The sequence below is a fragment of the Sorangium sp. So ce145 genome, assembly GCF_051525985.1.
Classification (GTDB): domain Bacteria; phylum Myxococcota_A; class Polyangia; order Polyangiales; family Polyangiaceae; genus Sorangium; species Sorangium cellulosum_B.
Window position 1 is genome coordinate 5395986 of record NZ_CP150315.1, and the last position, 115343, is coordinate 5511328.

General features: G+C 72.5%; 88 protein-coding genes, 1 tRNA gene and 2 riboswitches (2 of these 91 cut by a window edge). Of the genes, 37 read left to right on the top strand and 52 right to left on the bottom strand.

Going from position 1 to position 115343, the window contains the following annotated elements; translation table 11 throughout:
- Positions 1 to 99, top strand: the end of a protein-coding gene (locus WMF34_RS20040) for a type II toxin-antitoxin system RatA family toxin (protein ID WP_437994218.1). Its footprint begins 393 nt before the window's first position; the window shows 99 of its 492 coding nt (coding positions 394-492); its start codon lies off the left edge, out of view; its stop codon occupies positions 97 to 99.
- Here the strand turns inward: WMF34_RS20040 and WMF34_RS20045 are convergent.
- A complete protein-coding gene (locus WMF34_RS20045; protein WP_437994219.1) occupies positions 88 to 2883 on the bottom strand; it encodes a helix-turn-helix domain-containing protein in 2796 nt (931 codons plus the stop codon). The two genes, WMF34_RS20040 and WMF34_RS20045, sit on opposite strands and share 12 nt — an antisense overlap.
- Positions 2884 to 3006: 123 nt before the next feature.
- On the opposite strand from WMF34_RS20045, the gene WMF34_RS20050 reads away from it, so the two are divergent.
- Entirely contained in the window at positions 3007 to 3582 is a 576-nt protein-coding gene (locus WMF34_RS20050; RefSeq protein ID WP_044965302.1) for a prolyl hydroxylase family protein, read from the top strand.
- A gap of 42 nt (positions 3583 to 3624) precedes the next feature.
- On the opposite strand, the gene WMF34_RS20055 is transcribed toward WMF34_RS20050, so the two are convergent.
- Positions 3625 to 4491, bottom strand: coding sequence for an NAD-dependent protein deacetylase (locus WMF34_RS20055; protein WP_437994220.1), 867 nt, complete (start codon positions 4489 to 4491; stop codon positions 3625 to 3627).
- Between the two features lie 170 nt (positions 4492 to 4661).
- Positions 4662 to 4869: riboswitch (cobalamin riboswitch) on the top strand.
- A 254-nt stretch (positions 4870 to 5123) separates the two neighbouring features.
- Here WMF34_RS20055 and WMF34_RS20060 point away from each other — a divergent pair.
- Both WMF34_RS20060 and WMF34_RS20065 read left to right on the top strand, forming a co-directional pair.
- Positions 5124 to 7649 (top strand): ribonucleoside-diphosphate reductase subunit alpha, encoded by a 2526-nt coding sequence (locus WMF34_RS20060; RefSeq protein ID WP_437994221.1) that lies wholly within the window; start codon positions 5124 to 5126, stop codon positions 7647 to 7649.
- 59 nt (positions 7650 to 7708) lie between these two features.
- Positions 7709 to 8665: a ribonucleotide-diphosphate reductase subunit beta gene (locus WMF34_RS20065; protein ID WP_197539413.1), complete on the top strand. Its 957-nt coding sequence runs from the start codon at positions 7709 to 7711 to the stop codon at positions 8663 to 8665.
- Between the two features lie 34 nt (positions 8666 to 8699).
- Here WMF34_RS20065 and WMF34_RS20070 read toward each other — a convergent pair whose 3' ends face one another.
- A complete protein-coding gene (locus tag WMF34_RS20070; protein ID WP_012236507.1) occupies positions 8700 to 9932 on the bottom strand; it encodes a hypothetical protein in 1233 nt (410 codons plus the stop codon).
- Positions 9926 to 11956, bottom strand: a complete 2031-nt coding sequence (locus WMF34_RS20075) for a TonB-dependent receptor domain-containing protein (protein ID WP_437994222.1) — start codon at positions 11954 to 11956, stop codon at positions 9926 to 9928. Before WMF34_RS20075 ends, WMF34_RS20070 begins: the two co-directional genes overlap by 7 nt.
- A 207-nt stretch (positions 11957 to 12163) precedes the next feature.
- Positions 12164 to 12390, bottom strand: a riboswitch (cobalamin riboswitch).
- 242 nt (positions 12391 to 12632) lie between these two features.
- Between WMF34_RS20075 and dhbC the strand changes: the two genes are divergently transcribed.
- The 5 genes from dhbC (at position 12633) to WMF34_RS20100 (ending at position 18325) form a co-directional block, all read left to right on the top strand.
- Positions 12633 to 13895 carry an isochorismate synthase DhbC gene (gene dhbC / locus WMF34_RS20080; protein ID WP_437994223.1) on the top strand — a complete coding sequence of 421 codons (1263 nt, stop codon included), beginning with the start codon at positions 12633 to 12635 and terminating at the stop codon, positions 13893 to 13895.
- The gene (locus WMF34_RS20085) at positions 13892 to 15550 is read left to right on the top strand and encodes a (2,3-dihydroxybenzoyl)adenylate synthase (RefSeq protein WP_437994224.1); all 1659 of its coding nucleotides are present in this window, start codon (positions 13892 to 13894) and stop codon (positions 15548 to 15550) included. Before dhbC ends, WMF34_RS20085 begins: the two co-directional genes overlap by 4 nt.
- 95 nt (positions 15551 to 15645) lie before the next feature.
- Positions 15646 to 16644, top strand: a complete 999-nt coding sequence (locus WMF34_RS20090) for an isochorismatase family protein (RefSeq protein ID WP_437994225.1) — start codon at positions 15646 to 15648, stop codon at positions 16642 to 16644.
- 31 nt (positions 16645 to 16675) lie between these two features.
- Positions 16676 to 17536, top strand: a complete 861-nt coding sequence (locus WMF34_RS20095; RefSeq protein ID WP_437994226.1) for a siderophore-interacting protein — start codon at positions 16676 to 16678, stop codon at positions 17534 to 17536.
- Between the two features lie 12 nt (positions 17537 to 17548).
- Positions 17549 to 18325 carry a 2,3-dihydro-2,3-dihydroxybenzoate dehydrogenase gene (locus WMF34_RS20100; protein WP_437994227.1) on the top strand — a complete coding sequence of 259 codons (777 nt, stop codon included), beginning with the start codon at positions 17549 to 17551 and terminating at the stop codon, positions 18323 to 18325.
- 144 nt (positions 18326 to 18469) lie between these two features.
- Here WMF34_RS20100 and WMF34_RS20105 read toward each other — a convergent pair whose 3' ends face one another.
- The 4 genes from WMF34_RS20105 to WMF34_RS20120 form a co-directional block, all read right to left on the bottom strand.
- Positions 18470 to 19366 (bottom strand): PepSY domain-containing protein, encoded by an 897-nt coding sequence (locus WMF34_RS20105; RefSeq protein ID WP_437994228.1) that lies wholly within the window; start codon positions 19364 to 19366, stop codon positions 18470 to 18472.
- Positions 19367 to 19464: 98 nt separating this feature from the next.
- Positions 19465 to 20757 (bottom strand): hypothetical protein, encoded by a 1293-nt coding sequence (locus WMF34_RS20110; protein WP_437994229.1) that lies wholly within the window; start codon positions 20755 to 20757, stop codon positions 19465 to 19467.
- A gap of 49 nt (positions 20758 to 20806) precedes the next feature.
- Positions 20807 to 23353, bottom strand: a complete 2547-nt coding sequence (gene mxcH, locus WMF34_RS20115) for a TonB-dependent siderophore myxochelin receptor MxcH (RefSeq protein ID WP_437994230.1) — start codon at positions 23351 to 23353, stop codon at positions 20807 to 20809.
- Between the two features lie 244 nt (positions 23354 to 23597).
- Positions 23598 to 23810 carry a hypothetical protein gene (locus WMF34_RS20120; RefSeq protein WP_012236517.1) on the bottom strand — a complete coding sequence of 71 codons (213 nt, stop codon included), beginning with the start codon at positions 23808 to 23810 and terminating at the stop codon, positions 23598 to 23600.
- A 589-nt stretch (positions 23811 to 24399) separates the two neighbouring features.
- Here WMF34_RS20120 and mxcG point away from each other — a divergent pair.
- The 5 genes from mxcG (at position 24400) to WMF34_RS20145 (ending at position 34216) form a co-directional block, all read left to right on the top strand.
- Positions 24400 to 28845 (top strand): myxochelin non-ribosomal peptide synthetase MxcG, encoded by a 4446-nt coding sequence (gene mxcG / locus WMF34_RS20125; protein ID WP_437994231.1) that lies wholly within the window; start codon positions 24400 to 24402, stop codon positions 28843 to 28845.
- Between the two features lie 45 nt (positions 28846 to 28890).
- A complete protein-coding gene (locus WMF34_RS20130; RefSeq protein WP_437994232.1) occupies positions 28891 to 30213 on the top strand; it encodes an aminotransferase class III-fold pyridoxal phosphate-dependent enzyme in 1323 nt (440 codons plus the stop codon).
- A gap of 10 nt (positions 30214 to 30223) precedes the next feature.
- Entirely contained in the window at positions 30224 to 31477 is a 1254-nt protein-coding gene (locus WMF34_RS20135; protein ID WP_437994233.1) for an MFS transporter, read from the top strand.
- Positions 31478 to 31672: 195 nt separating this feature from the next.
- Positions 31673 to 32590, top strand: coding sequence for a trypsin-like serine protease (locus WMF34_RS20140; protein ID WP_437994234.1), 918 nt, complete (start codon positions 31673 to 31675; stop codon positions 32588 to 32590).
- A gap of 243 nt (positions 32591 to 32833) precedes the next feature.
- Positions 32834 to 34216, top strand: coding sequence for an OmpA family protein (locus WMF34_RS20145; RefSeq protein ID WP_437994235.1), 1383 nt, complete (start codon positions 32834 to 32836; stop codon positions 34214 to 34216).
- A gap of 121 nt (positions 34217 to 34337) precedes the next feature.
- Here WMF34_RS20145 and WMF34_RS20150 read toward each other — a convergent pair whose 3' ends face one another.
- The 4 genes from WMF34_RS20150 to WMF34_RS20165 form a co-directional block, all read right to left on the bottom strand.
- Complete coding sequence (locus tag WMF34_RS20150) at positions 34338 to 35228, bottom strand: hypothetical protein (protein ID WP_437994236.1); 891 nt, start codon at positions 35226 to 35228, stop codon at positions 34338 to 34340.
- A 7-nt stretch (positions 35229 to 35235) separates the two neighbouring features.
- On the bottom strand, positions 35236 to 35715 hold the full coding sequence (locus WMF34_RS20155; protein ID WP_157906784.1) for a hypothetical protein: 480 nt from the start codon (positions 35713 to 35715) through the stop codon (positions 35236 to 35238).
- A 288-nt stretch (positions 35716 to 36003) separates the two neighbouring features.
- Positions 36004 to 37467, bottom strand: coding sequence for an alkaline phosphatase D family protein (locus tag WMF34_RS20160; RefSeq protein ID WP_437994237.1), 1464 nt, complete (start codon positions 37465 to 37467; stop codon positions 36004 to 36006).
- Positions 37468 to 38061: 594 nt separating this feature from the next.
- Positions 38062 to 38364 carry a hypothetical protein gene (locus WMF34_RS20165; RefSeq protein ID WP_437994238.1) on the bottom strand — a complete coding sequence of 101 codons (303 nt, stop codon included), beginning with the start codon at positions 38362 to 38364 and terminating at the stop codon, positions 38062 to 38064.
- Positions 38365 to 38549: 185 nt separating this feature from the next.
- Between WMF34_RS20165 and rlmN the strand changes: the two genes are divergently transcribed.
- Genes rlmN through tatC form a run of 3 tightly spaced genes read left to right on the top strand, consistent with a single transcriptional unit; the run spans position 38550 to position 41463 of the window.
- Positions 38550 to 39791, top strand: a complete 1242-nt coding sequence (gene rlmN, locus WMF34_RS20170) for a 23S rRNA (adenine(2503)-C(2))-methyltransferase RlmN (protein ID WP_437994239.1) — start codon at positions 38550 to 38552, stop codon at positions 39789 to 39791.
- Positions 39792 to 39835: 44 nt separating this feature from the next.
- Positions 39836 to 40579, top strand: coding sequence for a Sec-independent protein translocase subunit TatA/TatB (locus tag WMF34_RS20175; protein WP_437994240.1), 744 nt, complete (start codon positions 39836 to 39838; stop codon positions 40577 to 40579).
- A complete protein-coding gene (tatC, locus tag WMF34_RS20180; RefSeq protein WP_012236530.1) occupies positions 40576 to 41463 on the top strand; it encodes a twin-arginine translocase subunit TatC in 888 nt (295 codons plus the stop codon). Before WMF34_RS20175 ends, tatC begins: the two co-directional genes overlap by 4 nt.
- Positions 41464 to 41532: 69 nt before the next feature.
- On the opposite strand, the gene WMF34_RS20185 is transcribed toward tatC, so the two are convergent.
- The 5 genes from WMF34_RS20185 to WMF34_RS20205 all read right to left on the bottom strand — a co-directional run bounded on the left by WMF34_RS20185 (position 41533) and on the right by WMF34_RS20205 (position 45152).
- Positions 41533 to 42471: a prolipoprotein diacylglyceryl transferase gene (locus WMF34_RS20185; RefSeq protein ID WP_437994241.1), complete on the bottom strand. Its 939-nt coding sequence runs from the start codon at positions 42469 to 42471 to the stop codon at positions 41533 to 41535.
- 2 nt (positions 42472 to 42473) lie between these two features.
- The gene (lspA, locus tag WMF34_RS20190; protein WP_437994242.1) at positions 42474 to 43154 is read right to left on the bottom strand and encodes a signal peptidase II; all 681 of its coding nucleotides are present in this window, start codon (positions 43152 to 43154) and stop codon (positions 42474 to 42476) included.
- 275 nt (positions 43155 to 43429) lie between these two features.
- Positions 43430 to 44116, bottom strand: coding sequence for a signal peptidase II (gene lspA, locus WMF34_RS20195; protein ID WP_437994243.1), 687 nt, complete (start codon positions 44114 to 44116; stop codon positions 43430 to 43432).
- A gap of 188 nt (positions 44117 to 44304) precedes the next feature.
- Positions 44305 to 44772, bottom strand: coding sequence for a DUF4398 domain-containing protein (locus tag WMF34_RS20200; protein WP_437994244.1), 468 nt, complete (start codon positions 44770 to 44772; stop codon positions 44305 to 44307).
- A gap of 26 nt (positions 44773 to 44798) precedes the next feature.
- Positions 44799 to 45152, bottom strand: coding sequence for a DUF4398 domain-containing protein (locus tag WMF34_RS20205; protein ID WP_437994245.1), 354 nt, complete (start codon positions 45150 to 45152; stop codon positions 44799 to 44801).
- A 591-nt stretch (positions 45153 to 45743) separates the two neighbouring features.
- On the opposite strand from WMF34_RS20205, the gene WMF34_RS20210 reads away from it, so the two are divergent.
- From WMF34_RS20210 to WMF34_RS20220, 3 genes are all read left to right on the top strand, one after another.
- A complete protein-coding gene (locus WMF34_RS20210) occupies positions 45744 to 48146 on the top strand; it encodes a DEAD/DEAH box helicase (protein WP_012236536.1) in 2403 nt (800 codons plus the stop codon).
- Positions 48147 to 48514: 368 nt separating this feature from the next.
- Positions 48515 to 50140 (top strand): serine/threonine-protein kinase, encoded by a 1626-nt coding sequence (locus WMF34_RS20215; protein ID WP_437994246.1) that lies wholly within the window; start codon positions 48515 to 48517, stop codon positions 50138 to 50140.
- A gap of 45 nt (positions 50141 to 50185) precedes the next feature.
- Positions 50186 to 51067 (top strand): class I SAM-dependent methyltransferase, encoded by an 882-nt coding sequence (locus WMF34_RS20220; protein WP_012236538.1) that lies wholly within the window; start codon positions 50186 to 50188, stop codon positions 51065 to 51067.
- 93 nt (positions 51068 to 51160) lie between these two features.
- On the opposite strand, the gene WMF34_RS20225 is transcribed toward WMF34_RS20220, so the two are convergent.
- The 4 genes from WMF34_RS20225 to WMF34_RS20240 form a co-directional block, all read right to left on the bottom strand.
- Positions 51161 to 52489 carry a DUF1566 domain-containing protein gene (locus tag WMF34_RS20225; protein ID WP_437994247.1) on the bottom strand — a complete coding sequence of 443 codons (1329 nt, stop codon included), beginning with the start codon at positions 52487 to 52489 and terminating at the stop codon, positions 51161 to 51163.
- A gap of 147 nt (positions 52490 to 52636) precedes the next feature.
- Positions 52637 to 54193 carry a pre-peptidase C-terminal domain-containing protein gene (locus tag WMF34_RS20230; RefSeq protein WP_012236540.1) on the bottom strand — a complete coding sequence of 519 codons (1557 nt, stop codon included), beginning with the start codon at positions 54191 to 54193 and terminating at the stop codon, positions 52637 to 52639.
- A gap of 490 nt (positions 54194 to 54683) precedes the next feature.
- The gene (locus WMF34_RS20235) at positions 54684 to 56321 is read right to left on the bottom strand and encodes a hypothetical protein (protein ID WP_437994248.1); all 1638 of its coding nucleotides are present in this window, start codon (positions 56319 to 56321) and stop codon (positions 54684 to 54686) included.
- 324 nt (positions 56322 to 56645) lie between these two features.
- Complete coding sequence (locus tag WMF34_RS20240; protein WP_437300928.1) at positions 56646 to 56945, bottom strand: FtsB family cell division protein; 300 nt, start codon at positions 56943 to 56945, stop codon at positions 56646 to 56648.
- Between the two features lie 343 nt (positions 56946 to 57288).
- Here WMF34_RS20240 and WMF34_RS20245 point away from each other — a divergent pair, with 343 nt between their 5' ends.
- Entirely contained in the window at positions 57289 to 62586 is a 5298-nt protein-coding gene (locus tag WMF34_RS20245) for a protein kinase domain-containing protein (protein WP_437994249.1), read from the top strand.
- Positions 62587 to 62813: 227 nt separating this feature from the next.
- Here the strand turns inward: WMF34_RS20245 and WMF34_RS20250 are convergent, their stop codons facing one another.
- Positions 62814 to 63575: a hypothetical protein gene (locus WMF34_RS20250; RefSeq protein ID WP_231864954.1), complete on the bottom strand. Its 762-nt coding sequence runs from the start codon at positions 63573 to 63575 to the stop codon at positions 62814 to 62816.
- Here WMF34_RS20250 and WMF34_RS20255 point away from each other — a divergent pair.
- The 3 genes from WMF34_RS20255 to WMF34_RS20265 all read left to right on the top strand — a co-directional run bounded on the left by WMF34_RS20255 (position 63556) and on the right by WMF34_RS20265 (position 66130).
- Positions 63556 to 64770 (top strand): Fic family protein, encoded by a 1215-nt coding sequence (locus WMF34_RS20255; protein WP_231864955.1) that lies wholly within the window; start codon positions 63556 to 63558, stop codon positions 64768 to 64770. The genes WMF34_RS20250 and WMF34_RS20255 overlap by 20 nt on opposite strands.
- A gap of 160 nt (positions 64771 to 64930) precedes the next feature.
- Complete coding sequence (nth, locus tag WMF34_RS20260; RefSeq protein WP_437994250.1) at positions 64931 to 65692, top strand: endonuclease III; 762 nt, start codon at positions 64931 to 64933, stop codon at positions 65690 to 65692.
- 156 nt (positions 65693 to 65848) lie between these two features.
- Positions 65849 to 66130 (top strand): hypothetical protein, encoded by a 282-nt coding sequence (locus WMF34_RS20265; protein ID WP_157906786.1) that lies wholly within the window; start codon positions 65849 to 65851, stop codon positions 66128 to 66130.
- Positions 66131 to 66180: 50 nt separating this feature from the next.
- On the opposite strand, the gene meaB is transcribed toward WMF34_RS20265, so the two are convergent.
- From meaB to WMF34_RS20280, 3 genes are all read right to left on the bottom strand, one after another.
- On the bottom strand, positions 66181 to 67257 hold the full coding sequence (gene meaB, locus WMF34_RS20270) for a methylmalonyl Co-A mutase-associated GTPase MeaB (protein ID WP_012236547.1): 1077 nt from the start codon (positions 67255 to 67257) through the stop codon (positions 66181 to 66183).
- 66 nt (positions 67258 to 67323) lie between these two features.
- Positions 67324 to 67635, bottom strand: a complete 312-nt coding sequence (locus WMF34_RS20275; RefSeq protein ID WP_437994251.1) for a hypothetical protein — start codon at positions 67633 to 67635, stop codon at positions 67324 to 67326.
- A gap of 62 nt (positions 67636 to 67697) precedes the next feature.
- Complete coding sequence (locus WMF34_RS20280) at positions 67698 to 68492, bottom strand: arginyltransferase (protein WP_049876301.1); 795 nt, start codon at positions 68490 to 68492, stop codon at positions 67698 to 67700.
- Between the two features lie 372 nt (positions 68493 to 68864).
- On the opposite strand from WMF34_RS20280, the gene yhbY reads away from it, so the two are divergent.
- On the top strand, positions 68865 to 69167 hold the full coding sequence (gene yhbY / locus WMF34_RS20285; protein ID WP_012236550.1) for a ribosome assembly RNA-binding protein YhbY: 303 nt from the start codon (positions 68865 to 68867) through the stop codon (positions 69165 to 69167).
- A 136-nt stretch (positions 69168 to 69303) separates the two neighbouring features.
- Here the strand turns inward: yhbY and WMF34_RS20290 are convergent, their stop codons facing one another.
- The 5 genes from WMF34_RS20290 to WMF34_RS20310 all read right to left on the bottom strand — a co-directional run bounded on the left by WMF34_RS20290 (position 69304) and on the right by WMF34_RS20310 (position 76103).
- Positions 69304 to 73134, bottom strand: a complete 3831-nt coding sequence (locus WMF34_RS20290; protein WP_173427420.1) for an FAD-dependent oxidoreductase — start codon at positions 73132 to 73134, stop codon at positions 69304 to 69306.
- 219 nt (positions 73135 to 73353) lie between these two features.
- Positions 73354 to 74700, bottom strand: a complete 1347-nt coding sequence (gene accC, locus WMF34_RS20295) for an acetyl-CoA carboxylase biotin carboxylase subunit (RefSeq protein ID WP_012236552.1) — start codon at positions 74698 to 74700, stop codon at positions 73354 to 73356.
- A 21-nt stretch (positions 74701 to 74721) separates the two neighbouring features.
- Complete coding sequence (gene accB / locus WMF34_RS20300) at positions 74722 to 75234, bottom strand: acetyl-CoA carboxylase biotin carboxyl carrier protein (RefSeq protein WP_157906787.1); 513 nt, start codon at positions 75232 to 75234, stop codon at positions 74722 to 74724.
- Positions 75235 to 75291: 57 nt separating this feature from the next.
- On the bottom strand, positions 75292 to 75759 hold the full coding sequence (locus WMF34_RS20305; RefSeq protein WP_012236554.1) for a type II 3-dehydroquinate dehydratase: 468 nt from the start codon (positions 75757 to 75759) through the stop codon (positions 75292 to 75294).
- On the bottom strand, positions 75756 to 76103 hold the full coding sequence (locus WMF34_RS20310) for a roadblock/LC7 domain-containing protein (protein WP_272099801.1): 348 nt from the start codon (positions 76101 to 76103) through the stop codon (positions 75756 to 75758). The genes WMF34_RS20305 and WMF34_RS20310 overlap by 4 nt, the downstream gene beginning before the upstream one ends.
- Positions 76104 to 76738: 635 nt before the next feature.
- On the opposite strand from WMF34_RS20310, the gene WMF34_RS20315 reads away from it, so the two are divergent.
- Positions 76739 to 78622, top strand: coding sequence for an aconitase family protein (locus tag WMF34_RS20315; protein WP_157906788.1), 1884 nt, complete (start codon positions 76739 to 76741; stop codon positions 78620 to 78622).
- Between the two features lie 85 nt (positions 78623 to 78707).
- Here WMF34_RS20315 and WMF34_RS20320 read toward each other — a convergent pair whose 3' ends face one another.
- Both WMF34_RS20320 and WMF34_RS20325 read right to left on the bottom strand, forming a co-directional pair.
- Positions 78708 to 80783, bottom strand: a complete 2076-nt coding sequence (locus WMF34_RS20320; protein WP_437994252.1) for a hypothetical protein — start codon at positions 80781 to 80783, stop codon at positions 78708 to 78710.
- Between the two features lie 24 nt (positions 80784 to 80807).
- Positions 80808 to 81905 carry a hypothetical protein gene (locus tag WMF34_RS20325; protein WP_437994253.1) on the bottom strand — a complete coding sequence of 366 codons (1098 nt, stop codon included), beginning with the start codon at positions 81903 to 81905 and terminating at the stop codon, positions 80808 to 80810.
- Positions 81906 to 81982: 77 nt separating this feature from the next.
- Here WMF34_RS20325 and WMF34_RS20330 point away from each other — a divergent pair, with 77 nt between their 5' ends.
- Entirely contained in the window at positions 81983 to 83488 is a 1506-nt protein-coding gene (locus tag WMF34_RS20330; RefSeq protein WP_437994254.1) for a sulfatase, read from the top strand.
- Between the two features lie 40 nt (positions 83489 to 83528).
- Here WMF34_RS20330 and WMF34_RS20335 read toward each other — a convergent pair whose 3' ends face one another.
- From WMF34_RS20335 to WMF34_RS20345, 3 genes are read right to left on the bottom strand one after another with little or no spacing between them, the layout of a single operon-like run.
- Positions 83529 to 84563, bottom strand: a complete 1035-nt coding sequence (locus tag WMF34_RS20335; RefSeq protein ID WP_012236560.1) for a hypothetical protein — start codon at positions 84561 to 84563, stop codon at positions 83529 to 83531.
- Complete coding sequence (locus WMF34_RS20340; RefSeq protein WP_012236561.1) at positions 84560 to 84970, bottom strand: hypothetical protein; 411 nt, start codon at positions 84968 to 84970, stop codon at positions 84560 to 84562. Before WMF34_RS20340 ends, WMF34_RS20335 begins: the two co-directional genes overlap by 4 nt.
- Positions 84967 to 85644 carry a hypothetical protein gene (locus WMF34_RS20345; protein WP_231864957.1) on the bottom strand — a complete coding sequence of 226 codons (678 nt, stop codon included), beginning with the start codon at positions 85642 to 85644 and terminating at the stop codon, positions 84967 to 84969. The genes WMF34_RS20340 and WMF34_RS20345 overlap by 4 nt, the downstream gene beginning before the upstream one ends.
- A 189-nt stretch (positions 85645 to 85833) precedes the next feature.
- On the opposite strand from WMF34_RS20345, the gene WMF34_RS20350 reads away from it, so the two are divergent.
- On the top strand, positions 85834 to 86397 hold the full coding sequence (locus WMF34_RS20350) for a hypothetical protein (RefSeq protein WP_012236563.1): 564 nt from the start codon (positions 85834 to 85836) through the stop codon (positions 86395 to 86397).
- Between the two features lie 78 nt (positions 86398 to 86475).
- Here WMF34_RS20350 and WMF34_RS20355 read toward each other — a convergent pair whose 3' ends face one another.
- Together WMF34_RS20355 and mutY are read right to left on the bottom strand one after the other, a co-directional pair.
- On the bottom strand, positions 86476 to 86631 hold the full coding sequence (locus WMF34_RS20355; protein ID WP_020736650.1) for a hypothetical protein: 156 nt from the start codon (positions 86629 to 86631) through the stop codon (positions 86476 to 86478).
- 381 nt (positions 86632 to 87012) lie between these two features.
- Positions 87013 to 88203, bottom strand: coding sequence for an A/G-specific adenine glycosylase (gene mutY / locus WMF34_RS20360; RefSeq protein ID WP_437994255.1), 1191 nt, complete (start codon positions 88201 to 88203; stop codon positions 87013 to 87015).
- A gap of 136 nt (positions 88204 to 88339) precedes the next feature.
- On the opposite strand from mutY, the gene WMF34_RS20365 reads away from it, so the two are divergent.
- From WMF34_RS20365 to WMF34_RS20380, 4 genes are all read left to right on the top strand, one after another.
- Positions 88340 to 89128 carry a hypothetical protein gene (locus WMF34_RS20365; protein ID WP_437994256.1) on the top strand — a complete coding sequence of 263 codons (789 nt, stop codon included), beginning with the start codon at positions 88340 to 88342 and terminating at the stop codon, positions 89126 to 89128.
- A gap of 244 nt (positions 89129 to 89372) precedes the next feature.
- Positions 89373 to 89879 (top strand): hypothetical protein, encoded by a 507-nt coding sequence (locus tag WMF34_RS20370; protein ID WP_012236567.1) that lies wholly within the window; start codon positions 89373 to 89375, stop codon positions 89877 to 89879.
- A gap of 83 nt (positions 89880 to 89962) precedes the next feature.
- Positions 89963 to 90367: a hypothetical protein gene (locus tag WMF34_RS20375; protein WP_437994257.1), complete on the top strand. Its 405-nt coding sequence runs from the start codon at positions 89963 to 89965 to the stop codon at positions 90365 to 90367.
- A gap of 159 nt (positions 90368 to 90526) precedes the next feature.
- Positions 90527 to 91717, top strand: coding sequence for a phosphodiester glycosidase family protein (locus WMF34_RS20380; protein WP_437994258.1), 1191 nt, complete (start codon positions 90527 to 90529; stop codon positions 91715 to 91717).
- A gap of 37 nt (positions 91718 to 91754) precedes the next feature.
- Here WMF34_RS20380 and WMF34_RS20385 read toward each other — a convergent pair whose 3' ends face one another.
- Positions 91755 to 93953, bottom strand: coding sequence for an ATP-binding protein (locus WMF34_RS20385; RefSeq protein WP_437994259.1), 2199 nt, complete (start codon positions 93951 to 93953; stop codon positions 91755 to 91757).
- A gap of 4 nt (positions 93954 to 93957) precedes the next feature.
- Entirely contained in the window at positions 93958 to 96489 is a 2532-nt protein-coding gene (locus WMF34_RS20390; RefSeq protein ID WP_437994260.1) for a hypothetical protein, read from the bottom strand.
- Positions 96490 to 96759: 270 nt separating this feature from the next.
- Between WMF34_RS20390 and WMF34_RS20395 the strand changes: the two genes are divergently transcribed.
- Positions 96760 to 98262 carry a serine/threonine-protein kinase gene (locus tag WMF34_RS20395; RefSeq protein WP_437994261.1) on the top strand — a complete coding sequence of 501 codons (1503 nt, stop codon included), beginning with the start codon at positions 96760 to 96762 and terminating at the stop codon, positions 98260 to 98262.
- A gap of 26 nt (positions 98263 to 98288) precedes the next feature.
- Here WMF34_RS20395 and WMF34_RS20400 read toward each other — a convergent pair whose 3' ends face one another.
- The gene (locus tag WMF34_RS20400; protein ID WP_012236573.1) at positions 98289 to 99368 is read right to left on the bottom strand and encodes a hypothetical protein; all 1080 of its coding nucleotides are present in this window, start codon (positions 99366 to 99368) and stop codon (positions 98289 to 98291) included.
- A 252-nt stretch (positions 99369 to 99620) separates the two neighbouring features.
- Between WMF34_RS20400 and WMF34_RS20405 the strand changes: the two genes are divergently transcribed.
- Together WMF34_RS20405 and WMF34_RS20410 are read left to right on the top strand one after the other, a co-directional pair.
- Positions 99621 to 101477: a serine/threonine-protein kinase gene (locus WMF34_RS20405; RefSeq protein ID WP_437994262.1), complete on the top strand. Its 1857-nt coding sequence runs from the start codon at positions 99621 to 99623 to the stop codon at positions 101475 to 101477.
- Between the two features lie 500 nt (positions 101478 to 101977).
- The gene (locus WMF34_RS20410; RefSeq protein WP_012236575.1) at positions 101978 to 102241 is read left to right on the top strand and encodes a GlsB/YeaQ/YmgE family stress response membrane protein; all 264 of its coding nucleotides are present in this window, start codon (positions 101978 to 101980) and stop codon (positions 102239 to 102241) included.
- On the opposite strand, the gene WMF34_RS20415 is transcribed toward WMF34_RS20410, so the two are convergent.
- The 5 genes from WMF34_RS20415 to WMF34_RS20435 form a co-directional block, all read right to left on the bottom strand.
- On the bottom strand, positions 102202 to 103026 hold the full coding sequence (locus tag WMF34_RS20415; RefSeq protein ID WP_437994263.1) for a hypothetical protein: 825 nt from the start codon (positions 103024 to 103026) through the stop codon (positions 102202 to 102204). The two genes, WMF34_RS20410 and WMF34_RS20415, sit on opposite strands and share 40 nt — an antisense overlap.
- Before the next feature lie 152 nt (positions 103027 to 103178).
- A complete protein-coding gene (locus WMF34_RS20420) occupies positions 103179 to 104555 on the bottom strand; it encodes a serine/threonine protein kinase (RefSeq protein ID WP_437994264.1) in 1377 nt (458 codons plus the stop codon).
- 388 nt (positions 104556 to 104943) lie between these two features.
- Complete coding sequence (locus WMF34_RS20425) at positions 104944 to 106392, bottom strand: flippase (protein WP_044965320.1); 1449 nt, start codon at positions 106390 to 106392, stop codon at positions 104944 to 104946.
- A 305-nt stretch (positions 106393 to 106697) separates the two neighbouring features.
- Positions 106698 to 106770: transfer RNA gene (locus WMF34_RS20430), tRNA-Gly, on the bottom strand.
- Positions 106771 to 106863: 93 nt separating this feature from the next.
- The gene (locus tag WMF34_RS20435; RefSeq protein WP_437994265.1) at positions 106864 to 107406 is read right to left on the bottom strand and encodes a hypothetical protein; all 543 of its coding nucleotides are present in this window, start codon (positions 107404 to 107406) and stop codon (positions 106864 to 106866) included.
- A 279-nt stretch (positions 107407 to 107685) separates the two neighbouring features.
- On the opposite strand from WMF34_RS20435, the gene WMF34_RS20440 reads away from it, so the two are divergent.
- The gene (locus WMF34_RS20440; RefSeq protein ID WP_012236580.1) at positions 107686 to 108006 is read left to right on the top strand and encodes a hypothetical protein; all 321 of its coding nucleotides are present in this window, start codon (positions 107686 to 107688) and stop codon (positions 108004 to 108006) included.
- A 255-nt stretch (positions 108007 to 108261) separates the two neighbouring features.
- Here WMF34_RS20440 and WMF34_RS20445 read toward each other — a convergent pair whose 3' ends face one another.
- The 7 genes from WMF34_RS20445 to WMF34_RS20475 form a co-directional block, all read right to left on the bottom strand.
- Positions 108262 to 108900, bottom strand: coding sequence for a sterol desaturase family protein (locus WMF34_RS20445; RefSeq protein WP_012236581.1), 639 nt, complete (start codon positions 108898 to 108900; stop codon positions 108262 to 108264).
- A 198-nt stretch (positions 108901 to 109098) separates the two neighbouring features.
- On the bottom strand, positions 109099 to 110253 hold the full coding sequence (locus tag WMF34_RS20450) for an iron-containing alcohol dehydrogenase (RefSeq protein WP_012236582.1): 1155 nt from the start codon (positions 110251 to 110253) through the stop codon (positions 109099 to 109101).
- Complete coding sequence (locus tag WMF34_RS20455; protein WP_012236583.1) at positions 110250 to 111611, bottom strand: glutamine synthetase family protein; 1362 nt, start codon at positions 111609 to 111611, stop codon at positions 110250 to 110252. Before WMF34_RS20455 ends, WMF34_RS20450 begins: the two co-directional genes overlap by 4 nt.
- Positions 111612 to 111718: 107 nt before the next feature.
- A complete protein-coding gene (locus tag WMF34_RS20460; RefSeq protein WP_012236584.1) occupies positions 111719 to 112333 on the bottom strand; it encodes a hypothetical protein in 615 nt (204 codons plus the stop codon).
- Positions 112326 to 114086 carry a serine/threonine protein kinase gene (locus WMF34_RS20465; protein ID WP_437994266.1) on the bottom strand — a complete coding sequence of 587 codons (1761 nt, stop codon included), beginning with the start codon at positions 114084 to 114086 and terminating at the stop codon, positions 112326 to 112328. The genes WMF34_RS20460 and WMF34_RS20465 overlap by 8 nt, the downstream gene beginning before the upstream one ends.
- A gap of 209 nt (positions 114087 to 114295) precedes the next feature.
- Positions 114296 to 114523, bottom strand: coding sequence for a hypothetical protein (locus tag WMF34_RS20470; protein ID WP_044965324.1), 228 nt, complete (start codon positions 114521 to 114523; stop codon positions 114296 to 114298).
- 19 nt (positions 114524 to 114542) lie between these two features.
- The gene (locus WMF34_RS20475; protein WP_437994267.1) at positions 114543 to 114737 is read right to left on the bottom strand and encodes a hypothetical protein; all 195 of its coding nucleotides are present in this window, start codon (positions 114735 to 114737) and stop codon (positions 114543 to 114545) included.
- A 497-nt stretch (positions 114738 to 115234) separates the two neighbouring features.
- Here WMF34_RS20475 and WMF34_RS20480 point away from each other — a divergent pair, with 497 nt between their 5' ends.
- Positions 115235 to 115343, top strand: the 5' portion of a protein-coding gene (locus WMF34_RS20480; protein WP_437994268.1) for a hypothetical protein. Its footprint extends 104 nt past the window's final position; only the first 109 of its 213 coding nucleotides appear in the window; the start codon lies at positions 115235 to 115237; its stop codon lies off the right edge, out of view.

Here is a 115343-nt window from a genome sequence, read left to right on the forward strand (position 1 = left end):
CGCGACATCGAGCAGCGCCTCGCCGGGCTCAAGCGGAGCGCCGAGACGACGGACATCCTGCAGCGGCTGCCGCCGCGCGCCCGGCCCTCATCCGCCTAGCCGCGCGAGCGCCTCCCGCGACGCTCCGGCCCCGGGGTGGCGCAGGCGCGCCCGCAGCGCCGCCGCCTCGGCGAGCAGTTCCCGCCCTCGCGCGCGCTCCCCGCCGCGCGCCGCCGCCGCGCGCGCCACGCCCGCCCAGTGCAGCGCGTCCGCCCTCGCCCACGCGTCCTCGCCCGCCCACGCCACCGACGAGTCGGCGAGCGCCGTCGCGGACGCCGCCGCCCCCGCGCCGCGCGCGAGCGCGCACCGCGCGGCCACGACCGCGAGCCGGGCGCGGAACGGGCCGAACCCGCACGCTTCGGCGACATGCAGCCCCTCCAGCGCCTGCCGCGCGCCGTCGTCGAGCCGGCCAGCGGCGAGCGCGATCCGCGCCGCGAGCTCGTGGCACCGCAGCGCGACCTCCACCTCGCCCGTCGCGGCAGCCCAGCGGCGCGCCTCGTCGAGGTGCGCCCCGGCCGACGCGACGTCGCCGCCGCCGCCCTCGCCTCCGTCCAGCAGCGCGAGGCCGAGCAGCGTGTGGCCGTGCGCGACGTGCCCCTCCCAGCCCCTCCGCCTGCACTCGGCGATGTTCCGCTCCGTGGCCTCGCGCGCCTCGTCGCGGCGCCCGAGCGCGAGCGCGTGCTCCGCCTCCCAGAGCGCGCGGCGCGCCACCGGCGCGTCGCCCAGCGCCCGCAGGCGCGCGAAGCGCTCGCCCGCCGCGTCGACCTCCCCGAGGTCGTGCAGCACCGCGGCCAGCAGCGCCAGCGCGCGCACGGCGTGGACTTGGTCCACGTGGGCCGCGGCGCGACGGGCGCTCCCCGCGGCGCCGCCGGCGATCTCCGCCGACCGCTCGAGCAGGCGGCGCGCGCCGGTCAGGTCGCCCCGCAGCCGCTCCGTGTACGCCAGCGTGCGCAGGCCGGTCGCGATCGGGGCCGGGTCGGCGAGCGCCCCGGCGATCTCGTTGTGCGCCTCGTAGCAGGCACAGGCGAACGCGAGATCCCCGAGCGCGCCCGCGTAGAGCCCCGCGTCGTACGCGAGCGACGCGCGCACCCGCGCGGGCAGCGAGGCCGGCATGCCGCGGGGGTCGTCGCCGCCGGCGAACGCGCGCAGGATGCGGGCGCCGCGCGCCATGTCGCCGAGCTTCAGCCCGAGGTGCGCGAAGCCGCCGAGGGCGAGCGCGTAGATGTCGTACGCCTCGCCCGCGCGCCCGGCGCCGAGCAGCTCGGTGAGGATGGCCTCGAACGCGTCGACCGCCTCGCGCTCCCGCGGCGCCCGGCGCGGCGCCTCGTCGAGGCGCGGCGGCGGCGCGGCGCTCCCCGCGGCGTGGACGCGCTCCGGCGGCACGCCGAGCAGCGACTTGAAGTGCTGCCGCACGAAGGGGTGCGTCGAGTAGCAACGCTCGCCCGGGCGCGCCGCGAACACGAGCCCCAGCCGCTCGAGCCGGGCGAGCCCGCGCGCGAGCTCCGCGGCGCCCCACCCCGCCATGGCGCCCGCGATCTCCCCGCCGGCCCGGACCAGCTGGAGCAGCGCCTCCTCGCCCGCGCCGCCGGGGAACACCGAGAGGCGCGCGAGCAGGTCCCGCTCGCCGGGCGGCAGCGCGCGCGCGTAGGCCGACAGCACCGAGCTCAGGCGGCGGGCGAGGACGTCGTCCTGCTCGGCCTCGGCGAGGTGCGCCGCCTGCGCCGCGGAGAGCCGCCCCGCGTCGCCGCCGAGGAACGCGCCCACGTAGGAGCCGACGACGGCGACCGAGAGCGCGTGCCCGCCCGTCGTCTCGAACAGCGCGCCGAGGGCGCCGTCGTCGCCGCGGATGCCCCAGCGGCGCAGGAGCGACGCGGCGTCGCCCTCGCAGAGCGGCTCGGGCCGGATCGTCGCGAGCCCGCCCTCGGCCCAGGCGGACAGATCCGCGAGCTCGAAGCGCGACGTGACGAGCGCCCGCGCGCCGCCGAGCCCGGACGCGATCGCGCAGAGCAGCCGCCGGAGGAGCGCGTCGTGGAGCTCGCCGTGCGCGCGCCCGGCGCCCCCCTCGGCCTGCACGGTCTCGAGCCCGTCGAGCACGAGCAGGTGCGGCGGCCCCTGCCCCAGCGCCTCCTTCAGCCGCGCGAGCTGCTCTCCGGGCGCCGCCTGAGGCCCCGGCGCCGCCGGGCCCGAGGCGCCCGCGCCCGGCGCGAAGTAGGCCGCCGCCTGGTCGAGGAACGCCTCGGTCCTGGGGTCGTCGTAGAAGCTCCAGACGAGCACCCCGCCGGGCCGCGGGGCGTCGCCGAGCCCCTGGAGGAAGCGCTCGGCGATCGCGGTCTTGCCCGCCCCGCCGACGCCGAGGAGCGCGATCACCCGGGGGCGCGGCGGCGAACCGCCGGCCCACGCGGCGAGCCGATCGAGGATCTCCGCGCGCCCGACGAAGTGCCGCGCTCGCTGGAGCGTGTGCGCGTGCAGCGGGCGCCACGCCGGGGCGGGCGCCTCCGCGGCCTGGCTCGCCGCACCCGCTCCCTCTGCGGCGGGATCCGCCGCCGGCGCGGCTTCGGCTTCGGCCTCGGCCCCGGCGACGAGCAGCTCCGCCTCGGCGAGGCCGAGCTCGGCGCCGAGCCGCTCGATGATGCGCCGCCGGGACGGGCTCCGGACCGAGAAGCCGAGCCGCGGATCGTTGACGGCGCCCGACTCGTAGCGGCGGTAGGTCCGCACGTCGACGCCGATCGACGCGGCGACCTGCTCCTGCGTCAGGTCGAGATCGAGCCGCGCCCGCTGGAGGAGCGTGTGGTTGAAGCGGACCGCGGGCTCCTCGCCGCGGCCCGCCCTGGAGACCCGTGCCATCGGTGCGAGCGCTCGATCATCGGCGATGCGGCGCTCTCCTGTCCACCGCGCTGCCCGGTCCTGCCCGGTCCTGCCCGGGTCCCGCCCTTCCGGATCCGGTCCGCCCGGACCCACGCTCCACGCATGAGCACCCTGCACGCCGAACGGACCGCCCAGTGCACCGACCACACCGACGATCTCCGCATCTTCACGGTGACGAACGTCCTGTCGCCCGAGGAGTGCGAGGGCTTCATCGCGCTCGCCGAGGCGCGAGGCTTCGAGCAGGCGCCGATCGGAGGCACCGAGGTGATCAACCTCGAGGTGCGCAAGAACGGCCGCGTCATGATCGACGATCCGGACCTCGCCGCGAGCCTCTGGGAGCGGCTCGCGCCCTGGATGCCGCCGCGCTTCGGCCTCCACCGCGCCGTCGGGCTGAACGAGCGCTTCCGCTACTATCGCTACACCGAGGGCGAATATTTCAACTGGCACGGCGACGGCTCGTTCGTGCGATCCGACGGCGAGCGGAGCCTTTACACCGCGATGGTCTACCTGAATGACGACTTCGAGGGCGGCACGACCGATTTCTGGGGCGGCCGGAGCATCGCCCCGCGGCGCGGGATGGCGCTGCTGTTCGAGCACCGCCGGCTCCACCGCGGCGCCGCCGTGACACGGGGGAGCAAGTACGTCCTCCGCAGCGACGTGATGTACCGGCGCGGGTGATCCCAGCGCCGCGCGTGCGCCGGCGCTCGGCGCCTCGACGCCTCAGCGCGGCGCCGCGGTCGCGCCGGCGCCGAGCGCCTCGGCGAGGCGCGGCAGCACCTCGCCGGCGCGGGCCTCGATCTTCAGCGCGCCGAGCTCCTCGCCGCGCGCGGAGCCGAGGTTGATCATGGCGATCGGGGTGCCTCGCTGCGCGGCGCGCAGCACGAAGCGGTAGCCCGAGAAGACCGCCAGCGACGAGCCGACGACGAGGAGCGCGTCCGCGGCGTCCACGAGCGCGAACGCCGCGTCGACGATCGGCCGGGCCACGTTCTCGCCGAAGAAGACGACGCGCGGCTTGAGCGGCCCCTCGCAGCGGAGGCACGGCGGCGCACGGAAGCCCGCCACGCGCTCGGCGGGCAGGTCGGCGTCGCCGTCGGGGGCGAGGTCGGCCGCGACGCGCAGCCAGCCGGGGTTCTGGGCGAGGAGCCGCTCCTGGAGGGCGGCGCGCCGCTCCATCGCGCCGCACGCGAGGCAGGCGACCTCGGAGAGCGTCCCGTGCAGCTCGATGACGCGACGGCTGCCCGCGGCCTGGTGGAGGCCGTCGACGTTCTGCGTGATGAGGCCCTCGAGCTGCCCCGCGTGCTCGAGCCGCGCGAGGGCGCGGTGGGCGGGGTTCGGCTCGGCCCTGGAGAACCGCTCCCAGCCGATCACGGCGCGCGCCCAGTAGCGCTGCCGGATCTCGGCCGAGCGGGAGAACTCCCGCCCCTGGATCGGGTTCCGCGCGCGGCGCCGCGTCTCGGGCCCTCGATAATCGGGGATGCCGGACTCGGTGCTGCACCCCGCGCCCGTCAGCGCCACGATCCGCTTGCCGCGCAGGAGCGCGACGAGGTCGTCGAGCGGATCGGCCGGACGCGCTTCGCTGAGCGGCATACGCCCGGGTTGTGGCCCGCCACGGCGCGCACCGCCAGGCCAGCGTGTGTCGACCGCGCAACCATGCAACCGAGCATGCAATGAACAGGCAACCGCGCATGCAACCGAGCATGGAACCGAGCAACGGAGCTCCCCCACAACATCTCGCTTGACCGGCTCACTGCACCACCATATGTAGTGCCCATGTTGGTGCCTCGGGCTTCGGCCCGGGGCTCAAAAGGGAACCCGGTGTGAATCCGGGGCTGCCCCGCAGCGGTAAGCGAGAACGATCTCCACGACGCGCACTGGCCCTCGGGCTGGGAAGCGGTGGACCGTAGGAACCCGGCGAGAGCCGGAGCGCTCGTGAGCCCGAAGACCTGCCAACATCCTGCGCAGGGGAGACATCCGCGCCGGTTTGACCTGGAAGCCTCGAGGGAGGCGGGTAGGTCCGAGCTGGCGCAGACTCTCGCGCTTGTCCCGGTTCCGACCCCCTCCCGCGCTGTCTTCCTTTCGCCCGCGGGGGCGAGCGGTCGGTCCGAGGGCTCCTCCAAAGAGCCTGGCGCACCCGTGCGCATCGGCTGGCCTCTTCGCTCTCGCGGCATCGACGCGAGCGGTCCGGGACCGCTCGGAACGAGCACGACGAGGAGGATGCCATGCTGAACGAACCGTTGGTGAAGAGCAACGGCGCGGCGCCGTTGCGCGCGCTCCACGCACCCCACGCACCCCACGCACCCCAGGCGCCCGCCATGACGAGCGCCGGCGCGGAGGAGACGCCCCCGCACACGACGATGCGGGTGAAGAAGAGGAACGGGTCGAGCGAGCCCGTGGACGTCAACAAGATCGTCCGGGCGGTGAGCCGCTCGTGCGCGGCCCTGTCCGACGTGGACGCGCTCCGCGTCGCGACAAAGACCATCAGCGGCCTCTACGACGGCGCGACGACGCGCGAGCTCGATCAGCTCTCCATCCAGACGGCGGCGTCGCTCATCGCCGATGAGCCCCAGTACGCGAAGCTCGCGGCGCGCCTGCTCGCCACGTACATCGACAAGGAAGTCCGCAATCAGGAGATCCACGCCTTCTCGCAGTCCGTCGCCGTGGGGCGGCGGCTGGGCCTCATCAACGATCGGCTCCACGGCTTCGTGGCGCAGAACGCCCGCAAGCTGAACGACGCCATCGAGCCGGCGCGGGACCACGAGCTCGAGTACTTCGGCCTGCGGACCCTCTACGACCGCTACCTGCTGAAGCACCCCGAGACGCGCCTCGTCATCGAGACGCCGCAGCAGTTCTTCCTGCGCATCGCGTGCGCGCTGTCCGAGACGGCGGCGCAGGCCGTCGAGCTCTACCGGCTCTTCTCGTCGCTCGATTACCTGCCGAGCTCACCGACGATGTTCAACTCCGGGACGAGCCACGAGCAGCTCTCGAGCTGCTTTCTGCTCGACTCGCCGGACGATCACCTCGAGACCATCTACCAGCGCTACACCGACGTCGCGATGCTCTCGAAGTTCTCGGGCGGCATCGGGCTCGCCTACCACCGCGTGCGCTCGCGCGGCTCGCTCATCAGGGCCACCAACGGGCACTCCAGCGGGATCGTGCCGTGGCTCAAGACGCTCGACGCGTCCGTCGCGGCCGTGAACCAGGGCGGCAAGCGCAAGGGCGCGTGCTGCGTCTACCTCGAGCCGTGGCACGCCGACGTCGAGGAGTTCCTCTCGCTGCGCGACAACACGGGCGACGAGGCCGCGCGCACGCACAACCTGAACCTCGCGAGCTGGGTCCCGGATCTCTTCATGAAGCGGGTCGAGGCCGACGGCGATTGGAGCCTGTTCGACCCGAAGGACGCGCGCGATCTCCCCGATCTCTACGGTGAGGAGTTCGAGCGTCGCTACGTCGAGGCCGAGCGGGCGGGCCTCGCCAAGAAGACGATGAAGGCCCGCGAGCTCTACGCGCGGATGATGCGCACGCTCGCGCAGACGGGCAACGGCTGGATGACGTTCAAGGACAAGTCGAACCGCGCCTGCAACCAGACGGCGCTGCCGGGCAGGATCGTCCACCTCTCGAACCTCTGCACCGAGATCCTGGAGGTGACCTCGAACGAGGAGTCGGCCGTCTGCAACCTGGGCTCGATCAACCTCGCTCGCCACACGGCCACGCTGGCGGACGGCGCGGTCGCGTTCGACTTCGAGAAGCTCGCGCGCACGGTGCGGACCGCGGTCCGCCAGCTCGACCGCGTCATCGACCTCAACTACTACCCCATCCCCTCGACGAGGCGATCGAACCTCCGCTGGCGGCCCGTCGGGCTCGGGCTCATGGGCCTGCAGGACGTGTTCTTCCAGATGCGCCTGCCGTTCGACGCCCCGGCGGCGCGGGAGCTCTCCAGGCGGATCTCGGAGGAGGTGTATTACCACGCGCTCTCGACGTCCGCGGACCTCGCGGCGGAGAAGGGGCGGCACCCGGCGTTCGACGAGACGCGCGCGGCGCGCGGAGAGCTCCAGTTCGACGCGTGGGACGCCGTCCCGGAGGACGCGGCGCGCTGGGAGGCGCTCCGCGCGCGCGTCCAGGCCGAGGGGCTCAGGAACTCGCTGCTCGTCGCCATCGCGCCGACGGCCACCATCGCGTCGATCGCGGGCTGCTACGAGTGCATCGAGCCGCAGGTGTCCAACCTCTTCAAGCGCGAGACGCTCTCCGGGGACTTCCTGCAGATGAACCGCTACCTGGTCGCGGAGCTCAAGCGGCTCGGCGCCTGGAACGACGCGGTGCGCGCCCGGCTCAAGCTCGCGGAGGGCTCGGTCCAGGGCATGGACGAGCTGCCCGAGCAGATCCGCGCCGTGTTCCGGACGGCGTGGGAGATCCCGATGCGCTCGCTCATCGACATGGCCGCGGATCGCGGGGCCTTCATCGATCAGAGCCAGTCGCTGAACCTCTTCATCGAGAACCCCACCATCGGCCAGCTCTCGAGCATGTACTTCCACGCATGGAAGAAGGGGCTCAAGACGACGTACTACCTGCGATCGCGCCCCGCGACGCGCATCGCCAAGGCCACCGTGGAGGCGCCGCCGGACCGGACGCCCGGGGATGACGCCGCGCCGCGCCGCGAGGGCGGCTGGGTGCCCGCGCCGCCGGCGAAGGCGGCCGCGGACGTGGCGTGCGCGCTCGAGAACCCCGAGGCCTGCGAGGCCTGCCAGTGAGCCGCGTCAGCCGCCCCGCGCGCCTCCTGGATCCGGGCCAGTGCCTCACCCTGCGCCCGATGGCCTATCCGGCCTTCTTCGAGATGTACCGCTCCGCCATCAAGAACACGTGGACCGTGGAGGAGGTCGACTTCTCCACGGACGTGGGCGACCTGCGGAAGATGACCGACGCGGAGCGGCACCTCGTGCAGCGGCTCGTCGCGTTCTTCGCCACGGGAGACTCCATCGTGGCGAACAACCTCGTCCTCAACCTGTACAGGCACATCAACGCTCCGGAGGCGCGGATGTACCTGTCGCGGCAGCTCTACGAGGAGGCGCTCCACGTCCAGTTCTATCTGACGCTCCTCGACACGTACATCCCCGATCCCGAGGACCGCCACCGCGCCTTCGCGGCCGTCGAGAACATCCCCTCGATCCGCCAGAAGGCCGATTTCTGCATGCGATGGCTCGATTCCGTCGAGTCGCTCGGGCGGCTGGACACGCGCGCCGAGCGGCGGCGGTTCCTCCTGAACCTCATCTGCTTCGCCGCGTGCGTCGAGGGGCTCTTCTTCTTCGGCGCGTTCGCGTACGTGTACTTCCTGCGCTCGCGCGGCCTGCTCCACGGGCTGGCCGCGGGGACGAGCTGGGTCTTCCGCGACGAGAGCGCGCACATGCGCTTCGCCTTCGAGGTCGTGAGCACGGCGCGGCGCGAGGAGCCCGAGCTCTTCGACGCCGGGCTCGCGCGGTCGATCCTCGACATGATGGATGAGGCGATCGCCTGCGAGGCCCGGTTCGCCGAGGATCTCCTCGGCGCCGGCGTGGCGGGCATGTCGGCGCGCGACGTGCGCCGCTACCTGGAGTTCTGCGCCGACCAGCGGCTCGCCACGCTCGGCATGCCGAAGCGCTACGGGGCGAAGAACCCGTTCTCGTTCATGGATCTGCAAGACGTCCAGGAGGTCACGAACTTCTTCGAGCGCCGCGTCTCCGCGTACCAGGTCGGCGTCTCCGGGGAGGTCGTCCTGGACGCCTCGTTCTGACGTCGATCAACCGACGCACCGCCCGCGGGGCCGATCAGAGCCCGCCGATCCCTCGCGGCGGGAGCCCGATCTCGGTGTCGACGGTCGCGTCCTCCAGCGGCTCGAGCGCGCCGTTCGCCGCCACCTTCCAGCGGCGGAGCTTGCTCCTCTCCGCGTCGCTCAGCAGGCAGACATCGCCGCAGCCGGGCGAGCAGTGGACGCCGCCGAAGGCGTAGGACTGGGTCGCCTCGGCGAGCGTCGTGACCTCGCCCGTGGTGATGCTCACGGAGAAGGCGCGATCCCCGGCGGACGCGCTGCCCGCGTAGGCCGTCCCGAGGAGCACGTCCTCGGAGGCGAAGGCGAGCGTGGGCTGGACCGCGGCGCCGAGCGCCCTGGCCACGCCGAGCCGCTCGATCTCCTCCGGGGGCGAGGTGCGAGCGTCGTAGATCACGACGTCGCTCGTCGCCGGATCGTACTCCATCGCCTCGGCGTCGAAGCGGCTCGAGCAGGCGACCGCCAGCCGCTCTCCCGAGGGCGACACGGCGAGGCGCCCGCAGCCGTAGAGCCCCTGCACGTCGACCGTCCATGCGACGGCGCCCTGCTCCGGCGAGACGCCCACGAAGCGCCCTTCACCCACGGTCGAGAGGTCCGCGGCGAGCCGTCCGAGAGCCACGACCACCTCGTCGCCGACGCGCGCCATCCCCGACGGGCGCGGCAGGAGCCCCTCTTCCTCCTCCGGCAGGGCGATGCGCCCCGCGATGGAGTACTTCTTCGTGTCGACGATCAGGAGATCGCCGCCCTCGTCCAACGGCTCCACGCCCGGGCTCGGGTTGCTCCCGTAGCGCGACACGAGCGCGCGGTCCGCGCCCACCTCGATGTAGTCCTGAGGGTTCGCCTCGAACCCCTGCCCGACCGGGAGCTGCGCGAGGACCTCGGCGGTCTCGAGATCCATCCAGGTGATCACGTTCGTGCCGAACCGATCGAGCAGGACCACACGGCCGGACGGCGGCGCCGCCGTCGGGACGTCGACGTCGCCGGACAGCGCGAGGCTGAGCCCCGGCTTCGCCGCGCCGCTCGACACGAAGGAGGGCGACAGGGTGGTCCCGTCGAGCGCCGACACAGCGATGTTCGTCGACTGGTAGTCGCTCGTCACGATGACGACGCCGCGCTCGCACGCGTCGCCGTCGCCGCCGCCGTGGACGCCGCCCGTCGACGGCGGCGGCGAATCCACGTTGCACCCGAGCATCGGGATCGAGATCGCGAACGCAAACAGACTGATCTTCACCATGTTGACTCCAGTGTGAAAAACACGCTCCGCCCCGGGAGCGGAAACCCGACGACATCCGTACGCCGCGCGTCCAGGAGGTCCGCGACGCGACCCCTCACCGCGAGGTGCCCGTCGAGCCACCTCGCCTCCGCGTCGAGGTCGAGGGTCGCTTGCTCCGCGATCACGCCGAGCCCGGCGGGATCGGCGTACCGGCTCGACTGGTACACGGCCCGGATCTCGCCCGACGCGCCCGAGAACACGGCGCCGCTCGGGCGCTTCCACGCGGCGTGCAGGCGCGGCGCGACGACGAGGCGCGAGCGGAACGGGAGGAGGTCGTTCCTCGTCGTCCGCCCCGGCGTCGTGTCCCGCGGATCGAGCAGCGTCGCCGCGATCTCGGCGCGGAGGAACCGGGTCACCTCGACCCCGGCCAGGAGCTCCGCGCCCACGACGCGGGCGCGGCCGACGTTGTACGGGCTCACGTAGCCCTGACCGGACTTCTCGTACGCGACGAGCCCGGAGACCGCGCTCCCGAACGCGAACACGTCGATGAAGGCGCCGCGCAGCACGGCGCCGCGCCCCGTCTGCGCCCGGATCCCGGCCTCGATCGTGGCGCCCGACTCCGGCTCGAGCTCCGCGTTGCCGTGGACGACGCCGGAGACGCCGTACACCTCGCCGAGCGTCGGGACGCGGACGTAGCGGCCCACGGTCGCGAGGAACCGGAGCCGGTCGCTCCCCGCCTCCACGCCGACCCGACCGGTCGGGACGAGCACGTCGCAAGGGCGCTCCCGGTCCGCGCCGGTGGCGTGGCACTCCCCGCTCGCGAGGGCGTGCAGCGCGAGCCCCTCGCCGAGGCGCGCCTCCGCGCTGACGGCGCCGCGCGCGAACGAGCGCCGCGCCCGCGCGAGCGGGACGTCGTCCGGCGCGCGTGAGATGTCCTCGCGCGCGACCGAGAGCACGGGCCGCACCCGGAGCCGCTCGGCGAAGGAGAGCGTCGCCCCGAGCGTCTGCTCCAGGCGGCGGCCGGCGAGGCGGAGCTCCGGCGTGAGCAGCGCGAGCTCGAAGAGGGGGTCGTGGACCTCCGACCGCGCCTCGATGAACGAGGTGCGCGCCTCGAGCGTGTGCTGCGCCTCTCCGCCGAAAGGCACCCGCGCCGCGACCGACGTCAGCGCGCGCCGCGACTCCCCCCGCGCCTCGCGGGACGGCAGGAGCGCGAGCCTCGGCACGCCCTGCTCGCGGCCTGTGCCGTTCGCGATCACGTCGACGATCGCGCCGCCCCCGAGCTCGACGCGCGCGAGCGCCCAGGCGTCGATCGTGCGCACGTCGGCGTTCTGCCGGCGCTCCAGCTTGTCGTCGCTCTCGTCGAAGAGCGTCCCGCCATCGTTGACGAACGCGTAGCGGTTCTCCGCGGCCTCGGCGCTCACCCCGACGATCGCGCTCACCGGGCCCGCGCTGGCGCCGGCGAACGCCCACCCGCGCCGCGCGCCGAGCGAGCCCGCCATGGCGCCCACGCCGGCCGTCGTCCGGGAAGGCCGCCGCGGCTCGAAGAAGATCGCGCCGCCGGGGCCGAGGCGGTCGGCCTCGATGGGCGCGTGGCCGCGGTAGATCTCGATGCGCTCGATGAGCCAGAGGGGCACGAGGGAGAGATCCGCCGTCCCCACGACGTCGTCGTTCAGGCGGACGCCGGCGAGGTACACCGGCGTCTGCGTGGCCGTCGCTCCCCGGAGGGCCGCGGTCGCCGGCCCGCCGAAGCCGCCCGACTCGATGACGAGGACGCCCGGCTGCGTGCGGAGCACGTCCCCCGCCCCGAGCCCCGCGCCCGTGAGGCGCTCGCGGCCCAGCACCGACCCCGCGACGGACCTGTCCTTGGGCGGCGCGGGCGCGCGCATGGGATCCCCCTCGACGCGCACCTCCAGCGGGTCGGTCCCCGGCCGAGCGGCAGCGCGACCGCCGTCCTGCTCGACCTCCGGCCTGCGCGGATCGTCGGCGCGGGCGGCCGGCAGCGCCGCCACGGCGCTGCAGGCGGCGAGCGAGAGCCAGCACGCCACGCCGGCGCTCCGGCGCCGACGCGACCGACGATCCGAGGAATCAACCATTCACGCGCCGCCTGCCCGCGTCGACCCCGCGCTGCTCAGGGTGAGCTGAGAGCCGAAGCGAGGGGGCTGCGTGACGGGCCACGGCACCGCGCGCGAGCGAGGTGGTCGAGAGCCTGGGCGCCTTCCCCTCGAAGGCTCAGGTCAGCGCGCGCCAGAGCACCGGCGCGCGCACCTTCGGCAGGTCTTCGGACTCACGGGCGCCGCGGCCGTCGCCGGTCGCTCTCCTACACATCACCGCTTCCCAGGCTGCTCTGGTGCGTGCCCAGTGCTTCTTGGTGATGGTCGTTCCCGTTCACCGCTGCGGGGGCAGTCCCGGATTCTCACCGGGTTCCCTTTTCAGCTCGCCAGGCGATGGCCGGACGAGCACCGATGGCGGGGCGACTCGTCGCACCCGTCACGCAGGATGTCAACGCAGAAGCGAAGGCCCGGAGCGCCCCGTCCACGGGCCCACCGGCGACGCACACCCGAGACAGAACCGGGACTCCCTTGACAGTCCTGCTCGCGCGTGCCATGAGTTACTTGAAACTGATTTTCCTTATCAGTTATCGGAAACGAGCGGCCCGAGACCCGACGTCCAGCGCCCGATGACCTGAGCCCACGTGGCTCTCGACGCCCATCGGAGCTGAATGTGACGAGTTCCATCTCGATACCGGCCGCTGTCGCGCTGCCCGCGGCGAACGCAGGGCAGCTGTTGAAGCAATACACCCCTGAGTCGGCGTTCTTCTTCGCGTCGCCGACGCGCACCCTCCTCGCGCAGGGCGTGCACGACATGATCCTCGAGCCGAACGGCGCGGATCGGGGCGACCGCCTCGCGGACCGCGTCACGAGGGTGCTCGCGTCGGCGTCGAGGGCCGGCCAGGGCCTCCCCATGGTGGTCGGCGCGGTGCCGTTCAACAGCACGTCGCCGGCGCACCTCATCGTGCCGAGGGCGATCCAGAGCGCGGGCCCGCTCCACCGCACGTCGGAATCGCCGAGGTCGCACCTGCCGATCACCATCCAGGAGCTGCGCCAGGTCCCCGAGCCCCGCGACTACGTGCGCGGCGTCGAGACGGCGGTGGGCCTGATGCGGTCCGAGGCGCTGAGCAAGGTCGTCCTCTCCAGGATGCTGGAGATGGTCCTGCGAGAGCCGGTCGATCTCCGCCTCGTCCTCCAGCGCCTCTCGCAGCAGAACCGGAACGGCTACACCTTCGCGGCCAACCTGTCGGATCCCACGGCCGGGCTCTCCAGCGCGGAGCGCGGCGTCCCGACCTCGCGCGCGCGGACGCTCCTCGGCGCGAGCCCGGAGCTGCTCCTGTCCCGCTCCGGGCTCCGGGTGATCGCCAATCCGCTCGCCGGCTCCGCGGTCCGCAGCCCGGACCCCGACGAGGACCGCCGGCGGGCGATCGCCCTGCTCGCGTCCGAGAAAGACCGGCACGAGCACGCGATCGTCGTCCACGCCGTCGCCGCCGCGCTCCGGCCGTTCTGCCGGCGCCTGAGCGTCCCCGACGAGCCCTCGCTCACGCAGACCCCGACGCTGTGGCACCTGTCGAGCCGGCTCACGGGGGAGCTGCGCGATCTCTCGATCTCCTCGATGAAGCTGGCCACCGCGCTGCACCCGACCCCCGCGGTGTGCGGATACCCCACGGACCGCGCCCGGGACGCCATCGAGGCGATCGAGCGGTTCGATCGCGGGTTCTTCACCGGGCTCGTGGGCTGGTCCGACGCCAGCGGCGACGGCGAGTGGGCGGTCGTCATCCGCTGCGCCGACGTCGCCGGCCGGGCGCTCCGCCTCTATGCCGGGGCCGGGATCGTCATCGGTTCGAACGGCGAGCACGAGCTCGCCGAGACCACCGCCAAGCTCGGGACCATGCTGAACGCGCTCGGCCTCGACGAGGCGCCGGAGCGGGCATGAGCGCTCCGGAGGAGAGCCGGCAGGCGCGACCGCAGGCGCTCGACGGCTGGACTCCGTGGCCGGCCGAGATGGCCGAGCTCTACCGGCGCGCCGGCTACTGGCGCGGCGAGACCTTCGGGCGCCTGCTCCGCGAGCGGGCCGCGCGTCACCCGGATCGGATCGCGCTCGTCAGCGGCGATCGCCGGCTGAGCTACGGGGAGCTCGATCGGCGCGCCGATCGCCTCGCCGCGGGCCTGCTGCACCTCGGGCTCCGGCCGGGGGATCGCGTCGTCGTCCAGCTCCCGAACATCACGGAGTTCTTCGAGGTGTGCTTCGCGCTGTTCCGGCTCGGGGCGCTCCCCGTGCTGGCCCTGCCCGCGCACCGGCGCGCCGAGATCGCGTACTTCTGCGAGCACACCGAGGCGGTCGCGTACGTCATCGCCGACCGGGACGGCGGGTTCGATTACCGCGCGCTGGCGAGCCAGATCCGGCGCGACGTCGGGACCTTGCGGCACGTGCTCGTGGCCGGCGAGCCGGGCGAGCACACGGCGCTCTCCAGCCTGGACCGGGAGCCCGTCGAGCTCCCGGAGCCCGCCGCGGGGGACGTCGCGTTCTTCCAGCTGTCCGGCGGGAGCACCGGCGTACCGAAGCTCATCCCGCGGACGCACGACGACTACCTCTACAGCGCGCGGGCCAGCGCGGAGATCTGCGGGCTCGACGAGGGCAGCGTTTACCTCGCCGTCCTCCCCGTCGCGCACAACTTCACGCTCAGCTCACCCGGGAGCCTGGGCGTGCTCCACGCCGGCGGCCGCGTGGTGCTCTGCCGCCGCCCCAGCCCGGACGAGGCGTTCCCGTGGATCGAGCGGGAGCGGGTCACGATGACCGCGCTCGTGCCGCCGCTGGCCTCGGTCTGGCTGGAAGCGGCCCGGGCGGCGCGGCACGACCTGTCGAGCTTGAAGGTGCTCCAGGTGGGCGGCGCCAGGCTCCCCGCGGAGGTCGCGCGCCGCGTGGGGCCGGCCCTGGGCTGCAAGGTGCAGCAGGTGTTCGGGATGGCGGAGGGGCTCGTGAACTACACCCGCCTCGACGACCCCGACGCCACCGCGCTCGAGACGCAGGGCCGGCCCATCTCGCCCCACGACGAGGTCCGCGTCGTGGACGACGACGACCGCGACGTCGAGCCCGGGCAGATCGGTCACCTGCTCACGCGAGGGCCCTACACGATCCGCGGCTATTACAGGGCCGACGCGCACAACGAGAAGGCCTTCACGCGCGACGGCTTCTACCGCACGGGCGATCTCGTGCGGCGGACCCGAGAGGGCTACCTCGTCGTGGAGGGCCGCGCCAAGGATCAGATCAACCGCGGCGGCGAGAAGATCGCGGCCGAGGAGGTCGAGAACCACGTCCTCGCCCACCCGGCGGTGCGCGACGCGGCGCTCGTCGCCATGCCGGACGCCCACCTCGGCGAGCGCTCGTGCGCGTTCCTCGTGGCCCGCGGGCAGCCGCCGCCGGCGAGGGAGATCAACGCGTTCCTGCGCGAGCGTGGCGTCGCCCAGTTCAAGGTGCCCGATCGCATCGAGTGGCTCGACGTCCTCCCTACGACGAGCGTCGGCAAGGTGGACAAGAAGGCGCTCCGCCGGTGGATCGCCGACAGGCTCGCGCAGGGCGCGCGCGCCTGAGAGGACAGCGCGGGCCCAGGCGGCGCAGCGGCGCCCGCGGCCCGTTCCATCGACAGGAGCGCTGCGATCACGAGAGAGAGAAGAGAGGAACGACCATGGCCATCCCCCGCATCCAGACCTACCGCATGCCACGAGCCGAGGAGCTCCCGGAGAGCCGGGCGTCATGGCGGCCAGACCCAGGGCGCTCCGTCCTCTTGATCCACGATATGCAGGAGTATTTCCTCGGCTTCTACGACGCGAGCGCGTCCCCGATGGTCGAGCTGATCGCCCATGCCCGCCTGCTCCGCGAGCGGTGCGCGGCGAGCGGGATCCCGGTCGTCTACACGAAGCAGCCCGCCGAGCAGACGAGGGCCCAGCGCGGTCTGCTGACGGATCTCTGGGGGCCCGGGCTGACGCAGCAGCCCGACAAACACGAGATCGTGCGCGAGCTCGCGCCGGGAAGCGCCGACACCGTGCTCACCAAGTGGCGTTACAGCGCCTTCCAGCGAACGGAGCTCCTGGATCTCATGCGCCGGTGGGGCCGCGATCAGCTGATCGTGTGCGGCGTGTACGCGCACATCGGGTGCCTGCTGACCGCGTGCGAGGCGTTCATGAACGACGTCCAGCCGTTCCTCGTGACCGACGGGACCGCCGATTTTTCCCGGCAGCAGCACGACATGGCCATCGCCTACGTGGCGCAGCGGTGCGGCGTCGCGCTGCCGACGAGCGACGTCCTGGCCGCGCTCGCGCCCCGCGAGCGGACGAGCGCCCCGCAGCGCGACGCGGCGGCGCCGGCGCCGGCGCCGCTCAGCGCGACGCAGGACCGGGCGCCGTGGGTCGAGCGCCTGCGCGGCGACGTGGCCGAGGTCCTCGACCAGCTCCCCTCGGCGATCTCCGATCGCGACGGCATCCTCGATCTGGGGCTCGACTCGATACGGCTCATGACGCTCGTCGAGCAGTGGCGCGCCGCGGGGATCGACGTCGCGTTCGTGGACCTCGCCGAGCTGCCGACGCTCGGGCACTGGTGGGAGCTCCTGTCGACCCGGCTGCCGCGCGAGGCGAGGCCGGCGCCCCGGCACCGCGCGGAGGCACCGCTCCAGGAAGCCGCCCGCTGACCGGCCGAGCTTGCCCCACGACGGCTTCCCCATGGCACAGGTCACCATGAATCAGGTCGCGACATCCGCACCCAGGACGGTGGCGCGCACCCCGCCGCGCCTCCTCGAGGTGCTGCGCACGACCGCGATCTCCCCCCGCATGCGGCGGATCACGCTGGGCGGCGCGGCGATCGCGGGGTTCCCCGCGCGCTCGGGCGGCGCGCACATCAAGGTCTTCTTCCCGCGCGGCGACCAGGCGGCGCCGGAGCTGCCCACGCTGGGCCCGGACGGCCCCGTCTGGCCTCCGATGCCGCGGCGGCCGATCACGCGCACGTACTCGGTGCGCAGGTACGACGCGCAGGCCGGCGAGCTGGACGTGGACTTCGTCCTGCACGGGGACGACGGCCCCGCGTCGCGGTGGGCCCACCACGCGAGGCCGGGCGATCGCATCGGCATCGCCGGGCCGGGCGGCCCCGATCCGATGCTCGGTCCCGCGGACTGGTACCTCCTGGCCGGCGACCTCTCCGCGCTGCCGGCGATCGGCGCGCTGCTCGAGGCCCTGCCGAAGACGGCGCGCGGCCACGCCATCGTCGCGATCCCCGACGCGGCGGACGTGCAGGAGATCGAGCGCCCGCCGCACGTGGCGCTGACCTGGATCACCCTGCAGGGCGAGCACGCCCCGGGCCCCCGGCTCGAGGCGGCCGTCCGCGCCCTGGGATGGCCAGCGGGCCGCGTCTTCGCCTGGGTCGCGGGCGAGTCGTCGTCCGTCGTCGCGATCCGCGATCACCTGCTCGACGAGCGCGGGCTCGGTCGCGAGGCGCTGTACGCGATCCCCTACTGGAAGGCGAGCCAGTCCGAGGAGGCGTACCACGCGGAGCGGCACCGGATCATGGATGGGCTCGACAGGGCCTGACGGGAGCGATCGATGGAGTTCGAGCACAAGGCGGCGCTCGTCACGGGCGCGGCCCAGGGGATCGGCGAGGCCGTCGCCCGGAGGCTCGCCGCGCGCGGCGCCGCCGTGGCGGCGGTGGACGCGAACCGGGAGCGCCTGGCCGCCGTGGTCGCCGATCTCCAGGCGAGCGGCCATCGCGCCGCGGCGTTCGTGGTGGACGTGGCCGACGGCGAGGCGGTCGACGGCGCGGTGGAGCGGATCGAGCGCGAGCTCGGCCCCCTCGAGATGCTTGTCAACGTGGCCGGCGTGCTGCGCGTGGGCGGCGCCCTCTCGCTGACGAGCGACGACTGGGAGCGCACCTTCGCGGTCAACACGAGGGGGGTGTTCAACGTGAGCCGGGCCGTGGCGCGCCGCATGGTGCCGCGCCGATCGGGGTCGATCGTGACGGTCGGGTCCAACGCCGCGCGCACGCCGCGGATGAACATGGGCGCTTACGCGGCCTCGAAGGCCGCCGCGGCCCAGTGGACGAAGTGCCTCGGCCTGGAGCTCGCGCAGCACGACATCCGGTGCAACGTGGTGTCCCCTGGCTCGACGGACACGCCGATGCAGCGCGCGCTCTGGGCGGACGATCGCGGCGCTCAGGCGGTCATCGCCGGCGCCCCCGAGGCGTTCCGGCTGGGCATCCCGCTGCGCCGGATCGCCACGACGGACGACGTCGCCAGCGCGGTGCTGTTCCTGCTCTCGGACGAGGCGCGGCATATCACGATGCACGACCTCTGCGTCGACGGCGGCGCCACGCTGGGCGCCTGATCCTGGTCTGGCTTCGTTCGAGCGAGAAATGAGCCGCCAAGACGCCAAGGACGCCAAGGACGCCAAGATTTTAAATTCATTGTCTTCTTGGCGTCCTTGGTGTCTTGGCGGTTCATTTCTCTGGTTTCCGAGCTGTTCGGTATTCTAGGGACCTTCCTTCGCGACGTTTCCGAACAGCGCGTCGGACGCCGTGCCGACCATCACCACCGCGGCGAGCGCCACGGCGGCGGCGATCGCGAGGGCACCGAGGACGCGCGAGGGCTTCATCTGCCACCACATGGCGAGTCCGCTGAGCGCCCACACGACCAGCGTGATCCCGGTGATGTCCGCGAAGAGCGCCCAGAGCCACGCCACGCCGCCGTGCACGGGGAAGTGATGCGTCTTGTGGAGCGTCTCGAGCACCTCGACGAAGCGGGGCCACCCCCGCGCGCCGGCTGGCCGCCCGTCGAGCCGCCCCGTGCCCAGGTTGTACGTGACGTTCCAGGCGCGGCCGTCCGCGTCCCGCATGCCGAAGCGCAGCTCGGGGCTGATCTTCGGGTGGGCGCGCAGCGGCCCCGCGGCGTCGACACCCATCTTGGGCAGGAGATCCTTCATCTGCTCCTGCACCGCCACCATCCTGTGCCCAGGCAGGTCGATCGCGACGCCGGCGAACGGGGGCGCGGGGGCCTCGGGCTCGGGAGGGTGGCTGGAGACCGTCGCGCTGCCGTCGTCGAGGCGCAGGATCACCACCTCGCGCCCCCCATCGGCGCGCGGCGCCGCGAGCAGGGGCCACCCGGAGAAGGCGCCCGGGGTCCCCGGATCGAGCGTGTAGCGCGAGGGCGAGCCGGCGTTGAGCTGCTCGACGACCTGGCGCGCGAGCTCGCCGGGATCCCAGGGCTGGAACCCGGTGAGCGCCGACAGCCGCTCTCCCGAGAGCGACCGGCTGTCGATGTCTCGCCCGATCTGCGGGTGATTGAACAGCGTGCCGCTGATCCCGAACAGCAGTATCCAGGGGAACAGCAGCAGGCCCAGGTACATGTGCACGCGCCGCACGACCTTCATGATCGCGCCGTAACGCGGCCGCGCGCGGGGGCCCCGCGGCGAACGGGGCCCTCGCGCGGCGTCGTCCCTCATCGCTCCTTCGTGATCGGGCGCGAGCGTCATCGGATCTTCGCGACGGAGAAGGTGAGCCCAGGCGCGCTCACGCCCGCCTCGCCGGGCCCGTCCTCGCCGATCTCGCGGAGCGTCGTCGACTCCTGGCCCTCGAACTCCAGCAGGAAGGTGCGGTCGCCGAGCGCGACGCTCAGGACGCTGCCGCCGCCGGGCGCCGCGTCGAGCACGGTGGCGGTCGGCGTGTCGCCGAGCGTCACGCTGGCCCACCGCCACGCCGCGGCGCTCGCCAGCACGCGCGGGTGGGTGTCGTCCGCGATCGCGAAGAGGCTCTCGTCGAGCACCCGCAGGAACGCCCTGCCGTCCGGGCCGCCGAAGAGCGAGCCGGCGGTGTCGCCCTCGAACAGCGCGCTCAGCTCCACGTGGAACTCGGGGTCGAACTGCCTCGTCTCCGGATCGAAGCGCAGCATGCACGGGGCGGCCGCGTTGTCGGGGTTGAGCCGGTGCACCGCCGCGCCGTACGCCTCGGTGGCCACGTAGATCATGCCGTCGGGCCCCTCGACCCCATCGCGCACGTAACCGCAGCGTTCGTCGGTGACGACGGTCGCCTCGTCCGTCGCGCTGTCCACGACGACGACCGCGGCCACGCTCGGGACCTCCGGGCCGATCCGCCAGCCGCCGAAGGTGATCACGTCGCCGCCCTGGACCAGCGGCGACGAGGAGGAGTACGTGAGGGTGGCGTCCTGGATGACGAGATCCTCGAGCGGGATGTCGCCGGTGACCGTCATTTCCTGAGGGTTCCAGACGACCACCTGGGCGGTGGGACCATCGAAGAAGTACGCCTTGGTCGCCGAGACGAAGTGGAACTGGGTGCCGTACTCGCCGAGCTTCGCGAGGCCCTTGCCCTGGAAGCTCACGGTGTCGCCTTCCTCGAGGCTGCCGTCCTCCTGCAGGTCGTAGCGGGTCACGGTCGCCGCGGCGTCGCTCGCCACGAACACCGCGCCTCCGCCGTCCAGCCCGACACCGAGGGCGCGCCCCTGCACCTCGATGGCGTCGTCCAGCGACAGCGCCTCATCCGAGTCGATGTCGTCCGTCACGATGACGTAGCTCTGGGTGTCGCCGCCGTCCGGCCCGAAAACCTGGACCGTGAGGGCGTACGCCGGCCCCGCGTCGGGCGTCCCCCCCGCGCCGCTTGTGGCTCCGCCGGCGCCCCCCGCGCCGCCGGTGCCGCCGCTCGTCGCGCCGCTGCTCGTGCCATCGCTCGTGTCGTCGCCGCACGCGGCGAAGCACGGGAGGAGCAGGGTCAAGAGGAGGGCACTCGCGTAGCGCGCACGAAATAACATGAAGGATCTCCTTGTGTCGGGTTTCAACCGCTGTCGCACGAACATCGGCTCACAGGCTCAAGGCGAGCTTGGCGTACGCCGCTCGCCCCGGGCGCTGGACGCCGTAGAAGCTGAAGGCCTTCTCGTCGGTGAGGTTCTGGACCTCGACGGTCGAGCTCACCGTCCATCCGCCGCGCTCGACCAGGTACGTGAGCGCGAGCGTGTGCACGAGCTGCGACGGGATCTCCGCCTTGGAGTCGGCTGCACCGCGGCCTTCCGGGCCGACGAAGAAGGCGTGTACGTAATCGGCGTGCCAGGTCAGGGACAGGACATCACGCCGCGCCGAGATCTCGGGCCACTGCGCGCGCGCTGCGACCCCGCCGAAGAGGTACGGCTGGTTCTGGATGCGAACGCCGGTCGAGCCGTCCCGGAAGTCCTGCCATGTGACGTGACCGTCGACCGACAGCCAGTTGCCCGGAGAGGTCCACCCCGCTGTCGACTCGATACCGACGGATCGCGCCGACAGCGTGTTTCCGTACTCCGAGTAGCCCAGGTGCCTTCGCAGCGTGATCAGATCCTCGGTGAAGCGACCGAAGCCGTTGGCGCTGAACCGGAGCTGTCCCGCGCCGGTCTCCGCGCGCTCCAGAGTCACGCCGAGGTTGACGTTGTGGCTCGCCTCCGGCTGCAGGTGGACGTTCCTGACGATGAGCCCTCCGTCGCCGAACAGCTCCTCCGGTGTCGGCAGGCGGGTGGCGAACTCGTACGAGGCCTTGGCGTAGAGGGCGTCGGTGAAGCGGAAGCGCAGGCTGTCCCCTGCCCCCACCCGGTGGGTCGCTCGATCGACGTCGCCGATCCGGCCGCTCGGCAGGTGCTCCCGGGTGAGGACCGACTGCAGGTAGAGCTTGGCGAAGGTGATGTTCGCGAGCCGGCCCTCGAGCGGCCTCGCCTCGTACTCGACGCCTGCCACGCCGCTCCACAGCTCCCGCTCCGCGGTCAGCGGGTCCTTCTCGGGCTCGGCCACGACAAGGTTCCTCCCGGTGCGCGTCACGTGGCTCGGCGAGAGCCCGAAGCGCAGGACGTGCTCGGTCGCCGGGTGCCAGGCCAGGTTGACGCGAGCGAAGGCGGTGTGCTGGCGGACTTGCTGGTCGTTCGCGTCGTCCCCGACCTCCCCCCGATACGGGCGCTCCACGCAGCCGCCCGACCAGTCGTAGGTGCACGTGGCCACGTCGAGGAAGGTCGTGCGCGCGTACGAGTAGCCCGCGAGGGCGTCCAGCCGCGCCCTCCCGGAGAACGGCTGCGCATACCGCAGCAGCGCGCCGCCGGTCTGCCTGCCGAAGGTGACCTCTCCGAAGGGCGGCGACTTGACCCTGCCGTCGAGCATGTCGACGAGCAGACCGTGCTGCACCTCCTTGTCGTGCGAGGTGAAGAAGGCGCGAAGGAGCAGGCGGTCGGCCCACGGCCGCCGCGCGACCCCCACCTCGGCCGCGCCGCCGGCCGCGACATAGCCATCGTGGAACCGCCGGGCGCGCGCGGGCGACAGGCGCCCGCTCTCGTCGTACGCCATGACGTCGATCGGGGTGTCGTTCCGCGCGCGATCGACGAACCCGCTCGCGCGAGCGAAGAGGCCGCTCGGCGCGTGCGCGTGGCGCGCGCCGAGGGTCATCCGGTACGTGCCGAAGGAGCCGGCCTGGTAGGACGCCGACGCGCCCGTGCCGCGCGTGTCTTGATCGGTCACAAGGTTCACCGCGCCGCCGAGCGCGTCCGTGCCGAAGCGAAGCGGCACGACGCCGCGGTAGATCTCGGCGCGCTCGACGAGGTTGACCGGCACGTTGGCGACCCCGAAGGAGTGCCCGGCGAGGTCGAGCGGCACGCCGTCGAGGAAGAAGCGGATCCGGTCGTCGGTGAGGCCGTTCAGCGAGAAGCGCGCGCCGGAGCCGAGCCCGCCGAGGCGGCGCACGCTCACGCCCTCGGCGCGCGCCAGCACCTGGCCGAGATCCGCGGCCTGCCGCCTGGCCTCGACGGTCTCGATGACCTGGACCGCCTGCGCGGAGGTCCGGAGCCGCTCGGCCTCGGAGGCCCCCCGCACGCTCACCTCGATCGCGGGCAGCGCTGGCCCTGCGGCGCCAGCGACCGGCGCGGCGCCGGCGGCGCCTGTGATGGGCGCGGCCGAGGGGACAACCTGCCCGGCCGGGATCCCTGTTCCGGGGCCCGCCGCGGGGGGCGGCGCAGGCAGCCGGAAGTCGTGGCGGTAGAGGATGCGCGACGCGACGCTCCGGTCGCCCCGCCGCGCCGGCCTGAAGCGGAAGCGCAGCGCCGCTTGCTGCGCGGCCTCGTCGAACCCGTGGCCCGCGGGCTCGGCGACCTCTGCGCTGGTGACGCGCCCTTCCGCGTCGATCGTCAGCCGCAGCACGACGCTCCCCTCCACCCCCGCCTCGCGCGCCGCCTGGGGATACGCCGCCTCGACCGCGCCCGTGAGCTCGGGCGGGCGCACCGCGAGCGCGGCGCCATCGCCCGGGGCGCGCGCCGCCGGCGCTGCCTCGGCCCCGGGTGCCGCTCTCTCGCCGACCTCTCCGGCAGGGGCCTCTTCGCTCGCCCGCGCGTCCGCTGCGAAGGCCAACAGGGCACCGCAGGGGGCGAGGACCAGAGTCCCGGCCAGCGCGGCGCAACACAAGGGCTGTAATCGAATCATGAGATCACCGGGCATGCTCACCGGAGCGTGACGCAGCGGCGCTCTGGCCGGCTCTGCGCAAGCTGGTTGTCGTGCCGTCTCGCTCGCCGGCTCTTCAGGCCTCTTCAAATGGCACAGACCGCGCTGGCCAGGGGCCGCCGCCGCGAGCTGTCATGTCAGCGCCCTGGGAGATTCAACCGCTCACGTCCTCCGCCGCCGCCGGGACCGGGACGACGACGACGCGCTTGCACCGCCGGCACTTCAGCTCGACGCCGCCGGGCACATACCGGGCGAGGAGGCTGCCGCAGCCGCAACGCACGGAATTGGGCTCGGCACGTCCAGCAACGCCGCAGTGATCACACCGGCTGTCGAGCGGAGCAGTCGCCTTCGACATCAGGTTGTCCATCGTGGAACCCCATTCTCAATAATGAAAGTCACTTTCACTTTCAATCTTGAACCTGCCATGCTACCAACAGCGTTGTCAAGCGAAAGCGGTCGGAGAGCGTCCACTGCGCCCGCGAGGCGTCGCGACGTCCGCAGGTCCGAGCAGCGCGAGATCGCGGCCGAAATGGCGCGATCTGCGCGCTCGCTCGGGTCGCCGGCGCCATGCCTCGCTGGCGCGGACAGGTCCCCGCGGGACGGTGGCCCGCGGCGGGAGTCCCAACGAATTCGCTTGACAATGCCCACCCTACCTCACCATAAACGAACTTGAAAGTAGTTTTCATTTTCATTCGCTCGTCGATGCCGAGGTGGCCACGCCCATCGCGGCGTCATCGAGCTGGGTTCGCCGTCGGGACGACGTCCGGCGCCCCTGCCCTGCGTGCTCTCGGGGCTCGGGCCCCGTGCGCCGGCGGGCTCCGCTTTCGTTCCAGCGGCGCTGGCTAGGGCGTCAAGGCCGCCTTTGCGCCGTCGTCGCGGGCCGCGGATCGCCTGCCGCGAGCGTGCCTCTGGCGGCTGTCCCGTCGAGCGCCGGTTGAACCAGGAAGGTTGTCGTCATGGTCGCTCCTCAGGACGCGCGCTGGCCGCTGTCGGCCGCGCAGCACGGTATCTGGCTGGGCCAGCAGCTCGACCCCGCGAGCCCGGTGTACAACGCGGGCGAGTGCGTCGAGATCTGCGGGGCCCTCGATCTCGCGACCCTCGAGGCCGCGATACGCCAGGCCGCCTCGGAGGCAGAGGCGCTGCACGTGCGCTTCACGAGCGAGGCGGATGGGCCGCGCCAGCGCCTCGACCTGTCCCCTGACTTCGCTGTACACCGCGTCGACGTCGGCGCGGCGCCGGACGCGTTCGCCGCGGCCGAGGCGTGGATGCGCGAGGATCTCGCGAGGCCGGTGGATCTCGCGCGCGGGCCCCTCTTCACGGAGGCGCTGTTCACGGCGGGGCCCGATCGGCTCTTCTGGTACCAGCGCGCGCACCACATCGCGCTGGACGGCTACGGCTTCTCGCTGATCGCGCGGCGGGTGGCCGAGATCTACACCGCGCGCGTCGAGGGCCGATCGAGCGAAGGCGGCGCCTTCGGGTCGCTGCGCCGGGTCGTCGACGAGGATCTGGCCTACCGCGCCTCCCCCGATCTGGAGCGCGATCGCGCCTTCTGGACGCAGCGCTTCGCCGATCGGCCCGAGCCGGTGAGCCTCGGCGACGAGCCGGCGCCCGCGTCGCGCGCCTGCCTGCGCCGGACGGCGTCGCTCGCGCCGTCCACCGTCGACCGGCTGAAGGACGTGGCGCGCCAGGCGAAGGCGACCTGGCCCGACGTCGTGATCGCCGCGACCGCGGCGTACGTGCACCGGCTCACCGGCGCGCCCGAGATCGTCCTGGGGCTGCCCGTGATGGGGCGCCTCGGCTCGGTGTCGCTGCGCATCCCGGGCATGGTCATGAACATCGTCCCGCTCCGGGTGCCGGTCGCGGAGGGCGCGAGCCTGGCCGACGTCGCCCGGCAGGTCGCGGCCGAGCTCGCGGCCATCCGGCCCCACCTGCGGTATCGCTACGAGCAGCTGCGCCGGGATCTCAAGCTGATCGGCGGCGGCCGCCGGCTGTTCGGCCCGGTGGTCAACATCATGCCGTTCGATTACGACCTGCGCTTCGCGGGGCATCGCGGCGTCGCGCACAACATCTCCGCCGGCCCGGTCGAGGATCTGTCGTTCGGCGTCTACGCGAGGTCGGACGGGCGCGGGCCGCGGCTCGACCTCGACGCCAACCCGGCCTGCTACGGCGACGACGATCTCTCGGCGCACCAGCGGCGCTTCCTCGCGTTCCTGGAGGCGATCGCCACCGCCCCCGAGCAGGCCCTCGATCGCGCCGAGATCGACCTCCCCCGGGCCGCGGCGCGCGCGCCCGGCGCGCAGGCGGTCGCGACCGAGCAGCCCGGCGCGCTGCTCGACGGGGGCCCGCTGCCGGCGTCGGCGCGCCCCGTCGTCGAGCAGATCGCCCTGCGCGCGCGCGAGCGGCCAGACGCGACAGCCATCCAGCACGGCCTCGAGCGCGTGACCTACGGCGAGCTCGACCTCGCCGCCCGGCGGCTCGCCGCCCGGCTCGCCGCGCTCGGCGCCGGGCCGGACACGCTGGTCGCGGTGCTCCTGCCGCGCAGCGTCGGCGCCATCACCGCGATCCTCGGCGCGCTCTACGCCGGCGCAGGCTACCTCCCCCTCGATCCGGACGGGCCGCAGCCGAGGACGACGGCGATCCTCGACGACGCAAGACCGGCGATCATCGTCACGACGTCGCCGCACGCCGCGAAGGTGGGGAGCGATCGCGCGGCGCGCCTCGTGCTCCTGGACGAGGCGATCCACGGCGCGCCGGCGCGGGCGCTGGTCCAGGGCGCGGAGGAGCACCTGGCGTACGTCATCTACACGTCCGGCTCCACCGGCCGCCCGAACGGCGTCATGATCGAGCGCGGCGCGCTGGCCCACTTCGTGGCGGCCGCGACCCACCGCTACGATCTGCGCCGCGACGACCGGGTGCTGCAGTTCGCGCCGCTGCACTTCGACGCCAGCGTCGAGGAGATCTTCCTGACCCTGTGCGCGGGCGCCGCCCTGGTGCTGCGCACGGACGAGATGCTGCAATCCGTGCCGCGGCTGCTCGACGCCTGCGAAAGGCACCGGATCACCGTCCTGGATCTGCCGACCGCGTTCTGGCACGAGCTCGCCTACGCCCTCTCGACCGGCGCGGCGTCGCTCCCCGAAGGCGTCCGCACCGTCATCATCGGCGGCGAGGCGGCGCTGCCCGAGCGCGTCGAGCGCTTCCGCCGCGCCGTCGGCCGGCGCGCGCGGCTGCTCAACACCTACGGCCCCACCGAGGCGACCGTCGTCGCCTCGGCCGCCACGCTGAGCGGCGGCGACGCGCCGGACGACGCGCCAGACGACAGACACGAGGCGCCGATCGGCACGCCGCTGCCCGGGGTTCGCGCGGCCATCGTCGACACGCACACGCACACGCACACGCACACGCACACGCGCGGCCGGCTGGTCCCGCGGGGCGCCGTGGGCGAGCTCCACCTCATCGGGCCCGGGCTGGCGAGGGGGTACCTCGGGCGGCCGGACCTCGACGCCGCGCGCTTCGTCGTGCTCGACCAGCTGGAGGGCCGCCCGCGCGCGTACCGCACCGGCGACCTGGTCCTCCAGCGGGCCGACGGGCAGCTGGTCTTCGTCGGGCGCGTCGACGACGAGCTCAAGATCAGCGGCCACCGCGTCGATCCGCTCGAGATCGAGGCCGCGCTCCTGCGCCACCCTTCCGTGCGGGAGGCGGCCGTCATCGGGCACGCCTCGGCCGGCGGTGGCAAGCGCCTGTCCGCGTTCCTCGTCGCCGGGGACCCCGCCCCGTCGCCGGCCGAGCTCCGCCGGCACGCGCGCTCGCTGCTCCCCGCGGCCGCCGTCCCCTCGGCCTTCGTGCTCACCGATCGGCTGCCGAGGACGAGCTCCGGCAAGATCGACCGCAAGGCGCTGCGGGAGGCGCCGCTCGCCGCGGCGGCGGAGCCGCCTGCCGCCGCGACGGCGCTCGAGCGGCAGCTGCTGCAGGTCTGGGAGCAGGTGCTCGGCGTGAGCGGCCTGTCGGCGCACGACGATTTCTTCGAGCGCGGCGGCCAGTCGCTGCAGACGATCCAGGTCGCCAACCGGCTCAGCGTCGATCTCGGGCGGGAGATCCCCGTCGCGATGGTCTTCCGCCACCCGACCGTCGCGGCGCTCGCGCGCGCCCTCGACGAGGCGCAGGGCGCGGCGGCGGCGGCGCAGACGAGCGGCGAGCCCCCCGGCGCGATGCTGGCCGACGCCGAGCTCCCCGAGGACGTCGTCCCCCGATCGCTCGTGTGGTCCGGCGGCGGCGGTCGCCCGCGGCAGATCGTGCTCACCGGCGCGAGCGGCTTCGTCGGCGCGCACCTGCTCCACGAGCTCCTGGCGCAGACCGACGCGACCGTGATCTGCCTGGTGCGCGCCGAGAGCGAGGCGCACGCAGCGGAGCGGATCCGGCAGGCGCTCTCGAAGCAGCGCCTGCCGGTGGGCGGCATCGACGCGCGGGTGCTCGCCGTGCCCGCCGACCTGACGCAGCCCCGCCTCGGCCTGAGCGCCGCGCGGTTCGGCCAGCTCGCCGCGGAGTGCGACGCCATCTACCACAACGCCGCGGTGGTGAGCCTCGTGCGCGACTACCGCAGCCTGCGCGCCGCCAACGTGATCGGCACGCGCGAGGCGCTCCGCCTGGCCGCAGCCGGGCGCCCCAAGCCGCTGCACCACGTGTCGACGCTCGCCGTGGCCCCGGGCATCGCGGCGAGCCCCGAGGTCGCGGAGGCGTTCGTGCCGCCGCACCCCGGCCTGCGCGACGGCTACCAGCAGAGCAAGTGGGCGGCCGAGCGCCTGGTGCAGCAGGCCGCCGAGCGCGGGCTGCCGGTCGCCGTGTACCGCCTGGGTCGCGTCGTCGGCGCGCCCGGAACGGGCGTCGTCAACGAGCAGGATCTGGTCTTCCGGCTGCTGCGGGCCGGCATCCCCGCCGGCGTCCTGCCCGATCTCGACGTGAGGGAGGTGTGGACGCCCGTCGACTACGTCGGGCGCGCGATCGTGCATCTCTCCCTCACCGCGCAGGCCACGGGCGCCGTGGTCAACGTCGCCCCTGCGCCCGAGGTCCGGCTGACGGAGCTCTTCGACTGGGCGCGCGACTACGGCTACCCGGTCGAGCGGCGCCCTGTCGCGGCGTGGCGCGCGCGGCTGAAGGACGGCGCCGACGCCGCGGACAGCGCCACGCTCGCGTTCTTCGATCTCCAGTCGGCCCCGGCCGACGGAGAAGCGACCTTCGGCATCGGGCGCGTGCGCTGCGACAACCTGGAGCGCGGCCTGGCCGGCACCGGCATCACGTGCCCGCCGATCGATCGCGCGCTCCTCCACCGCTACCTCGATCGCTGCGTCGAGGAAGGCCTCCTGCCGCCCCCTTCCAGCGCGGCGCGGCGAGCGCCGCGCCCCGCATGACACCGGCTCACGGACGAGAACCTCTAGCCAGAGAGAACGACCACGATGACCACACAGACGATCGACCCACGGGACAGGAAGCAGGGCGGCGGCGCGCCGCAAGGCGCCGCGGAGGGGCTCCGGCTCGACCGCTCGAACGCGCTGCTCGCCGAGGCGCGCCGGCTCATCCCCGGCGTCACGCAGTCGCTCATGAAGCGGCCGGAGATGTTCGCGCTCGGCTCGTTCCCCGTGTACCTCGAGGGCGGCGAGGGCGCGCTGGTGCGCGACGTCGATGGCAACCAGTACATCGACTACATCTGCGGGCTCGGGGCGAACACGCTCGGGCACAACCACCCGGCGGTCGTCGACGCCATCCGGCGGCGGCTCGACAGGGGAATCCTTCACTCGCTGCCGACGGAGGTCGAGGTCACCGCCACGCAGGACCTCGTCGCGCTGACCCCGGGCGCCGAGATGGCCCGCTTCTTCAAGACCGGCGCGGACGCGACGTCCGCGGCCATCCGGCTCGCCCGCCACGTGACCGGCAAGGAGAAGGTCGTCACCATCGGCTACAACGGCTGGCACGACCACTTCATGTTCGACACCCCCGGCGTCCCGGCGGTGCTGCGCGAGTACACGTACCGCATGCCGCTCATGGCCGAGGCCGACGAGCAGCCGCTGCTCGATCTCATCGCGAGCAAGGGCCCGGAGCTCGCGCTCGTGCTGCTCTCGCTGCCCTACAAGCGATGCGTCTCGGCGGAGTACCTGCGCGAGGTGCGCGAGGCGTGCCGCGCCCAGGGCGTGCTGTTCGTCCTCGACGAGGTCGTCACCGGCTTCCGGCTCGCCCGCGGCGGCGCGCAGGAGTACTACCAGATCGAGGCTGATTTCGTGTGCCTCTCGAAGGGCATCGCCGCGGGCATGCCGCTGTCGGCGATCGCCGGGCCGCGCCAGGTGATGAGCCGACTCTCGGAGCTCCAGGTGTCGACGACGTTCGGCGGCGAGATGCTCTCGCTGGAGGTCTGCAGGGCGGCGCTGCGCGAGTACCGCGAGACCGACTACGTCGCGAGGGTCGCCGCGCTCGGAAAGCGGCTCCGCGAGGGCATCAACCGGCGCGCGGAGCAGGGCGGCTTCCCGCTGCGCGTCGTGGGATACGACGCGATCCCCTTCTTCCTCATGGCCGAGGATCTGGCCGTCCACGCGAAGCGCATGGAGCCGTTCGTCGGCGCGATGGCGAGGCGCGGCGTCCTGCTGCGGCGCGACGTCAACTTCCTCTGCGGCGCGCACACCGAGGCGCAGATCGATCACACGATCGACGCGGCGCACGACGCGCTGCTCGAGCTGGCGAGCCGCGGCGTGATCGAGCGCGGCGCGGGCGCGAAGGCCCGGAGCTGAGCCCACCGTCGTGCTGAACGCTCGCTCCGAACGGACGCTCCTGTTCCTCATCGCCGCGGTCCAGTTCGTCAACCTGCTCGACTTCATGGTCGTCATGCCGCTCGGGCCGGACTTCGCGGTCGCGCTCGGCATCCCGATGTCCGACATCGGCCTGATCGGCGGCAGCTACACCGCGGCGGCGGCGGTCTCGGGGGTCGCCGGCGCGTTCTTCCTGGACCGCTTCGACCGGCGCAGCGCGCTCGCCGTCGCGATGCTCGGCCTCGTCCTCGGCACCGCCGCGGGCGGCCTCGCCACCGGCCTGCCGAGCCTGCTCGCGGCGCGCGTGCTCGCCGGGGCCTTCGGGGGGCCCGCGACCTCGATCGCGTTCTCCATCGTCGCGGACGCGATCCCGCCGGAGCGGCGCGGCAAGGCGATGGGCGTCGTGATGGGCGCCTACTCCCTGGCCGCGGTGCTCGGGGTGCCGGCCGGCCTCGAGCTCGCGCGGCGCGGCGGCTTCCAGGCGCCGTTCTTCGCCGTTGCTGCGCTCGGGCTCACCGTCGCGGGGCTCGCGCTGCTGCTGCTCCCCCCGATGCGCGGCCACCTCGCCGGGGCGCGGGCGCGCGCCGAGGAGGACGCGCTGCGCGAGCTCCGCGCGCTCGTCGGCCGCCCGCTCGTGCTGCTCTCGTACGCGACGACGGCGGTCATGACGATGGCGTCGTTCCTCGTCATCCCGAACATCTCGGCCTACGTGCAGAACAACCTCGGCTACCCGCGCGAGCGGCTCGGCCTGCTCTACCTCGTGGGCGGCGCGCTCACCTTCGTCGTGATGCGCACCGCGGGCGCGCGGATCGATCGCGTCGGCGCGTTCCGTACGAGCCTGGTCGGGGCGGCGATGCTCGTGGCCATCCTCTATGCCGGGTTCCACGCGTACGTGCCGGGGCTGCCCGTGCTCGTCGTCTTCGTCGCCTTCATGACCGGGACGGCGATCCGCAACATCGCCCACGGCACGCTCGCCTCGAAGGTGCCGCTCCCCTCCGAGCGGGCGCGCTTCGGATCCATCCAGTCGGCCGTGGATCACCTCTCATCGGCGCTCGCCGCGTTCCTCGCGGCCAGGATGCTGCACGAGCTCCCCGACCAGCGCCTCGACGGCATGGGCGCCGTGGCCGCGCTGGCGATCGCCTTCACGCTCGCGTCGTCGTGCTTGATCTTCCTGATCGAGCGACACCTCGCCCTCGGCGCGTCGAGCGGCGCCGGCGCCGCGCGCGCGCTGGAGGGCCGGGGCTAGTCGACGAGCGCGGGAGTCCAGAGAGCGCGCATCCAGCCGGGCGCCCCTCACCTGACTGACCTGGTTTCCATCTCCGATTCCCCTCGATGGGAACAACGACCCATTCGGGGCACCTCCCCTTCCGATGCTGGAGAAAAGCTCCGGGGTCGGCTTGCACGGCCGCTGCTCACATGCTCTTTGTCGGTGACCTCATCCATGGTGTCTCCGTCTCTCGTCCCGCGCCTCGCGGGATGCCTTGGCTGCCTCGTCGCGGCCCTCGTCCCACGCATCGTCGTCGCCGTCATCCCGGCCGAAGCCTCGCCTCCTCCGGCGGCGGCGGTCGCGCCGATCACCGAGGTTTCGCCCCGCGCGAAGGGCGCGCCTGAGCCCCTCATCGACGGCGCCGCGCGCTCCGTCGTCGCCGTGGCCGTGTCGCATCGCGATCCCCGGGGCGGCGAGCGCCGCGTGAGCCTGTGCAGCGGCGCGCTCATCGAGCCGAACCTCGTCTTGACGGCGCGTCACTGCATCTCGCGCAACCTGACAGCGACCCCTCGCTGCGATCGCTCGGGCCGGTCGCACAACGGCGATCACGTCGGCGAAGACATCGATCCTTCCGAGATCGCCATTTACACAGGGGACCATATCGATGTCTCCCGCGACGCCGCGCGGGCGCGCGCCGTGGCCACGCTGCACGGGAAAGAGCGCGTCCTCTGCGACGCGGACATCGCCTATCTGGTGCTCGATCGGCCCCTCACCGACGTGGCGCCCCTGCGGATGCGCGAGGTCGGGGCGATCGATCCAGGCGACAGCGTGGTCGCCGTCGGATACGGCGGCGGAGCGGGTAACCGGCTCGGCGTCCGCGCCGCGCGCGGTCCGCGCCTCGTCGCCGCGGTCGGGCCCCGCGCCGATCCGGCGACCGGCAAGGTCCTCGGTCCGCGCGAGTTCGAGATCGAGGGGGCGACCTGCGCCGGCGACTCGGGAGGTCCGGTGATCGACGCTGACCGCGGCGACGTGGTGGGCATCACCTCGCGAGGCGCGGGGTGCACCGCCGCTGGCAACCACGTTTATACGCGCACGGACGCCTTCGCCGCGCTGACGGCCGAGGCCCGCACAGCCGCGCTCGCACAACGCTGAGCTCCGCGCGCCATCGCCGCCGGCTCGCCTCGGCGAGCGCGAGCGTCAGGACGCGCGCGGCGGGAGCAGACCGTGTGCAACAGCGGCACAGCGCGTGATGCGCGGGCGTGCCGGCACGTCGCTCGCATCGCGCGGATTCAACGCAAGACAGGCATTGGATCGACGCTCATGCGGGCAGGGTCGCGTCCGCGATGACGCTGTCTCACCCGCGCCGATGACCACTTTCCCGGAGGGATCGGAACCATGTCGTTGTTGGACACCACCAGGGGCTTCTTGACGCCCGAGCTCATCTCGGCCGCAACGAAGGGGCTGGGCCTGAGCGATGAATCGCCGACGAACGTGCGCGGCGCCGCGGAGAGCTCGGTGCCGACGCTGCTCGCCGGAATGGCTCAGGTCGCCTCCTCGGAGAGCGGCGCAGCGCAGCTGTTCAGGATGATCACCGAGCGGGACTACGAAGGTCTCCTCGGGAGAGCAGGGCCCCTCCGCGCCGAGCAGGCCGAGGAGCTCTCGCACCATGGGCAGTCGATGATCGCCCGCCTGTTCGGCGACCGCGCGAGCGGGATGATCGATCTTGTCTCCCGCTCCTCCGGCGTGGAGCAGCGGAGCTCGACCGCGATGCTCGGTCTGGTCGCTCCGATCGTCGCGTGTGTGCTCGGCCGCGAGGTGAGGTCGAGAGGGCTGACCGCGCGGGGGCTCTCGGATCTGCTCTCCCATCAGAAGCAAGCCTTCAAGGACGATCCACGCGCTCCGGCGGGCCTCGCTGGGTTCCTCGCTCCATCGATCGCGGCGACCGCTCCTTTCGTCGCGGCGCCGGCGCGCGAACGGCCGCATGATGCAGTGTCGTCAGCTCCGCCCCGAACGGCGGCCTATTCGACCCCGCATCCCTCACGTGAAGGGCCTCCCCGCCAACGTCAGACGCGAGAATGGCTGCTCCCGACCTTGCTGGCAGCGGCGGTGCTCGGAGGCCTCTGGGCGTTCGTCCGCGAACGCAGGCTGGACCGCACCGCCGCCGCGCCCACGCACGAGGCCCCCGTCGCGGCGGCTCCGAGGGAGGACCTCGCGCAGCCGGTCGCGCCGCCGCCGCAGCCCGAGGCGCCGCGCGCCGAGGCGCCCACGGCCGCCGCGCCCAGCGAGGCGCCGCCGAACGCGCCGGAGGTCGTCGAGCAGCTCAGGATCACGGCCGGAGAGATGACGCTCCCGGGCGGCAAGGTCCTCTCCGTCGACGAGCACGGCTCCGAGGCGGAGATCGCGCGGTACCTCGACGCCGGAGCCGCGGAGGGCCCCAGGCGCTTCTCGATGGAAGGCATCAACTTCCAGTTCGGGACCACGGAGCTGACCGAAGCCTCGCGACCGAAGCTCGAAGCCTTGGCCGACATCCTCGACGCCTATCCCACCGCGCGGGTGCGCATCGAAGGGCACACCGACGCCGTGGGCGGCGCCGAGGGGAACCGATCGCTGTCGCTGGCGCGAGCCCAGGAGGTGCGCAACGAGCTCACCGCGCGACAGATCGCTCCCGATCGCATCGAGGTGGCCGGGATGGGCGCCAAACAACCGGTGGCGCCGAACGACACCGCCGGCGGACGCGCGCAGAACCGCCGGATCGACGTCACGGTCCTGAGCCGCTGAAGCGGCGACTCACCCCTCTCCACCCAGGAGCAGGGTACCGGCGCCGGCCTGCGGAAGCAGGTACCGGCGCCGGCCTGCGGAAGCAGGTACCGGCGCCGATCGGCTGCGCCGCCCGCGCGCGTCAGATCTCCCCGTAGGCCCGCGCGATCACCCGGCGGGCCACGGACTGGATGCCGGTGTGCTCGAAGTAGTTGGTGGTGAGATCGATCGCGGCCGCGAGGCAATCGAGCTTGCTGCCGGCCGCGCCGAGGTGCCCGCTGATCCGATCGAGCGCGCCCTGCCGCTCGATGCCCTTCTTCGCAATGAAGCCGGCGATCGCCGTTCGCGACGCGCCGAGGCTCTCCTTCATGATCTCGCGCTTGGCATCGACGCTCCCGCCTGGCAGGTATCCCAGCAGGCGCGCAAAGCGGCCTTGCTGGCCGAGCTGCTCGTTCGTCACGCTCGATACGGTGTCCAGCACCCGAGCGAGGAAGTCGGGGCCGAGCGGGATCATGCCGTCACACACGATCCAGGCGGCGAGGCGCATCGCGTCGTCCTTCTCGTAGCTGGCGAGCGAGGCGGCGAAGTCGCCGATGCTGTCGCCCGGCAGCCCGTTGATCGAGCAGAACGCCGCGAGCTCGGCGACGAGCTTCACGCCCGCGTCGATGGCCTGGGTGGTGTCGGCCTTGGGCGTGATCTTCGACAGGAAGGAGAGGAAATCCGACGCATCGCCGATCTTGCGCGCGATCGTCGCCACGCCGGCGAGGCCGCCCGTGTCGTCGACGAGCCGGAAGATCCGGACCGCGCGCTGGTACCCATGCTCCGACTCCGCATAGAGGGCGATCGCGCGCTCGCCGACCTGCTGGATGAGGCCCTGATCCTCCTCGCCGGTGACGAGCTTGATCATCTCCTCGAAGCTCGTGACGTTCTTCCACTCGCCAGGCACGATGTAATCGAGCGCCCCCAGCAGCCGCGTGGTCATGCTCGACTTCGGGAGGTCTTCGATGATGGAGTGAATCGATTCGCGCGTCATGGGCCCCTCAGAGGTTCGCGAGACCGCTCAGGTCAAATCGCTTCAGCCATTCTTTGCGCGCCTCGGGGTCCAGGGACTGGGAGGACACCTTCACCTGGAAACGATTCTTGACGAGGAGCGCGGACTGGTTCTTCCCGACGGTCACGACCGGCATGCCGGCGAGGTGATCCGCCGCGTTCGCGAACTTGGCGACGACCTGGGGATCGCCCGCCGTGTCGGAGATGGACAGGGAGGCCACGTCGCCGCCGTCCTTTCGCAGCTTGGCCTCCGCGTAGCCAGGCTTCTCCGCGGTGAAGACGCGGCTCGTCCCCTCGGCTCCCTCCGGGGGGAAGAACCCATTGAACGCGGATCCTGGCTTGATGTCAGCGGCGGCGCTCGCGGCGGGCGTGGGCGCCTTGGCCGCCGCCTCGTCCCAGCGCGAGGGAGGTTCCTTCTGGCAGGCGACCAGCAAGGCCGCGACGGAGAAGAGCAGGGACGGCGTTCTCATGTTCATTGTGTCTCCGGTCCGGTGCCCTCGCTGCGTGCACCCCCGCGACAGGCGCGAGCGTCGGAGCATCGGCCGTGCCACGTCGCGGCGACCGCTGTGGCGAAGAGAGACAGCCTCTCCGAGCAGGATGGCGGCGAGAGGCCGCTCGTTGGATAGGCGTGCAGGAAGTGCTCACGACCCCCTGCCGTGACGGCGCGTGACTGCGATGCCGCCGGTGCCGCCCGCTCGTCTCGCACCCAGCGGGGCGTTCTCCGTCACACGAAGGGCCGGCTCGTGGCTGGTCGGCGCTTACGTGTGCACTCTGGGGAGGACTTGCTCGAGGACGCCGACGGTGCCGTTGTCCTTCTCCACGTGGAAGCGGACCACCAGGTTGTTGTTCCTGTCCCAGTCGTCTGCGCCGTCGCTCGGATCGAGGATCGCGAAGTTGCGATGCGTGACGCAGTACCTGTGATCGGACCCCGAGATCTCCCGGAGGAACCCCTTGATGTCGCCGTTGAACAGGTTCTGACTGCCGCCGTTCGTCAGCAGCGAGAGGATGATGCGGGACATCCCCTTGGGGGCAGGGCGCGCGATGCCGGATGCGGTCACCTGATAGAGGCGCGGTCGCGAGCGCGGCTGCCCGAACCCGAGGACCGTGTCGATGTGCGCCATCGTGCCCACGTGGATGTCACCGCCCATGAGCGTCACCTGGGTGCGAGGGCTGAACCCGGCGAAATTCATGAGAGTCATCAAGAAACGCCTGCATTCGTTCTGGTTGTTGGAGGCAGCCCAGCCGTCCCGGATGTCATCGACGGAGGACATGTTGAACGCGTTCGTCAGCGCCTCCGCGGCCGCGAGCGGCAGGTAGACGACGGGCGTGCCGACCACGACGAAGAGGTGCCTGAGATCGAGCGCCGCGAGCTCGTTGAGCCTGAGCTCGAGGTCGTCGAGCTGTTGCTTGCCGAGGATCGTCCCGTTCTTCCACGAGCGCTGCGACCGCCCATCGACCGCGAGGATGGCGACGTCGCCGTGCTTCGCGATCCAGCCGAACCCCGCGCTGCTCACGCGGTCCCTCGGGCTCAGCGCCATCTGAAACTCCTTGAACGCTTGCTCCGCGGCCCTGTAGCGCTCCACGGCCTGCGGGGAGCCGTCGTTGTTGTTCGACCCCCACCCATCGTAGATCTCGTGGTCGTCCCACATCATGACGTTCGGGCAGCTCCCGAGGACCGCCGCCACGTCAGGGTGCGACCACGTCTGCACGTAGTGCCTGCGGTACGCGGCGGTGCGCCCCTCCGAGGCCGACCAGCCCGTGGGATCGCCGTCGCCGTAGATCTGGTCACCGGCGTGAACCAGGAGGTTCACCTTCCCTTCGTCCACGAGGGCCTTGAGCGCCCGCCACATCGCCCCGCGCCGCTCCTTGGGAAACTCGTGGTTGTCGATGTCGTTGCAGCTCACGAGGCCGATACGGATTGGCCCGTTCGTGACGGTGCGGAAGGCCGAGCCGTTGATGCTCAGGTTGTCCGCGGGTGTGGGGAGCGGATCTCCTGCGTCGTGCTCCACGATGCCATAACGAACCCTCTCGCCGCTCAGCCCGCTCAGCTCGAACGTGGCGAGGCCGAAGGGCGGCGCGCTGTTGATCGGCACGTCGAGCGTGCGAACGCCGTTGTCGTCCGCGAACGCGAGTCTCGCCCTCCCCTTGGGCCTCTCGAAGACGGCCAAGATCCTGCTGGTTGTCTGCGTCGTGTGTCCGATGACTGCGCTTTTGAACGCCATGGTCCGCCTCTCTGGCGAGAGCTCGTCAGGCTGAGGGAAGAGGCGCCGTGGTCCTGGCGGGCACTCTCCCCTATGTTTCGTCGCGGGCGGCCGGACGCAAGTTTTTCGGCTCGCTCGAGGCGCTCTCACGTTTCGCGCTCACCGCGTCGGGGGCGGGAGCGCGGCGTCGGCGGGCGCGACGCCGGCGGCGACCACGGGGTGGCCCTGGCCCTGGCGCGTCCCGGCCGCCTGCGTGACGAGAACCCGGCGGCGGCGAGCGTCGATGGGTCGCCGTCGAGATCGACGACGGACGCGTCGCGCACGAGGCGCTCGTCGTCCTCCATGACGAGCGGGGCCGCCCGCGCGTTGCCGAGCTCTTCCCCCGCGAAAATGACACTACGTGAGTACCGACGTTTACAGATCTGCATGCAAAGTGACACTATGTATGTGGCAATCTTTGCGATCGTGGCTCCGAACGGGGGCTCCGCCTGCTCTGCGCACGGGGAGATCGCCTGCTCGGGTGACCTGGGTCCTCTGCAAACCACCCTTCTGCTCCGCGCGCGGGATGCTCTCCCCGACTGCGGTTCGTCGCATCGCCGCCTCAGAACGCCGCCGTCACCGTCGCCCCAGGTTCAGCATCGTCCCGTCGGCCCGGTAATCCCCCACGAAATCCGCCGGGTTGTCGTTCTCGACCGCCACGTCCGGCAGTACCGAAAGCTGCCCGTGCAGGTCGATCCGGAGCGACCCTGGCAGCTCCTCCAGCGGCCGGTTCAGGACGACGCCCGCCCCCAGTGACGTCGTGTGCCGATCCGCGTCGATGAAATTCCTCCGGCCCTCCTGCGGCACCGGGGACCTCTCGTAGACGCAGCCCGCGCGGAGCGGGATCTCGATCGCGCGGCGCTCGCCCTGCCCGGCCACCTCGCGCAGGTCCTCCGCCGGAAGCCGAGCACGTCCTCCGGCGACGCCTGCGCCGCGCCGCCCTGCGCGAGGGCGAGCCCCGCCGCCAGGACTGGTGCGAACCCGCGCCCCCTCCGGCGGATCCCGCGAAACATGCGCGCGCGGCCGTAGACTGGGCCGCCCTGGCGCGCTAGTCGGTATCCGCCGTGGATCCCAGCCCTCGAAGCAGCCCGGACGAACGCCGCCCCCGCCTCGCGCTCCAGGCCGTGCTGCCGGAGGAGCTCGCCGGCGCGTGCGGCATCGACCTCACCGACGCGCGCCGCATCGTCTCCCTGGCGCACCGCCTCGGCGAGCTGCCCGCCCGCGCGCCCGCGACCGTCCGGCGCGCCGCGCTCGACGCGGCGCGCTCGGCGGGCGAGATCAGGACGCTCGCGCTCGTCGAGCGGCGCGCGAGCGCCGAGGATCCGTTCGTGAAGTACGCCTTCCGCCTCGAGGACGGCGCGACGGTCGAGTCGGTGCGCATCCCGCTCGAGCGGCCGGGCCGGTACTCGGCGTGCGTGAGCTCGCAGGTCGGCTGCGCGCTCGCGTGCGCCTTCTGCGCCACCGGGCGCATGGGCCTCACGCGCAACCTGGAGGCCTGGGAGATCGTCGAGCAGGTGCGGCTCATCCGCCGCGATCTCGACGCCACCGTCGGCGGCGGCGCGCGCGTCCACGGCGTGCTGTTCCAGGGCATGGGCGAGCCGCTCGCCAACGCCGATCGGGTCATCCAGGCCATCCGGGTGCTCTCCGAGCCGAGCGCGCAGGCCATCGACATGCGCAACATCACCGTCTGCACGGCGGGGCTCCCGTCCGGCATCCGGCGGCTCGCGGCCGAGGTCCCCGCGGTCCGGCTCGGCCTGTCGCTCGGCTCGGTGCGCCCCGGCAAGCGGCGCCTGCTCATGCCGATCGACGGCGCGCACCCGCTCGAGGAGGTGCTCGCGGCCGTGGGCGAGCACGCGCGCGCGAGCGGGCACGCGCCGATGTGGGCGTACACGCTCCTCGCGGACCAGAACGACACGGACGAGGACGCCGCGTGCCTGGCCGCGCTCGCCCGCGGCTTCGCGGCGCAGCACGGCATCTCTCCCCGGCTCAGCCTCATCCCCTACAACGCGATCGGCGCGCCCGGCGATCCGCTGCCCTCGCCGGACGGCGGCGATGAACGCGGCGCGTCGGCCGATCCGTTCGTGCGCTCGGCGCGGCTCGACGCCTTCCGCGCGGTCCTCTCCGCCGCCGGCGTCGGCTCGATCGTGCGCTACTCGGGCGGGGGCGACGTCGGCGCGGCGTGCGGGCAGCTCGCGCGGCCTTCGGCGGAGGCGCAGCGGCCGGGCGGCCGCCGGGCGCCGCCCCGCGCCGGGGCGACCGCGGGCGCGGCCGACGTCGGGCCGAGCGCGCCGCCCAGGCCAGCGTGAGCGTCGCTATGGATCCCTGCTCCCACGCGCGCTAGCTTGCGCGCGTGTTCGGCTTCAGCTTCGGCGAAATCATGGTGCTCGCCATCGTGGGCATCATCGTGGTCGGTCCCCGGCGGTTGCCTGCGATGATGCGGTCGGCGGGGAGCTGGATCGCCAAGCTCCGCCGCTTGAGCACGGAGCTCCGGACGCAGAGCGGCATCGACGATCTGATCCGCCAGGAGGGGCTCGAGCGTGAGCTCCGCGAGCTCCGCGCCCTGTCGCGGGTCAACGTGATCGAGACGCTGGTGAACCCCGTCGTCGGCGCCGTGACGGCCGGTACGATCGCCTCGTCCACGCCGCGCGTGAGGCCGCCGGATCCCGAGCCGCCGCCGCCGCCCCTCGTGCAGCCGCCCCGCGAGCGCGAGTACCCCGTCCTCGGCTGCGACGCCTACGGAGTGACGCTGGACGGGGCCCCGGACGGCGCCGCCGGCCTGCCGGTCGCTCCGGAAAGCGCGGCCCCCACGGAGACCGCGAACGCTGCGGACGCCACGGTCGGCGTCGAGCCCGCCGCGGCCACAGCGACCGCGATCGCAGAGACCGCCGCGCCGACAGCGCCCGTGACCGCAGAGACCGCCGCGGCGACAGCGCCCGCGGCCGCAGAGATCACCGCGGCGACAGCGCCCGTCGCCGCAGAGACCACCGCGGCAGCGCCCGCGGCCGCAGAGATCACCGCGGCGACAGCGCCCGCGGCTGCAGAGACCGCCGCGGCGACGCAGGGCGTGGCGACCGGAAACGGAGCGACGTCATGAGCCAGGAGCAGGCGGCGGTGAAGAGCGGCTCCCCGGGGGCGGAGGGCGCGCCGAGCGATGCCGCGGAGGATCCGGGCGAAGACAAGCCGATGTCGTTCTGGGAGCACCTCGACGAGCTGAGAAAGCGGCTCGTCCGGAGCCTCCTTGTCTTCTTCGCGGCCTGCGTCGTGGGGTGGGAGGTGCGCGAGGAGCTCTTGCACTTCCTGACCGTCCCGTTCGTGCAGGCGTGGCGGGAGCAGAGCCTGGCGGGCAACCCCTCGCTCCACTTCGGCGCGCCCGCGGCCGCGTTCGTCGCCTACTTCAAGCTGTCGATGATCGGCGGCGCGGCGATGGCCTCGCCGTTCATCTTCTACCAGCTGTGGGCGTTCGTCGCGCCCGGCCTCTACGCCAAAGAGAAGCGCTACGTCATCCCGTTCGTCCTGTTCTCGACGATCCTGTTCGTCGGCGGCGGCTGGTTCGGCTGGCGAGCGGCCTTCCCGATCTCGTTCGGTTACTTCCTCAGCATGGCCGGCACGGTCGGCGGCGACGGGGTGACGATCACGCCGACCGTGATGATGGGCGACTACCTCGACTTCGTCGCCCAGCTCCTGCTCGGCTTCGGGATCATCTTCGAGATCCCGCTCATCGTGCTCTTTCTCTCCATCGCCGGCATCGTCAACTACATCCAGCTCATCCTGTTCGGCCGCTGGTTCGTGTTCGGCGCCTTCGTCTTGGCCGCCGTCCTGACGCCGCCGGACATCACGAGCCAGCTCGTCATGGCCGTGCCGATGTGCCTGCTCTACGTGCTCTCGATCGGCCTCGCGTACGTCTTCGGCAAGCCGCCGACCGACGCCCAGCGCGCGGCGTACAAGGCGCGCAAGGAGAAGGAAGTCACCAAGGGCTGACGGGCGGCGCAGCGCCGGCCGGGCCGCCTGCGCTGCTCCTGCCGCGGGCCGTCCTCCGCGGCGCGCAGGTCAGGCGGCGGGCGCGGCCGCCGCGGGCGCTGCCTTCCGGCTCCGCGCCACGTGGATCGCGACCGCGGCGCCGGCCATCGCGAGCCCGATGAGCTGCGACGTGGACAGGCCAACGAAGCCCCCGCGGTCGTCGGCCCGCGCGAACTCGAGCACGAAGCGCCCGAGCGCATAGAGGCCGAGGAACGTCGCGAAGACCTGCCCGTCGTACCGCTTCCGCCCGTGCACGTAGAGCAGGCAGATCGCCGCGATGGCGAACGACATCGCCGACTCGTAGATCTGCGTCGGGTGTACCGGGTGCGACGGCAGGCGCGGGCTCGTGAGCTCGAGCAGCTTGAACTGCGCCTCGCTCGCGGGGCTGTTCGGCGGGAACGAGAGCCCGAACGCCCCGTCGGTGCGCAGGCCGAAGCAGCAGCCGGCGAGCAGGCAGCCCATCCGGCCGAACCCGAGGCCCAGCGGGACGGCGAAGCCCGCCATGTCCGCCGCCTTCCAGAACGGGAACCGATCGCGCTTGAGCAGCCAGTACGCCATCGCCGACGCGCCGACGAAGCCGCCGTAGTACGTCAGGCCGCCCGCCCAGAACTTCGCCCACGCCAGGCAATCGCGCTCGACCGGGTGGCAGACCCCCTTCGCCGCGTCCCACACGCCGTGGTACCGCGACGCGCAGAGCGCCTGCTCGACCTTCCAGTCGACGAGCGACGGATCGGTGCACAGGTGCACGTAATCCCAGAAGTATCCGTCGGCGACGACGTGGAGGAGCCTGCCGCCGACGACGCCCGCGAGCAGGCAGGCGAGCCCCAGGTCGACGATCACATCCGGGTTCTCGCCGATCCGCCGCGCCCACAGCGCGCCGATGGCCGTCGCGAAGAGGAAGCCGGTCAGCAGCAGCAGGAAGTAGGCAGGAAACGCGACGTCGAGCAGGCGGAACAGCTCGGGCCGCATGGTCAGCCCGCCGACGCCTTCGCGCCCGACGCCTTCCCTGCGAGCTCGGGGCGGTGGGGGGAGAACATGTCGATCGCCATCAGCCCGACGCCCACGACGATCGCGATGTCGGCCACGTTGAACGTCGGCCACACGAACGTCGAGGTCAGCCGGACCTGGATGAAGTCGATGACGTACCCGTAACGGATGCGGTCGACCAGGTTCCCGAGCGCACCGCCGAGCACGAGCGGCAGCCCCCACCTGAGCGCGGTCTGGGAGGGGTGGAGCTTGCGGTACAGCGAGACGATGAAGACGATCGCCGCGAGCGAGACCACGAGGAAGAACGGGCGGCGGATCGCCTCGCTCTCGTCGCCCAGGATGCCCCACGCCCCGCCGTGGTTCTTCGCGAAGATCATGTTCAGGTGATCCTTGATCACCTCGATCTTCCGGAACGAGAGCGGCCGCGGCGCGGCGGTGAGATCCGTGAGCGCCTGCGGCTCCAGCCGGTCCTTGGCCCACCACTTCGTGCCGAGATCGGCGGCCAGGGTGATGGCCGAGACGACGATCAGGAACACGTACGACGGCCGGTAGGCGGGCTTCGCCGGCGCGACCACGTCGTCGGCGTCCCCCTCCTGCGAGGAGGCGCGCCCCTCGTGGTCGTGTTCGCCGGCGGAGGCCGGCGGCTCGCCGGCCGGCGCGTTCACGGGCGCGGAGCGATGCGACTCCGCGTGGGCACCTTCGGTCTCAACGGGAGCGTCTCGCGGCGTCGCGTCTTCAGTCATGCGGAGCGCGTTCCTCTACGACAAACCGAGCGCTCCGGCAAAGGCTTCCCTCCGCAGGCGCCGCCGCGCGCGTCTTTCACGCCTCGCGCGTGTCACGTGACGAGCGTGACTTGCGCGCGCCGCGCCCCGGCGCCGCGCCGCGCCCCGGCGCCGCGCCGCGCGCCGTCTGCTCCGGCCAAGCCGCCCGCTCGCGTCCTTCAGCTGGCCGGCGGCACAGGCGGAGGCGCTTCCGTCGACAGCGGAGGGGTGGGGTCGCCGCCCGCCGGGCCCCCCGAGGCGCCGCGCGCGTCTGGAGACGGCGCGCTCGCGCTGCGGGTCGCGACGATCATGTCCTTGGACATCAGGATGACCCCCGCGACGATCGCGATGTCCGCCACGTTGAACGTCGGCCAGTGAAACTCCCGACCGCCGCGGATGACGTACACGTCGATGAAGTCGATGACCCAGCCGTAGCGGATCCGGTCGACGAGGTTGCCCATCGCGCCGCCGAGCGCCAGCGCGAGCCCCCACTTCATCCCCGTCTGGTCCCTGTGGACGCGCCGGTAGATCGAGAAGATGAAGACCATCGCCGCGGCGGAGACGAACAGGAAGAACGGCCGCCGCAGGCCGTCCGGGAGGCTGCGCAGGAAGCTCCAGGCGCCGCCGGGGTTCTGCGCGAAGATGAAATCGAGGTGGTCCGGGATGATCGTGAGGACCTTCGCGCCCGACCGCTTCGGGTCGAACCCGGCGAGGCGCGCGTGCGCCCACCCCTTCGTCACCAGGTCGGCGGCGCACGAGACGAGCGCCACGACGGCCAAGAAGCGGAGCGAGGCGCGCTCCTCGCCGGGGAGGTCGTCGGGAAGGTGCGCGACGGGCGACGCTTGCGGTGCGTCCGAGGACATCATCCTCGCTTCTACGCGATGGCGTGGCACGGAGCAAACAGCCTCGAGCAGAGCGACGCCCGGCGGCGGTCGCCTTCCATGCTTCTGCTCTTCCGTTCGTCCGTTCGTCCGTTCGTCCGCTTTCCCCCTCGCGCCTTCCGGTTCCGTCTTCCGCTCTCGCCCGCGCCTCCTCCGCCGACCGCCGCGCCGGTTCACCGCTGGTTCAGGATCACCATCGGACGCTCCGGGGCGCGCGATCGCGCCGGCGCCTTTTCCCGTCCGGGAGGATCGGTCGGACCGGCCGGGTCGACCGCCGGCGCCCTCCTCCTTCGCAGCGCGAGGTGCACCTCGCCGTACGCCTGGAGGGCCGCGCGGCGCTGCCGCTCCGTGGCCGCCGCGCGCCCCAGCGACTCGGCCAGCTGCGCCCGGCGCCCCGCGAGGTACGCGAGATCCCTCGCCTCGGCGAGCTCGCTCCCCCCGGCGAACGCCTGCTCCGCGCGCTCCATCGCCTCGGTGGCGCCGCGCAGGTCCGCGGGCGCGAGCTCTGCCGCCGCGCTCGCCCGGGCGCGCTCGTAGCTCTTCCTCGCCTCGATGAGCTCCTTCGGCGGGAGCGGGGCGCTCGCGCACCCCAGGAGACCGCCGACGAGAAGAATGGCCACCGTCCCGTGATTGGTTCGCATGATTCCGCGCCTCCTGTCCGCGAGCCCTAGCGGAGCTGCCGCTGGATGGATCCGACCCCCTCGAGCGCCTCGCGCGTGCGAGCCTGGGCCTGCGCCTCGCGCGTGAGGGCGAGCGCGAGCTCCGCGTCCGCCTGCGCGCGCAGGAGCATGCGCTGCGCCCGATCGGGCACGCCGTCGGCCGACAGCCTCGTCGCCCGCTGCACCTGCTCCCGGGCGAGGCGGAGGTGGGCTTCCGCCCGCGGGTCCTCGTCGGCTCCGACCTCCTCGGCGGCTCGGATCATCGCCTCCGACGCGCCGAGCCGCTCGCCGAAGCTTGGAGCGTACGCGGCGCACCCCGCCACCGACGCGCCGAAGAGCGTCAAGAACACTGCGTTTTTCATGTGCGACACCTCGTTGCCAGCCCCGGACGAGAGGTCGCCCGGAGAAGGCGGGTGAAAGAGCGGATGGGATCATCGACACCGGATCTCCGTCGTCGATCGGCTCGTCCTCAGGCAACCAGCACACCAGGGCCGACGGCCTCGGGGCGGCGCCTGAACGCGCACGCGAGAAGCGCCGCCCTGCGTCCGTCGGTGCAGAAGGAATCACGACGACGCTGAGACATCGCCTCACGCGCCGTATCCGCGCTTCCCATCCGTTGCGCGCAAACGAGCCATTCGCCGGAGCTCCCGTGTGCGTCGCTTGCGGCGACTGGACCCCAGGAGAGCCCCAGACACCGGATCTCGCTCCAGGACGGGAGAGGCCCCCTCTCCGCTGTACGCCCGCCTGCCGCGGCAGCCCGCCGCGACGGCGTTCCGCGCCGGCCCGCCGCGCCCGCCTGCCGCGCCGATCCGCCGCGCCTGCCGCGCCGGCCCTTCACCCGCGCGCCGCCCTCCGAGATCCCGGCCGCGCAGGCCAGCGCAGCGGCGGCCGACGTGTGCGTCACGCCCGATCCGGTTGAGTGACACGGCGCATCTGTTTAGTATACCTGCGTCATGCCGTCGCCCCCCTGGAAGATCGAGACCGGCGTCGAGACCGTCATCTCGTCGTGGCTTGCCTCCGGCTACGTCCGCCCTTGTTTCACCGCGGATCGCGAGCTTCCGCCGGCCGACGCGCGCACCGCGCCGATGCCCGACGCGCTCTCGCCGGCGCTCCGCGGCGCCCTGGAGCGGCGCGGCATCGATCGGCTCTACGACCACCAGGCGCGGGCCTTCGCGGCCGCCCGCGCGAAGCCCACGGGCCCGAGCGCCGCGGCGGAGCCGGCGCGGGCGGGGCGGCACGTGGTCGTCGCGACGCCCACCGCCAGCGGCAAGAGCCTCTGCTTCCATCTCCCGGTGCTCGACGCGCTCGCCGAGGGCGCCGCGTCGGGCCAGGGCGGCAGCGCGATCTACCTGTACCCCACCAAGGCGCTCGCCCGGGACCAGGAGGCCGGCCTGCACGCGCTCATCCGCGAGGCGGGGCTCACGATCCCGGCGATCGTGTACGACGGGGACACGCCGGGCGACGCCCGGCGGGCGGCGCGCGAGCGCAGCCCCATCGTGATGACCAACCCCGACATGCTCCACGCGGGGATCCTGCCGCACCACGCGCACTGGGCGCGGACGTTCCAGCGCCTGCGCTACGTCGTGCTGGACGAGCTCCACACCTACCGCGGCGTGTTCGGGTCGCACGTCGCCCACGTCCTCGCCCGGCTGCGCCGGGTCGCCGCGTTCCACGGATCGAGCCCGACCTTCCTCTGCGCGACGGCGACGATCGGCAACCCGCGGGCGCACGCCGCGCGCCTCTTGGGCATCGCCGAGGACGAGCTCGAGCTCATCGACGAGTCAGGCGCCCCGCGGGGGCCGAGGCGCTTCTTCCTGTACAACCCGCCGGTGGTGAACGCGGAGCTCGGGGTGCGCGCCAGCACCCTGAAGAGCGCGGTGCGCCTCGCCGGGGATCTCGCCCGCGCCCGCGTGCCGACGCTCGTGTTCGGCCAGTCGCGCAACTCGGTCGAGATCATGCTGAAGTACCTGCGCGAGGGCGTCGGCAAGGAGATCGGGGCGGAGGACGCGATCATGGCGTACCGCGGCGGCTACCTCCCGGAGACGCGCCGGCGGGTCGAGCGGGGGCTGCGCGAGGGCGAGATCCTGTGCGTCGTGGCCACGAACGCCCTCGAGCTCGGCATCGACATCGGCGAGCTCGACGCGGTGATCTGCGCCGGCTACCCCGGGTCGGTCGCCGAGACGTGGCAGCGCTTCGGCCGGGCGGGCCGGCGCGGCAAGACGAGCATCGCGGTCCTGTGCGCCACCAGCGCGGCGCTCGACCAGTACCTCGCGAGGAACCCGGGTTACCTGCTGGAGCGCGGGGCCGAGTCGGCCCGGATCGATCCGCAGAACACCGAGATCCTCGTGCAGCACCTCAAGTGCGCGGCGTTCGAGCTGCCGTTCCTCAAGGGGGAGCCCTACGCGGCGATGGCGCCGGACGACACCGTGGCGGCGCTCCGCTTCCTGCAGGACAACGGGGTCGTGCACGAGTCGAACGATCGCTTCCACTGGGCGACCGACGCGTATCCGGCGAACCACGTGAGCCTGCGCTCGGTGGGCTGGGACAACTTCGTCATCATCGACAAGGCCCTTGGCAAGACGCTCGCGGAGCTCGACTGGCGCGCGGCGCCGACGATGCTCCACGAACAGGCCATCTACCAGCACGACGGCGAGCAGTACCAGGTCGAGCGGCTCGATTACGAGAACCACAAGGCCTTCGTGACGAAGGTCGTCCCCGACTATTTCACGACCGCGCTCACCCACCGGAAGGTGAGCATCCTCGACGAGAGCGCGGCCGCCCCGCTCGGCCGGGCCACCGCCGCCTTCGGCGAGGTGAGCATCGTGGAGAAGGTGGTCGGGTACAAGAAGATCAAGTTCTACACGCACGAGAACACGGGATACGGCGACGTGCGGTTGCCCGACATCCAGATGCACACGACCTCGTTCTGGCTCACCGTGCCCGAGCCGCTCTGCGAGGAGCTCGGCCTCGGCCGCGCGACCGCCATCGACGGCCTGCGCGGGATCGCGCGGGCGCTGGAGACGGTCGCGACGCTCTCGCTCATGTGCGATCCGCGCGACATCGGCCAGACGCTCGAGGACGGGAGCGAGGCGCGCGAGGTCCCGGCCGGCGGAGAGGCGGCCGGGGTCTTCGATCCCACGCTGTTCCTGTTCGACAACGTGCCAGGCGGCGTCGGGCTCTCCGAGCGCATCTACGAGCAGCGCGACGAGCTCCTCGCGCGCACGCGGCAGCTCATCGCCGGCTGCGGCTGCGACGAGGCCGGCTGTCCGCTCTGCGTCGGCGCCACGGAGACCATCGACGCGAAGCGCAAGCGCGCGTCGCTCGGGCTCCTCGCGATCTTGCTCCACCAGGCGTGAGCCCGGCGGCGAGCGCCTCCGGGCGCTCGCGGCGGCGTGCCCGCAAGGAATGTCCTGAGCGGACGGATACCAGACCCACGCAGATCCAGCGACATCCACCTCGCTCTGCGCCCCTGAGCCCCCTACCACGCTCGCGACGGGCGCTCGTCGTGGACGTGTCGCCGCCGCCCCTGCTGGCGATGTGACAGCCATGTTTCGGCGCAGAGGGGAACACCACGAGTCGATTTGTGCAATCGACCGCAGCATCTCTGGAGATCGAGCGCTGTCGCCCCTTTACCCCGCCCCTCGGTGCAATCTAGAGTCGGGGTACCGTGGAGAGCGCGCCATCGAGGGGGGTTGTTCTGGGGCGTTACGCCATTGGACCGCGGATGGCGCGCGGCGGGATGGGCGAGGTGTTTCGCGCGGTCGCGCTCGGGCCGGACGGCGAGGAGGTCCCGGTCGCCATCAAGCGAATCGTCCCGATGCACGCCGGCAGCGACGATCTCAGGCAGCTCTTCATCGCCGAGGCGAGCATGATGACCCGCCTCAAGCACCCCAACATCGATGAGGTGCTCGACTTCGGCGTCGACGAAGCGGGCGACTTCTACCTCGTGCTCGAGCTGGTGTCCGGGACGGATCTCGGGCGACTCTGCAAGGGGCTCTGGGCGCGCGGGGAGTCCGTCCCGGTGCCGATCGCGCTCTTCGTCGCCGCCCAGGTGCTCGAGGGGCTGGGCTACGCGCACGAGCGCTCGGCCGCCGAGGGGCGGCTGATGGTGCACCGCGACGTGAGCCCTGGAAACGTGCTCATCTCGCTGAGCGGCGTCGTGAAGATCGCGGACTTCGGCGTGGCGATCGCCACGCGGGGCGACGTGGGGGACGCCGCCAGGCGCGACCTGGTCGGCAAGCCGAGCTACATGCCGCCCGAGCAGTTCGACGGCGAGCGCGTCGACGCGCGCGCCGACGTGTTCGCCCTCGGGGTGGTCCTGTTCCAGATGCTCACCGGGACGCGGCCCTTCCCCGGGAGCAGCGCCGCCTCGCGGATGGCGGCGGCGCGCGAGGGGCAGATGTTGCGGGCGAGCGAGCTGCGCCCCGAGGTGAGCCCCGCGCTGGAGGCGATCCTCTCGCGCGCGCTCGCGCCGCGCCGGGACGACCGCTTCCCCGACGCGCGCGCGATGCTGGAGGCGATCGAGGCGCTGCGCGAGGCAGGCCACGAGATCGGCACGCCGGAGGACCTCGGGGCCCTCGTGAGCGCGGCGCTGAAGGAGTCGCCGGAGTCGCGTCCGCCGGGCCCCCACACGCCCGAGCTCCCCGAGGACGAAGACGACCTGGAGGGGGGCGAGCTGACGCGCGCCGACGCGGACAGCCCCTTCACCCTGCGCGCGACGCGACGCCCCGGCCCATCGTCGCAGGTGCTCGGCGGCGAGGCCGAGGCGCTCGGTGCGCTCGACGCGCTCGATGGCATCGACGCGGCGCTCCCGGCGCCGTCGAGCGCCCCGGTGAGCGGCGGGTTCCACGCCGTGGCGCCGGCGTCCGGCGAGGAAAGCTCGATCGAGCCGCTCCAGGCGTCGAGCCTGAGGGGGGCGGTCTCCTTGACGCCGAGGCCGCGCGACGAGGCGCGGCCGCCGTCCTCGGCGCCGGGCGCGGTCCTCCCGCCGGCCGGGGCGACGCGGCAGCGCCTGCTCGCGGCGGCGATCGCCTGCGCCGCGCTGGCGGGGATCGCGGTCGCCAGCGTGCGCGTCGGCCGCGGCGGACCGAGCGCGGCCTCCCCGGCGGCCGTGCAGCGCGCCGTTCGGGCCGTGCAGCCGCAGATCACCGCCGCCGTGCAGGCCGCGCTGTTGCCCCTGCGAAGAGCTCCTTCCCCTGCGAGCCCCGCCGGGGGCACCGCGCCGGCCGCGGGCTCTACCGCAGGTGCCGCACCGGCCGCGGGCTCTACCGCAGGTGCCGCGCCGGCCGCGGGCGCCACGGCGGGCGCCGCGCCGGCCGCGGTCACCGCCCCCGCCGCGGACCCCCCGTGAGCCGCATCGCTTGCCGCACTCGGTCCGCTCGGTTAGCAGCGCGGCATGCGACGCCCTCACGTCCTCCTCGCCCTCGCCCTGACCGCGCTCGCCGGCTGTAGCGCCTCGCCGCCCGCAGCTCCGCCGCCTCCGACGGCTGCGCCCCCGGCTCAGCCCGACGCGCCGCCCGCTGCGGCGGCCTCCGCCCCACCGGGCGACGCTGTCGCCCCGGCGCCCTTGTCGGTCGCCTCGGTCGAGGTGCCTGCTGCCCTGCGCGCCGTCGTCGACGCCGCCGATCGCGCGGACGCCGACCGGGCGCTCGACGCCGGCCGTAAGCCTGCGGAGACGCTCGCATTTTTCGGCATTCAGCCGGGGATGAAGGTCGCGGAGCTCGCGGCGGGGGGCGGCTACTCGGCCGAGCTCCTGGCGCGGGCGGTCGGGCCGGGAGGGGTCGTCTATGCGCAGAACAACCGCTTCGTCCTCGAGCGCTTCGCCGAGAAGCCGTGGAGCGAGCGGCTCAAGAAGCCCGTGATGAAGCCGGTGGTCCGGGTCGATCGCGAGCTCGACGACCCGCTGCCGCCCGAGGCGCGGGATCTCGACGCCGTGCTCCTCGTGCTCTTCTACCACGACACGGTGTGGATGGAGGCGGACCGGGCCGCGATGAACCGCGCGGTCTTCCGCGCGCTCAAGCCCGGCGGCGTGTTCGCGATCGTCGATCACGCCGGGCGCGCCGGGACGGGCGTCACCGAGGTGAAGACGCTCCACCGCATCGAGGAGAAGATCGTGCGCGAGGAGATCGAGCGGGCCGGCTTCCGGCTCGCGGCCGAGGCGACCTTCCTCCGGAGCCCCGCGGACACGCGCGACTGGAACGCCTCGCCGATGGTGGCGGGCGACAAGCGGGGCACGAGCGACCGCTTCGTCCTGAAGTTCGTCAAGCCCGGGGGCTGAGCCGCCGCGGCGGCCTGGGCTCATCGCGGGCAGCGGGTGGGCGGCGGCGGATGCCATCCGCCATCGGAGCCGCCCCTCGGCGCATGGCGGCGCTCACCCGTCGGAGCGAACGCAGCGCACGAGCCGCCGATCGCGGACCGTGTGGCCCTGCGATGCGCCGTTCGTGAAGTTGACGAGGACGGCCTTCTCCGCGCTGCCGATGGCGGGCGTCGACGACCAGAAGACGTCGGACGGCGTCCCCGGGAAGGCCTCCAGGTCGATCGCCGGCCCGGATCGCCGATCATCGACGATCGAGAGCAGCTCCTTCGCGCTCGGCAGCCGCCAGTCGCTCTTCGCGGCGAGGTCGAGGTCCTCGCAGTGCGCGAGCGCGTCGCTCCAGATGAACCGGGTCTGGGAGGCGTGGCGCTGCCAGACGAGCCCCGTCGAGCGATCGAGCACCCAGTCCTCGCCGGGCGAGAGATCGGCCGGCGCGATCCCCTTCACACCTCCGACGCACAGCGCCCGCGCGCCGGCCGTGTCGTCCTTCGAGAAGAAGCCGAGGGACGCATCGCTGGCCAGCACCCCCCAGGCGAACGAGCTGTCCGCGGCGACGTCGGTCGCGGACCAGTAGAAGCTGTCCTGGGTGGACGTGAAGAAGATATCGGGAAACGCCGTGGCATGGCCGAAATCCAGGATGGAGACGAGCTCGATCCGCGTCGGCAGGCGCCAGTCCGACAGGCCGCCTATGCCCTGCGCGCTGAGCGCCGCGCAGTGCTCCTGCGCGCCGACCAGCGTGAACGCCCCGTTCTCCACCACCTTTTCCCAGGTGAGCCCGGTCACCGAGTCTTCCACCGCGCCGTCGGCTTCTGTGTAGGAGGGGACGGCGATCTGGTAGTTCCCGTCCTGTCCGAAGAAGGGCGCCGAGGGCCCTGGGCACGCCTCCAGCACGGTGGTCCCGTTCGAGCAGCGCGTGGTCGGCGAGTCCGGCCATGTCACCGGCACGGGCGGCGCCCCTCCGCCGCCGGTCCCTCCCTCGCCGCCCCCGCCGCCGATCGGCTCGCTGCCGCCGCCGCCGATCGGCTCGCTGCCGCCGCCGCCGATCGGTTCGCCGCCGCCGCCGCTGCTGCCGAGCTGAAAGGGCTCTCCGATGCATCCGGCGAGCGTGACGGACTCCACGAGCAGCGCGGCCAACAGCCAGGTGAAGCGAAGGGCGTGAGGGGTCTCGTTCGGCATGGGCAAGCGGCGGCGCCAGGAGAGGATCCGGGCCAGCAGCCTATCATCCACCGGGGCGCGGGGGTCGACTTCCTCGCAGCGCCTCGCGCCGCAGGCTCGCATCATCATCGCCGCCCGCCCGCCGCCCGCCCGCCGCTTCGCTCCCCCCTTGCCCGCGGCGTTCGCGCCGCCCGCGCGGGCCGGTCGGCCCAGGAGAGGCGAAGCGAGCATGATGGAAGAACGACGCGCGGCGGAGAGTGGGGTTGAGCCCGTGCACCTCGGTGCCTCTCCGCCGCGTCGACCTCTTCTACGCAGGTTGCGTCTACGCAGGTTGCGTCTGGCGCCCTCTCCGCCTGTGCGGGCCGAGGATCCGCCGCGTCACGGCGTCGTGTAGTCGACCTTCACCGTGTACGTGCTCTCCGCGTACCCCTGCACGAGGAGGAAGGCCTCCGACTGCCCTTCCGGGACCGTCAGCTCGCACGTCTCGTCCGCGCCGTCGAGGTAAGGCCGGCAGTCGAAGGTGCTCAGGGTGGGCTGCTCGCCGAACCGCACGTAGAGATCGGGGTCCCCGGTGCCGCTCATCACGGCCCGGAAGGTCGTGCCAGCGACCACCGAGATGGGCCCGTGGGACGCCGTCTCGCGCCGCGAGACGCTGCCGTCGAAGCTCGTCGACGTCTCCGTGCCGCCGCCTCCGGGCTCGCCTCCGGGCGCCTTCGGCGCGGAGTAGCGCACCTCGATGTCGTAGGTCGAGGCCGTGAAGCCGTGCACCTTGACGAAGGCCCTCGTCTGGCCCGCGGGCACATCGAGCGTGCAGGTCTCGTTGGCGTCGCTGAGGTAGGGCCGGCAATCGAACGATCTCGCCGTCGGCGCATCACCGAACTTCACGAAGAGATCGGGGTCTCCGGTCCCGGTCATGACGACGGTGAGGGTCGTCCCGGCCACGACCTCGAACCCCTCGGCGGGCCCGACCGCTTCGAAGGCTCCGCGGGCGAGGCGGCCGCTGAAGTTCTCGGTGGTCGGCTCCCCGGCCGGCGGCTCCCCGGTCGGCGGCTCCCCGCCGCCTCCGCCGCCTCCATCACCTCCGCCGTCTCCGCTCGGCGTGCCATAGAGCGCCTGGACGCCCGCGATGTCCTTCTGCGTGAGGACGAGCGTGCTGTCGCCCGTGCCGTTGCACTGGGGATAGTGCATGACGGACGCGCCGTCGTACTCGGTGAGGGCACGCCAGTTGTCGTCCTCGAAGCAGGTGCCCGACTCAGGACGGGTGTGCTCGTGACGGAAGCCAAGGGTGTGGCCCAGCTCGTGGCGGAGAATGCCCGTCATCGTGGGCCGCGTGCTGCCGAAAGCGGTCCTGTCGATCAGCACGTTCCGCGAGTACCTCGACTGGCCGGGGAAGAAGGCGCGCGCCAGGTACTGGCCGCCGGCGTTGACGGGGTTCACGTCGAACAGGACGTCGCTGGTGCTCGATGTGCAGCGCGAGTCGGCAGACTCCACATGGATGAAGTCGACGTCCGCGACGTCCTCCCATGCCTTGACGGCATCCGCCATCGCCGTCACGACCTGCTCGTACTTGTCCCCGAATCTCGTGCTCACGCAGTACGAGAGGTTGTGCCGCTGCTCCGCCGTCCAGATGACGTCTTGCCCGCCTTCCTGGTTGACGATCAGCGCACCATCGCGCACATGCGCCTCCCAGAACTCGCGCAGATGCTTGAGATCTACGACCGGCGTGTCCCCGTTAACAATGTAGATGCCGGTGTCAGGCTCCCGGAACACCGTCCGCTCGAATCGCTCAAATCCCAGCTGATTCGCGCCGACTTCCTCGGTGTCGGCGCCGCCGACGTCTGCCGAGCAACCGGCCGCGGCGGCGGTCAAACCAGCGATCACCAGAACGAGCTTACGGGCGATCACATTGCTCTCTTGCGGCTTTGCAGGATGCATTTGGAGCTCCTTTCGGGGGAGGCGAATCACGCTGTCCACGCGAACTCGATGAGACCCAAATGCCTTAACCCGATTTGACCCTCAGTCGGATAGCCAAATCTGACCGCCGTTCATAAAAAGGGTTCAGGATTGTAAAAAATTTCGAAGAGAGCGGACATGGTTCTCTTGTCACAGGAAAATTCCCGTAACACGCGAAGCGAACAGATCGGGTCGGACAGACACACTGGAAAACAACACATCTTGAGATCGGGCGACGCGTACTTGCACCGGGACAGGCATCGGGATCCTCCTGCCTCCGTTGCGCCGATGAAAGGCGCGGAACGCACGCATGCAACGCGACGGCTGCAACGCGGCGCGCGCGGGCGCAGCGGCGCGCGCCGCGGCAGCCGACGGCGCGCGGGCACCTCCGCGGGCGCCGAGCGCGGCGCGATGCTTCAGGGCAGCGTCGGGGCGGCGCGCAGCGCTCGTCGCGCGGGACGACGGCGGGCGCTCACCCGCGCGCCGACAGGATCCGGCTGAAGGCCTCGCCGACGGCGCGCGCGAGCTCGACCATCCGGCGCGAGCCGCTCGAGGTGTCGAGGATCCGATCGGCGACCAGGATCATCGCGGGCCGGCCGACGACCTGCACGGCGACGGCGGCGACGTCGAGGCTCGGGTTGACCATGACGTCGAGCAGCGGCGCGTGGGTGGGGGTGCCGGGGATCGGGCCGACGTAGAGGTGGGTCGCCACGGCCGTGGCAAGCACGCTCGGCTGATCCATCGGGAGGGAGAGCTTGCGCAGCGCCTCCTGGTCGCCGAACTCCGCGTTGCACGCGAACCCACGGAAGACCCCGCGGTGCGCGGCGAAGATGGCGACACGCCCGGCGAACAGCCGCATCCCCCGGAGCGCGAGCCGGACGACGTCGTCGCGCGTGCGCGCGAGGTACAGCGCGTCGATGACGTCGCTCAGATCGACGAAGGGCTGCGGCGGCGGATCGTCGTCGAGGGGATCGCCGAGCTCCGGCTCGGGCGCGGGGGGCAGCGCCGGGAGCCGCCCGGCGCGCCTGCTCGACGGCGGCGCGGCGCTCTCCGGGCGAGCCCTGCCGCTTCCAGGCGGCGGGGCCTCCGCATCGGCGGAGCGGCGGCGCGAGCGCGGCGCGAGGCCGGGGGGCGCGTCGAGCGGCAGCCGGCCGAGGCGCCGCGTCGAGGGGGCCGGCTCCCGCCCGGCGCTGTCCGGCGCGCGGTCGGGGCCAGGCGAGGCCTGGGGCAGGATCGAGGCGAGCAGCTTGAAGGGCGGCGAGATCTCCACGGGCGGAGGCGGCGGAAACGAGACGGCCGGCGGCTCGACCGCCGGCGCGCGAAGGGCCGCCTGACGCCCGGTCGCCCTCCCGCCGGCGCCGCGCTCGGCGTCCGCTGAGCGGCGAGCGCTCGCGGGAGAGCCGCGCGCGCCGGGGGCCGCCTTGGCGTGGCGGAGCGGCAGGATCGCGTCCTCGTGCGCCGCCGGCGTGTCCCCGCGCTGAGCGTGACCGTTGTGCGCCGCTCCGCGGTGGCCCTGCTTGCCGCTCGGCGCCTCGACCAGGCTCACCTCGTCGAACGAGGGTACCGAGGCGCGGCGGATCAGCGGGATGGGCACCTCGGACGACGGCGGCGGCGGGATGGTCGACTGGGGCGCGCCGTGCGGAAACGCCGGGGTCGCGCGCCGCGCGCGGGAGGGGACCTGCTCCCGCTCGTCGAGATCGAGGGCGCGGATGGCCTCCTCGATCGCCGTGATCGGCGCGCGGAAGATGCGCACCGGCGCGCCGAGGTGGAAGCTGAACTCGTCGGCGATGTGGCGATCGAGCGGATCGGCCGCCGCGACGTCGATGGTGCCGACGCCGGGATCGATGCGGATCGGGACGGCGCCGAGGCGGCGGCACATCGCGCGCGGCAAGCGCGCGACGAGATCGCGGGCGCCGACGACCTGCCGGAGCGCGAGGCCGCCGTGGCGATCGAGCTCCTCCTCCAGGGCGCGCTCGCTGAGGGCCGCGCGGTCGATGAGGGCGCGAGGGAACGGGATGCCCCGCAGGACCGCCACGAAGAGGGCGGCTTCGACCTCAGCCTTGGAGACGGCGCCGGCGGCGATGAGGAGGCGGCCCAGGTCTAGCGACACTCGCTGCACAATACCAGAAAGGACGCTGCCAGCGTGCAGCGCCCCGCATCCGATCACGACGGACGCTGCTCCTTCTGGACGGGCGGCGAGCGGGCAGCGGGCCCGCTCCCTCGCCACCCCAGGCGGGGGGTGGCGCGCGCTGGGCGAGGGAGAGAGCCAGGCGAGCTCATGCGCTCGCCGAGCGCTGGCTCACGTCCTGGCGCCGAGCGCGGCCCACGCCCTCACGTCGAGCGCGGCCCACGCCCTCACGTCGAGCGCTTCCGCGGCGGAGCCGTGGGGCCGACAGGTCAACAGGCCTGGGGAGGGCCGAGAGACCCGGAGTCCTCAGCGGGAGAACTGAAAGACCACCTCGCTCTGCCGCACGAGACCCAGGTTGTCGCGCGCGATCCTCTCCACGGCGGTCGGGTCGTCGCGCAGGCGCGCCACCTTGCCGCGGAGCGCCTCGATTTGCCGCCCGAGCTCGGCATTCTCCTCCTCGACGTCGGCGAGCTCCCTCTCGAGCTCCCGCAGGCGGGGCAGCCCCTGCGGCGAGAAGATCATGATCGGTGCGCCCACGACGGCGACGATGAGCACCGCGATGGGGAGGGTCCGCTCCAGGAACTGCGCTATTCGACGCACAGACATCCGCTCGCACGTCCTCCGCGCTCCTGTCAACTTTCCTCCAGGGTTCCTGCAACTCCGCGTTGTCTTTTGCCGGGTTACCGGGTTACCGGGCTACCACGCTACCCGGCCTCTCGGCGGCGCAGGCGCGGTGAGCACGACCCCGCGCGCCACGTCGAGCGACGTCGATTGCGCCCACGTCGAGCGCCGCCGTCGCGCCGTGCGCCGCCGAATCGCCCTGCAAAACACGCGCTCGTCGGATGTCGCATGGAGCCCCAAGCTTCGCTAGCATGACCCACGTCCCCCGCCGTCCGGCAGGTTCGCTGCGCGCGCAACGCCGGCACGAGGGCTCGGCCCGAGGAGTCCCATGTCGATTGATATCGTCCGAGGCGAGCTCGAGCGCCTCTTTTCGCTCGATGAACTGATGGCCCTGTCGTCCGACCTCCTCGGCTTCAGCCCGGCCGAGATCGGGGGCAGCGCCTCCAAGGCCTCCTTCGCGCGCGCCCTCACGGATCATTGCGTGGAGCTCGACGCCATCGATGCGTTGATCGATGCCGTCATCGCCTCGCGCGCAGAGGTCGACGCGCGCATCCGCGCGCTCGGCGTCCATGGGCTCGGCCTGCCCGAGGAGATCGGGCCCGGCGAGGCGTTCGGCGAGTACATCGTCACGAGAAAGATCGGCGAGGGCCCCCGGGGCCTCGTCTACGCGGCGACCCGGGGGACCGAGCCGCGGACGCTCAAGGTGCTCCGGCGCGAGGCGACCCGGGACAGCCGGGCGGTGCGCAGGTACCTCACCCACGTCCGCCTGGCCGCGCAGGTGCACCACGAGAACCTGGCGAGCGGCGTCGACGCGGGGATCGTGGGCGGCCGGGCGTTCGTGGCGTACACGCACGTCGACGGGCTGCCGCTCTCGGCGCGCCTCGCGCGCTCGGGGCCGCTCCACATCAACGAGGCGAAGCCGCTGCTCCGCGGGATCCTCGGCGGGCTCGCCGCGCTCCACGAGCAGCGCCTGGTCCACGGCGCGCTCAAGCTCGAGAACGTCGTCGTGGCCCGCGGCGAGGACGGGGAGCCGCTCCCGATCCTCGTCGACGTCGGCGGCGATCGGCTCGGCGCCGGGTGGTCCAGCCCGGAGCTCGTCGAGGCGGCCAGCCCCGAGCAGCTGCGCGGCGAGAGCGTCGGCCCCGCGAGCGATCTCTACGCCTTCGGCGCGCTGCTCTTCGAGCTCCTCACGGGCAAGCCCGTGTTCTCGGGCGCCGCCGCGGTCGACATCGCCGTCGCCCATCTCGTCGAGCCGCCGCCGCCGCCGAGCGCGGTCGCGCCGCGCGGCTGGGTGGGCAAGGACATCGACGAGCTCTCGGGGCGCCTTCTCGCGAAAGCGCAGGACGCCCGGCCGAGGGGGACGCGCGCGGTGCTCGACGCGATCGAGCCGCTCGGCAGGCCGCAGCAGCAGGAGGCGGCGATCGAGGGCGCGCAGCTGAACGACCTCATCGATCGGCTCGTCGCGAGCCCCACGGACACGGAGCTCGCGCTCGCCGTCGAGGCGGCCGTCGATCGGGGAGCGGACCCGGGGCGCGTGGCCGAGGCGCTCGTGATGGCCTCGGAGCAGATCGACGCGGGCTCGGCGCCCGGCCAGGGCGACGACCAGGCGGTCGCGGCGAAGAAGCTCCTGCACTTCCGGGCGGCCAGGATCTACGAGAAGGGGAGGCTGCACGACAAGGCGGAGGCGGTCTATCTGCGCCTCCTCGAGCTCGCCCCGGGCGACGACATCGCCTTCAGCGCGCTCGAGGAGCTCCGCAAGGCGCTGGGAAAGCACGAGGAGCTCGTGGAGATGCTCCTCCAGCGGAGCGAGCGCGCCGAGACCGCCGGCGAGCGCGCCCGGGCGCTCAACGAGATCGGGCACCTCTACGTGCGGGAGCTCGACGACAAGGACCAGGGGGTGTTCGCCTTCGCCCAGGCGCTCGCCCAGGATCCGGAGCAGGACGCGTACGCCGTCGACCTGGAGCGCGCGGCCGGCAACGACATGAAGATCTGGTCCGAGGCGCTCCAGATCCTGAGCCAGGCGAGCACCGACGAGGCGATGCCGGCTGAGGCCAAGCTCGCGCTCTTCAACCGGCTCGGGCCCTGGTATGCGGAGAAGGTCGCGCGGGCGGACCTCGGGATCCCGTGCTTCCAGTTCGTGCTCGGGCTCGACCCCGCGAACGAGGAGGCGCTGGAGGGGCTCTCGCAGGTCTACCGCCGCGCCCAGCAGTGGCAGGAGCTCGTCCAGGTGCTGCTCTCGCGGGCCGATCGCGCCGCGACCCCGGGGGAGGCGCGCGACCTCCGCGCCGCGGCGGCCGAGCTCCTCGAGACGAAGCTGAGCGACGCGGGCCGCGCGCGCGACCTCTACGAGCAGATCTTCGCCGAGGACCCCGGGCACACGAGGACGTGCGAGGCGCTGCTCAGGATCTACCGGCGCGCCGAGGATCACGCGGGCTACGCCAAGATCCTCGAGCGGCGCGCGGAGGCGCTGCGGGGCGAGGAGCGCGTCGACACGATCTGCAAGCTCGCCGAGCTCTACGAGGACCGGCTCGGCGACCTGGGCGAGGCGACGCGCCGCTACGAGGCGGCGCTCGAGCTCGATCCGGCCAGCCTGACCGCCCTGCGCGGGCTCGATCGCATCCACAGCCGCGCCGGCAGCTACGCGGCGCTCCTCCAGAACCTGGCGCGGCAGATCGACGTCAGCGCGACGCCGCGCCAGAAGATCAACCTCTACGAGCGGATCGCCGGCATCCACGACGAGGAGTTCCTCGATCACGCGAAGGCGGCCGAGGCCCTCGAGGCGATCCTCGGGATCGACAGCGCGCACGAGGGCTCGCTCGCCGCGCTCGGGCGGCACTACCGCGCCCTCGAGCGCTGGGAGGACGTGGTGTCGCTCTACGAGCGGCAGCTCGGCATCGTGCCCGACGACAAGCGCCGGGAGGAGCTGCTGCTCGCGATGGGGCGCGTGCTCCTCGATCAGATCGGCTCGCCCGAGCGCGCCCGCAAGGCTTACGAGCGGGTGCTCGCGATCGATCCCCACCACGCCGGGGCCCTGGAGTCGCTCGCGCACGTGCGGGCCGCGACGGGCGACGCCGCGGCGGCGCTGAGCGCGATCGAGTCGCTCGCGGCGACGGCCAAGACGGCGGAGAGCAAGGCCGATCTCTGGATCCGCGCGGCGAAGCTGCTCGAGGAGAAGGGCGATCGGGACGGGGCGATCGAGCGCTACAAGATGGCCCTCGACGCGCAGCCGCAGAACGCGGGCGCGTCCTCGGCGCTGCGCGCGGCCTACCTCGCCCGGGGCGACGCGACGAGCGCCGTCGAGCTCATCGCGCGCGAGGCCGAGGTCGCGGAGGGCAACCTCGCCAAGGGCCGCCTGTACGGCGAGATGGCGCTGCTCCTCCGGGAGCGCCTCAAGGACGACGGGCGCGCCGCGGAGGCGGCGACGAGGGCGGTCGACCTCGATCCGACGGGCGCGCTCGGGCTCATGATCTCGGGCGATCTCGCGTTCGAGGCGGGCCGCTTCCTCGAGGCGGCGCGGCACTACGAGCTCCTGGCGAGCCGGGTCGACGTCCTGCCGAAGGAGCAGGGGCTCAAGCTGCTGCTCCGCTATGTCGACGCGCTCGGCAAGAGCGGCTCGAGCGGCAAGGCGATCGGCACGGTGAAGGCGCTGCTCGCGCTCGCGCCGGACGATCCGGCGGCGCTCTCGCGGGCCGCCAGGGTCAACCTCGACGCGGGCAAGGCGAAGGAGGCCGCGGAGCTCTACGGCCGCCTCGTGGACCGGTTCGGCGCCGGCCTGCCGGAGCGCGATCGGGCGGAGGCGCTCCTCGGGCTCGGCGAGGCGAGGCTCGCGGCCGGCGACCCGGACGGCGCGGTGGCCGCGCTGAACGGCGCCGCCGATCTCCTCCCGGAGTCCCCTACTCCGCTCGCCCTGCTCTCCAGGGTCTTCGAGGCCAAGGGAGACTGGGAGGAGGTCGTGCGCCTCAAGCACCGGCGGCTCGACGTCGTGACCGGCGAGGAGCGGAGCGCGCTCCTGCTCGAGATCGGCGACCTGCTCGCGGCGCACCTCCACGACCGGGCGCGCGCCGCGAAGAGCTACGTGGCGGCGCTGGACGAGCGCCCGGACGACCGGAAGATCCTCACCAAGCTGATGCAGCTCTACAGCGAGGAGAAGGACTGGTCGAAGCTCGTCGACATCGTCCTCAAGCTCGCCGCCAAGATCGACGACAGCCGGCAGAAGGCGAAGTACCTGCACACGGCGGCGATCGTCAGCGCGCGGCAGCTCGGCGATCTCGACCGGGCCGCCACGTTCTACGACGAGGTGCTGGCGCTCGACCCGTCCCTCACGCGGGCGCTCGCGGAGGCGATCGAGCTCCGCGGCGAGAAGGGCGACCACGAGGAGGTGGAGCGCCTGCTCAAGGTCGAGCTCGACCGGGCGACCGAGGAGAACGACACGGCGAAGATGCTCGAGACGTTCGACCGGCTGGGCGCCCTCTACAAGGACAAGCTCGGCTGGATGAGCGAGGCGATCGACGCCTACGAGGCGGCGCAGACGCTCGATCCGGACAGCGAGGCGCGGAACGAGCTCCTGGCGAACCTCTACGCGAGCAACCCGGCGGAGTACCTGGACAAGGCGGTGGCCGCGCAGGCCCCGATCCTGCGGCGCAACCCGTACAAGCCGGACGCGTACCGGCTGCTCCGGAAGATGTACACCGAGGCGAAGCGCGCCGACGCGGCCTTCTGCCTGTGCCAGGTGCTCTGCTGCCTCAGCGCCGCCGAGCCGGACGAGGAGCGCTTCTTCCGGCGCCTGCGCCCCGACACGGCCGCGGCGGCGCAGCAGCCGCTCGACGACCACGCGTGGGCGACCGCGCTCGTCCACCCCGACGTGGATCCGCTCCTGACCGCGGTCTTCGGCGTCATCGAGCCGGCCGTGCTCAGGAAGAACGGGCAGCCGCTGGAGGCGCTCGGTTACCAGCTCGCCTACCAGCTCGATCTCTCGCGCCACCCCTACCCGATGTCGCAGACGCTCTACTACGCGGCGGGTGTCCTGGGCCTCGATCCGCCGCTCACGTTCCAGGATCCGAACGACGGGGGCGGCGTCTCGTTCCTCCACGCGCACGTCCCGGCGATCGTGCTCGGCGCCGCGGCGCTCCAGATGGACCTGCCCACGCAGGCCGCCGCGTTCATCGCGGCCCGCCACCTCACCTACTACCGGCCGGGCATGTACCTCCGGCACCTGGTGCCGACGGGCACCGGCCTGCGCGCCTGGCTGTTCGCGGCGATCAAGCTGATCTCGCCCGCGTTCCCGATCACGAAGGAGCTGGAGGGGCCGGTGATGGAGGACCTGGCGGTCCTGGAGCCCATCCTCGTCGGGCCGGCGCGCGATCAGCTCGCGAGCGCCGTGACGAAGCTGCTCCAGGCCGGCGCCATCGACCTGAAGCGCTGGGTGTCCGGCGTCGACCTGACGGCCGACCGCGCGGGCTTCCTCCTCGCCAACGACCTCGAGCTGGCGCAGGAGATGATCAAGGCGACCGACGAGGCGAGCGCCGCCCTCCCCCACAAGGAGAGGCTCAAGGAACTCACGCTCTACGCGGCCAGCGAGGAGTATTTCGCCATCCGGCAGCGGCTCGGCATCAACATCGACAGCTGAGGGCCGGCCCCTCGGTCGCGGAGCGCTCGCGCCCGGCCTCGATCTACGCCTGCCCTTACGCCCGCCAGGACCGCCGCGGGTGCAATGTGGCAGGGCGGGTCAACTGGATCATCGACGATCCAGCTGCGGGATGTCGCTTCCTGCCCACTTCCGCACCGGACTGGTTGACGGATAAATCCTCAAATTGCTAGGCTGCTGGCCGGCATTAGGCCCTTTTCGATCGTATGTTAGCTCGCCGCAGGTGGCAGCGGGCAGCCTGAGCGATTGTGTGAAAGCACGCCCATGGCGGCAAAGAAGACCCGAAAAACTTCGAAAAAAGACCGGAAGAGAGCGACCAAGGCCAGCGCGGCGAGCTCGAGGCGAGCAGCCTCGACAGCGCGGACGCGGAAGGCAAAACCTGCCGCCCGCTCAGCCGCGCGCAAGCCGAAGCGGAAGGCCGCGTCCTCTCGTCCTGCTGCGCGACGCACCGCTGCCGTGAAGGCGGCAAAGCGCCGAAAAACCACGACAAAACGGGCGACCGCCCGCAAGTCGGCGGCCCCGGCGCGGCGCAAGGCGGCGCGCGCACCGGCGCGGGCAACCCGTACGGGCGCGAGGAAGAAAGCGGCGGTCGGGAGGGCGAAGAAGGCCACCCGCGCGGCCGCGAAGCGAACGAGCGCTTCCAAGGCGAAGAAGGCCGCGGCCAGGACGAAGGCCAGGTCGACGCGCACCGCCGCCAAGCTCAGGACGACCAAGGCCAGGGCGAAGGCCAGGGCGACGAAGGTCAAGGCGAGGGCGGCCAAGGCCAAGGCGACGCGGGCGAAGACGGCGAGGGCCAAGGCCACGAAGGCCAGGGTGACCCGCGCCAGGGTCGCAAAGCCGAGGGCCGCGAAGGCCAGGACCGCGAAGACCAGGGCGGTCGCCGGACGGGCGCGGAAGGCGAAGGCCGCGAAGACGAAGGTCGCGCGGGTCAAGGCCACCAAGCCGAGGCTCGTGCGGGTCAAGGCGGCCAAGCCGAGGCTCGTCAGGAGAAAGATCGCGGCGCGGTCCGAGCGGGCGATCGCGGCGCCGGCGGCGGAGCCGACGAAGCTCCGCAAGAAGCTGAAGCTGAGGCTCGACGATCAGCCGAAGCCCAAGGAGAAGCTGAAGCTCAAGGAGAAGCTGAAGCTCAAGGACGTCGTGGAGCAGGCCGCGCCGAGCGAGGCCGAGCGACCGCGCCGGGCGAGCGACAGGCCGTCGCGCACGAGCGACAGGCCGTCACGCACGAGCGACAGACCGTCACGCACGAGCGACAAGCCGGTCGTCGACAAGAAGAGCGCGCGGCCGGGCGTGGCGAAGGGGAAGAGCGCGGGGGCGTCGATCGAGCGCCGTCCGGGTCGCGTCCCGCTCCGGGAGGCGCCGCGGGTGGTCACCCTGCCGCTGCCGATGCTGCCGCCGCCTCGGCGCGCCACCATCGAGGAGCGCAGCGCGATCATCGAGCAGCGGTTGAGCGCGCAGTCGGAGGACTTCCGGCGGCGCTACATCGACAGCCTCGATATGTCGTGGATTTACCACGACAGCGCGCTCGAAGGGGTGGTCTACACGTTCGACGAGTTGCGCGCGGCCCTCGCCGGGCCGGCGCCGCTCGTGACGGACTCGAGCCTTCAGCCGACGTACGATGACATCCGGCGGCACAAGGAGGCCATCGCGTACGTGCGCGAGCAGGGCGAGAACAAGCGGGCCCCGCTCACGCTCGACTGCATGAAGAAGCTGTACCTGATCCTCCATCCGGAGGAGGGGGATCTCAAGACGGTGAAATACCGCAAGGACATCCCCCAGCACCGGCTCTACTTCCACGAGTACGCTCCGCCGGACAAGATCGCCTACAAGGTGCGTCAGATCATCGACTGGCTGAACGACCCCGAGACGCGGAAGACGCGGAACGGCATCCGGATCGCTGCGCGCGCGCACTACGATCTGCTGCGGGTCTACCCGTTCCCGAACGACAGCGGCAAGGTGGCGAGGCTGTTCATGAACATGCTGCTGCTCCGCACGGGCCTGCCTCCGTCGATCATCCACTCGACCGAGCGGCAGCGCTACTACGAGGCGCTGAAGGGCTCGGCGACGACGGTGTTGCAGATGGTGCAGGAGTCGGTGGAAAACGCGCTCGCGAGCGTCGAGAAGCTCCTCGATGAGCATGAGACGCGGAAGCGCGCCTTCGTCAGCTGAAACGGCTGAGGGCGGTCGCGCGCGAGACCTCGTCCCGGCTGGGCGAGGCGCGCGCCGACCGCCCGCGTCCGTCGCTGTCGCTCCCGCAGACCGACATCGAGACGAGGGCGTCGCGCCGCCGGTGAAGCGGCCGGACAAGGCGGCTCGCAAGGGAGCCTCCATGGCGGCGAAGACGCGCGAGCCGAGGCCCAGGAAGGCGGCAGCGGTCGCCGACGCGGCTCGTCCGACGGCGGCACGCGCAGCGACGAGCACGCCTCCGGCCACCTTCGCGCGGCTGCGCGCGTTGCACCCGGACGCCCACTGCGAGCTGGATCATCGATCCTCGTTCGAGCTCCTCGTCGCGACGGTGCTCAGCGCCCAGACGACGGACGTGCTGGTCAACAAGGTGACCCCCCACCTGTTCGGCGCGTATCCCGACGCCCGCGCCCTCGCCAGCGCCGATGCCGCCGAGGTGGGCGCGCTCCTCAAGCGGCTCGGGATGGGCATGTTCAACCAGAAGGGGAAGAACATCGTGGGGCTCGCGCGAGGCCTCATCGAGCGGCACGGCGGCGAGGTGCCGAGGACGCTCGCCGAGCTCGTGAAGCTACCCGGAGTCGGGCGCAAGACGGCGAATGTGGTGCTCGGCGTCGCCTTCGGAGCGCCGGAGGGAGTCGTCGTCGATACCCACGTGCAGCGCCTGTCGCAGCGGCTCGGGTGGACGACCAGCGACAAGCCAGAGCAGATCGAGCGCGACCTCGTGGCGCTCTTCCCGCGACGCGACTGGGACATGCTGTCCCACACGCTGATCTTCCACGGCCGCCGGATCTGCTTCGCGAGGAAGCCCGCGTGCGGAGGCTGCGGGATCAGCGACGCGTGCCCGAGCGCATTCCGCGCAGAGAACGTGGGGCGCAAGCCGCCACGGCGCCGCGGCGCCGCGCCGTGAGCGCCAGCCGCCGTGCGCGCAACGTGGGTGTCGCGCGCACCGGCGGAAGGTGGGAAGCGGGCGAACGCGGCTCATCGTCGCTCGGCGCCCAGCGAGCTGTTTATCGCGCTGGAGCAGAGGACGCGGGATAACCTTGGGCCCATGAAGGCTTCGCACATGATCCTCGCCCTTGCCTGCCTCTTCACCGCGGCGTGCAGCCCTCTGGAGGACGATCTCTGCGACTACAAGTGCGACTGCGAGGGGTGCAGCGACCGCGAGTACGGCGACTGCCTCGATCGCTACGATGACAGGTACGTAGACGCCGACCGCCGCGGCTGCGTCGATCAGTACGACGCTCTCCTGGCGTGCGAGGACGACACCGGGATCTGCAACCGCGACGACAAGTGGAGTACGTCCTGTAAACCCGAGAAAGACGCGCTGGATCGCTGCATCGACTAGCGCCGCCGCGCGGTCGACCTGAGCCGGCCGCCCGGCCTCCTGGCCGCCGCTCAGGTCCCGCCGCCGGGCGCGACGGCGGCGCCAGGCGTGACCGCGCCTGCGCTGCGGAAGGCCGCGACGAGCCGCTCCGACGCCGTGTAGGGGTCGACCTCGCGCCGCGCGACGGCGTGCACCGCGGCCTCGAGCGCGGGACCGAGCGCGGCGACCGCGGCGTCGGTGAGCGCGTCGCGGAGCTGCACGTGCATCGCCTCGCGCAGGCGCTCCTCTCGGCGCGCAGCGCCGGCCTCGGTCCCGAACAGCCACGCCCGGTGCCCCTCCAGCTTGTCCACGAGCGCCGCCACGCCCTCGTTGCGTGTGGCCACGGTCCGCGCGATCACGGGCTCCCACGGACCTTCGACGGGCTCGCCACCTGCAGAGGGCGCCCTCTGCGCGCGGGCGTGGTGCGCCGCGGCGCTGTGCCCGCGCGCCCGTCCGGAGGCCGCGGCCACCTCGCCGCCGAGCGCGATCATGAGCTCCAGATCGCGCACCGCCGCGTCGGCCCCGTCCCGGTCGGCCTTGTTCACGGCGAAGACATCGGCGCACTCCAGGATGCCCGCCTTGATCGCCTGCACCTCGTCGCCCATCCCCGGCGCGGCGACGACCAGGGTTGTGTGCGCCATCCGGGTGATCTCGAGCTCGTCCTGCCCGACGCCGACGGTCTCGACCACCACGACGTCCGCGCCCCAGGCGTCGAGCACCCGCACGACGTCCACCACCGAGCGCGACAGCCCGCCGAGCGCGCCCCGGGTCGCCAGCGACCGGATGAACACGTCGGGATCGCCGAAATGGGCCTGCATGCGGATGCGGTCGCCGAGGATCGCGCCGCCGGTGAACGGGCTCGTGGGATCGACCGCCACCACGGCGACCCGGCGACCCTGCCCCCGGAACACGCCGATCAGCCGATCGGTGAGCGTGCTCTTGCCTGCCCCCGGGTTCCCCGTCACGCCGAGGACCCAGGCGCGGCCGGTATGGGGGAAGAGATCCTTCAGGATCGCTGCATAGTCGCCGACGCGGTCGTCGACGAGCCGGCAGGCCCGCGCCGTCGCGCGCATGTCGCGGGCGAGGACCTTGTCTGCGATCGGATGCACGCGAGCGGCTTAGGCCCGGCGATGCCGGAACACAACCGGCCCGCGGGCAACGCGGCGCCGGGCTACCTACCCCGCCCCGCCGCCCGCGGTGCCGCCGCCGCCACCGGTACCGCCACCGGTGCCGCCACCGCCGGCCGTACCGTCGCCGCCGGTGCCGCCGCCGCCGGCCGTACCGTCGCCGCCGGCCGCGCCGCCGCCGCCGGCCGCGCCGCCGCCGGCCTCACCGCCGCCTGCTCCGCCCTCCCCGCTTGCCGACGAGCCGGCGCCCCCGGCGCCGCCGGCGGCGGTGTCGAAGATCGGCCTCGTGTCGCCGCACGCGACGACGAAGAGAGCCCAGAGCACAGCGCACGAGGTGAAAGCGAGAGCGCGATTCCACATGGGTACGTCCTTGCCACGAGACACCGAGCGGCGCGCTCGCGAAATCCAGCGGCGTGCTCCAGTCATGGCGCCGCAGGCGGCTGCCGCTCGAAGCGCCGCCAGCGGCCATCGATGAGCCGCTCGTGCGGCAGGTACTGGGCCTTGTAGACCAGCCGCGAGCAGCGCTCGACGTAAAGGCCGAGGTACAGGTACCGGAGGCCCCAGGAACGGCACAGCTCGAGCTGCTTCAAGATCGAGAAGACACCGGGGCTCAGCGGCTCCAGCTCGGGCTCATAGAAGGAGTAGACCGCGGACAGCGAATCCTGCCCCCGATCCACGACGGCGACCCCGACGAGACGGCCGCCGACGCGATAGCGCATCTCGAACGTCTCGCAGCAGCTGTCCACGAGGAACGCCTCGTACCCCTCGGCGCCGAGCGGACCGTCATCGCGCATCAACCCCCGGCCGTGCTTGTGCCGGTTGTACAGGATGATCTTCTCGCGCGTGGTCACGGGCGGGCCGATCTCGACGTCCACCACCTGCTCTCCACGGCGGAGCACCCGGCGTTGCGTGCGGCCGGGGACGAAGTCACGAACGACGATCCGGATCGGCTCGCACGCGCGGCAGGAGGGGCACTGGGTGCGGTAGAGCAGCTTGCCATGGCGGCGGTTGCCCGCGACGAGCCGCTGGTCGAACTCCGCACGCGTGAGCGGACGGATGGGCACGCGCAGCGGCATCCGCGCCTCGGCTTCAGGCAGGTACGGACAGGGGCTCACCTCGTCATGGACCGTGAGCTCGATCGGGTCCGCCCCCTCATCCAGCCGAGGGAGCTCGGCGTCCTGCCCCGCTACCGCATCTCGCTCGCTCGATGAGCCCATGTCGGTGTCGATCCGAGCGCTCGAGCCCCCCGTCGAGCCGCCGGCCGCTAGATCAAGGGGATGCCTGTTGCACGGCCACGTCAAGCAAAACCCAGAACGCCCGGGCCCTCTGTGAGCTCCGCCCGCTTGCGCCGCGCTGGCCCCTATCGCACATCTACCCATGCAAACCCACGTACACCCCATACATGCTGCATGCTCCGGTTCACCGGCGCTGGAGCTTGAGCGATTCACGCGTCGTGCGAAGAGCCCGAGCGGCGCGCCCTTTTCGCTTGGCCCGGAGGCCGGTATGACCGCGCGCGCGACCGCGACAGGGACGTCCCTCGACCATCGAGCGCCCGAATCGCGCGACCGCCTCAAGAAAGGCCGAACGCTTTGGATCTGACAGGAAAGCAGCGCCGCCACCTCCGCGCGCTGGGGCATCACCTCGACCCGGTCGTGCAGCTCGGCAAGGCCGGCCTGACCGACGGCGTCGTCGCGGCGGTCGACGCCGCCCTGGAGCGGCACGAGCTCGTGAAGGTACGCCTGGGCACCGAGTGCCCGGACGAGCTGGACGACGTCGCCGACACCCTCTCCGAGCGGCTCCGCGCCGCCGTGGCGCAGACGCTGGGGCGGACGATCCTGCTGTACCGGCGCCACCCCAAGGAGCCGAAGATCAAACTGCCCGCGGGCAGCTGACCGCGAACGGCCGCGCGTGGCCGCGCCCCCCCACCCTGCGCGGCCTCGGGCGCCTCGAGTCGACGAGGCGCCGCCGAGGCGGCCCTCCCACGTGCCGCGGCGGCGAGGCCTCGGATCGCCGAGGCCCGCGCCAGCGTCACACGTGCCGGAGCGTGGGGCGCTCGGCCAGCAGGTGATCGAGCCAGGCGTTCGACAGCTTCTCCTGCACCGTGTTGGCCCGGAGCCTCGCGGCGAGGTTCTTGAAGTCGACGTGGTCGATGAGCTGGTCCTGGTTGAAGCACGAGAAGACCAGCGTCTCCTTGCCCGTCTCCGGGTCCACGTGCCGCTGGAGGCACTGCGCGCAGACCTCCTTCATCATGCACTGCATCGGCGAATTGATGCTCGCGATGCCCACGTGCTTCGGATCCAGGTGCGGCGCCAGCACGCCGTGCCGCGCCTCGCGCACGGCGTTCATCATCTTGTCCGAGCCGATCGCGATGATGCGACGGACCTCCGAGAGGGCCGCCAGCTCGCCGCCGAGCTGGCGCTCGGCGTAGGCCCTCATCGCCTGGACGATGTTGCCGCGGAAGTGGCGGTCGGTCGCGCGCCGCGGGGGGATCTCGGCGCCGCCATCCGTGCACCAGACGACCTGGTCGGTCGCCACCTCGATGTCGTCCTGCTTGAAGAGATCCTCGCCCCGCCGGTAGCCGGCGAAGTAAATCACGCGGTCGCCGCGCGCCTTCAGGGCCTTCGCGATCGAGAACAGGACGGCGTTGCCGAGCCCGCCGCCGGCGAGCAGCACGGTCTCCCCCTCGGGGATGTCCGTGGGCGTCCCGGTCGGCCCCATCACGACGACCTCCTCGCCCGGGCGCAGCGCGGCGAGCAGGCGGGAGGACGCGCCCATCTCGAGCGCGATGAGCGAGAGCAGCCCCTTCTCCTTGTCGACCCACGCGCCCGTGAGCGCGAGGCCCTCCATCGCGAGCCGCGTGCCGCGGATCACGGGCGAGCGCACCTCGTAGTTCTGCAGCCGGTAGAACTGCCCTGGCTCGAACTTCCGCGCCGCCGCGGGCGCGCGCACGACGACCTCGACGATCGTCGGCGTGAGCCGCTCGACCCGCTCGACCACCGCGCCGAGGTCATGATCGAGGCGGGCGAAGAGGTCGCGCCGCCGCGCGTCGCGCGCGGCCTGCGGCTCCTCGCCGAGCCGGGCGATGTCGCGGCGGAACAGCGCGACGACGGACGGGTACGCGTCCTTGGCGCTCGCCATCGCCTTCACGACGCTCCCCGCGTAGTGGGGGTGGTTGTCGCCGTAGAAGCTCACCGCGTGCTCGCCGTCGTTGTAGCTCGTGAAGAAGCCCTCCCGCGGCTTGGCCGGCTCCACCTTGAGCGCGCCGCCCTCGTCGACGTAGGCGCGGTGCGGCTGGAAGAACTGCCGCCATTTGTCGAACACGAACGAGCCCGGGCGCTCCTTCTCGTACGTAACGTTGGGGCTCGTCCCGGCCGCGACGCACACGGTGCGGGCGGGGATCGAGACCGCCTGCCCCGCGCTCCGCCACTTCCCGTCCACGATCTCCTGCCGATCGAAGACGAGCGAGGAGACGCACCCGCGCTCGTCGAGCACCGCCTCGACCGGGGCGAGGTTCTCGACGTAGCGGATCCCCTCCTCGAGCGACTTGGCGACCTCCTCGTGGTTCAGCCGGTACGCCGGCGAGTCGATGAGGCGCTTTCGATAGACCAGCGAGACGCCTCCCCAGGCGTCGATCAGGCCCTGGAAGCGCGGCGGGCGCCCCTCGCGCGCGGCGCGCGCGCGCTCGTCGCGGATCTCCTCCGCGTGGCGCCGCTGCTCGGCCAGGAACTCCCGCTCCTCCTCGTCGAACATCGCGAGGACGGCGGCCTCTCCGCGCTCCGCGACCAGCGCGTCGAGCCGGTCGGCCGTCTTCTCGACCTGCACGACGTAGTACGCGGCGAGCTCCGTCGCGGTGTCGATCGCCGTGAGGCCGCCGCCGATCACCACCGCCGGCAGGCGCACCTGGAGGTTCGCGAGCGCCGAGCGCTTGTAGGCCCCGGCCAGCTGGAGCGCCATCAGGAAGTCCGACGCCTTGCGGATGCCGCGCGCGAGGTTGTTCTTGAGCGGGATGATCGTCGGGCGCCCCGCGCCCGCCGCGATCGCGACGTGGTGGAACCCGAGCCGGAAGGCGTCGTCGAGATCGATCGTCCCGCCGAACCGCACGCCGCCGTAGATCCGGAGCAGCCGCTGCCGGGCCAGCGTGACGTACAGGACGGTGAGGAAGTTCTTGTCCCACCGCACCGTGATCCCGTACTCGCTCACCCCGCCGAAGCCGAGGAGGACGCGCTCGTCGAGCTCCGTGTAGAGCTGCTTGAAATCCTTGACCGGACGCGGCGGGCGCGACTCGTCGCCCGTGAGCTCGACCGGCAGCGGCTCGATCTTCAGCCCGTCGATCGCCACGCACGCGAAGCCCTGCCGCGTGAGGTGGTGCGACAGCGTGTAGCCGGCCGGGCCGAGGCCGACGACGAGCACGTTCTTGCCGTTGTACGGGAGCGCGTGCGGCCGCAGCGCGTCGAGCGGGTTCCAGCGCGTGAGGAGCCCGTAGATCTCGAGGCCCCACGGGAGCGACAGCACGTCCGTGAGCGCCGCGGTCTCGATCTGCGGGATGTCCACCGGCTCCTGCTTCTGGAAGACGCACGCCTTCATGCAGTCGTTGCAGATGCGGTGACCGGTGCCGGGGCACATCGGGTTGTCGACGCAGACGAGCGCGAGCGCGGCGATCGACTCGCCCCGCCCTCGCATGGTGTGCATCTCGCTGATCTTCTCGTCGAGCGGGCAGCCGTTCAGCTCGACGCCGAGCGGGTTCGCCTTGATCGCCCCGGTCTTGTTGTCGCGCAGGCCCTTCGAGCACGAGTCCTTGTCGCGATCGTGGCAGAAGAGGCAGTAGTCGACCTGGCTCTCGACCTCGCGGGGCGGCGCGCGGCGGTCCGTCAGCGCGAAGCCGTCGCGATCCCTCCGCTCGTGCTCGGGGCCGACGAGGAGCTCGGCGGAGCCCGGGCTGCCGTTCGCGCCCTTCCTCTGCAGCTGGACGAGCTCCTGGTAGTCGAGCGTGCGCGGCGCCTTCAGCGTGGGCCACCGCCGCGCCGGATCGTGCTCGTCCGCGCGGCGCGCCGCGAGCCACGCCTCGACGGCGTCGAGCGCGAGCGCCACGACCACCCCGTCCTCGGCCTCCGTCGGCTCCGCGCCAGCGACCGTCGCCGCCGCCGCCACCCCGTCGGCGAGCGCCGGGTCCTCCCGCAACGCCGCGCGCACCTTCGCCGCCCGCTCGCGGAGCTCGTCCGTCCACTTCGCGCCGCCGGCCTTCGCGGCCTTGCGCGCGATCTCGTCGACCTCGATCAGGGCGAGCGTCGCGCGCGCGATCGCGAGCTCCTCCGCGGCGGAGCCGCTGTCGAGCGCGCTCGCAGGCGCGCCCATGGCCGCGAGCGACCGCCGCGCCGCGTGCGCCGCCTCGACGTGCGTGCCCCGCCACGCCTTCCCCGGGTTCGGCTTGAACAGGCGCTTCTTCGAGAACTCGCGCTTGAAGTCCCAGAGCGCGCTCCGCTCGAGGGTCGCGTCGATCTGCGCCTGCGTTTCCCGCTCGACCCGGAAGAGCATCGCCACGAAGCGGCCGACGTGGGGCGCCGCCGCGAGGAGCGCCTCGGAGATCTGCTCCGGCGTGAGCGCGGGCCGGCCCGCGCCGGCGCCGGCGGCGTCCGCCTGCGCCGCGCGCAGCGAGGTCCGGTACGCGTCGAAGCGCGCGTAGGCACCTTCGTCTGCTGCGTGGAAATACTCCTCGAACCGCTCCGTCAGCTCGGCGAGCCTCGCGGGGTCGAAGAGATCGGCGTAGCCGAAACCAGGGAGCCCGAGCTCTAGCTCGGAGGCATCGGAGGTCGCCTGCACCCACGAAGAGAAGTCAGCCTGCACTCCAGCGTTCGCTTCCATACCCGCGGCAAATGCTTTCTAGTTCAAGGGGTTCGCTCACCTGACGAGGGCTTGCCCACGCAGCCTCGAGAGCGGCGTAAAATAGCACCAGGTCGCACTTTCGACCTGGTGCTCGAGCAACATTCAATCGAGCTCGCCCTGCGCTGGTCAGCGCGTCGAGCACTCGAGCACGCAACCGCTGCGCGCTCATCGACACGTCAACCGCGCCGGTGCGTCGCGTCAGAACCCCTGCGAGACGACGCGCTCGATCGTATGCGTGGAGATGTTGCCGGCGACGACCTCTGGATCTCGCAGCAGCGCCTGGTGCAGCGGGATGTTCGTGCGGATGCCGCCGATGATGAACTCGTCGAGCGCGCACCGGAGCCTGGCGATCGCCTCGGCCCGGTTCGCGCCGTGCGCGATCACCTTGGCCACCAGCGAATCGTAGGAGCTTGGAACGCGGAAACCGCCGTACACGCCGGAATCGACGCGGATCCCGACGCCGCCCGGCGAGTGGTACTCCGTGATGAGGCCCGGCCACGGCACGAACGAGCGCGCATCCTCGGCGTTGATCCGGCACTCGATGGCGTGGCCCCGGAAGCTCCACGGCCGCGTGTCGGGCAGCGAGAGGCGCTCGCCTGCAGCGGCGAGGATCTGCTGCGCGACAAGATCGACGCCGGTCACCATCTCGGTGACCGGGTGCTCGACCTGGACGCGGGTGTTCATCTCCATGAAGAAGAGCTCGCCTCGCTCATCCATCAGGAACTCGAGCGTGCCCAGGCCGGTGTAGCCGGTCTCGAGGATCGCAGCCCGGAGGATGTCGCCCATCCGGGAGCGCTTCTCGTTGTCCATCGCCGGGCTGGGCGACTCCTCCATCACCTTCTGGTGCCGGCGCTGGAGCGAGCACTCGCGCTCGCCGAGCGTCCACACGCCCCCGTGCTGATCCGCGAGCACCTGGAACTCGATGTGGCGCGGCGCCTCGACGTAGCGCTCGAGGTAGACGTCCGGGTTCTTGAAGCCGCTCAGGGCCTCCTGCGTCGCGATCTCGAACGAGCGCTGCACCTCGCTGGCCTCGCGGACGATGCGCATGCCCCTGCCGCCGCCGCCGCCGGAGGCCTTCAGGATCACCGGATAACCGACGCGGTCGGCCTGCTCGGCCGCGTCCGCGGCGCTCTTGAGCACGCCCGTGCCGCTGAGCATGGGGATGCCGAAGCGCTTGGCGACCTCGCGCGCGGACACCTTGTCGCCCCAGGTCCGCATCGCCTCCGCGGTCGGCCCGATGAAGGTGAGGCGGCACTTCTTGCAAAGCTCGGCGAACTTCGCGTTCTCCGAGAGGAACCCGTAGCCCGGGTGGATCGCGTCGGCGCCCGTGACCTCCGCCGCCGCGATGATCTGCGGGATGTTGAGGTAGCTCTTCGACGCCTCGGCCGGACCGACGCACACGGCCTCGTCCGCGAACCGGACGTGCAGCGCCGCGGCGTCCGCCTCGGAGTGGATGGCTACCGTGCGGATGCCGAGCAGGCGGCAGGCGCGGATGACACGCATCGCGATCTCGCCGCGATTGGCGATCAGGATCTTCTGGAACACGGCACCCTCGCCCGGGCAGCGCTAGCTGCGCCGCACCTTGAAGAGACGCTGCCCGAACTCGACCGGCTTGCCGTTGTCGACGAGGATCTCGACGATCGTGCCCGGAGAGTCCGCCTCGATCTCGTTCATCAGCTTCATCGCCTCGATGATGCAGAGCGCCTGACCCACGCGGATCGCGCTGCCCACATCGACGAACGGGGGCGCATCGGGCGACGGCGATCGGTAGAACGTGCCGACGAACGGCGACGTCACATAGGAGATCCCCTCGTCGCTCGCCGCCGCCGCGGCAGGGGCCGCCGGCGCGGGCGCTGCGGCCGGCGCGGGTGCCGCCGCGGGCGGCGCCGCCGGCGGCGCGACCGGCGCGCTGTGGATCTGGAAGGCGGCGGGCGCGAGGTGCGGCGCCGCGCCCTGCGGGATGACGCCTCCGCGCGTGAGGCGAATGCGAACGTGTTCGTCCTCGAACTCGAAGTCGCTCACGTTGCGCTTCTCTAAGATGCGTACCAGCGCCCGCAACTGCTTGAGGTTGATGTTCATGGAAGGACGTTCGGCCATCGATGTTTGCCGCCTTTCAACCAGAGTGACGGCGCATGTTCAACCTCTTTCGTCGGATCGCAGCTTCTCCAGATGCCCGAGCAGCCCGATCAGCCCGAGGACGTACGAGCTCGGACCGAAGCCCGCGACGCGCGCCATGCACGCAGGCGCGATGCGGGAGCGACGGCGGAACGGCTCACGCCCGTCCGGGTTGGAGATGTGCACCTCGACGGTAGGAAGCGCGCTCGCGCGGATCGCGTCATAGAGCGCGATGGAGGTGTGCGTGTAGGCACCGGCGTTGAGGAGGATGCCGTGGAAGCCGCGATCGCCGGCGTGGCTGATCGCGGTCACGAGCTCTCCCTCGCAGTTCGATTGCATGCACGACACCGAGGCGCCGCGGGCCTTCGCGGCCTCCTCGACGGCGCGGTGAACGTCATCCAGCGTGGCCGTGCCGTAGATCGCTGGCTCGCGCTTGCCCAGTCGATCGAGGTTCGGCCCGGAGATGACCGAGATGTTGAAGCCGCTCAGGCGAGCTCCTTCAGCAGCACCGGCACCTTGGTGCGCAGGAGGTACCGGGCCTTGCCGATGTTCGCGTCGGGCGTCATCGAGAAGGCCACGAAGTACGAGTTGTTCACGACGCGGATCAGGGTGGTGACCTTCTCCGCCTGGATCGCGATCTCGGCGGCGTTGCCCGCGTCGAGCATCTCGGCGGCGCGCTGGATCGACTTCAACACGACGCTGAACTCCGCGCCGATGGTGGTGATGTCGAACGCGGCCCCCGGCTTGGAGTAGCTGTCGACCGGGATCCCCTCGAAATCCATGAGAAGGGTCGCGATGCCGCCCTCGGTGTTCTCTACGACTTCCTTCAGCACGGCCTGGAACATGCGCCGAGATTACCCAAGCGCGGCACGATCGGGAAAACAAACGAACCTGGCCCGGCATCTCGCGCCGTATGCCGGCAGAGCCGGCTCGTCATCGTCGCCCGACCCGCTCGGGCGCGCGCGGCCAGGCCGATGGCGACCGGGCGCGCGCGGCCAGGCCGATGGCAGACGGCCGCGCGCGGCGTTGACGAGAGATGGCGCCGCGCGGCAGCGCCGCGACAGCTCGTGCCGGCCGCCTGCCATCGTGGACCAGCGCAACAGACGCAGCAGACACAACAGACGCAACCCGACACAACAGACGCAACCCGACGCGACAGACGAAGCGCGGCGAAACGTTGGACCGGGCGGGCGCTTTGCCTCTTGCATCCTGGTCCCAGCCGGGCGATTCCCGCCCCTGGGGGCCCGCTCCAAAGCACGCCTTGACCCTCGTCCAGGCGAGCGGCTAACGTGCGGCCGTTCTTTCGCCTCGCGGCAAGGTCCGGAGGCGGATCCCACCGGCGCGTCTCGCCGGGGGGCCGACGTCAAACGTGGTCGGGCGCGGCGTGCGCCGCATCCGCCATCTCATCAAGAAAAACAAGGACGGCCCAACATCTATGCGTGCTCGAGCCGGGGATCCCCCCCGCACGATGCCCCAGAAGATCCTCGCCGGGCGGGCGACGGATCCTCAGCTGCGCGGTGATCTCGTCCAGGTCAAGGTCGACCAGGTGATCCTCTCCAGGGCGCCGTCGCGCGCGCTGGCCGAGGCCATCGCCACGGGCATGAAGAAGACGCCGGTCGAAGTCGCCGTCGCCTACGACGGCACCTGCGTGGCCGACGCGAGCTCGCTCGCGGATATCGACGAGGGCAGCCCGCACTCGGTGTCGCCCGAGTTCCCGACCTACAACATCCCGATCGCGCGGCCCGGCATCGGCTTCCCCGCGCCCGTCCACCTGGAGCGCTTCGCGGCGCCGGCGCGGCTCGCCCTCACGGACGACCCGCGCCTCACGACCGTCGGCGGCATCGGCATGCTGTCGCTCGTCGTCTCGCCGAGCCAGCTCGGGCAGGCGCTCGCCACGGGCTCGGTCTGGCTCCGGCCGCCGCGCAGCGTGCAGATCCACCTCTCGGGCAGGGTGCGGCCCTTCGTCTGCGCGCGGGACGTCGCCCTCGAGCTGCTCCGCAGGAACCTCGACGAGGTGGTGCGCCGCATCGAAGGCGAGCACCACGCGCCGGTGATCCTCGAGTTCGCCGGGCCGAGCGCGCGGCTCCTCTCCGTGGGCGACCGCGCGGTGCTCTGCGGCATCGCGCCGCAGGTCGGCGCGGCGGCGGCGCTGTTCGTGAGCGACGAGAAGACGGAGGTCTTCCTCCGCGATCAGCGAAGGTCGAAGGCCCACCGCGCGCTCGTACCGGACCCGGGCGCGCCGTGCGAGGAGGTCGTCTCGATCGATCTCGGCACGGTCGATCCGCTCCTCATGGACGAGGAGGGCGTGGTCCGGCCCGTCCGCGATCTCGCCGGCAAGCCCGTGGCGCAGGTCGTCCTCGGGGGCGACTCCGGCGTGACGTTGCGCGACATGCTCGCGGCGGCGCTGCTGCTCAAGTCGAAGCGCGTCCCGTCGCGGCTCGACCTGCTCGTCGCGCCGCCGTCGCGGCAGGTGCTCGAGGTGCTCGCGCAGTCGGGCGCGCTCGTGGATCTCGTCGCGACGGGCGCGCGCATCGTCGAGCCGGACCGGCGCGTCGTCACGTCGGAGATCTACCCGCCGCCGCCCGGCAGCCTGTCGCTGCGCACCGCGGATCCGGAGCCGCGCATCGCCGGGGCGCCGTCGTTCGTCGTGGCCTCGGCGGAGACCCTGGCCTACGCGGTGGCCACGGGCGCGGTCGGCGATCCGCGGTCGTTCAAGCGGCCGGTGCGGGTGACCGTGCCGCGGGCGCTGCCGACCGACGACGTGCTGATCCTCCGCGACAAGAAGGGGGAGCAGGTGAGCACGAAGAAGCCGCCGCCGGCGCCCGCGGCGGTGCCGTGGAAGGGGCCGCTGACGCTCGACGTGCTCGCCGGCGTGCCGAAGGTGAACGGGCACGCGGCGGTCGGGGCGCGCGGGCGCGCCGCCCCTGCGCCGGCCGAGGCGCCCGCGGCGGCCGCCGCAGAGCAGGGACAGGCCGCGCCGGCGGAGGGCAATCCGGCCGGCGGCGTGGCGCTCGTCCTGTCGACGCTCGACGAGGTGCGCGCGGTCGCGGAGCGCGCGACCGATCTCTCGACGGTGCGCGCGGTGGTCGCGCCCTTCGTCCCGAGCACCGCGGTGTCGGCGTTCGCGAGCGAGGGGATCGCCACGTTCCTCGTCGGCACGGAGGCCCTCGGCAGCATCAAGGACCAGAAGAGCGTTGAGCTCCCCGCCCCCGCGCAGTGGGGCGATCGCGTCGCGGCGATCTTCGGGAGCGAGCGCGTCGAGGTCGCCTGGCTCGCGACCGGCATGGAGCGGAGCTGGACCCACGCGGGCACCGTGCGGCAGCCGCCCAGCGCGGGCAAACCAGCGAGGTAGCCGGGCCGAGATCCCGGTGGCGAGGCCGCCTCCCACAGGAGCGGAGGCGCCTTCCACCGGGAGCCCGGGAGCCGGACAGCGGCGCTCAGGGAGCCGCGCGCACGGGGGCCAGCGGGGCGAGGAGCTTGATCTCGTTCGTGAGATCGCGGAAGCGGATCTGCTGCTCGTTGATCTGCATCTCGAGGACGATGACGCGCTTCGTGATCTCGTCGAGGCGCGCCGACGCCTTCGCGAGCCGATCCGTGAGGTCGCGGCGGAGCTCGTCGGCGGTCTTGTTCTTCTCGATGGCCCTGAGGTTCTGGCGGAGCTCGTGGCTCTGCTGCTCGAGGCGCTGCTGCTCGGCGAGGATCCTGTCGCGCTCGTCGATCGCCGGGCGGAGCTTGCCCCGGATGTCCCAGGCCTGACCGAGCTGCTTGGCCACGGCCGCGTCGGCGCGCGGGTCCTTCAGGTAGCCTTGCACCGCGTCGTCGGCGAGCTGGTCGAGCCAGTCGATCTGCTGCCGGAAGAGCCGCCGCTCGTCGACGTCGAGCACCGCCGTCCCCCGGCGCGGCACGTCGATCGGCACGAGCGCGCTGCCCGTGCCGACGTTGTCCTCCGTGCCCTTCGGGGGCGCGTGCAGGCGCGTCCCGTGCAAGCGGGGGTGCTTCACGAGCGTCCTCGCCGCGAGGTCGCCGCCGTTGCGGACGGCGTACTTCGTGTGCGTGACCCAGTCGCGCTCGATCTCGAGCGCGCCGCCCTCGATCTTCGCGAGGCGCGCGCCCTCCGCGTTCTCCTCGCGCGTCGTGTCGACGGCGAGGCCCCGCTCCAGCGCGAACGGCACCGTCGTCGTGGCCCCCGGCGGCAGCGGCTCGACCATGCCCTGGCCCAGGAACGCGCCGTTCTCGAAGACGGCGATGGGGCCGCGCTCCAGCAGCCCCTTCGTGTCGTTCGTGAAGCGCGCCACCCGGAACGGGTGAGAGCTCGACGCGGGCACGCCGCCGTCGGGCGCGAACAGGAAGATCGACTCGCCGGGGACCTGCCTGGCCAGGAGCAGGACCATCGTCGCGCTCTTGTCGGGGATGTCGACAGGGAACGGGATGTCGTAGCGGGTCGTGCCCGCCTCCATCGCGACCGCGGCGAGGGCGCTCATGTTGCGCGGCGGCGAGGGGTTCATCGCCATGGGCAGCGGCGCCGGCGCCGCCGCTGACCGCTTCAACTGCGGCCCCGCGTGTTGCCCGCCGGCGCGCGCTTCTTCGCGGTCGCTCAGCTTCGGCATCGGCTTCGCGGCGGGCGCCGTGGCAACCGCGCTCCGCCTCGCGGACCGCAGGCTGCCGCCGCCCTTATCCATGTCGGGCTCGGCCTCTTCTATGAACGCGTACCCCTCGCCGGCGTCGCCCGGCGCCGCGGGCGCCGGCGCGACGGGCGGCGGTGGCGCGGCCTCGGCGGCCAGCGTCGTCTCGCTCGTCGGCACGGACGCGATCACCTCGCCCTGGTCGCTGACGACAGGGCGCGGCGGGATCGCCGCCTGGTCGAGCGTCGCCTGGAACGCGAGCGGCGCGCCCGCCACGAGCGACAGCTTCACCCCCTTCCAGTCCTCGCCCGAGAGGTTCTGCACGATGCCCCACGCCTGGAGGTGCGCCTGCTTCGAGTCCGCGCGCTGCGCGGCGCCCTGCGCCCCGCCCGCCCCCATCACGAGCCGGTACGACGGCCTCCACACCGGCGTCTCCGCCACGTAGCCGACCACGAGATCGTGCTCCCGCCCGTCGAGGGTGAGCTTCACCTTCTCGTGCTCGTCGTCGCGCCGCTTCTCCCCCGCCGCCGCGCCCTTGTCCTTCGGCGTCGGCGTCACCTCGGGCCCGAGCTCATCCGGCGCCTCGTCCTCGCCGGATCCGTCGTCGACCTCGACAGGGAACGACGCGCTCCGGACGCTGCTGCCGCCGGCCTCGATGACCGCGAGCGTCGCGAGGAAGTCGCCGACCTTCTCCTTGCGGACCCGGAAGGTCACCTGATCGGCGTCGACGAGCCCCCGGCGCTCGAAATACGCGACGCCGTTCCTGTAGATGACCACGCGCCGCAGCGCGAGCCCCGAGGCGTCCACATCGGGGCCGCGCGCGCAGCCGGCGAGCAGCGTGAGAGCGAGGAGCAGGCCGGAGCCCGCCCGCGCGACGTCGTTCCGTCTCATGAATGTCCCTGGGTTTCGCTTGCGTCAGCTGTCGGAGGGCGCCGTCGAGGCGCGGCGCCAGTCGGGCGGCAGGTCGAGAAAACCCTCGTTGCAGAGGAACTCGTAGAGCCCCTCGCAGACCTCGCCGCAGATCATGCTGAAGAGGTGGGGATCGGTGATGAAGAGGATCGTCTCGTCGCGCTCGGCGCCCGCGGTGTCGGCGAGCTGGGCGACCAGCTCGTCCTCGGCGAAGCCGACGAGCATCACCATGAGGTGGCGCTCGAACGCGGCGCGGAAGCGGGGGAACGCCTCGCTCGTCAGCTTGTACGAGTACGCCCTGCCCTCGAACGTCCGCGCGTCCTGCACGACCCGCGCGGAGATCTCGCCGAGGCTCTGGGCGAGCTGCACGCTGAAGAAGTCGACGAGCACGGCGTGGACGACCGACACGATGCGCCTGAGCTCGCTGGATCGGCGCGCGAGGAAGGCGTCCTGCATGTCCTTCGTCAGCTTCGCGAGCAGCTCGAACGACTGCTCCCGCGCGTCCTCCGACGCGAACTCGAAGCCGTCGAGCTCGGCCTCGATCCGGTTCTTGTAGCGGGTCAGCACGTAGAAGAGCGCCTGCTCGCCGTGGTGGATCACCTTCGGCGCGCCGTCGCGGCCGCGCGTCTTCTCGTGGAGCTCGGACTGGAAGAACAGGCGGGCGAGGTTCCTGTGGATCTTCTTGAGCCGCCGCTCGACGAGCAGCGAGATGCCGTCCTCGCGGATGACCCGCTCGAGCAGGGCGCAGAGCGTCTTCTCGTGCGCGTCGCGGATGGCGTCGCGGTTCTTCGCCCCGCGATCCGCGGTGCCCGCCGACGCCTGGATCACCTTCAGCTGGGCGACGACCTGCGCGGTGACCGCGTCGAGCTCGGGGTTGGTCTCGAGATCGGCGCGGTAGTGGACGATGCGGGCCTGCATCTGCTCCTCGAGCAGGCCGAGCGCCATCTCGGTGATGTGGTCCTTCAGCGCCTGGCTGACGTGCTCGCCGACGCGCCGCGGCGCGTCGGGCGGGAGCGGCCTCGGCGGCTCGTGCGCCGGCCTCCCCGCCGGTTGCGATCGGCCCGAGGGCGGCAGCGGCGGAGGGTTCCGAGGGACCGGGGCCATGACCCGACAGCATAGCGGAACTCGCCGGTGGTGTGCGGCTTTGGCGGAGCGGCGCGAGTCGGAGTAAGACGGCGGCCATGCACACGCTCGCTTCACCGATGTGCGCCTGGGGACCGGAAGGCCCACGGGCGCCCTCCTCGCCGGCCCTCTCGTCCACGGCGCCCCCGCGCCTGGATCACCGGCGCCTCGCGGCGGCGCGCCTCGCGGCGGCGCTCGCGCTCGCGCTCGCCAGCGCCGGTGCGGGCTGCTCTCGCGACGGCGACGGCCAGCCGCCGCCCGCGCGCACGCCGGAGCCCGCGGCACGGCAGGAGCCCGCGGCGGCGGCGCCGGCGGCCACGGCAGAGAGCGCCGCGACGACCGCCGCGACGGACAGGAAGGACGGCGCCGCCGGGGCGCCGGCAGGGCAGCGCGAGAGGATGAACGTCCTCGTGGTCTCGATCGACAGCCTGCGCGCGGACATGCCGTGGAACGGTTACGAGCGCGACATCGCGCCCGTGCTCACCGCGTTCGAGAAGAAGTCCGTCAGCTACACGCGCCACTACGCGATCTCGTCGTACACCTCGATGAGCGTCGGCGGCTTCCTCGCCGGCCGGTACCCGAGCGAGGTCGATCGCAGCGGCTACTTCTTCGGCAACTACCCCGACAGCGTCGTCATGTTCCCGGAGCTCCTGCAGAAGGCCGGGGTGCGGACGATGAGCGCGCACGCGCACTTCTACTTCGACCAGAAGGCGGGCTTCCGTCAGGGCTTCGACGTCTACGAGATCGTGCCGGGGCTCTCGGCCGACAACACGACCGACCGGAACGTCACGAGCCCGGGGCACCTCGAGCTCGCGATGAAGATGCTCTCCGACAAGGCGAACACCTCGGGCACCTTCTTCGCGTACTTCCATTTCCTCGATCCGCACGACGTGTACATGACGCACGAGGGGATCCCGTCGTTCGGCAAGCGCGCCCGCGACAAGTACGACGGGGAGATCAGGTTCACCGACATGCACGTGGGCAAGCTGCTGGACTTCGTCGCGCAGCAGCCGTGGGCCAAGGACACGGCGATCATCGTGACCGCGGACCACGGCGAGGCGTTCGGCGAGCACAAGATGTTCCGCCACGGCTTCGAGGTGTGGGACGTGCTCACCCACGTGCCGCTGATGATCCAGGCGCCCGGGATCACCCCGCGCCGGATCGACGTGCCTCGCAGCTCGATCGACCTGGCGCCGACGATCCTGGAGCTGACCGGCGCGCCGGCAGAGCCGTCCTTCCCGGGCAAGAGCCTCGTGCCCGAGCTCCACGGCGCGACGCCGGAGCCGCGCGACGTCATCGTCGATCTTCCGCGTACGAGCGACAACGACCGGCGCAGGGCGCTCATCCACGGGCAGTACAAGCTCATCGCGTACGGCGACGACGACGCGTTCGACCTCTTCGACCTCGTCGCGGATCCGGGGGAGACGAAGGATCTCAAGCGAACGCAGGCGCCGGTCTTCGAGGAGATGAAGGCGCTCTACAAGGAGCGCTCCGCGGCCATCAAGGACGTGTGCCCGAAGAACACGGCGAAGCTCAAGGGGAAGAAGCGCAACAAGCGGTGCTAGCGCGCGGAGCGGAGCGCGCTGCCACCGCCGAGGATCAGCGCTAGCGCGCCGGCGGGGTGACGGTGAGCGTCAGGACGTCGTCCTCGCCGGCCTCGATCCCGGCGCGCGCCACGAGGCGGGCGCCTTCGCACTCGAGGTGGAGCACGACGGGCGCCACCGCCTGGCGGCCGCACGACGGATCGCCCGAGACGCGCGCCGCGAAGGCGCTGCGCGCGAGCTCGACCGCCAGGGCGATGCCCCCGATGCGGCCCGTCGCGTCGTCCGGGGCGACCTCGCGCGCCGAGCGCGCCTCCTCGAGGCGCGTGAAGAGCGCAGGCCCGCGGATCGCGACCTCGATCGGGCGGCCCGCCGCGTCCTCGAGGACGGCGACCTCGATCTCCGCCTGACGGGGCGCGCTCTCACCCTCGGCCGTCACGACGAACCAGAGCGGGATCCGCTTCGCGCAGACCGCTGCGCCCGGGCCCGCGCGCTCGTCGGCGGGCGCGCAGCGGGGGGGCGGGAGCGCCAGGCTGAACGGGACGATCACCTCCGCCGGCGCCTCCGCGAGGGGCCGCCCCCACGCCCCCCTGTCCAGGAACCGGCGCAGCCATGCGGTGACCTCCTCGCCGACCCGCGCGCGATCCGCGCGCTGCGTCGCGAGCTGCGCCTCCGTCTCCTGAGCGGCGCGCGAGAGGACGTCGCCGGCGCTGCGCTCGCGGACGAGCTCGCGCAGCCGGTGGGTCGCCTCATCGCGGAACGCGCCCCTGGGCAGCGTCGCGAGGTACGCGGTGAGGCCCGCGGCCGTCCTGCGCTTCGCCGCGTAATAGATCGGCTCGGCCCGCGTGAGGTACGCGCGCACCTCGCCGGCGAAGGCCCCGCGCGGATGGCGCTCCAGGTAGGCCGACGCCGCCGAGAGCCGCCCCTCGAAGGTCCTCGACACGCGCGTCGCCCGGTACGCCGCGTAGTCGTCGTAGCTCGCCAGGAGCGCCGGCTTCGAGGCGCACCCGGACAGGACCGCGACGAGCGCCGCGAACGAGAGGTTCCGAGCGGAAGTCGCAAGGCGTCGGCGGGATGCGACTGCGCCACGCCCGCTCATGGCGCCTCTTCCAGTGGGCAAAAATTGCACTCGGTCGGGGTCGACGCGCCTTCGTCGGCCATGTGGCCGCGGTACTCGTCGCAGCTCGCGAACTTGAGCTTGTGCAGGCACACCTCGCCGTCGTGGACCAGCGGATAGCAGCCGGCCGGGAGCTCCGGCGCGGCCTTGAAGGCGCAGGCGGCGTCGCAGGCGCGCGTGCGCAGGCCGCACTCGTCGCACCGGGCGCAGTCGATCTGCGCCTTCAGGGCGAAGAACTTGTACGGGTCGAGCTCCTCCGGCGCCTGCCCGCAGCTGCCGATGTCGCCGACCACCGGCGCGATGCCCACGAAGAGCAGCAGCGCCGCCACGCCGGCGATCTCCTTCGCCCGGGGGCGCCCGCCTCGACGCTCGCGCTCCGGCAAGCTCATGGCAGGAGCTCGTGATCGATCATGAGCCCGATCTGCGCCGAGACGACGGGGTAGACGGTGTACGCCGCGTCGTAGGTCGCGGCGCCATAGAAGAGATCCCCGACGATCTCGCCCGAGAGCGCGACGCCCGCGAGCAGGGAATACCCGAGCCCCAGGGCGAGCTCGCCTCCCACGTTCACGTCGGGCTCGATCAGGATCGCCGCGCCGAGCCGCCCGTACCCGAGCACGCGCGTGAGGCCGCGGTAAGCGACGAAGTAGCTCGGCGTGAGCGACTCCTGGGGGACGCCGCCGACGGCGACCGAGAAGCGCAGCGCTCCGCCGTGCTGAACGCCGTCGGCCGGCCCCAGCGCGAGCGCGACCCCGAGATCGAGGTACCCCGCGGTGAGCGAGAGCGACTCCGCCGTCTCGCCGAGCTGCGTCTGCAGGCGGTAGGGGTTGTTGAACCGGATCCCCTTCCCCATCGCGACGGTCGACACGATCCGCCCCGCCGTCCCCGGTGGCCGCGCGAGCGCGCGGTACGCATCGAGCTCGGCGCCGCCGCGATCCTCGCCGGGCAACGGCGCCACGTCCCCGTCGGCGCCGCGGTCTGCGGCGGGCTGGGCCGCGGCAGCGCGCCCGGAGGATGCCCCGAGCAGAACCGCCACCAGCGCAAGCCCGGTCCGGAGTTCCAGCATGGCCACGAGCCTTCTACCCCGAGGCAGCGCCCGCTGGCACGCTCAATTGCGTCCCGGCCGCGCGCCGCGCGAGCCTCTCCGCGGCATCGCCGGCCGGCGACGGCGCCGCGCGCCCCCGGCACGGCGCTCGCCACCGCTGCGTATCCGCCCGCTTCACCTGCGGACCGGACCCTGCATGGTGAGACCACCGTGAGCAATTCAAGCACCCGAGGCAGGCAGGGCACCGCCGCACAGCCGTCGGCGCTGCGCGCGCCGCGCGCCAGCGCGACGCGGCGTCGAGAACGAGAAGATCGCAGCGAACCGGGAAGGCCCCGCAAGCCGGCCCATGAAGCCGCGACGTGGGCCGGCGCGAGCGAGCTGGACGAGCCGTTCGTCGACATGCTCGACGCCGCGGCGGCGCCCCCGCTGCGGGGCAAGGTGAACCCGCGCAGCGAGATCAGCGACGTGATCCCGACGCTCGACGACGAGGTCCGCGGCTACCACCACCACCCGAACGACGCCGGCAGCACCGAGTTCGAGGTGAACCCGGACGCCGCCGACGCCGCCGCCGACTTGGCGAGCGACCTCGGAGCGGAGTTCCTGGAAGGCGCGACGAGGGGCCAGGACATCAGCGACGTCGTGATGTCGCACGACGACGACGACGGCGATCTGCCCTACCTCCTGGAAGACGAGGACGTCGAGTCCGTAGAGCCGGACGCCGAAGGAGAGGACGAGCAACCGGTGACCCAGCGGATGCGACGGCACGCGGGCTGACAGGCAGCGCGCGCCGCGCGTGACGGCCCGAGGTCGCGGCGCGCCGTCACGCACGGCGCGCGACGAGGTCTGGCCCGGTCACGCCTGACCGAGCACGGGCAGCTCCGCCACCACCTCTCCGTCGATGCGGATGAAGGCCAGCAGACCTTCGTCCTCGTAGGCCAGCACATCGAGCACGATCCGCTCGCACAGCGGCAGCACGTACAGCGCTCCGTCGTCCGCCATCACCGTCATGGATCGCACAGGTACGCTCGCCGTGGGCAGCGCCTCTGTGGTCCGTCGTCGCGCATCCATGTCGCTTGAGCTCCCAGGCTTGAGTCGAGCTCCGGCCACCGCCGGCGCCTCGAGGCTAGAGGGCCTGCCCGTCATCTCACCAAGCGCCTTCCATGCCACGACGTTGGCGCAGCAGCGCCGGAGCCCGCGGCGTTCCACGGCGACATATGGCTTTCGCCCTGGCCCGCGCCGCTGCGTCGCTGCGGCTCAGCAGCAAGCCGCGCCGCTCCCCGCCCGCAGCGGAGCGCGGCGCGCCCGGAGCGCCGCAACACCGCGATTTCGAGCCGCCTCCGGCCTCGCCGGCGGCCGAGGCGCGCAGGCGTTCAGCCCGCACGCGCGCGGTCATCGCGGTCTTCGCGCCGTTCCGGCGTCCGGCGCCGATGCCGCGGACAGGACCTTTCGCGCGAGCTTGGAAACGCCGATATCCAGCGCGCCCGGATCGAGCCACGCCGCCTTCTCGTAGGGGGAGGCAAGCTTTGCCCGGAAGCGCCAGGGGGCCGCCACCTCGGCGCGCGCCACCGTCACGTCGAGGCGCCGGTGCGTGAGGATGTGGCGCACGCGGCCGACCTCGCGGAGCGCCGCGTCACGCGCGACGCCCACGAGCTCGAGGAGCGCGCGGGCGTCCGCGAGCGAGCGCGCCTCGACCATGGGCGGCTCCCAGAGCCCGCCGAAGAGACCTCCCTCGGCGCGCCGGACGAAGAGCACGCGATCGCCTGACCGCACCACGGCGGCGACCATCGCGACCGCCGGGACGTCGCGTTTCGGGGCGATCACCGGCAGCTCCGCCTGCCGCCCCGTGGCGCGCGCGACGCACGCGCCGTCGACGGGGCAGGCATCGCAGCGGGGATTCCGGGGCGTGCACACGGTGGCGCCGAGCTCCATCAAGGCCTGGTTGAAGCGTCCGGGATGGACGCTGTCCGCCGAGCCCCGCACGAGGCGTTCGGCCGTGGACCAGAGCTTGCGCGTGCCCGAGGTGCTGCGGATGTCGTCGTCGATGCCCTCGATGCGGGAGAGCACCCGGGCGACGTTGCCGTCGACGAGCGGCACCGGCTGATCGTACGCGATGCTCGCGATCGCGCCCGCGGTGTACGCGCCGACGCCGGGCAGGGCGAGCAGCGCGGAGACGTCGCGAGGCAGCGCGCCGTCGTGGCGCGCGGTCACCTCGCGCGCGGCGAGGTGGAGCACGCGGGCGCGGCGGTAGTAACCGAGGCCGCTCCAGAGCGAGAGCACGTCGTCGATCTCGGCGGAGGCCAGGGCGAAGACCGTCGGGTAGCGGGCGAGGAAGCGCTCGTAGTACGGGATCACCGTCTCGACGCGGGTCTGCTGGAGCATCACCTCGCTCAGCCAGATCGCGTAGGGGTCGCGCGTCCTCCGCCACGGCAGGTCGCGCGCGACGCGGCCGAACCAGGCCTCGAGGGCGGCCGCGATCTCCCGGTCGCGCTCGCCCGGGTCCGGCGCGGCGGGCGGAGTGGCGCCGGCGCCCTGCTCACCGGACGAGGCGCGGCGGCGCGGCGGGCGAGACGTCGTCCTCACGCGCGAAGGGCCCTGCCTCTGCGCTGTCGACGCGGATCGCCGAGGTCGCACGGATCGCTGAGGTTGCGCGGCTGCCGCTCGCGGTGCTCAGAAAACGCTTCCATCGCGCGGGACTCTAGCGCAAGAGCCGACCGCGGTGTCGTCCCGGCGCCCCTGCCCACCCCGGCTGCTCCCTCGGGCAGCGCGCCTCTGCGCCGCGCTGATCCTCGGGCTCGTCGCGCCTGGGTGCCGCGACGAGCCGCGCCCCTGGGAGGGCAAGCCAGGCCCCGCGGTCGTGCTCTCGGCGGCGCCGACGCACCCGACCGCGACGATCGGGACCGGCGGGCTCGCGGACGTCGACGCGGGACAGGGCGAGGGCGACGCCGGAGCGCGCACGGATCTCGATCTGCCGGTCCTCCCGGTGCGCGTCGGCGGTCCCTGGGTGCGCTGCTATGGGAACTTCAGGATCAGCGGCGATCCGCTGAAGGACGTGACGCGCCTGTCGCTGCTCTGCGGCCCGGAGAACGGCATGCGCCGGATCTCGCCGAAGCCGATCGAAGGGCAGGTGGCCGAAGGCGGCGCGATCGTCACGGAGAAGCTGCAGGCGGTCCGGGGCGCGTGTTACCGGGTGTTCGCCGTCGGCGGACCGGGGGTCCTCAACCTGGACGTCGCCGTGCGGAGCAGCCGCGGGGCGATGATCGCCAGCGACGGCACCGAGGACGCATGGCCGATCGTCCAGCCGGATCGGCCCTTCTGCCCGCTCGAGGACGACAACGCCATCGTGGAGATCAGCGCCCGCCGCGGCAGTGGCCGGTTCGCAGCGGAGGTCTGGATGCTGAAATCCTACAAGCGAGCGCGCCAAGGCGATGCCGGCACGGAAGCGGAAGCTGGAGCGGACGAGACGTACGAAATGAACAACGAGACGGACGCCTACGAGGAGCTCTGAGCTGGCGCCGCCTCGACCATCGCCCGATCCACGGACATCGCGGGCGCCACGGTTTCCGTCCGGGTCACTGCAGTGTCCGCTGCGAGAGCTCGAAGGCAGAGCTCTCTCGTCTGCCGCACGCGCGCGAAAGGCTCCCCATCGTCGTCAAAATCCGGCAGATCCATGGACCATGGCGCGACGCCGGCACCCTGCACGCACCCCTGCATTGACGTGGCCGCCCCGTCCCGCTAGGGGAGCCCGAGCCATGGCCGACGACACCGAGCCGCTCCGCGAGGACGAAGGGGACAAGGTGGAAGGCGAAGGCGAGAAGAAACGCCTCTTCGAGCGCGCTATCCCGGAGATCTTCAAGCGCGTGGTCGAGCGGGCCGTCGAGAGCGGCATCGACAAGCTCAGCGAGGGGCCCGAGAACCTCCGACACTTCGTGGGCGACCTCAAGCTGCCCAAAGAGGTCCTCCACTACCTCTATACCCAGATCGACGAGACCAAGAACGGTCTCTACCGCGTCGTCGCGAAGGAGATCCGGGATGTGCTCGAGCACACCCAGTTCGCGGACGAGATCACGAAGGTGCTGACGAAGCTCTCCTTCGAGATCAAGACCGAGATCCGCTTCATTCCCAACGAAGCGGCCAAGCGAGACGACAGCCAGGACGAGCCGAGGACCGGGTTGCCGAAGCCGGAGGTCACCGCTCAGGTGAACGTCAAAGACCGAAGCAAAGAGACCGGGCGAGACCGGCGCCGTGAGGAGAAGTGACGACGAAAAAGCTTAGGACGGGCGGCGAAGTTGACGCCTGGTGCACCAAGTGCCGCCTCGATCTTACCCATCGGATCATCGCGATGGTCGGCGACGTGGTGAAGAAGGTCGAGTGCAAGACCTGCATGTCGCACCACCTCTACCGCCAGCCGAAGAGCGAGCGGGAGAACCGCGCGGCGGCGCGCGCCTCCGCTCGGAGCAGCAGCGAGCCGCGGGCGGCGTCGAGCTCGCCGCGCGGCGGCGGCGCGGAGCGCCTCACGGCCGCCCAGCGCGCCGAGCGCGATCAGACGCTCGCGTGGGAACGCGCCATCGCGGGGCAGCCGTCCGGGGCGTTCAAGCCGTACCGCGTCACGCTGACCTTCGGCGAGGGCGAGCTGATCCACCACAGCAAGTTCGGCGACGGCGTGGTCGCGAAGGTCATCGATCGGGGCAAGATCGAGATCCTGTTCAAGGATGGCCCTCGGACGATGGCGCACGGGCAGCCGTAACGAGCGCCGCCGCGCTCGCTCGAAGCCCGAAACTTGGGGCTGCCCGCGCGATCGGGTAGCCTCGGTATCGCCTTGGACAACCCTTCGCCCCCTTCTGCGAGCGGGTCCCTGCGCGGGCGGCGATCCCGCGCTCGCTGGCCCGAGCGCGCGCTGCGTTGCGTGGCGCTCTGCGCGATCGCCGTCGAGGCGCTCTGGTACGGCATCCACGAGGTCCGCGGCTTCGGCCCGGCCCTCGCCGACGGCGTGCGCGCCGTGGTCGGTCCTGCGCCTGTCGCGTGGGCCGAGGACGTGGCGTACGGCGTCGCCGATCGGCTGAACCGGACCCTCTACCGCGACGCGGCCCCGAAGACGTTCTGGGAGCCCCCGCCCGCCGCCGCCGCGGAGGCCGTGGAGAGCGCCGAGGGCCCGGAGGCGGAGACGGTCACGTCGCCCGCCTCGTTCCAGCCGCCCTTCCCCGAGGTCGCGGCCACGGGTGACGGCGTCTGGACGCCGATCGGCGACAGCGCCGCCCGGCCCGGCGAGGCGCAGGTGCTCTGGAAGAGCGTCGTGCACCCCGACCCGAAGCGCGTGTTCGCGGCCATCGCCGTGGTGGCGATCGATCTCGGGCGCGTCGACCTCCGGCTGGTCGCGGGCACGAAGGAGCCGTTCTCGCCGGACATCCCGGCAGAGCGGCGCCCTGGCCTCGTCCCAGGAGGCCACGCCGCGGAGCTCGTCGCCGCCTTCAACGGGGGCTTCAAGGCGATGCACGGCCACTACGGGATGATGCTCGACGGCGACACGTTCCTGCCGCCGCGCGACAGGGCGTGCACGATCGCGCTCTACCGCAGCGGCGCGGTGCGGATCCGGACCTGGCCCGAGCTGCGCGACGGCGAGGCCCGCATGGCCGCGTACCGGCAGACGCCGCCTTGCCTGGTCGAGCAGGGCGAGCTCCACCACGCGCTGTACGACTCGAACCGGGACTGGGGCGCGACGGTGAGCGGCGAGACGGTGATCCGGCGCTCGGCGCTCGGCGTCGACGCGACGGGCAAGCTGCTCTTTTACGGGCTCGGCGAGGCCGTCACGGCCCGCAGCCTCGCCCGCGGGATGAAGGCCGCGGGCGCGCACGACGTGGCGGAGCTCGACGTCAACCACGCCTACCCGCGCTTCCTCCTGTACGATCGCGGCGCGGACGGCGCGGGTCCGCGCGCCAGCTCGGCGCTGATCCCGGACGTGCAGTTCAAGCCCGAGGAGTACGTCGCGGAGCCGGCGCAGCGCGACTTCTTCTACCTGCGACGCCGTCGGCCGTCGGCGCCGCTCGGGATCGCCGATCCGGCGCCCGAAAGCGACGCCCTCGACCGCGGCGGCCGGTGACCACCGGCCCTCGCCGCGCCCGGAAGAGCTCGCCTCGCTAACGGCGATCGAGCAGGTCACGCAGGCGCTGCGCGAGGGTCTCGGGGGTGAACGGCTTCTGCAGCAGCGCGAGCTCGCGATCGGGCTCGGCGCCCGCGAGGACGTCCTCGGCGTAGCCGGAGATGTACAGCACGCGGGCGCGCGGGTGGATCGCGACGGCGCGCTCGGCGAGCTCGCGGCCGTTCATGCCCGGCATCACGAGATCGGTGAGCAGGAGATCCACCGCGTCTTCCCCCTCCCGCGCGAGTATCGCCAACGCTTCCTCGCCGCTCGCGGCCGAGAGCACGCCGTAGCCGCGCCGCTCGAGCACATCGACGATGAGCTTGCGGACGGCGTCATCGTCCTCGACAACGAGCACCGTCTCGTCGCCGCCCGCCGGCGACGGCCGCGCGCGAGCGGGCGCCACCTCGGCGCGCTCCTCGACGCGCGGGAGGTAGACGCGGAACGTCGTGCCGCGCCCGAGCTCGCTCTCGACCTCGATGAGCCCGCCGCTCTGGCTCACGATCCCGTACACCGTGGCGAGGCCCAGCCCCGTGCCCTTGCCTCGCGCCTTCGTCGTGAAGAACGGCTCGAACAGGTGCGAGAGCGTGTCGTGATCCATCCCGTTGCCGCTGTCGGTCACCGAGAGCACGACGTAGGGGGGCCCTCCAGCGGCGGGCGCGTCGTCGTCGTCGCGCTCCGCTGGCGCGAACGACCTCGCCGCTGGGCTCTCGCCAGGCTCGCCCAGGGAGGTCTCGACGACGAGCTTGCCGCCCCTCGGCATCGCGTCGCGCGCGTTCACGACGAGGTTCAGGACGACCTGCTCCAGCTGGCTCTTGTCGACCCTGATCGCGCCGAGATCCCGGCCGACGTTCGTCTGCAGGTCGATGTCCTCGCCGATGAGGCGCTGGAGCATCGTCTGCATGTCGAGCACCACCGCGTTGATGTCGAGCACCTCGCGCTGAAGCGCCTTGCGGCGGCTCATCGCGAGGAGCTGCCGCGTGAGCGCCGCGGCGCGCTCCCCGGCCTTCGTGACCTGGAGGGCGTCGCGCCGCAGCGCGCTGTCGGGCCCGAGGCGGCGGATGAGGAGCTCGCCGTAGCCGAGCATCACCATGAGCATGTTGTTGAAGTCGTGCGCGATGCCGCCGGCCAGCCGGCCGAGCGCCTCCATCTTCTGCGACTCGCGCGAGCGCTCCTCGCGCTGCCGGAGCGCCTCCTCCGTGCGCCGCCGCTCGGTGATGTCGCGGACGAGGACGAGGACGTGCCCCTCGAGGAACGGCATCACCCGCGCCTCGACGTGGCGCTCTCCGCCGGCGCTCGCGACGGCGTGCTCGAGCGCGACCACGGCGCCCGCCTCGTGAGCCTCCCGGCTCGCGCGCTCGAGCCGCTCCCCGAGCTCCAGGGGGAGCACCTCGGTCATGCGCTTGCCCGACAGCGCCTCCGCCGCGACGTGGAGCTCGGAGAGCCGCGGCTGGTTGTGGTCGACGATCTGCAGCTCGGCGTCGAGGCGGAAGCAGAGATCGGGGATGGCGTGAAACAGCGCGCGGAGCTCGCCCGCGGCGCGCGCGCCCTCCCGCTCGGCGCGCCACCGCGCGATGCTCTGCCCGATCTGGCTGCCCACGGACGCAAGGACGCGGAGCAGCTGCTCGTCGCCGGGGTGCGGGGCGCGGCTCCTCAGCTCGATCACCCCGGCGACGCGGGGGCCGCACGGGATCGGGACGGCGCACGCCGCGCGCTCCCAGCTCGGCGCGCCCGCGGCATGCTCGACGGCGTCGACGACGCTGGCGCGGAACACCGGCGCGCCGCGCAGGAAGGCCTCGCCGACGAGATCGGACTCGGCGGCGACGGTCGGCCCTTGGCGGAGCACCTCCGCGAGCGCCTCGCCATCGCCGTGCGCCGCCGACCGGGCCTCGACGCAGCGGAGCGCGCTCGGTCTCGCCGCGGACCGCGGCGCGTCGCCCGCGGCGCTCGGCTCCGGCTCCGCGAGCCAGAGCGCGGCGACGTCCCAGCCGAGGTGGTCGATCAGCGCGGCGAGCACGCGCGGAGCAGCCTCCGCGAGCGAGGCCGCCTCGCGCAGCGCGCTCGTCGTCGCGAGGTGCGCGGCCAGCCGGGCCTCGGCCTGATGGACCTCGGCCAGGCCGCCTGGCGCTGCGCCGGCGTGGGCCTGTCCCCCGGGATCGGGATCGTCGTGTGGCACGTGAAGCCGCGGAGCACCCATGCGCTCAGCCGCCGGTCTTCTCTGCGGCGCCGCTCTCGAGGTGGACCGTCCAGCAGACGGCGCCGGAGGCCGGCTCACCGCCGGGCGGCCCCACGCTGATCTCCGCGCGGGCCGGCCCGACGGCACGGACATAGAGCCGCTGTCCGACGGCGCCGCGCCCGAGCGCGCAGACCGCGCGGCGCACGCGCGGATCGTCCGCCGCGACCTCCCCCTCGTCGTCGGCGGCCATGAACAGGAGCTCGACCTCGGGCTTCAAGCAAGCGCCGACCTCCCGCCAGACGTCGTAGTCGACGGACGGATCCAGGACGTCGGCGAGCTGCCCGTGGCGGGCGCGCCCGACGCGGTAGCGGAACGCGTCGCGCTTCTCCGCGCGGAGCGTGGCCCCGATCCGATCGAACCGGAGCGACAGCGCGCCGAGCGCGGCCGCCATCTTCACGGTGGGCGCGCCCAGGTTGGCCTTGTCCGGCTCCTTGAAGCGGTGCACCTGCACGCCCGCCGGCAGCACGCCGGCGAGCAGCTCCGCGAAGCGCTGGTTCATCCCGAGGCGCCCGCCGAGCAGGATCCTGAGCCCCTGGTAAGGATCCGGCTCCCGCCCGATCTTCGCCACCGCGCCCTCGAGGTGCCGGCGGACCACCTCGACCCCGTCGCGGAACCACGCGTCGATCGCGCCGCCCAGCGCGCCGCGGTCGATCGAGAGCGGCACGACGGCCGGCGCCCCGTCGAGCCCGACCAGCGAGATCCGCTCCGCGACCGGCGCGCTCGGCCCCCCCTCGAGGAGAGGCCGCAGCAGCTCCTTGAGCGCCCACGCGTTGGCGCGCCCATCGGGGGACGGAGCGAGCAGATCCTCCGCGCCCTCGATCGGCTCCTCCTCGGGCGGGCGCTCGAAGGGGATCCGGCGATCGCGCATCGCGGCCTGGCTGGACGAGTACACCCTGTAGGCGATCCGGTGGAGGAGCCGCTCGCCCCCGAGCCAGGGGATCGCCGTGGGCTCGAGGTACTCGACCATCCGCTCCAGCCCCTCTGCGGCCTCGTGCGCCTTCGCGCTCCGCAGGATGCCGAAGGCGAGCCCCGCCTCGCTGGCCCCGGCGTCGATGACGCAGAACGGGACGCCGCCGTCCCGCGGCTGGATCCCGAACATCCGGAACGCCTGGACGGCATAGGCGATCGCGGATGGCCCTGCGTCGACGACCTGCAGGCCGTCGAGGTCGTGGTACTCGCAGAGGCCCGCGGGCAGGCTCCGGAACATGCCGCGGCGGAAGGCGACGAGCACGCTCTCGCGGCGCTCGGGCGACCAGCCCGTCGGCATCGTGATCGCGTAGCGCGTGGAGAGCCCCCGCGAGCGCTGGTTCAGGTGCAGGCCGACGTAGTACGCGTAGAGCTCCAGCGGATCGAACGGGTCGTGCGCGCCGATCCCTTCCTCGTCGATGATGGGCGGCGCCGGCTTCTTCAGCGCCTCGGTCGTGTCGGGGTCGCTCCTGCCCCGGAGGCGGAACGGCTCGCCGCGCTCGGTCCGCTCGCGCAGGAGCGGCAGGGCCGGCAGGGAGGCCGCGGCGCGCTCGTGGACGTCGGCGCCCGGCCGGAGGCGCATGTCGCGCGCCGCGTGCCCGACGAGCACGTCGCCCCAGCGCGTCATGGGCAGGATCACCCGATCGCGCCACGCCTTCGTCGTCCGGGCCAGCGCCTCGAACGCCACCTCGCTCGGGTTCTCGTTGTCGGCGGACACCCGGAGCGGCGCGTCGGCGCCGATCCGGACGAACTCGGCGCCCCCTCGCTCGCCCCGGACGGCGACGACCGTCGACGCCGCGCCGACGTCCACGGCGACCCAGTCGGCGCGCACGTCGAGCCGCGGATCGCGCCGCTTCACCTCGGGCGGGATCGGGTCCTTGTCGGTCTTTCCAGTGCGGCGGTGCAGCCCGACCACGCGCCCCTGTCGGAGGATGGCGATGGACGTCGCGCCGAGGAAGCGCGCGCCGGTCCAGAAGCCCTGCGCTGGATCGACCAGCGTCGTCCCCTTCACCGGATCGAGGTTCGCGACGACCTTCGGGAAGAAATCCGCGATGTGCTCCGGCGAGGCCACCCCGTCGTAGCGCTCGACCTTGATCGGCGGCGAGTAGTAGTTCTGGAGCCCTTCACCGTAGATGCGCGGACTGACCTGGATCAGCTTCAGATAGGGGATCGGGCAAGCCTGCTCGTCCAGGCGGAACTCCTGGTAGAGCGCGGTCGGGGCGATCGTGTTCTCCATCTCGGGCGCGATCCGAGGCACGCTCGCGCTCATCTCGGTGCCGAAGTACATGAACTTCGTGCCGGCGCCGCCGGTGAAGGCGGCAATCCTGACCTCGTTGAACGTCGCCTGCCCGACGATGAGCGGCGGTAACGCGATCACGTAATCGAGCACCAGCGTCGTGAGCCAAGGTTGGTCGAAGAGGCGCGATTCCCAGCGCATGACGAGCGTCGGGAACGCGCGGCCCTCGAGGGAGACGATCTTCTCCGCCTCGCGAACCAGCGCACCATCGACGGACAGCTCGTAAACCGGCATACGTGGGCGACGTTATCACGAAGATCCCCTGCGCCGGCCCGGGGATCGCGGGAGCGGGGCGTTCGTTCGTTGTCGGCCGCTCAGGCGCTCAGGCGCTCGGGCGCTCAGGCGGCCGCGCGCCCACGCCATCGATCCTCGTGTGGGGCGTCCACGCCGCACGGCGGCGGGTGAGGGCGACGCCCGTCGTCGCTCTGCGAGGGCGTAGGCCGGCCTCGGGCGACCGTGCTAGCCTGGCGGCGTGATTTGCTTCTCCGGACCGGGAACGCTGTCATGAATCCGTTGGTCGGCGAGATCATCGACGGCAAGTACCGGATCGTCCGGCTGCTCGGCCAGGGGGGCATGGGCGCGGTCTTCGAAGGCGAGAACGTGCGCATCCGGCGCCGCGTCGCCATCAAGCTGCTGCACGCGAACATCTCGAGCCAGGCCGAGTCCGTCGCGCGCTTCGAGCGCGAGGCCCAGGCCGCGGCGCGCATCGGCTCCGATCACATCTGCGAGGTGCTCGACCTCGGCGTGCTGCCGGACGGCACGCGGTACATGGTCATGGAGTACCTCGAGGGAGAGACCCTCGGGGCCAAGATCGAGCGGATGGGGCGGCTCGGGCCCGAGATCACCGTGCCGATCATGGTGCAGGTGCTCGAGGCGCTCGGCGCCGCGCACGCCGCGGGGATCATCCACCGCGATCTCAAGCCCGACAACATCTTCGTCGTCCCGTCGAAGGCCGGCCTCAGCAACTTCGTGAAGGTGCTCGATTTCGGCGTCTCGAAGTTCTCGCCGCTCGCCGGCGCGGAGATGAGCATGACGCGCACGGGCGCGGTGGTCGGGACGCCGTACTACATGTCGCCCGAGCAAGCGCGCGGCTCCAGCCCCGTGGATCAGCGGACCGACATCTACGCCATGGGCGTCCTGCTCTTTCAGGCGACGACCGGTCAGGTGCCGTTCGATGCGGCGACCTTCAACGAGCTGCTCTTCAAGATCGTGCTCGAGCCGGCCCCCCTGCCCCAGCAGCTCGTGCCCGACCTCGACGCCGAGTTCTCCGGGATCATCCAGAAGGCGATGGCGCGCGAGCCGGGGGGCCGCTTCCAGAGCTGCGCGGAGTTCAAGAACGCGCTCCTCGCCTGGGCCGCAGCGCGGCCCAGCCTGGCCTTGCTGACCACGGGGCGGACGACCTTCCCCCGGCTGTCGCTGCCGTCCCAGCCCGAGACGGCCACCCCTCCGCCCACCCGCACCGAGCCGCCGTGGGGTGTCCAGAATGCGCCGGCCGTGCCCGGCATGGGCCAGACGCCGCAGCTGACCGCGAACTCGTGGGGCGCCTCGTCAGGGGTCACGGGCCGCTCGACGCGCCCGCCGTCCAGGATGCCGCTCCTCGCCGCGATCGCCGGGGCGGCCAGCTTGTTCGGCGCGGGCGTCGCCGTCTGGCTCGCCTTCGGACACAGCGGGACGACGGGCGCGGCGAGCGCGGATCCGAGCGCGGTCAGCGCGACGGCCATCCCGGCGCCCTCGCCCCCTCCGCCCGCGCCGACCCCCCCGCCGCCCGAGCCGATCGTCACCGCGAGCGCGACGGCCGCAGAGCCCGCGCCGCCCGTCACCGCCGAGCCCGTCGCGGCGCCGACCGCCTCCTCGGCCCAGGTGAAGCCGCCCCCGCCGCGCCCACAGCCTCCTCAGACGAAGCCGTTGCCCGTCACGAAGCCGCCGCAGACGACGCCGTCGACGAAGCCGAGCACGTCGCCCCAGAAGCCGCAGAAGCCGGGGGTGCCGGGCGACTTCGGCTACTGACGCCCGCGCCACCCAGAGCGCTCGGATCAGAACGCGCCGCGCACCCCGAGCCCGGTCGGCGTTACGTAGGGGGCGATCCAGGCGGAGCTCGAGGGCTCCGGCTTGGACGTCAGCTCCAGTACGAGCAGCGTCACGCCGCCGGCGAGCAGCACGCCGCCCCCGATGAGACCGGCCGCGCCGATCGTCTGCTGTGACGCAGCATCGGCGTCGAGCGATGTGATCTGAGCCCGGATCGCCGGGCCGCACTCCGCGCCGGCACTGCCCTGCGATTCGCACCCGCGCGAGGCGCTGAGGTCGTTCGCTTCTTTCTGCGTCCCGCTGCTCTTGGCCAGGAACACCGAGCCCACCACGACACCGCCGAGCCCGAGCGCCGTGGCCGCGATGCCTCCGCCCAGCATCGCCGCGTTCGTCTTTCGCTCCGGGGTGCCAGGCGGGGCGACAGGGGGGACCTCGGCCTGCCCGCCGCCCCAGGTGCCCTGCCCTTCGACCGAGCCTCCCGGCGGAGGGACCACGGCCGGGCCTTCCGGGACCGGGATCTTCAGCTCCTTCCGCTCGCCGTCGCCGATGGTGACCCCCTGCTCGATCGGCGCGAGGCCCGGTGGAACCACGGTGACCACGTGATTGCCCGGATCGATCGGGCGATGCACGCCGAGCAGCGCGTCCGCGACCGGCTGGCCGTCCAGCTTCACGCCGATCTTCCGGCCGGCGGCGCCCTCCAGCGCGATGCGCAGCGACGCGATCCTGGGCTCGATCGCGGCGAGCTCCTCCCGCGCGTCCTGCTGCGCCCTCTTGAAGGGAGACGGCGCGGTGGGCGGGAGCTCCTCGCGGACGATCCTCAGGTAGGTCTCCTTCGCGGCGACGAGCCGGCCGAGGCGCACCTGTGCGCGCGCGATCAGCAGGAGGTGCGTCGGAGCGTGCACGAGCGCCTCGGCGCGACCCAGCAGATCGATCGCCTCCTCGAAGCGGCCGGACGTGAACGATTCGGCGCCCTGCGTGGCCAGCGACCGGGCCGCTGCTCTGTCCTGGTCCGACTGCGCAAGTGCGTCGCCTGTCGGGAGCAGCAGGAACAGCGCCGCAGCGAACGGAACGCATCGTCTCAAGAGCACTCAGGCCTCCTCGCGCGCCACGCTATCACACGCCGTCGACAACGGAACAAATCAGCCCTCGCGGCGCCGCTGCCCGGGCGGAGGCGGGGTTTTCCCGGGCGAAATGCGCGCGGCGCGCGGGAGGCTCGGAGCCGCGCCGCGAGCGCCGGCGCAGGGCGCCCGCGGCGCGGCCGCGCCCGACGCTCCGCCTCGCGGCCGCTGTGAACCGTCCGCACAGCGCGATGGCACCCATTCTGCTGCGTGGAACGCGCCATGGATTGCCTCCGCGCCTCCGCGCCCCTCGACGCGGGACTCCCGTCCTCGGAGCGATTCCTCAGGGGACGCCTTCTCGGGGGGCGGTACCTCGTCGAGCAGATGATCGGCGCCGGCGCGATGGGGCGCGTCTACCGCGCGCGGCACCTCGGGCTCGGGCGCGCGTGCGCGGTGAAGGTCATCCACGAGCGCGTCGCCGCGCCGCGCGTGGGCGGCGGAGCCAGCCGCCGCGTCTGCACGACGCGCGTCGCCGCGTCGCCGCGCGGAGAGGGCGCCGCCCACCGAGGATCGAGCGGCGTGAGCGAGAGGTCGCGCTCCGACGAGAGGTCGCGCTCCGGCGGCGTCCGCGCCGGAGACGCGGTGCTGAGGTTCCATGTCGAAGCGCTGGCGGCGAGCCGGCTCGATCACCCGAACATCGTGCGCGTCCTCGACTTCGGCTGCGAGCCGGTGAGCCTGCACGGCGCGCTCGGCGCGAGCGCCGACGGGCACGAGGCGGCCCCGCCCAGCCTCTGGTACCTGGTCACCGAGCACCTCGACGGCGAGGACCTCATCGACCTCCTGAACGCCGCGCCGATCCTGCCCCCGGAGCGCATCGTCTCGATCATGCGCCAGCTGTGCTCCGCGCTGCAGCACGCCCACGACGCGGGCGTCATCCACCGCGACGTCAAGCCCGAGAACATCCGCCTGGTGCCCCGCGTCGACGACGACGGGGCGCCGTTCGAGCAGGTGAAGCTCCTCGACTTCGGGACGGCAAAGCTGCTCCACGACGACCGCTCCGGCGCGCTCGGCGGCTCGCCCCTGCTCCCCGTGCCCGACGAGGACGGCGGCAGGCTCGTCATCGGAACCCCCGCCTACATGAGCCCGGAGCAAGCCGCAGGGCAGCGTGTCGACGCGCGGAGCGACGTCTACGCGTGCGGCGTGCTGCTCTTCGAGATGGCGACGGGGCGGCTCCCCTTCGAGCGCCCGACGGCCGTCGCGCTCGCCGCCGCGCACGTCGAGTCCCCGCCGCCCCGACCGAGCGCGATCCATCCGGCGTTCGATCCGGATCTGGAGGCGCTGATCCTCCAGTGCCTGCGCAAAAATCCAGAGGATCGCCCGCAGAGCGCGCGCGCGCTGCGCGAGGCGCTCGGGCACATCGCGCTGCGCCGGGCGCGCTCCGCCGCCGACGAGCACGCCGCGCTCAGCCGCTCTCCGCGCCCCTCGGAGAGCGCGCGCCCAGCGACGGCGTCCTCGTCGCGCTGGAGGTCCTCCGCGGAGGACGCCGCCACGGCGCGCTCCGCGGGAGCCTCGACATGGGTGGGCTATCGCTCGCCGTCTCTGCCGGAGAGCGCGCACCTCGATCGGCCCTGCTCTCCGCCGGCCGCGCGGCGAGACGACTCGTCCGCTCCAACGTGGGTCGGCCATCGCTCCACGCCTTGCCCCCCGGCTGCGCTCGTCGAGGCGGCCTCACCCCCGGCGCCGGACGGCGCGCCGCCGGTGGACGCGGCCCCGGACGCGGCCCCCCCGCCCGCCGAGGCGTCGCCCCCCGCGCACGCTCCGGCCAGCGCCCAGCGCGCTCCGGCGATCGAGCCGCTCTTCTTGCTTCGAGCGCACCGATCCAGCGGATCGCGGAGCCTGGTCGCGCTGCGCCGACGCCGGCGCGGGCGCCTCGCTCCGGTCGTGATCGGCACCGTCGCCGCCACGGTGCTCGGCGGATCGCTGTGCCTGCTCTTCGACGCTGCAAGCGCCGCGCTCGCCACGCTCACCTCGCCATCGCCGGAGCGCGACGGCGAGGCGCCCCCGACCGCCGAGGGGCGCGCGTGGCCGGCGCGCGCCCCGGAGCCGGACCCCACCTGCCCTTCCGGACCACCACGGTGAACGCCCCAGCCGGGCCGCACGCCGGGTCCGCGGCGCTGCTCGTGTGCGCGCGTCGCGGGCGCGGGTACCCGCCGGGACACGGCGGACCAACGGGCCCGGGCGACGCGCCAGCGCCTGCCCACGCGACGCCCGGATCGAGCTCGGGGCGATCGAGGAACGACAACAAAACGACAACAAGCAGACCGACGGCGAGGGCTGAGCCGCGCGCGGTGCGAACGAAGCGCTCACCCCGCGCCCCGAGCGCGCCGAGCGCGCCGCGATCCTCGATCTCGCGCGCGCCGCTGCGCGCCGATGTACAGCCGATGCCCAGCGCAGCGCGCCCGATGGCGACGCAGTTCACGCTGGCCACCGGGTCTCCGCTTCATGGCGGTGCGAACGGAGCTCACCGCGCGCGGCACGTCGTCTGCAGACGCTGAGCCGGACGAAACGCTGGACGCTGGCCTCCACGTCGACGCGGGAGGACGGGCCTCGGCGTCACGCGGTGTCGAGAGGAGCGAACCATGTCCGTGCTGTTGTGGATCCTGTTTGGCCTCATCGTCGGCATCATCGCCAAGCTGCTGACCCCTGGCCGCGACCCGGGTGGCTTCGTGGTCACGGCGCTGCTGGGCGTGGCCGGCTCCTTGCTCGGCGGCTTCATCGGCCGGGCGCTGGGGCTCTATCCGTCGTATCAGTCGAGCGGCGGCTTCTTCACGTCGATCCTGGGCGCCATCATCCTCCTCGCCATCTACAACGCGACGATCGGCCGGCGAACGACGAGGCCCTGAGCGCTCCCGCCATCGACGGGCTCGCCCCGCCGCGAGGCAGAGAGCTGCCCGAGCAGCGCGGCGGCAGGCACCACGCGGGCCGGCGCGGCGCGCCGATCCAGGCGGAAATCCAGCGCGACGTCCGGCGGCAGCGGCCGGATGGCGCCCGCGCCGAAGCAGCGGCGATAGGCGAGATCGCCCGGCCCCGCGCCCCGCCCGCCGAGCTGGTGGCTCCACCACCGCGAGTAGACGGTGGGGCGTTCGGGATCGATCGAGAGCAGATCCGAGCGCTCGAGCTGCACCTCCCCGTGATCACCGCGGTCCGCTGCGCCGCGCTCGGCGGTGAGCCGCCCCCCCTCGCCGACGCTGTAGACGATCCTGAACCCCTCGACGTCGCCCTTGCCGTAGACGGCGCGCTGGACCCCCGGAGCGAAGAGCAGCGCGTGCGTGTAGACGAGGTCCACCGCGAGCGCGGGCAGCACGGTCCAGGTCAGCCAGTTGTTGCCCCACGGCCGTTCCTCCGAGAAGAACGCGTAATAACCGACGGAGACCTCGCCGTCCTCTCCGACCGAGCTGCGGTAGTACAGGACGTCGCCGAGCTCGCCCGCGCTCGCGACCGTCGATCCGACACAGATCGGCTGCCGCTCGATGGCCGCGCCGAGCTCCGTCGGCTCCGCCGGCGCACCGGCGACCGGGCACGGCAGCGCGCTCCTGCTCGTGAAGCTCGCGAGGGTGAAGCTCGCGAGGAGGGGGACAGCCAGCGCAGCGATCGGGCGGGAACGGCTCAGGAGATTCCGGACGGGCATCAGGCCGGACAAGGCTAGCGAGCCCGTCGCTATCCGCGCCAACACCAACGGCCGCTCGCGTTCGACGCCTCACGACCGCGGCGCCGAATGGAGATCTCCCAGGTCTCGCGGCTCTCCGCGCCGCGGCGCCGGCGCTGGAGCTGGAGCGCTCGTCAGTCGCGGGGCGCGCCGCGGCTCGTCGGCGCAGCGCCGCCGTCGAACGCGCCGATCGCCCTGCCGGCGAGCGCCCCTGCGGCGAAGGTCACCGCCGCGATCACGAGCCAGGGCAGGAGTCGAGCGCGCCGCAGCGGGCGCGCGTCCCTCCAGTCCGGCGTGACGGCGCTCCTGGCCTCGCTGCGCTCGCTCCCTTCCTCCGGCGCAGAGGCGCGCGCGTCCGTCCCGCGCAGCGTTGGCGTCACCTCGCCGCGATCGTCCCCTGAGCGGCCCGCGGCGATCCGCCGCGCGCCCGTGCGCCCGCGAGACCCGGCGGCTCTCCGGCAGCCCCGCACGAGCAGCGACCGGTGCCGATCGCGCCCGCTCGCGACCTCGCGCACGAGCGCGGCGATCTCCTGGCCCGCGAGCAGCCCGCGATCGCTCGAGCTCGGCTCGTCGCCGCCGCTCGGCGCTCGGCGCAGCGAGGCGAGCACCTCGGCGAGCGCCTCTTCCATCTGCGCCGCGGTCTCGAAGCGGCCCTCGGGATCGCGCGCGAGCGCGCGCCGGATCGCCCCCTCGAGCAGCGCCGGGCACGCGGGGCGGAGCGGCGCGATCGCCGGCACCTCGCCGGAGAGCACCGCGCCCATCGTCGCGCCGTCGTCCTTGCGGTGGAACAGGCGACGCGCCGTCAGCAGCTCGAAGAGGATCACGCCGACCGCGAAGAGATCGGCCCGCGCGTCGACCCTCTGCCCGCGCAGCTGCTCGGGCGCCACATAGCCGAGCTTTCCCTTCACCGTGCCGCCGCCGCTCGACGGGGCCGCGTCGTCGGACGAGCACGGGGAGCCGAAGGGGCCGGCCTCCTCCGTGCCGCTCATCCCCGTCATCTGCGCCACGCCGAAGTCGATGAGCTTGATCTCCCCCTCGAGCGAGAGGAGCACGTTCTGCGGGCTCACGTCGCGGTGCACGAGGCCGACGAGCTTCCCGCCGTCGTCGCGGAGCCCGTGCGCGTGCCCGAGCGCCCGCAGCACGCCCAGGCCGATCTCGATGGCCGCCTCGAGCGGGAACGGCCGCCCCTCCGCGAAGAGAGCGCGCGCGGCGGCGGCCAGATCGCAGCCCGGGACGTACTCGATCACGAGGTGATGGCGTCCTTCGTGAACGACGAAGTCGTGGAACCGGATCACGTTGGGGTGCTGGAGCCGGGCGCTGATCCAGGCCTCCCAGAGGAACATCCGCACGATCGACGGATCTCGCCTCGCCTCGGGGCGAAGACGCTTCACGACGACGGGGTGGGCGATACCTGCCGGCCCGCGCCGGCACGCGAGGAACAGCTCCGCCATGCCGCCCGCCGACAGGCGCGCGAGCAACGCATAGCCGCCGTCGCCCATGGGCAGGTCCATCTCTCGATATCTCCACGGCAGCCCAGCCGCGCCCCCCTCGCTTCGCGCCGGCATCCCGAACGCGCGAAGCGAGGACGGCCGCCGCGCCATCCACTGCCGGAGTCGCCCCACCCCGGCCAGCCCCCGGACTTGCCCGCGCCGCCACATCGCGCCTTCGCTATTCACGCTGCATGCCACGGAAAGTGCCGCGGCAGCGTCACCTCCGAGCCATGGCCATCGCGCGGTCCTGCGTGGATCCCGCCGGATGAGAGCGCATGTCGGCAGCCGCAGAGACCCACGGCGAGCGCTGCTCCCGGCGGAAAATGCGGAAAACTCGACGGCCCCGTGCTCCACACAGCGGCGCAGCGGGGCGCGCGCAGCGTCGGGCCCGCCCGCGATGGAACGCAGGTCAGGCCACGGTGGCGGGTGAGGCGCGGACGCGGCGCGCGAGCAGCGCGCGCAGCTCGCGGAGGGAGACGACGCGCAACGCGACGAGGAGGACGGCGTAGACGGCGACGCCCACCGCGATCGACGCCCACATGCCGGCGAGGACGCGCGCGACGTAGGCCGCGGTGGCCATGACCGCCGTCGCGGCGAGGACAGCGAGGATGCGGCCGAGCTCCACGACGTGTGCCCAGCGCGCGGAGATGCCCCACGACGCGATCAGCGCGCCGGCGCTCACGGCCAGCGTCGCGCACGCCGCGCCCATGGCGCGGTAGCGCGGCAAGAGGAGCAGGTTCAGCGCGACGTCGGCGACGAGCGCCAGCGCGAGCAGCTTCACCATCGCGACCTCGCGCTTCGCCGCGAGCAGCGGCAGCGTCACGACCTGGAACGCGAACGTCACGGGGACGCTGCACGCGAGGATCCGGAGGACGTCGGCCGCCGGGGCGTAGTCGCCCGTCCCTCCGTAGACGAGCTGGATGACGTCTGGCGCGAGCAGGAAGACGCCGGCGGCGACGGGCAGCCCGAAGAGCGCGGCGACGAGCATGCAACCGCCGTAGAGGCGCCCGAACGCGTCGCGATCCTGGACGTAGAGGCGCATGCCCGCCGCGAAGGCGGCCCCGAGCAGGACGTCGGGGAGCATCCTGAAGTTCTCGCTCAGCACCCAGGCCGCGCTGAAGACGCCGACGGCTTCCTCGTCGCAGAGCGCGCGGAGCATGACGCGGTCGATCTGGAGCAGCGCGCTCGAGAGCGCCCCGAGCGCGCCGATCGGCAGGCTGCGCTTCGCGATCTGCCAGAGCTCGGCGGGCGGCGTCGTGAGCTCGGGCCGGTAGAGGCGGGCGCGGAGGTAATGCGAGGTGATGGCGAGCTCCAGCACGTTGCCGAGCAGGAACGCCACGGCCGCGGCGACGACGCCGAAGCCGAGCGCGAGCAAGGCCGCCGAGAGCGCGATGACGAACAGCCGCGCGCCGAGCTCCGCGTACAGGATGTACTGGAACCGCTCGTGGGCCTCGAACGAGAGCCACATGGTCGAGTAGAGCAGCGTCGCCAGCTGAGAGGCCGCGGCGAGCACGATGAGCTGCGCGCCGAGCCCCGAGCGCGTCGCCAGCACGACGGCCACGGTCGCGCCGAGCACCACCGTCCCGGTCACGCCCCGGATGGCGAGCGCCGCGCCGAGGTGACGCGGCCCGAGCTCGGGCTTCACGGCGACCTCCCGGGCCAGGTATCCCCTCACCCCGACGCCTGCGGCGATCGTGACGATCCCCGCGATCGCGAGCGACGCCTGGAACTCCCCCCAGGCGGCGACCCCCACCTTCCGCGCGAGATAGCCGACGAACACGACGCCAAGGACGGCCATGATCGCCTGCTTCAGGAGCATCAGCGCCGCGTTCAGCGCGATGCGCCGGCCATCCTTCATGAACACCTCCCGGTGTCCCCATGCTGTCGGGCACCGCTGTGCGCGCAGCGGGACCGGCCCCGATTCGAGCGTCGTGCGCCCCCAGAGCGCGTCCGTCTCGCGCAGCGAGCGCTGCCCGGTGGCGCGAGCGCAGGCGCTCGCTCAGCGAGCGCCGTCGCCCGAGCTCAGTACGAGGCGCCGTCCGAGACGCGGCTCGATCACGAAGCGCCCCTTGAAACGACGCTCCAGCGCGAGGGGTCCCTCAACCTCGAAGCACCCGAGGTGCAGGAGGATCGCCAGCGCAAAAGGGGGTCGGCGATCCTCGGAGCGGGACACGGGATTCGAACCCGCGACCCTCAGCTTGGGAAGCTGATGCTCTACCAACTGAGCTAGTCCCGCGCGAGGTGGAGGAAGCTTCTACCGAATCCGGGGCCGCTTAGCAACCCCTTCATTTCGTTTTCGATCCCGACCAAGCCGCGCCGCGACCGGCGCCTACCGGCGCGCGCGAGCGCGGAGCGTGGGCGCGCCGAGCGTCTCGCCCGGCAGCGGCGAGCGCGCGCGGATGGCGCTGTCGCAGTCGCTCGTCGCCGCCGCGATCGCGCTGGAGATCTCGATCGTGCCCGCGTCCGGCGGGATCCAGGGCAGCTGGTGCAGGATGGGCCTGTCCGGCGGCAGCCAGCGCAGGCTCCGCGTGACGAGCACGACCGGGTGGTTGCTGTCCACGAGCTCGCTCGCGAGGCGCGCACCGCCGAGCGGGGCCGGCGGCAGGTCCAGGCAGACGAGGCACGCGTCGAACCGTTCGGTCGCCGACGCGAGCAGGGCGTCGTCGATCGACGAGGCGTCCACGATCTCGACGTTCGTCACCGCCGCCTCGATCGCGCGGGCGAGCGCGTCGCAGGTCGCGGCGCGGGCGTCGTGCGCAAGCAGGATCCTGAAGCCGCGCACCGAGCGCGGCCCAGGCCGGCGGGCCTCGACGACCTGCAACCTGCCCGAGGGCGGCGTCTCGCGCTCACGAGGTGCACGTCGAACGGTCATGGACTCCCCTTCCTCAGCTACACCAGGGCAACCGTGCCCCAGGCTAACACCCCTTGAGCTCAAACTGACCAACCTTTATATGAGGGCGCGCTTCTTTCCTCGTCGCCGGTTCTCGGGTTTCGTTCGTCTCGGGTTTCGTTCGTCTTGGTTCTCGTTCGTCTCGGTTCTCGTTCGTCTCGGTTCTCGTTCGTCTCGGTTCGCAGCCGCGGCGCCCGCAAGCACGCCGCGACGCGGCATGCCAGCAAGGTCTACGGAAACATCTACGAAGGACGGTCACGCATGAGTCGGTTTCTCATCTCCACTCCTTGCGAGTGCCAGGCAAGCCTGTCAGCCACCCTGGACGAGCACCGGCACGTCACCGCCGGGTGGGCCACCCGGAGCCCCCGCGGCCGGTCGGCCGCCGGTGAAGCCGACAAGGAGCTCGCGCCGGCGCACAGCATCAACGCTCACCTCGACCGGTTCGACGTGGCGTGGTTGTGCCCCTACTGCGGGCGCAACACGCTCCGCACCTTCGATGCGGGCGCCATGAGGCGGCTGCCTGCGGCGAGCGCGTCGCCTGCGGCAGGGCTCGTTCCTCCCGGCACCACCTCCTCGCCGTGAAGCCCCCGATGCGCCGCGACCTCCTCGGTCCGCGCCGCGTCGAGCCGATCCATCCGCTGCGCGCCTGAGCCTGGGCAGGCGCCGTGCGATCGCGGCCGCGCGGCCCCGCGCGGCGCTGCTGCGCAGCATCTCCCGCGCAGGCACGAGCGTCCGGGCGCGACCGCTTCATGGCCCCTCAACCCGCCGCGCTCCGGGCCCATTCCCACCCTGTCGACGATCAGCGCCGGCGCGCTCCGGAGCGCGCCGCTGGCCCGCTCAGCTGCCTTTTCCCGCCTGCGACGTGCCCATCGTGCCGAAGACCCAGTCCCAGAGCGGCGACGACACGCCCCACCGGGCATTCTCTCCCGTGTGGTGATGGACCATGTGATGGCGCTTGATCCACTTCCCCCAGCGCGAGCTCATCCGGAAGTGATGAATGGCATAGTGCGTACCGTCGTACACCAGGTATCCGAGGCCGAAGCCGATGAACAGCGGATCCGCCGGAACAGGGCCAAAGACGACGCGAAACAGCGTGTAGAACGCGATGCCGAGGGGGATGCTCGCGCCGAGCGGCATCACCAGCCGGTCGGCATCTTGCGGGAAATCATGGTGCACCCCGTGGAGAACGAAATGCATCCGGCGCTGCCATAGGCGCGGTCCGACGTAGTGAAACACGTATCGGTGCAGGACATACTCGGCGAACGTCCATAGAAACAAGCCGACCAGCACGAGCCCGAGCCCGGTCAGGAGGCCGACATCATGCCGGGCGGCGCGCACGCCCAGATAGCCGTAGACCGGCAGCCAGAAGACGAACGGTGTGATCGGATGGATCCGCGAAAACCGCTCGATGAGCGGCGTCTCGAACATTTGGCATGTCGCTGGACGCGCGGTGCGCTCGGTGGAGGTGACGGTCATCGTGCACCCCTGGTACCGCATTTATCCATTGTCGGCCAGCGGTAGGGCCGGCGCCCAACGGCCCGCTGGACACCGGGAAATGACCATGATCCCGTCACGGCAGGCGCTCGCCGGCGCGATCCTTCCGCGGCGGCGCCGCGTTCGCGTCGGCCCGGCGTCCGCCGCGAGCCGCGCCCGGCCCGGGACAGGCGCGCGCGATCAGCTCGCGAAGGACGCCTCGTAGAGATGGCGGAGATCGTCGCGCGAGCAGGGGCGCGGGTTGCTCGTGTGGCACGCGTCCTGGGCGGCGAGGTCGGCCAGCGCGTCGAGCTTGTCGCGGGGAACGCCTGCCTTCTCGAGGCCGGCCGCGAGCCCGATCCGGGCGCGCAGGGCGCGGATGGCGTCGGCGCACGCGGCGGCGTCCTCGGGAGCGCCGAGCAGGGCGGCGACACGCGCGAGGCGCGGCGCGGCCGCGGCGACGTTGAACTCGACGACCGGCGGGAGGCAGAGGGCGTTCGCGAGGCCGTGGTGCAGGCCGCACTCGCTCGAGAGCGGGTGCGCGAGCGAGTGGCACGCGCCGAGCCCCTTCTGGAACGCGACCGCGCCCATCATCGCCGCCTTCATCATGCCGCCGCGCGCCTCGAGATCGTCGCCGTGCGTGACCGCCCGCGAGAGGTGCGCGGCGGCGAGGCGGATCCCCTCGAGCGCGATGCCGTCGGCCATCGGGTGATCGCCCTTCGCGACGTACGCCTCGATACAGTGGGTGAGCGCGTCGAAGCCCGTCGCCGCCGTGAGGAAGGCCGGCATCGACCGCGTCATCACCGGATCGAGCAGCGCGGCGTTCGCGAGCAGGTGCGGCGAGAAGATCACCGTCTTCCGGTGGTTCACGTCGAGCGTCACGACGCCCGAGCGGCCGACCTCGCTGCCGGTCCCGGCCGTCGTGGGGATCGCGAGCATCGGCGGAACGTCGGGCGTGATGAAGCGATCGCCGCCCGTGGCGTCGTCGTAGTCGACGAGCGGCCGATCGTGGTTCACGCCGAGGCGCACGAGCTTGCCGACGTCGAGCGGCGAGCCGCCCCCGAGGGCGACGACGAGATCGGCGCGGGCCGCGCGGAACGCGGCGACGCCGTCGTGCACGTTCTTCTCGATGGGGTTGCCGAGCACGTCGTCGAAGACGGCCACCTCGAGGCCCTCCTTCCGCAGCGACGCGGCGACGGGCTCGAGCAGCCCCGAGCGGACGACGCCCTTGTCCGTGACGACGAGCGCCCTCGCCGCGCCGAGCCGGCGCGCCTCGGCGCCTGTCTGCTCGACGACGCCGGCGCCGAAGAGGATGCGTGTGGGAAAGCTCCAAACCGTGAACTGGCTCATGATCACACCGCCTCGAAGTAACGCTTCAGCTCCCAATCCGTGACCGCGCGCTCGTACTGCCGCACCTCCCAGTCGCGCGTCAGGACATAGTGTTCGACGAACCTCTCGCCGAGGATCTCGCGCGCCATCTTGCTGCCCGCGAGCATCCGGGTCGCGTCGGAGAGCGTACGGGGAAGCGACAGGCGCGAGGACTCGGCGGACGACGCGTCCCCGGCGGCCTGCACCGGCGGCTCGACGCCGTTCTCGATGCCGTAGAGCCCCGCGCCGAGGCACGCGGCCATGGCGGTGTACGGGTTGATGTCCGCCGCCGTCTGCCGGTACTCGACGCGCGCGCCGGGCGTGCCGAGGCCGATGAGGCGGATCGCGGCCGTGCGGTTCTCGACGCCCCAGCTGGCGGTGAGCGGGGCCCAGACGCCGGGCACGTACCGCTTGTAGGCGTTGATCGTCGGCGAGTAGATCGCCGTGAGCTCGGGCATCAGGGCGATCTGGCCGCCGACGTAGTGGCGCAGCGCCGCCGGGATCCGATCGGGCGACGACGCGTCCTCGAAGACGTTGCGGCCGTCCTTCCAGAGGCTCTGGTGCAGGTGGCCGCTCGATCCGGGGAGATCGGCGTTCCACTTCGCCATGAACGTGACCGACAGGCCGTGCTCGTGGGCGATCTGCTTCATGGCGACCTTGAAGAGCGCGGCCTTGTCCGCGGCGCGGAGCGCGTCGTCGTAGCGGATCGCCGCCTCGTACACGCCCGGGCCGGTCTCGGTGTGCAGGCCCTCGATCTCGACGTCGAAGGCCTGCATCTGATCGAGGATGGCGGCCATGAGCTTCTTGTTCTGCCCCTCGCGGACCCACGAGTAGCCGAACATGCCGGGGCTGAGCGGCGTCAGGCCGGCGAAACGCTTCTCGTGCAGCGAGCGCGGCGTCTCCTCGAAGAGGAAGAACTCGAACTCGCACGAGAACTTCGCCGAGAACCCCATCCGCTCGCCCTTCGCGATGACGCTCCGGAGGAGCGAGCGCGGGCACGCGGCGTGCGGGCCGCCGCGCTCGTCGCGGAAGTCGGCGAGCATCGCGACCGTCCCCGGCTCCCACGGGATGTCGCGCAGCGTGCTCGCATCGAGGACGGCGTGCGCGTCCGGGTAGCCGGTGTGCCAGCCGGTCACCTTGGCGTTGTCGTAGAGCACGTCGGCGATGTCCCAGCCGAAGATGACGTCGCAGAAGCCGAAGCCGCTCTTGAGCGCGCTCTTCAGCTTCTCGATGGAGACGTATTTCCCGCGGAGGATGCCGTCGATGTCAAAGCCGCCGATCTTGGCGCGGGTGATGCCCCGCGCTTCCAGATCGGAGAGGAGCTTCTCGGGGGTCGAGGCGGTCATGGGCCGCGACGATAGCAGGGGAACGGGGCGACATGGCAAGCGCCCGCGCGGGGCGCGCGACGACCGCAAGGCGCCCCGCCGTATGGATGCGCGCGTCCGGCGCGCGCTCACTTCACCCGGACGACCTGGATCGGATAGCGCTCCGCGAGCGGCACGAGCACGCGCTCGACGAGCTCGCGGACGCGCGCGTAGCGCTGGTGGTTCGTCGCGGCCGGATTGCGCTTCGAGTCGACGACGCCGATGCGGATGTCCAGCGTGCGCGCGTCCTCGACGCCCCCCGTCACGAACGCGTCCGGGTGCACCTTGTCGAGCTCGACGTTGAGCTCCTTCGCCTCCGGCGCCGCGCCGACGAAGGTGACCTCCAGCGCCTCGCCCAGGCCGTTCAGCACGGCGTTCAGGTTCTCCACCGGGAACGGCTGGCGCGCGAGCCACGCGACGACGGCGCGACGCGCGCCGCGCAGCGCCACGCTGACGACGAGCGCGACCGAGATCGGCGCGAACACGAGGACGCCGAGCGCGCGCGCGACCTCGGGGCCCGCGTCGCGGCCGAGCGCCCCGAGGAAGACGAGCAGGAAGACGCCGGATGCGAGCGCCACGAGCGGGGGATCGGTGAGCACGCCCCACCGCGAGGTCGACGCGTTCATCAGCCGCGTGAAGCGGGCCGACACGCTCTGATCGGCGCGCTCGCCCGCGGCGGCGCTCCCGTGCGTCGGATCAGGCATCTCCAGCATCTCCGAGCATGCGCCAGAAGAACAGCCCGACGCCGAACAGGAGCAGCACGCCGGCGACCCAGAACGAGCGCACCGGACCGAAGCTCAGCGCCTCACCCGATTGCTTCATGATGAGGTCGGCCACCGTGACCACGCACGCGAACACGATGCAGGCCACGGGCAGCCCGAGCTGCTGGAGGAGCGTCGGCCCGCCGAGCGGCTTCGGGTCCGGCGGGCGCGGCCGCGCGTCCGCCGGCGGACGCGCCGTCGGCCGGTACCTGCTCGACGGCATGTCCGACAGCGCGCGCACCGCGGCCGGCGCGACCGACGTCGTGCGCGGCGCGACGCTGAGCGCCATCTCCAGCGGCGGCGTGCTCTCGATCATCCCGCCCCCGCGCGCGAGCATGCTCGGCGCGGCGCTCTCCATCCCGCCGCCGCGCGGGAGCGCGCCCACGGGCGTCGCCTCCGCGAGGCCGCCGCGGCCTCGCGCGCTCGTCGGCATGCTCTCCGGGACGAGCGCGCCCATGCCTCTGCTGTGCGGGCTCTGCGGCGCCTCGGGGAGATCCATCTCGAGCCCGGCCGAATCCGAGGGCGGCGGCGGGCGCACGCTGCTCGCGGGACCCTCGCGGCGCCCTCCCCTCGGCGAGCGCATCGACGCCGGGGCCACGTCGAGATCGAGCTCGAGCGACCCGGCGTCGCTGGGCGTGTCGAGCCACACGTGCGCGGCGCGCTTGACCTGCGGGGCCGCGCGCATCGACGACGACGGAGGCGGCGGGACGGAGTACGCGTCGTCCTGCGCGGAGATCCGCCCGAAGGTGGCCGGGAGCCCCATCGCCGCCTCCAGCTCCGTCCAGAAGGCCTCGATGTCGCGCGTCCGGTCGCGCGGGCTCACCGCGAGCGCGCGCTCGAACACCGCGTCGACCTCCGGCGGGACGTTGGCGCCCTCGGTCCGGGGCGTGGGCCGGCGCTTCACGTCGAGCGCCGTCCCCATCATCGCCTGCGCCTCGCCGTCGATCACCTGCCGCCCTACGAGCGCCTCGACCATGGTGAGCGCGAGACCCCAGACGTCGGTCCAAGTTCCCGCCTGCCCGAACCGCTTCGGCGCCCACTGCTCCGGGGCGCCGTACGCCGGGGAGAACGCGTTGAGCGGGTCGCCGTTCGTCACCCGTCCGACCGCCTGCTCGGCCAGCGTCTTCGCCTGCGCGATGCCGTAGTCGAGGATCTTGAGGCGCTCCGTCCCCTCCTGCGTCGTGATGAAGATGTTCTCGGGCTTGAGGTCGCGGTGGATGATCGACACCGTCCCGTTCGGGCTCGGGAAGCGGTGCGCGCGCGCGATCGCCTGCGCGATGGGGCGCATCATCTTCATCAGCCTGTGGAGCGGGATCGGCGGCTCTCCCTTGAGCCTCCGTCGATCGATGACCTTGTCGAGCGACTCGCCCTCCAGCCACTCGAGGGCCAGGAAGGGGACGAACTCCCCTCGCTTCAGGTGCAGCACATCGACGTGGAGCGGGCGGACGACCTCCGGGATCGAGGCCGAGAGCCGGAAGAGCAGCTGGGCCTCCTCGCGGAACTTCTCGAGGAAGAGCTGCCGCTCGCGCGGGGTCTTCGCCTCGGACACCTTCAGGCATTTCAAGGCGACAGGCGCGCGGAAGCCGGCGTGGAGCGCGCGGTACACCACGCCGAACCCTCCCTCCGCGACCACCTGCTCGACGTGGAAATTACCCGCCTGCGTGGTCCCGACGATGCCGAAGACGTCGTCCGCCATGCTCCCTGAGCCATAGCGCACGGGGCCGCTGGACCGAAGGGTGAAACCTAATTTTCCTGTTCGATCGTCCCAGGTCCACCGGGCCATCGGCCATCGGGGGGGCGCCGAGGTGATCAGATGGGCGTAGAGGACGGAGAAGGGGGCGAGGTCGACCGTTCAACGTGACCGCACTTCGCCGCGAGGCGGCCGCGCGGCCGGGAGGCGCCGGCTCAGCTCCGGAGGTGCGAGGAGGCGTCGCGGTGGGCCCGGTCCTCCTCCTGGAGGATCGAGAACACAAGCCCGGCGCCGATGATCGGCAGGAGCCAGACGAGCTGCGCTTGCCAGACCTTCTGCTTGGGCTCGTAGACGCGGCTCCGGAAGACGCGCACGGTGACGTAGACCTGGAAAGCAAGGACCGCCGCGAGCGCGGCGCCGACGAGGATATCGAAGTTCGTCATGGGTGGGCCGCGGACCAGCCTAGCCACGAAGGGCCTCCCCGCAAGGCAGCGGGACCTGCCGTCGCGATTTCGTCCCCGGCGGGCACGGAGCCGACGCACCGGCGGGCGGGCAGCCGAGCGAGACCGGCGGCGGCTGCGTCACGTCGGGCACGGCCCGGCCGTTCATGAGCCGGTCGGGATCGGCGCTCGCCTCGGAGTTGAACGAGCGCTCCATCGACCTCGATCGCCTCCCGGAGGCGCCTCGCCGCGTTCCAGCTCGCGCCGAGCGCCTCCTGGGGCCGCTCCGGAGTAAGACATCTTACTTCGATCGCCTCCCGGAGGCGCTTCGCCGCGTTCCAGCTCGCGCCGAGCGCCTCCTGGCGGCGCTCCGGAGTAAGACATCTTACTTGGATCGCCTCCCGGAGGCGCTTCGCCGCGTTCCAGCTCGCGCCGATCGCCTCCCGGCAGCGTTCCGGAGTAAGACATCTTACTTCGATCGCCTCCCGGAGGCGCCTCGTCGCATTCCAGCTCGCGCCGATCGCCTCCCGGCGGCGCTTCAGCGTAAGACATCTTACTTCGATCGCCTCCCGGAGGCGCCTCGCCGCATTCCAACTCGCGCCGATCGCCTCCGGTGGCACTTCCTGCCTCCCCTGCGACCCGCCGCCTGCCCTTTCTGACCGTATCCAGACAAGGGGCCAATCTGCCGGACCTGCGACCCTCGTCGGAGCGAGCATGGCCCATGAGCGCGAGCACAGGTTGCGCATCCTGCACATCTCGGACGTGGAGTTCAGCCGGTTGATGAACACCGCGGGAAAGCTCTCCCTGGTGATGCCGGCGGAGC

Bases quoted from the DNA above. Each gene is read 5' to 3' on its own strand.
- WMF34_RS20340 (WP_012236561.1), bottom strand. From the start codon at position 84,970: ATGAGCTTGCCGGAGCGCGAGCGTCGAGGCGGGCGCCCCCGGGCGAAG.
- WMF34_RS20155 (WP_157906784.1), bottom strand. From the start codon at position 35,715: ATGAGAACGCCGTCCCTGCTCTTCTCCGTCGCGGCCTTGCTGGTCGCC.
- WMF34_RS20140 (WP_437994234.1), top strand. From the start codon at position 31,673: ATGGTGTCTCCGTCTCTCGTCCCGCGCCTCGCGGGATGCCTTGGCTGC.
- WMF34_RS20395 (WP_437994261.1), top strand. From the start codon at position 96,760: ATGAATCCGTTGGTCGGCGAGATCATCGACGGCAAGTACCGGATCGTC.
- WMF34_RS20345 (WP_231864957.1), bottom strand. From the start codon at position 85,644: ATGCTGGAACTCCGGACCGGGCTTGCGCTGGTGGCGGTTCTGCTCGGG.
- WMF34_RS20325 (WP_437994253.1), bottom strand. From the start codon at position 81,905: ATGGCCCCGGTCCCTCGGAACCCTCCGCCGCTGCCGCCCTCGGGCCGA.
- accB (WP_157906787.1), bottom strand. From the start codon at position 75,234: ATGAACATCAACCTCAAGCAGTTGCGGGCGCTGGTACGCATCTTAGAG.
- WMF34_RS20465 (WP_437994266.1), bottom strand. From the start codon at position 114,086: ATGGCGGACGACGTCTTCGGCATCGTCGGGACCACGCAGGCGGGTAAT.
- WMF34_RS20265 (WP_157906786.1), top strand. From the start codon at position 65,849: ATGATCCTCGCCCTTGCCTGCCTCTTCACCGCGGCGTGCAGCCCTCTG.
- tatC (WP_012236530.1), top strand. From the start codon at position 40,576: ATGAGCCAGGAGCAGGCGGCGGTGAAGAGCGGCTCCCCGGGGGCGGAG.
- WMF34_RS20100 (WP_437994227.1), top strand. From the start codon at position 17,549: ATGGAGTTCGAGCACAAGGCGGCGCTCGTCACGGGCGCGGCCCAGGGG.
- mxcG (WP_437994231.1), top strand. From the start codon at position 24,400: ATGGTCGCTCCTCAGGACGCGCGCTGGCCGCTGTCGGCCGCGCAGCAC.
- WMF34_RS20065 (WP_197539413.1), top strand. From the start codon at position 7,709: ATGGCCTATCCGGCCTTCTTCGAGATGTACCGCTCCGCCATCAAGAAC.
- WMF34_RS20455 (WP_012236583.1), bottom strand. From the start codon at position 111,611: ATGACCGCCTCGACCCCCGAGAAGCTCCTCTCCGATCTGGAAGCGCGG.
- WMF34_RS20205 (WP_437994245.1), bottom strand. From the start codon at position 45,152: ATGAAAAACGCAGTGTTCTTGACGCTCTTCGGCGCGTCGGTGGCGGGG.
- WMF34_RS20185 (WP_437994241.1), bottom strand. From the start codon at position 42,471: ATGCGGCCCGAGCTGTTCCGCCTGCTCGACGTCGCGTTTCCTGCCTAC.
- WMF34_RS20290 (WP_173427420.1), bottom strand. From the start codon at position 73,134: ATGGAAGCGAACGCTGGAGTGCAGGCTGACTTCTCTTCGTGGGTGCAG.
- WMF34_RS20420 (WP_437994264.1), bottom strand. From the start codon at position 104,555: ATGGACCTGCCCATGGGCGACGGCGGCTATGCGTTGCTCGCGCGCCTG.
- WMF34_RS20215 (WP_437994246.1), top strand. From the start codon at position 48,515: ATGGCGCGCGGCGGGATGGGCGAGGTGTTTCGCGCGGTCGCGCTCGGG.
- WMF34_RS20095 (WP_437994226.1), top strand. From the start codon at position 16,676: ATGGCACAGGTCACCATGAATCAGGTCGCGACATCCGCACCCAGGACG.
- WMF34_RS20050 (WP_044965302.1), top strand. From the start codon at position 3,007: ATGAGCACCCTGCACGCCGAACGGACCGCCCAGTGCACCGACCACACC.
- WMF34_RS20085 (WP_437994224.1), top strand. From the start codon at position 13,892: ATGAGCGCTCCGGAGGAGAGCCGGCAGGCGCGACCGCAGGCGCTCGAC.
- WMF34_RS20275 (WP_437994251.1), bottom strand. From the start codon at position 67,635: ATGTGGAATCGCGCTCTCGCTTTCACCTCGTGCGCTGTGCTCTGGGCT.
- WMF34_RS20460 (WP_012236584.1), bottom strand. From the start codon at position 112,333: ATGCCTGATCCGACGCACGGGAGCGCCGCCGCGGGCGAGCGCGCCGAT.
- WMF34_RS20470 (WP_044965324.1), bottom strand. From the start codon at position 114,523: ATGACGAACTTCGATATCCTCGTCGGCGCCGCGCTCGCGGCGGTCCTT.
- WMF34_RS20385 (WP_437994259.1), bottom strand. From the start codon at position 93,953: ATGGGTGCTCCGCGGCTTCACGTGCCACACGACGATCCCGATCCCGGG.
- WMF34_RS20145 (WP_437994235.1), top strand. From the start codon at position 32,834: ATGTCGTTGTTGGACACCACCAGGGGCTTCTTGACGCCCGAGCTCATC.
- WMF34_RS20410 (WP_012236575.1), top strand. From the start codon at position 101,978: ATGTCCGTGCTGTTGTGGATCCTGTTTGGCCTCATCGTCGGCATCATC.
- WMF34_RS20445 (WP_012236581.1), bottom strand. From the start codon at position 108,900: ATGACCGTCACCTCCACCGAGCGCACCGCGCGTCCAGCGACATGCCAA.
- WMF34_RS20225 (WP_437994247.1), bottom strand. From the start codon at position 52,489: ATGCTCGCTTCGCCTCTCCTGGGCCGACCGGCCCGCGCGGGCGGCGCG.
- WMF34_RS20120 (WP_012236517.1), bottom strand. From the start codon at position 23,810: ATGGACAACCTGATGTCGAAGGCGACTGCTCCGCTCGACAGCCGGTGT.
- WMF34_RS20200 (WP_437994244.1), bottom strand. From the start codon at position 44,772: ATGCGAACCAATCACGGGACGGTGGCCATTCTTCTCGTCGGCGGTCTC.
- WMF34_RS20110 (WP_437994229.1), bottom strand. From the start codon at position 20,757: ATGTTATTTCGTGCGCGCTACGCGAGTGCCCTCCTCTTGACCCTGCTC.
- WMF34_RS20245 (WP_437994249.1), top strand. From the start codon at position 57,289: ATGTCGATTGATATCGTCCGAGGCGAGCTCGAGCGCCTCTTTTCGCTC.
- WMF34_RS20150 (WP_437994236.1), bottom strand. From the start codon at position 35,228: ATGACGCGCGAATCGATTCACTCCATCATCGAAGACCTCCCGAAGTCG.
- WMF34_RS20435 (WP_437994265.1), bottom strand. From the start codon at position 107,406: ATGACCGTTCGACGTGCACCTCGTGAGCGCGAGACGCCGCCCTCGGGC.
- WMF34_RS20130 (WP_437994232.1), top strand. From the start codon at position 28,891: ATGACCACACAGACGATCGACCCACGGGACAGGAAGCAGGGCGGCGGC.
- WMF34_RS20440 (WP_012236580.1), top strand. From the start codon at position 107,686: ATGAGTCGGTTTCTCATCTCCACTCCTTGCGAGTGCCAGGCAAGCCTG.
- WMF34_RS20330 (WP_437994254.1), top strand. From the start codon at position 81,983: ATGCACACGCTCGCTTCACCGATGTGCGCCTGGGGACCGGAAGGCCCA.
- WMF34_RS20280 (WP_049876301.1), bottom strand. From the start codon at position 68,492: ATGGGCTCATCGAGCGAGCGAGATGCGGTAGCGGGGCAGGACGCCGAG.
- WMF34_RS20335 (WP_012236560.1), bottom strand. From the start codon at position 84,563: ATGAGCGGGCGTGGCGCAGTCGCATCCCGCCGACGCCTTGCGACTTCC.
- WMF34_RS20060 (WP_437994221.1), top strand. From the start codon at position 5,124: ATGCTGAACGAACCGTTGGTGAAGAGCAACGGCGCGGCGCCGTTGCGC.
- WMF34_RS20370 (WP_012236567.1), top strand. From the start codon at position 89,373: ATGGCCGACGACACCGAGCCGCTCCGCGAGGACGAAGGGGACAAGGTG.
- WMF34_RS20055 (WP_437994220.1), bottom strand. From the start codon at position 4,491: ATGCCGCTCAGCGAAGCGCGTCCGGCCGATCCGCTCGACGACCTCGTC.
- WMF34_RS20375 (WP_437994257.1), top strand. From the start codon at position 89,963: ATGGTCGGCGACGTGGTGAAGAAGGTCGAGTGCAAGACCTGCATGTCG.
- WMF34_RS20320 (WP_437994252.1), bottom strand. From the start codon at position 80,783: ATGAGACGGAACGACGTCGCGCGGGCGGGCTCCGGCCTGCTCCTCGCT.
- WMF34_RS20210 (WP_012236536.1), top strand. From the start codon at position 45,744: ATGCCGTCGCCCCCCTGGAAGATCGAGACCGGCGTCGAGACCGTCATC.
- WMF34_RS20045 (WP_437994219.1), bottom strand. From the start codon at position 2,883: ATGGCACGGGTCTCCAGGGCGGGCCGCGGCGAGGAGCCCGCGGTCCGC.
- WMF34_RS20230 (WP_012236540.1), bottom strand. From the start codon at position 54,193: ATGCATCCTGCAAAGCCGCAAGAGAGCAATGTGATCGCCCGTAAGCTC.
- WMF34_RS20070 (WP_012236507.1), bottom strand. From the start codon at position 9,932: ATGGTGAAGATCAGTCTGTTTGCGTTCGCGATCTCGATCCCGATGCTC.
- WMF34_RS20475 (WP_437994267.1), bottom strand. From the start codon at position 114,737: ATGGAGCGCTCGTTCAACTCCGAGGCGAGCGCCGATCCCGACCGGCTC.
- WMF34_RS20220 (WP_012236538.1), top strand. From the start codon at position 50,186: ATGCGACGCCCTCACGTCCTCCTCGCCCTCGCCCTGACCGCGCTCGCC.
- lspA (WP_437994243.1), bottom strand. From the start codon at position 44,116: ATGATGTCCTCGGACGCACCGCAAGCGTCGCCCGTCGCGCACCTTCCC.
- WMF34_RS20315 (WP_157906788.1), top strand. From the start codon at position 76,739: ATGCCCCAGAAGATCCTCGCCGGGCGGGCGACGGATCCTCAGCTGCGC.
- WMF34_RS20105 (WP_437994228.1), bottom strand. From the start codon at position 19,366: ATGAAGGTCGTGCGGCGCGTGCACATGTACCTGGGCCTGCTGCTGTTC.
- WMF34_RS20425 (WP_044965320.1), bottom strand. From the start codon at position 106,392: ATGAAGGATGGCCGGCGCATCGCGCTGAACGCGGCGCTGATGCTCCTG.
- WMF34_RS20405 (WP_437994262.1), top strand. From the start codon at position 99,621: ATGGATTGCCTCCGCGCCTCCGCGCCCCTCGACGCGGGACTCCCGTCC.
- nth (WP_437994250.1), top strand. From the start codon at position 64,931: ATGGCGGCGAAGACGCGCGAGCCGAGGCCCAGGAAGGCGGCAGCGGTC.
- WMF34_RS20160 (WP_437994237.1), bottom strand. From the start codon at position 37,467: ATGGCGTTCAAAAGCGCAGTCATCGGACACACGACGCAGACAACCAGC.
- WMF34_RS20355 (WP_020736650.1), bottom strand. From the start codon at position 86,631: ATGACGGTGATGGCGGACGACGGAGCGCTGTACGTGCTGCCGCTGTGC.
- WMF34_RS20415 (WP_437994263.1), bottom strand. From the start codon at position 103,026: ATGCCCGTCCGGAATCTCCTGAGCCGTTCCCGCCCGATCGCTGCGCTG.
- WMF34_RS20390 (WP_437994260.1), bottom strand. From the start codon at position 96,489: ATGCCGGTTTACGAGCTGTCCGTCGATGGTGCGCTGGTTCGCGAGGCG.
- WMF34_RS20090 (WP_437994225.1), top strand. From the start codon at position 15,646: ATGGCCATCCCCCGCATCCAGACCTACCGCATGCCACGAGCCGAGGAG.
- WMF34_RS20240 (WP_437300928.1), bottom strand. From the start codon at position 56,945: ATGTCTGTGCGTCGAATAGCGCAGTTCCTGGAGCGGACCCTCCCCATC.